A 111,645-nucleotide genomic window follows, 5' to 3' on the forward strand; every position below is an offset into this window, starting at 1 on the left:
CTCGCCCATAAGGCCGGTTGCTCCGCGCATCGGGAAATGCGTGGGCTGGCTGACGACGCCGCCCTTGGCAAAGGGCATCACCCGCCCCTGGACGAAGGCGCCGCCATTGGCAAAGGGCAAGGCCCCCGACAGCATCCCGCCGATCCCCTGGGCCAGCGATCCTGCCAAGGCGTTCTCGACCGGCTTCATGGCCATGGAAAACACCGTGTCAGCAATCGACCGACCGATACCCTTCAGCGATTCCGACAGCTTGTCGCCGTCAAAGACCAGCCCGTCGAATGCGCGCCGCAATCCGCCCTCGATCCCTGAACTCAGCGATCCCACCTCGCGCGCGGTGACGGTCATCGATTGCCGCAGCCGGTCCAGCTCCGCCTCGAAGGCGGCGGTCATGCGGCTGGTTTGGCCGAACCCCTGATCCAGGTCGTCCAGCGTCGTGCTGAAACCATCCTTGTTGGCCATAAGCCTTGCCCCTTATCCAGATGTGTCGCGCGGCCTGTCGGGAAAGCGCGCGGCCAGTTCGGCCAGCCTGTCCCGCGTCATGGCGGGTGGCCCCGCCTCGACCCCCAGCATCAGCGCCAGTTCGGCGGGCGTCAGCGCCCAGAACTGATCCGGGTGCAGGCCCAGGCCGCGCATCCCGGCCCGCATCAGGCCCGGCCAGTCCAGGCCCCCGTTCATGCGGCGATCCGAAACGCCCGCGCCAGAAGCTCGGCGGCGGCCCGGCCTGCTGCAATTGGCCCGCCTCCGATTTCGACGCTCAGCAGATCGGCGGCCGTGCCGCGCCAGCCGCCGCCACGCAGGCCCGCGACCAGCACCGCCAGCACGTCGCGGCTGCTGAAACGGCCCGCTTCGAAACGCTCGGCAATCGCCATCAGACTGTCGGCGCCCAGATCGTGTTCCAGTTCAGCCAAGGCCCCCAGCGTCAGCCGTGCGACATGGGCGGTGCCGTCCAGCACCACCTCGACCTCTCCGCGCATCGGGTTCGCCATCACAGCGTCACGAAGGTCAGCGCACCGGCCGAGGCCATCGTCACCTCATAGGTCGCCTCGCCATTATAGCTGCCTGCATACTCCAGGGCGGTAATCTGGAACGGCCCCTCCACGGTGCCGAAATCCGGGATCACCACCTGGAACCGGGGCACCTCTGCGTCAAAGAAAATCTGCCGCGCCCGCCCGTCGGTATTGGCATCGCGAAACACCCCCGAGCCGGAGATGGACGCGCTGCGCACGCCTGCCCCGCCCAGCAATTCGCGCCAGCCGCCTTGGCTTTCAAGGCTGGTCACATCGATCGTCTCGGCATTGAACGACAGGCGGGATGCACGCAGCCCGGCTATCGTCTCGAAGGCCCCGTTCCCGGTCATGTCCATCTTGATCAGAAGATCGCGTCCATTCTGTGCCGCCATGGCCCCTACTCCTCAGCCCAGGTCAATGCGCGCGCGAAAGGTCAGATCGACCCGCCGCGCCGCGCCGTTTTCAATCCGCCGCGCCCTGGCACGTTGGAACCACAATGCGGTCAGCCGCCCCCGGCTCAGTGTCAGTTGCGCCTGGTCCAAGGCGTCTGCCACGGCCACTGCCGCCGCCTTGACCGACGCAAAGCCCGCGCCTTGATCTGCGCCAGACAGGACCGAAACGACAAAATCGTGCTGGGACGCCGCCGCCGTCATGTCGCCGGCGTCCCGGACATCCTCGGGTCCAAGGGACACGAAGACGCCCGCGGGCGCCTCGACGGGCATTGCATCGAAGATCGCATCGCCCACCAGATCATACAGCGCCGCATCCCCGCGAAGGCATTGATAAACCGCCCCCTGCAGGGCGACGCTTGCCGCAAAGCTCATGCCTGGTCCTCCTCGCGTGCAAAACAGGTCAGCCACTGCCCGGCGCTGTCACGCTCGGCCACGGCCTCGATGGCAAACAGACGCTGCGCCATCCGCAGCCGCTGGCCCGCCGCCGGGCGCCGGGGATCGCCAACCTTGGCCCCCCGCACGGTGATCCGCCAGGACACGACGCTTTCGGGACCGACCTCGGCTCCGCGTTCCCGCCCGGTGCCAGCCTTCATCTCGGCCCACAGCGACCCGATCCGCTGCCAGACGATGCGATAGCCGCCCATCCCGTCGCCCTGCCGGGCCGACCCTTCCAGCTCCAGCCGGACATTCAGTTTTGGCACGCTCATCGCCGCACCTCACGGCTGCCACGCCCGGCCAGCGTGCGGACCTGGCGCCAGCGTTCGATCAGGGCGCTGACGCCGAATGGCATGGCGCCCTTCGTGCCGTCATGACTGCGATCCTCATAGTAACGCGCCGCCAGCATGATCACCGCCTGCGCCAGGTCGGCGGGAACCAGGGACCAAGCATCTCCGAACCCCGCCATAAAGGTCACGCTGACCATCCCGCGGCGCGGCACATGGGGCAGGATCACCCCCGTGGGCAGGATCATCGGCCGCTGTCCATGCGGCAGCAGCCGCCAGTTCTCGGCCGGAACCTCGGTCACGGTGCCCATGCCGTCGTCGATCTCGATCTTCTCGACTGCGACCACCGGCGCCAGGGGCAAGGTCTGGCCCAGCCGGTCGCGCCAGTCGTCCAGTTGCATCCGAAAGCGCCGGGTCAGCAGCACCTTGCCCGTGCGCGCCTCGATCGTTGCGATCGCCGCGCGCAGGAACCCTGCCAGGGCCACGTCCTCTGCCGTATCGTCCGCAATCTCGAAGCCTGTTCCAAGCCGCAAATGCTCGCGCAGCGCCGCGACAGGCAGCGCCTCGGCTGCAGGCGCCGTTTCCTCGATCAGCATCATCTCGCGAACCTCCCGTCTTGCTGTCCGCTTGTATTTCCACCGGGCAAGGCCCACCCGGGGCCTCGCCGTTGCATCACGTCGGGAAAGACCGCGCCCGCGCGCCGGCCATCAGCGCGCGCGGACAGTTGCAAACCGGCATGGCCAGCGACCGGTGCGCGGTCTTTCCCTCACCTGGTCCCGCGATCGGGGATCAGGCGAACTGCAACAGCTTGACGGCGCGGAAATCCGTCACCCCGCCGCCCACACGCTTAGTCGCATAGAACAACACGTGGGGCTTGGCGCTGAACGGATCGCGCAACACGCGCAGATCGGGACGCTCGACGATGGTATAAGCGGCGCGGAAATCGCCGAATGCCACGGCCATTGCTTCAGTGCCGATGTCGGGCATATCCTCGCTGATCAGCACCGGATAGCCCAGCAACTGCGGGGTCTGGCCCGCGGCCAGGGCGTCTGTCCACAGGAACCGGCCATCGGCATCCTTCATCTTGCGGATGGCGGCAGCGGTTTTGGAGTTCATGACGAAGCTGGCATTGACCCGGTATTCGGCACCAAGGGCATAGATCAGGTTGATCAGCGCATCCGCCGGGGCGGCCGTATCGAACCCGCCCATGGTGCCTGTTTCGACAACGCCGATGGTGCCATCGCCCGCCGTGGCATTGGGCGCGGTCGGATAGCTCAGGATACCACGCGGCTTCGACATGCCGTCGCCCGCGACAAAGGCTGCGGCCTCGGACCGGGCGAACTTGTCGGCGATGCGCTCGGCCAGCCAGGCCTCAACGTCGAACGCACCGTCGTCCAGCAGGCGCTGGCTAGCCTTTGGCATGGCCGACAACTCGTGCAGCGGGATCGAGATACGCTCGATGCCGCCCGGTGCGGTCTCGGCCGCCATGTCCTCGTCTGCCCAGCCTGCGCCCATCTCGCCCTTTTCGACCAGCACTTCATAGCTGGCGGATTCGATGGTCACGACATTGGCCAGCTTGCGCAAGGACGCGCCGGACCGCAGCACGTTCTGCACAGTCTCGGCCACCTGGGGCGCTGCCAGGAAACCGCCGTCGCTGGCGACGGTCAGGCCCTTTTCCTCGATGACCAGGCCACGCAGGCCGTCGTCGTCGCCGCTGCGCAGATAAGCGTTGAACGCCTTCTGATGGGGCACCTCGACTTCGGCGGCAGCGGACAGCGGGGTGCGGCCACGAAGGGCGGTCTTGCGATCAAGCATGGTCATGCGTTCGTCCTGTGCAGTGAATTTCTTTTGAATGTCGTCACGAAAGCCCCTGAGTTCGCTGACGAACCCCATCATGGCCCCCTTCAGGTCGGCGGCCGTGCCGCCACTGTCCGCGGCTTTCACCTCGGTCATGGTCTGTCTCCTCATCACGATGATCGGGGATGCCGCAGCTCCTTGGCCGCCCCTGCCTTCGGGTCGCCAAGGCGACCCAAATCCGTAGGGTGCGCACTCGCACGCACCGCCAATCTCAAACCCGCAAGGCCTCTGCCGCAGCCACAAACAGTACCGCCACCTCGCGCAGGTCGTCCGCGTCCTTGCGGCCCACCTTGGCCTCGGGCAGCATCGGGAACGTGACCAGCGACACTTCCCACAACTCGACCTCGGCCAGCACGCGGCGGCCCTGCTTGTCCCGTTCCGCCCGGATCGTGCGATAGCCGATGGACAGGCCGTCGATGGCGCCCGCCTGGATCAGGGCCGCGGCTTCCCGAGCCTGGGTCACCTCGGGCAGCAACCGCCCCTTGACCCACAATCCCTTCTCGTCCTCGCGGATCTCGTCCCAGACGCCGATGGGCTTTGCCGGGTCGTGCTGCCACAGCATCCGCACCTTGTCGCCCTTGGCCGCCAGCCGCGCGAGGGATGCGCCAAAGGCCCCCGGCGCCACCGCGTCGCCCCCCTGGTCCGTCATCCCGAAAAGGCTGGCATAGCCCTCGATCACCTGCCCGTCGGTCAGGACGGGCGCACCGCCCGCGAATTTCACTTCAAGTCCCGGAACCATTCGTCAGCCTCCTTTGGGCGCAAATTCGATAATGCCCTGCACGGCCTGCGTCAGGATCACCGCGACGACGCCATAAACGGTCATCCACAACCGACGCTCCAGCCCCTCAATCAGCGCCTCGATCCGCTCCAGCCGCTTCTCCATGCCGCCGAATTGCAGCGCCATGATCCGTTCCTGAGCTTCGAACCGCTGGTCGTGCCAGCCAAAGCTGTCCTTCACAAAGCGCGACCCTTCCATCCGATCACGCTCCGGCCAGCGGCGGCAGGCCCAGCAGCGCCCGCTTTTCCGCATCCGTCAGAAAGGCCGCGGCCCCAATCCTGGCCCATTGCTGGTCCCGTTCCTCGGCCAGGGCCGGGATGCGGTCGGGATCCGGGCGTAACTCGAACTCGGCGCCCAGATGCTCGGACAGCCACCAGGCGACCGATGCCGCGACCCGCGTAGCCAACGGCAGCACCGTCAGCCGGTAAAAGGCCCGATGCGCCTCGGCATAGTTGGCATAGGTCGCGTCACCGGGGATCCCCAGGGCGTTGTTGCAGAACTCACCTTTTGAGGTGAGTTCCCCTTACCCCGCCATCGTCATGCCACGCGTTCGATCTCGGCGGTGCCGAGTGCGTTGAAGCGGTTCATGAGTGCGACGCGGATGTGGACTTCGGCCGTTTGTCTGTCCGGGTCTTTTGAGGCGATCCGCTCGCCGAAGGATTTGAGGCAGCGCATTCTCGCCTCGATCCTGCTTCGGACGTGATAGCCGGACCAGTGCTTCCAGGTGGCACGACCGAAGCGCCTGCTCGCGCGAAGGATGTCGTTGCGGACGCGGGCGGCGGGGCAATCCTCCTTCCAGAGGCGCCCGTTCTTGCGGATCGGGATGACGGCCGTGCCACCGCGATCCACGATTGCGGTATGACAGCGCCGGGTGTCGAAGGCGCCGTCGCCCGTCACGGTGCCGATCTGCTCATCGGGCGGGATCTGATCCAGAAGGCCCGGCAGAACCGGGCTGTCTCCCTCACGGCTTGAGGTGAATTCCACCGCCCGGATGTCACCAGTAGCTGTGTCCATGGCCAGATGGACCTTGCGGTATTGGCGCCTGCGGTGCGTGCCGTGCTTGCGCGCCAGCCACTCTCCATCGCCCAGAAACTTGATCCCGGTGCTGTCCACCAGCAGGTTCAGCGGCCCTGACGCGCGGCGGCTGGATATCTGAACGGCAAGGGTCTTCTGTCTGCGGCTCAGAGTGGAAAAGTCTGGCACCGCCCAGTCGAGCCCAGCCATCTCCAAGATGCTGGACACCATGCCCGTGCATTGCCGAAGCGGCAGACCAAACAGCACCTTCACCATCAGGCAGAACTGGATTGCCGCATCGGAGAACACGGGCGGGCGGCCGGGCCGCCCCGCCCTGTTCGCCAGCCACGCCATGTCCTTGTCCAACCAGATCAGCAGCGAGCCGCGCCGCCTCAGGGCATCATTGTAGGATTTCCAGTTCGTCGTACGGTAGCGGGCAGGTTCAGGCTTCGTCATGCGAGGACGCTTAACCTACAGCAGTCCCCGCGTGAATCCTCGCTCGGGCGAGTTCTGCAACAACGCCGATCCCCAGCAACATGGGCGGCACGCCGAATGCCAGCGCGATCTCTCGCGCCGCCGACAGCTTCGTCTCGTGGAACTCCATGTCGCTGGGGCTGAACCCCATCGGCTTCCAGTCAAGTCCCCCTTCCAGCAGCATCGGACGCCCCGCATTGCGCGCGCCCTGGTGGTTCATCTCGATCTCGCCCACCAGCCGGTCGTATTGTTCGGGCGACAGAACCCCCTGGCCGTCGATGCCCTTATAGACAATGGCCCCCGAGGGCCGCGCCGCGTTGTCCAGCAGTGCCTTGGACCAGGCCGATGCGCTGTTGTGGACATCCAACGCAACCGCCGCCGCCTGCATGGGGGACAGGCCGTAATGGTCGTCCTGCGGATGGAAGGACTTGACGTGGCAGATCGGGTCGGGACTGCCGGTCATGTCGAACCGATGCTTGCGCCCGCCCAGCGCATATTCATAGGCCACAGGCCATCCGTCCGCCCCTGGAACGATGCTCATCCGGTCCGACCGCAGCACGTGCAGTTCCTCGGGCAGCCCCTGCGCACCCAGGCCAGCCGCCTCGACATAGCCGTTGCCCGACAACAGCATCTGCCCGAACAACGCCTCGAACAGTTCTGCCCGGCCCTGGCCCGGATTGGGGCGACGCAACAGATCCAGCACGGGATGCACGTCATAGCGCCGGTCGCGATCCTCGCAGACCAGCGGCACGGCAGCCCCTGCCTCGGCGATCAGCTTCACGCAGCGAAAGCCCACGGGATTGCCCACGAACCCGCCGCGCGTCAGGCTGGCCGTGTCACGCGACGACCAGACCGCGCGGCCCGCGCCGCTGGCCAGCGCCACCACTCGGCCCGTCGCACTGGCCTTTCTTTCCGGCGCGGGGGCCTGCTTTTCCTCCCGCGAAAACATTCGAAACGCCATCTCTGCCTCCATGCCACGAAAAAGGGCCGTCAAACGGCAGCCCTTTCATCCTGGTCCAAATATCCTCTGGGGGTCCGGGGGGCGAAGCGCCCCCGGCTTTTGCTACAACCTCCGCATCTGCGGCCGCCGCCAGCTTGCTCCCGGCTCGATCACCAGTTCGTGGATCGCCCAGACCAGCGCATCCAGCCTGTCCGGCGACCCGCGCCCCTCGAAGCCGCGCACCGTCATCTGGCACATCTGGTCCTCCAGCGCGCCAAGCCCGCGCAGGTGCTTGACCCGCCCCTGCTCGTACAGCGCGGCCACAGGCTCGGCCCGCAGCCCCTTGCCGCGACCGGCCCGCAAGGCCCGGAAAGGCACCAGCGGATCCACCTGCCGGATCACGCTTTCCACCAGGTCGCCGCCCTGGTTCACCTCGGCCACTAGGCGTTCCGCCCCATGCCGGTCCATCGCGGCAATCGCGGCACGGGCCCAGTCCAACGGCCCGCCCCTGATCGTGGCGTCCTCCAGCACCTAGGTCCGCCAGTCGCCCGGCTCGCCCTCGGCCACGACGCCCGCGACCACGATCCCGCATTCGTCGCTGGCCTTGCCTGCAGTGACCGCCGGATCGACCGCCACGACGACGCGCGACAGCCTGGGCGCCCGGTCCACCCGGCAACCTTCCAGCATGGCCGTCGTCCACAACGCGCCCTCGACATCGTCCAGCAGCACGCCATCCAGTTCCTGCCGCCCCAGCCGGGTGCCGCCATAACGCTGCGCCACCTCGGCCAGGAAGCTTTCCGCCAGATAAGCGCGGTTCGTATCCGTGGGCGCATGGGTCGTGACCGTGGACGCGTTGCCCAGGATCCGCTTCAGCACGCCCACGTTGCGCGGCGTGGTCGTGACCACCTGCTGCGGATTGTCCCCCAGGCGCAGCGCGAATTGCAGCATATCCCAGACATCCTCGGACTTCTTCCACTTGGCCAGCTCGTCCGCCCAGGCCGCGTCGAACTGCGGCCCGCGCAAGGCCTCGGGCTCGTGCGCGGAATAAACCGTGGCCGTCGCGCCGTTGGCCCAGACCAGCCGCTTGCGCCCGGCCTCCCAGACGGGACGCCGGTCGGGAGGAGAGCAGGCGAGGACCCCCTTTCCCCGAACACCATCACCTCGCGCACCTGGTCAAAGGTTTCCCCGACCAGGGCCACGCGATGACAGCGCCCGGGTGCGGCGGCGCTCGGTCCCTCGACCATCCGCCGCACCCATTCGGACCCGGCGCGGGTCTTGCCCGCACCGCGCCCGCCCATGATGACCCAGGTCTTCCAGTCGCCCTCGGGGGGCAACTGGTGGGGCAAGGCCCAGAACTCGAACAGCCAGGGCAATGCCATCAGCGCGTTTTCCGAAAGCCCGCCCAGGAAAGCGTCAACGTCCTCCGGCGCGGCGGAGGCAAGCCAGGCGGCGCCCGATTTCATCTCGTGCCGCGTCAAGGTCAAGGCTTCCGCCCCCGACCCCGCCGGCGATATCCTTGCGTAACTTGTCAACCCTGTTCCTTTCCACCATCAAAAGGCCGACCGCTTCGCGGACGACCTTTGCGGTCTGCATGGCGTCCTTCAACTCGGCGGGATCGACGGCCCCACTTTGCCGGGCCTCCAACGCGGCCTCGTGTCGTTTCAAATCCTTGACATAGGACCAGAACAAACCCTCGGCGACGGCAATGGCCTCGCTGGGGTCCATCGCAGCCTCCGCACTCGCAACCGGCTTCACGTCCGCCCGGACCGGGTTGACCCCGGACACGAACGGTCCTTCGAGGTCAGAAACCCCGCGCCATTCCATATCGTTCATGCAAACTGTCCCGCCTCGTGTCCTGTCCGCACGAGCCGAAAAACGAAAAAGCGGCCCAAGGGGTGCCCCCCGGCCGCTTGCCCATTTCTCCCAGCATGGAAATGTTCTACCTTAGGGCGTTCGGTAAGTCAATCGCTAAACCCACGGGCGTTCGGTTCACCCAAGTTTAACCAACCCGAACAAAGCCTTGATCCGCGCAACACCCCATGCAACACCCGCCCAGGCAGACTGTCGCAGCGCATCGGGATTCGCCTAGACGTCCTTCTTTTTCTGGCCCTTGGCCTCGGTCGCGGCGGCGATTGCATTGGCAGCCTCGTCCTGCATCTTCTGCGCGAACCCGACCATCTGCGCGGCATAGGCCTCGGTCCATTCCGGCAAGTGTCCCGACTTCATGGCGGCGGCGCGCATTTCCTCGCCCTTGTCGCGCATCTTCTGGAACTGTTCTTCCCAGGCGGTCTGCATGACCTGCCACTGATTGCGGACATTTTCCCCGGCTTCCTCGAAATAGTTCTGGAACTGACGGTTCATCTCGTCCTGGCGCTGCATGGCTGTTTCCTGCCATTTGCGCGCACTTGCCATCATCTCGTCGTTGCGGCTGCTCATATTGTCCTGCCACTCGGTCACGCGCTTTTCATAGGTGCGCGCATTCTCGGCCAGGGTGGAAAACATATCGGACAGTCTCATGGCTCAACCTCCTTGCAAAGACTCAGGCCCGGCGCGGTCCACGCCATCGGAAAAGCCCGCCCCTTGCCTGCGATGCTGCGGCGGGGGGCGGGCCTTGTCAAACCCTTTGCACGGCTTGGGCCGGCTCAGCCGTCGCCCTGGACGGGACTGGTCGGATCGCCGCCCTGCTGGCGTTCGATCTCGCGCCAGCGCGCGACGGCGGCGTTGTGTTCCTCCAGCGTGCGCGAAAAGGTATGCCCCCCGGTCCCGTCCGCCACGAAAAAGATGTAATCCGTGCTGTCGGGGTTCAGGGCCGCCCGGATCGCCGCCCGGCCCGGATTGGCGATCGGCGTCGGCGGCAGCCCATCCACGCGATAGGTGTTATAGGGCGTGGGCGCCGCCAGTTCGGACCGCCTCAAGCCCCGGTCCAGAACCCCCTGCCCGTTCGTGATGCCATAGATCACCGTCGGGTCCGTTTCCAGCCGCATCCCGCGTTCCAGCCGGTTCACGAAGACACTGGCGACCTGGGGCCGCTCCTCGGCAAGGCCGGTCTCCTTTTCCACGATCGACGCCATTACAAGCGCCTCCTCGGGCGAAGCATAGGGCAGGCCGAACGGCCGTGCTTCCCATTCCTCGGCCAGGATCGCCGCCTGCCGCTGCGCCATCTGGGCCAGCAAGGCCGAACGGCTGCCGCCCTTCTCGACCTCATAGGTGTCCGGCGCCAGGCTGCCCTCGGCGGGAACCTCCTCGATCTCGCCGCTCAGGAAGGGCGCGGCCTTCAAGGCCTCGACCACCTGCCAGCTGGTCACGCCCTCGGCCATGGCGACCCGCAGCCGCGCGCCCGGCCGGTCAACCGCCGTGCTGATCGCCTGCGGCGGTTGCTCGGTCGCCGGATCGAACCGGGCCATCTCCTCGAAGGCGCCGGTATCCGGGTTCATGTCGCGCAACATCACCGTATTCTCGCGCACGCCGACCCGCACCACCACCTCGGTCCCGCAGGTCGAAGGCCCGCCTGCCGTGATCACATCGACGATCTGCCCCATGCTGGCACGGGGCGGAACCAGATAGCTGCCGAACTTCAGATCCCGCGCCTTTTCCAGGTAATCCGTTCCTGCCCGGAAGACATAGGAATTGCTGATCGCCCCCTGCTCCACCAGTTGCTGGCTGACCGCGTTCAGGCTGGCCCCCGGCGCCACCTGCACGCATTGTGCCACAGCGCTTGGGCCCGGCCCGGTGAACTGATGCTTGCCCCATGCCACCGCGGCCGCCGCGGCGATCAGCAGCACGATCATCAGCGTCAGGAAGTTCGAGGCGATGTTGCGCCAGATCATCCCCGGACCTTTCCAAGGACCAGGCAGGCATTCGTGCCCCCAAATCCAAAGCTGTTCGACAAGGCCACGTCGACGCGGCGCCGGACAGCCGCGTTAGCTGCCAGGTCAAGCTGCGGTTCGACTGCCGGATTGTCCAGGTTGATCGTCGGCGGGCAAATCCCGTCCCGAATCGCCAGCGTGCAAAAGATCGTCTCGACCGCGCCCGCAGCCCCCAGCAGGTGGCCGATGCTTGACTTGGTGGACGACATCACCACGTTCGGCGCGTGGTCGCCCAACAGGCGTTCCACCGCACGCAGCTCGATCGTATCGGCCATGGTGCTGGTGCCATGCGCATTGATATAGTCGATGTCGGACGGCTCCAGCCTCGCATGGCGCAGCGCGTTCTGCATCGCCCGGAAGCCGCCGTCGCCATCCTCGCTGGGCGCGGTGATGTGATAGGCATCCCCCGACAACCCGTATCCCAGCACCTCGGCATAGATCTTGGCACCCCGCGCCCGCGCGTGCTCATATTCCTCCAGGATCACGCAGCCCGCACCCTCGCCCATGACAAACCCGTCCCGGTCCATGTCATAGGGACGCGAGGCCGCCTGCGGATCGTTGTCGCGCTTGGTCGACAGCGCCTTGCAGGCGTTGAAGCCCGCGATGCCAATCTCGCTGATGGGACTTTCGGCCCCGCCCGCGACCATCACATCGGCATCGCCCAGCATGATCAGCCGCGCGGCGTCGCCGATGGCGTGGGCGCCCGTGGAACAGGCGGTCACGACCGCGTGGTTCGGCCCCTTGAAGCCAAAGCGGATCGACACCTGGCCCGACACCAGGTTGATCAGCGCACCGGGAATAAAGAAGGGCGACACCCGCTTCGGCCCGCGTTCCTTGATCAGCACCGCCGTTTCCGCGATCGAGGTCAGCCCGCCGATCCCCGACCCGATCATCACCCCGGTCCGCTCGCGGTCCTCATCGGTCTGGGGCTCCCAGCCGGAATCCTGGACGGCCTGAACCGCTGCGGCCATCCCGTACAGGATGAAATCATCGACCTTGCGCCGGTCCTTCGGCTCCATCCAGTCGTCGGGGTTGAAGCTGCCGTCGCGGCCATCACCCATGGGGATCTCGCAGGCGTATTTCGTCACCACGTCCTTGGGATCAAACCGGGTAATCGGCCCCGCGCCGGACTGCCCGGCCAACAGCCGTTCCCACGTCGCCTCGACGCCGCAGGCCAGCGGCGTGACCATTCCCAACCCGGTGACAACAACCCTGCGCATCCGATGTCCTTCACGCTGCAAATTCGTTGCGGCCCTGATACACGCGCCACGAGATCCACGCAACGTCGCGCCTGCCCTCTATCCGGCGGGCCTTTGCCTTGGTCCAAATATCCTCGGGGGGTCTGGGGGGCGAAGCGCCCCCAGCCTTCGCGGGACGCAATCAGACCAACCCTTCGGCCCTGAAATCCGCCCGCAGGTCGCGTTCGGGGCGTGGCCCGACGTGCCCGATCACCTCGGCTGCGGCCACGCAACCCATCCGGCCCGCCACCACCAGCGGCGCCCCCTGCGCCAGCCCATAGATCAGTCCCGCCGCGAACTGGTCCCCGGCCCCCGTCGCATCCACCGGCACGACCCGATGGACCGGCGCGGTTACCCGCTCGCCTTCCCGGATCAGGATCGCGTCGTCCCCCGACCGGGTGCAGATCACCGTGCCGCAATCGGCCGATGCCAGGCGCAGCGCCTCCTCCAGATCCGTGACCTGATACAGCGAGGTCCATTCGTGGATGTTGCCGATCACATAATCCATCGGCCCTGCCACCAGTCGCCGGAAATCCGCGCGGTGACGGTCCACGCAGAACGGATCGGACAGCGCGATGCCTGCCTGCCCGCCTGCTTCGTGACAAGACCGCGCGGCCTTCAGGAAAGCCTCCTTCCCCTTGGGCTTGTCGAACAGATAGCCTTCCAGGAACAGCCACCCGGCCCCTTGAAAGACCGAGGGATTCACGTCGTCCGGCCCCAGTTCGGCGGAAATCCCCAGATAGGTGTTCATCGACCGCTCGCCATCCGGCGTCACAAGGATGATGCTGCGCGACGTGGGCAACTGGTCCCCCGCGACCGGAGGGTTCACGAAGACCGTCCCCGCCGCCTCGGTCTGCTCGGCATAGGACAGGCCCAGCGCATCATTGGCGACCCGCCCGATAAAGGCCGTGCGCAACCCCAGCATCCCGATCCCGGCCAGCGTGTTCGCCACCGATCCCCCCGGCACCAGCCGCGATCGGGCGCGCTCCGGCCCATGGTCGTCGGCCTGCGCGGCCATCAGGTATTCCGACCGTTCCCGCTCGATCAGCTGCATGATCCCCTTCTGCACCCCCAATGCCGCAAGCCGCGCGTCATCGGTAGGCGAGATCACGTCCATCACCGCATTGCCGATGCCGATCACGTAAGGGGTGGTCATGCGGTCTTCTCCTCATATGGGCACAGGTCATGGATGATGCAGACCGCACAGCGCGGGCGGCGGGCCTGGCAGATGTATCGGCCGTGCAGGATCAGCCAGTGATGGGCGTTGTCCTGGAACCGGGCTGGCACGTTGTCCTCGATCGCGCGTTCCACTTCGTCCACGTCGCGGCCCGGCGCGATCCGGGTGCGGTTGCCCACGCGGAAGATATGCGTATCGACCGCCTGCGCCGGATGGCCAAAAGCCGTGTTCAGCACCACATTGGCCGTCTTGCGCCCCACGCCGGGCAGGGTCATCAGCGCCGCGCGGCTGTCGGGAACCTCGCCGCCATATTCGTCCACCAGGATGCGCGACAGGGCCATCACGTTCCTGGCTTTCTGGCGGAACAGCCCGATGGTCTTGATATGGTCGGTCACGCCGTCCAGCCCCAGGGCCAGCATCTTCTGCGGCGTGTCCGCCACCGCGAACAGGCCCCTGGTCGCCTTGTTCACCCCCACGTCGGTCGCCTGCGCCGACAGCGCAACGGCCACGACCAGCGTGAAGGGGTTGGTGAATTCCAGCTCGGTTTCCGGCTTCGCGTTCGCGCCCGCCAGCCGCGAGAAAATCGCGACCTGATGGGCAAAGGGCAAGGGCTGCGGCAGACGGCGGGGCTGGACCATGGCCCGTTGCTTTTGACTGCCCCCGCCGGGCATTGCAAGCCCGGCCCGTTGTTCAAGGATTTTTCCGCCAATCCAGCAGGTTCCACGCAGCCGTGACTTTCCTTTCCCCCGGAACTGCGCCAGCCTCCGCACGTTGAGCGGCAGCCGCAAGGCTGCGAGTCCCGGAAAGGAAAGCCCATGAACCTTCGCCTCACAACCCTCCTGGCCGCATCGGGCCTTGTCGCCCTTGGCGCCTGCGCGCCCACCGACGGCACCGGCACCACCGGCATGAGCCGCACCCAGCAAGGCGCCCTGGCCGGGGCCGCGGTCGGCGCCGTCTTGGGCGCGACCCGCGATGACGACAGCAACAACGAAGGCCGGGACGCCGCGCGCGGCGCGATCCTGGGCGCGGCGGCGGGCGCCGTCGCCGGCAATGTCCTGGATCGCCAGGCACAGGCCCTGCAACAGTCGCTGTCAAACCCGAACATCCAGGTGATCAACCGGGGATCCTATCTGCAGGTCGTCATGCCCGAAGGCATCCTGTTCGCCACGGGTTCCGCCGCCGTGTCGGGCGCCGCCCAGAACGACCTGTATGCCGTCGCGCGCAACCTGAACCAATACCCCAACAGCCGGGTCGAGGTCGTGGGCCATACCGACAATACAGGCAGCATGGCGCTGAACATGGACCTGTCGCAACGCCGCGCGCAATCCGTCGCAGGCATCCTGGCCGCAGCGGGCGTGTCGTCCGGCCGTCTGATGGCCTCTGGCGCAGGGTATAACCAACCCATCGCGTCGAACAACACAGCCGAAGGCCGCGCCCAGAACCGCCGGGTCGAGATCCTGATCCGCCCGACCAACTGATTCCTATAAGCGAAACCCCCGCCGCTTGCGCGACGGGGGTTTTTCACTGTCCGCTGATCCGGCTTGCGCCCGTCAGTTCAAACGACGCGCCACGTCTTCGATGGCTTCGTCGATCCCGGCGGACCGTTGCCCGCCGCGCACCTGCTGGGCCAGCAGGGCGGATGCCGCGGCAATCGCCGCCTGCACAGCACGGTCGCGCACGGCGCGCACCGCATCGGCCTCGGCACTGGCGATCTGATCCTCGGCCCCCTTCAGGCGGCGTTCGATGGATGCTTTCAGATCGGCCTGGGCCTTGGCGGCCTGGCCTTCGGCCTCGCGCTTTGCATTGGCGACGATCTGATCCGCCTGCCCTGCCACGTCGCGCTGGCGACGTTCATAGCTGGCATAGATTTCCTGCGCTTCCTCGCGCAGGCGCTTGGCCTCGTCCAGGTCGCGCCGGATGCCTGCCGCGCGGCTGTCCAGCAGTGCGCCGATCCGGGCGGGAACCTTGAAATACAGCAGCACGCCCACGAAGACCAAGAACGAGATCAGGACGATGAAGTTCGTATTTCCCAGCGAAAAGAACGAACCCGTCGCGGCAAAGGCCGGTCCGGCGGTCAGCGCGGCAGCAGCAATGACGGCAAGTTTCTTCATTGCAACGTCCCCTTCATGCGGCTGTCCACGGCCTGATCGACCGCAGCCTGATCCACCGTCCCGCCAAAGCTGCGCACCAGTTCGGCGGCAACATCGCGGGCGACCTCGCGCGCGTCGGTGTCGGCGGAATCGCGGATCTCGCGGATGCGCTTTTCCGATTCCGCCGCGCGGGCCGAAATCTCGGCATCGGCATGGGCAATGGCGGCGTCCAGTTCCTTCTGGATTTCCGCACGATTGGCCGCAACGATCTTGCCAGCCTCGGCCCGTGCATCGGCAAGGGCCTTGTCATAGGCAGCCTCGGCCTCCTTGGCCTTCAGCTTGAATTCCTCGGCGGCCATCAGATCGCCGGTCACGGCGCCCTGGCGGTCCGACAGGACGGCGCCGATGCGCGGCAGCGCGATCTTGGCCACGACCCAATACAGCACCAGCATGGTGACGATGAGCCAGAAAATCTGGTTCGCAAACGTCGCGGTGTCCAGCTGGGGCAGGCCCGTGGCCGTCTCGGTCTCGCCATGCGCGATCGAGCTGGCGACGCTTTCGGTATGTTCGGCCGCGGTTGTGGCGGCCTGTTGCAACAGGCTGATCATGTCCAGATCCCTTGGCCTTGTCAGGTCACGAAGGGGCGGAGGCGAACCCCCACCCCGCCGCAAGGATGAACAGGAATCAGACCGCGAACATCAGCAGAAGCGCGACGAGGAACGAGAAGATCCCCAGGGCTTCGGCAAAGGCCATGCCGATGAACAGCGTGGCGGTCTGGCCGGCGGCGGCCGACGGGTTGCGCAGGGCGCCCGACAGGAAGTTGCCGGCAACGTTGCCCACACCGATGGCGGCCCCGCCCATGCCGATGGCGGTCAGGCCGACGCCGATGTACTGGCCCAGTTCTCCGATATTGCCTTCCATGATGATGCTCCTTGCGGTTGGAAGTTGTGGATGGGGGTGATGACCTGTGCGTCCGGCGTCAGTGCGACGGATGCAGCGCGTCCTTCAGGTAAACGCAGGTCAGGATGGTAAAGACGTATGCCTGGATGAAGGCCACCAGGATTTCAAAGGCATACATGCCGACAACCGCCAGGATCGAGATCGGGGCAACGGCGGCGATGGCCGCAAAGCCCGCGAACACCTTGATCACGGCGTGACCGGCGATCATGTTGCCTGCAAGTCGGATGGAGTGGCTGACGGGGCGCACGAAATAGCTGATGACCTCGATCACCGCCAGAACCGGGCGGATCGCCAGGGGCGCCGAGCGGACCCAGAACAGATCCAGGAAATGCGCGCCGTTCTTGACGAACCCGATGGTGGTCACGGTCAGGAAGACCGCCACGGCCAGCAGCCCGGTGATCGCGATGTGCGAGGTGACCGTGAAGGCCATGGGCAGCAGGCCCAGGAAGTTCGCGAACAGCACGAACATGAACAGCGTCATGATATAGGGGAAATACTTCAGCCCGTCCTTGCCCGCGATGTCGGCGACCATCTTGTGGACCAGGCCATAGGCCAGTTCGGCCATCGACTGGCTGCGGTTCGGCACGATGGCACGCCCGCGCGTCCCCATGACCAGCAGCGCCAGCGTGGCCACGACGATCAGGAACAGCCACAGCGTGACATTGGTCGGCGTGTACCAGTGGACCGCCCCGTCGCCAAACAGCGGGCGCACGATGAACTGGTCCATCGGGTGGAAAGACAGGCCGGTTGCCTCGCCATGCGCTTCTGTCGCCACGATCAGTCCCTCTCGTCGGTGCCCGGCGTCTTGCCGGAGGTGCTGCCAAGTTCGGCTGCCGTGCGCATCATCACCTTGATGCCGGCCACGAAGCCCAAAAGTACAAACAGGATCAGCATCATCGGCAAGGTGCCGAACAGCCAGTCCAACCCGTATCCGATCCCGGCGCCCAGCATGATGCCCGCGACGATTTCGGTGACCATGCGCCAGGCGACGTGCGCCTTGTCATAGCCCGCCATCGGCCCGGCGGCCTCCGGCTGTTTGGTCAGCTTGGACAGCCGTCCTTCCAGGTCGCGCAGGCGGGCCGCATCCGCTTCCCTGTCCGCGTCGTTCCCGGGCCGATCGGCCATCTGTCACGTCCCCGTTATTCGGTTGCCGGGTGTCTAGGGTGGATCGCCGGGCAAGTCAAGCAACTGGCCATGATGATCAACCTTTTGAATAATCATCGTTTTCCAGATCGCATCACCGCCGCGTGCGACTTGCAATCCCTGCCCCGCCCGGACATTATTCAACCGCATGGTTGACCATTCCGGTCATCGACCTGCTCTGGACCTTGATGAACGCCCCCTTGCCCGACCGCCTGGACCTGATCTTCGCCGCCCTGGCCGATCCCACGCGCCGGCGCGTGCTGTCGATGCTGCTGGAGGACGACATGGCCGTCAGCGACGTGGCCCAGCCTTTCGAGATGAGCCTTGCGGCGATTTCCAAGCACCTGTCGGTTCTTGCGGCGGCGGGCCTGATCCGGCAGGAACGGCGGGGCCGGATCACCTGGTGCAAGCTGGATCCCGACGGGATGCGCGCGGCCTCGGTCTGGATGGGGGGATTTGGGCAGTTCGACCCGGTTGACCTCGACGATTTCGAGCGCTTTCTGGAAGCCGAGATGCAGGACTGGACCAAGGAATGACCCCTCGCCCCGACATCCTGTGCATCGGTGCGATGCTGTGGGACGTGATCGGCCGCGCGCCGCGCCGCATGGCGCCGGGCGCCGATGTGCCGGGCCGCATTCGCCACATTCCCGGCGGGGTGGCGCTGAACGTCGCCGTGGCCCTTGCCCGCTGGGGCCTGCGCCCCGCTGTGCTGTCCGCCGTGGGCCGCGACCCGGAAGGCCACGCGCTTGTGGCCGAGGCCGAACGGCTGGGCGTTATCACCGCGCATCTGGCCCGCGACACCGGGTTGCCCACCGACACCTATATGGGCATCGAGGACAGCGAAGGGCTGATCGCCGCCATTGCCGATGTCCACAGCCTGGAAGACGCGGGCGCCGCCATTCTTGCGCCGCTGGACGGCGCGTTGTCCGGCTGGACCGCGCCGGTGGTCCTGGACGGCAACCTGACCGCCGCCCTGCTGGACGCCATTGCCCGCGACGCCCGCCTGATGGGCGCCGACCTGCGCGTGGTCCCCGCCAGCCCCGGCAAGGCCGAGCGGCTGGAACCGCTGATCGCCGCCCGCCGCGGCTGCTTCTACCTCAACCGGCTCGAGGCCGAGATCCTTGCCGGCCACGCCTGCCCTGATGCCGCCAGCGCCGCGCAAGCCGTGGTGGCGCGCGGCGCCGCCCGCGTGCTGGTGACCGACGGTCCCCAACTTGTGGCCGAGGCGATGGCGGGCGCGCCCACCCTGACCTTTGCCCCGCCCGCCGTGACCGTGGCCCGCGTGACCGGCGCGGGCGATTGCTTTCTGGCGGCACATCTTGCCGCCGAACTGGCAGGCCAGCCGCGCGACACATCCCTGCGCCGCGCGGTGGAAGCCGCAGCAGCCCATGTTTCCGGAAAGGACGTTCCATGACCGCCCCCCTGACCCATTCGCCCGAGGTGTCCGACGCGCTTGCCGCCGGCCGCCCGGTTGTCGCGCTTGAATCGACGATCATCACCCACGGGATGCCCTGGCCGCAGAACCTGGAGATGGCGCGGCAGGTGGAACAGGTGATCCGCGACAATGGCGCGGTGCCCGCGACGATCGCGGTCATGGACGGGCAGATCCATGTGGGGCTGACGGACGACGCCTTGCAGGCCCTGGCCCGGACCCCGTCCGATCAGGCGATGAAGCTGTCGCGCGCCGATCTGGCGGTCTGCCTTGCCAATGGCCGCACGGGTGCGACCACGGTGGCGGCGACCATGATCTGCGCGCATCTGGCGGGCATCCGGGTCTTTGCCACCGGCGGCATCGGGGGCGTGCATCGGGGGGCGGAAAGCAGCTTCGACATTTCCGCCGATCTGCAGGAACTGTCGCAAACCCCGGTAACGGTGGTCGCGGCGGGCGCAAAGGCGATCCTGGACCTGCCAAAGACATGGGAGGTGCTGGAAACCCTGGGCGTCCCGGTGATCGCCTATGGCCAGGACGACCTGCCCGCCTTCTGGTCGCGCAACAGCGGGATCCGCGCGCCGCTGCGCATGGACGATGCCGGCCAGATCGCCGCCGCCGCCGCCATGCGCGGGCGCCTGGGCCTGAAAGGCGGCCAACTGGTCGCCAACCCGATCCCCCCCGAAGCCGAGATCGCCCGCGACCAGATCATGCCGGTCATCGAACAAGCCCTGTCCGAAGCCGAAACCCAAGGCGTCGCCGCCAAGGAGGTCACGCCCTTCCTGCTGCAACGCATCTTCGAACTGACGGGTGGCCGGTCGCTGCAATCCAACATCGCCCTGGTCCTGAACAACGCCCGCCTGGCGTCGCAGATCGCCATCGCCATGACCCGTTGACCAGACAACCCCTTCTGCCGTAAGGCTGGCGGCGTGCGCGGCTGGCGGAATTGGTAGACGCAGTTGGTTTAGGTCCAACCGCTTCGGCGTGGGGGTTCGAGTCCCTCGCCGCGCACCACATCCACCCTGCTGCTTGACGTGAACACCCTGCCCGTGGGAACTTGGAAGGATCGTGTCCGACCCGATACGGTATGACTGTTCACCTGTGCCGACATGGGAGACCATGATGAGTGACGAGGGGCAGTGTCGGCTGGTCAGGCCGGGCGGAACCTATGATGGCAAGCAAGGCTTCCGCTATCTCGAAGGGATCTCGGCTGAAAGCGTCGGCACGACCGGCATCTGCCTGCATCTTCTGACGATCCCGGCCGGCGGGCGCGCCAAGGCACATCTGCACAGCGACCACGAAACGGCGATCTATGTCCTGAGCGGGGTTTCGGAGATGTGGTATGGCGACCGGCTGCAGCATCACATGCGCGCGAGCGCGGGCGACATGGTCTATATTCCGGCGGGGGAACCGCATCTGCTGTTCAATCCCGGACCCGATCCCGTGGTGGCCGTGATCGCCCGCACAGATCCGAACGAACAGGAAAGCGTCGTCTTATTGCCTGAACTTGAAGGACTTGTTCCACGCTAGCCGTCCGGACAGATCTTTGCTGTCGGCAGCTTGATATGCTTTTGGCTGCCTTGAAGGGGCCGCTGAGAACGAACGCCGCTTGGAACGGCTGGTTGCCCGCCCCCTGCGTTCGCTTGACTTTCAACCGTCCGGTCAGCAATCTCGTTTTGTACCTATCTATCGACAGGCAGCAGGAGGGTCTTATGAACATCGACCTTTCGCGGCGCGGCTTTTTCAAGCTGGCGGGCGCGGGGGTTGCGGCGACATCGCTTGGGGCCATGGGCTTCGGCGAGGCCGAGGCGGCGGAACAGGCGCATGTGCGCGCCTTCAAGCTGGCCACGACCACGGAAACGCGCAACACCTGCCCTTATTGCTCGGTCGCTTGCGGCATCATCCTTTATTCCAAGGGTGACGTGAAAGCCGGCGAGACCGCCGAGCTTCTGCACATCGAGGGCGACGCGGACCACCCGACGAACCGCGGCACGCTGTGCCCCAAGGGCGCCGCGCTCAAGGATTTCGTCCACGCGCCGACGCGCCTGACCAAGCCGCGCTATCGCGCAGCAGGCGGCGCCGAATTCCAGGACATCACCTGGGAAGAAGCCCTGGACAAGATCGCCCGCGCGATGAAGGACGACCGGGACGCCAACTTCATCCAGACGAACGAGGCGGGCGTGCCCGTCAATCGCTGGACGACGACGGGCTTCCTGGCGGCGTCGGCAACCACGAATGAGACCGCATGGCTGACCTACAAGACGGTCCGGTCCATGGGGATCGTCGGATTCGATAACCAGGCGCGCGTCTGACACGGCCCCACGGTGTCCAGTTTGGGCCCGACATTTGGCCGTGGAGCGATGACCAACTCCTGGACCGACATCAAGAATACCGACCTTGTCATTGTCATGGGCGGCAATGCCGCCGAAGCGCATCCCTGCGGCTTCAAATGGGTGACCGAGGCGAAACACCATCGCGGCGCCAGGCTGATCGTGGTCGATCCCCGATTCACCCGCACGGCATCGGTGGCCGATTACTATGCCCCGATCCGTCCGGGCAGCGACATCGTGTTCCTGATGGGCATGATCCGCTGGATGATCGAGAACGACAAGGTTCAGTGGGATTACGTCCGCAACTATACCAACGCCTCCTTCCTGGTGAAGGACGAGTTCGGCTGGTCCGACGGGCTTTTCACCGGCTATGACGAGGAAAAGCGCGACTATGACAAGTCGTCCTGGGACTACAAGATGGGCGAGGACGGCTTCGTCCAGACCGATCCCACGCTTCAGGACCCGCGTTGCGTCTGGAACCTGCTGAAGGCCCATGTCGACGCCTATACGCCCGAGATGGTGGAACGCGTCTGCGGCACGCCTGCGGACAAGTTCCTCCACATCGCCGAAATGATCGGCGAATGCTCGACGCCGACCAAGACCATGACCTCGATGTATGCGCTTGGCTGGACGCAGCATTCCAAGGGCGCGCAGAACATCCGCAGCATGGCGATGCTGCAGCTGATCCTGGGCAATATCGGCGTCCGGGGTGGTGGGATGAACGCGCTTCGCGGCCATTCCAACATCCAGGGCCTGACCGATATCGGCCTGATGTCGAACCTGATCCCGGGATATCTGAACATTCCCACGGAAAAGGAAGCGGACTGGGCGACCTATATGTCCACCCGCGGGTTCAAGCCGATCGTGCCGGGCCAGACCAGCTATTGGCAGAACTATTCCAAGTTCATGGTCAGCTTCATGAAGTCCATGTGGGGCGACGCGGCGACGCCGGAAAACGACTGGGCCTATGACTATCTGCCGAAACTCGACGTGCCTGCCTATGACGCGATGCGCATGTTCGAGATGATGAACAACGGCAAGGTGAACCTGTATTTCTGCCAAGGCTTCAACGCGCTTTTGTCCTTCCCCAACCGCGACAGGATGACCGAGGCGTTTTCCAAGCTGAAGATGCTGGTGGTGATGGATCCGCTGACCACGGAAACTTCGCATTTCTGGCAGAACCACGGCATCCATAACGACGTGGCTACGGCATCCATCCAGACCGAGGTTCTGGAACTGCCCACCACCTGCTTTGCCGAGGATGAAGGCGCCCTGGTCAACTCGGGACGCTGGCTGCAATGGCACTGGGCGGGGGCGACCCCCCCGGGCGAGGCCAAGCACGACACCTGGATCATGGCGCAGATCTTCCAGCGGGTGAAAAAGCTCTATCAGGACGAGGGCGGGGTTTTCCCCGAACCGATCCTGAACCTGACCTGGGACTATGCCGACCCGCTGGAACCCATGCCGGACGAGTTGGCAAAGGAAATGAACGGCCGTGCGCTGTCCACCGTCTATGACCTCAATGACCCGACCAAGGTCGTGGCCGAGGCCGGGCAGCAGTTGTCGAACTTTGGCCAGTATCGCGACGACGGATCGACCATGGGCGGTTGCTGGATCTATGCCGGCAGCTGGACCGAGGACGGCAACATGATGGCGCGTCGGGACAATAACGATCCCGACAACACCGGCACCTTTTCCAACTGGTCCTTCTCGTGGCCTGCGAACAGGCGGATCTTGTATAACGCTGCCTCCTGCGACCCGCAGGGCAAGCCTTGGGATCCGTCGCGCAAGATCATCGAATGGACGGGCGAGAAATGGGAAGGCTATGACGTGCCGGACATTCCGGTCACGGCAAAGCCGGGCGAGGTCCATCCCTTCATCATGAACCCGGAAGGCGTGTCGCGCCTGTTCAGCCGGGGCATGATGCGGGACGGTCCCTTCCCCACGCATATGGAGCCGTTCGAATCGCCGGTTGCCAACGTGTTCAACCCCAGGATGCGGGGCAATCCGGTGGCGCGGGTCTTCGAAAGCGTGGCCGACCAGTTCGCGGATATCGGCGATCCCGGTTTCCCCTTCGTCGCGACCTCCTATCGCCTGACCGAGCATTTCCATTACTGGACCAAGCACAACCCGGTGAACGCCGCGTTGCAGCCCGAGTTCTTCGTGGAAATCAGCGAGGAACTGGCAGCCGAACGGGGCATCGCCCGTGGCGGCCGCGTCCGGGTCTGGAGCAAGCGGGGCGAGGTCTGGGCCAAGGCCCTTGTGACCAAGCGGCTGCGGCCGATGCAGGTGGATGGCAAGACCGTCCATGTCATCGGCATTCCGCTGCACTGGGGCTTTGTGGGCGCGGCGCGCAAGGGCTTTGGCCCGAACAGCCTGACCTCTCGGGTTGGTGACGCGAACGTGGAAACGCCGGAATTCAAGGCCTTCATGGTCAATATTGAACCCGCAGCAGAGGAGCCGGTGGCATGAGCGAGACCGCGCCCCAACCCACGACCGCGGCGGCGAACCCGCCGGTGCAACCCATGGCGTCCAACCTGCTGCCGTCCGACGTGGTCCGAATCTCGGCCACGCTGGACGTGCCGCAGCCGGATCGGCAACTGACCAAGGTCGCCAAGCTGATCGACGTGTCCAAATGCATCGGCTGCAAGGCGTGTCAGTCGGCTTGCATCGAATGGAACGACACCAAGCCCGAGGTCGAAACCAACGTGGGGGTTTACGAAAACCCCCACGACCTGACGCCCAACATGTTCACCCTGATGCGCTTTGCCGAATGGGTGAACCCGGAAACCGACAACCTGGAATGGCTGATCCGCAAGGACGGCTGCATGCATTGCGAGGATCCGGGCTGCCTCAAGGCTTGCCCGGCGCCCGGCGCCATCGTGCAATATTCCAACGGCATCGTCGATTTCATCCACGAGAACTGCATCGGTTGCGGGTACTGCGTGACCGGCTGCCCCTTCGACATCCCGCGCATCAGCAAGGTCGATCACAAAAGCTATAAATGCACGCTGTGTTCGGACCGTGTTGCGGTGGGCCAGGGACCGGCCTGCGCCAAGGCCTGCCCGACCGAGGCCATCGTCTTTGGCACCAAGGACGACATGATCGCCCATGCCAATGAACGGGTCGCGGACCTGAAATCGCGCGGCTATGACAATGCGGGCATCTATGACCCGGCAGGGGTCGGCGGCACCCATGTCTTTTACGTGCTGCACCATGCCGACAAGCCCGCGATCTATAACGGCTTGCCGGAAAACCCGCGCATCTCGCCCGTGGTCGAAGGTTGGAAGGGCGTGACCAAGACCGCCGGGCTTGCGGTCCTGGGGGTTGCGGCCGTGGGCGCGGCGATCCACGGGATCTTCGCCCGCGCCAACCGCGTCGACGAACACGAGGAAAAGGCCGCCGAAAGGCTGGTCGGTTCCGGCCCGGATGACAGGGGGGCCGTCTGATGGCGCGCCCCTATTATTCCGAACCGGGCGACCGGATCGAATCCACGAAACCGGTGACGGTCAGCCGTTACCGGGGTTTCATCCGGGCGAACCACTGGGTCACCGCGATCTCGCTGATCCTGCTGCTGTTGTCGGGCCTGGCGTTCTTCCACCCGTCGCTGTATTTCCTGACAGGCCTTTTCGGCGGCGGGCAGACGGCACGATGGCTGCACCCGATCATCGGCGTGGTGCTGTTCGTCAGCTTTTTGGTCATGTTCATCCAATTGTGGCGCCTCAATATGCCCAAGCCCGAGGACAGGACCTGGGTCGCCCAGATCGGCGACGTGGTGAAGGGCAACGAGGAAAACCTGCCCGAGCTTGGCAAGTACAATGCCGGGCAAAAGATGATCTTCTGGTCCATGACGATCCTGATCGTGGTGCTGATCGTGTCCGGCATCATGATCTGGGAACAGTTCTTCGGCGAGCTGGTCAGCATCCCCACCCGCCGCTGGGCTGTCCTGATCCATGCGCTTGCGGCAGTGGCGATCATCCTGGTGTTCATCCTGCACGTTTATGCGGCCTTCTGGACCCGCGGCACGCTGCGGGCCATGACCCGGGGCACCGTCACCGGCGGCTGGGCTTATCGCCATCACCGCAAATGGCTGCGCGAACTGGCTGGACGCCGCCAGAACGGCCCCGCAGAATAAGGCACAAGTGGCCGGTCCGGCCCGGAGATTAGATGAGCACGACCATCCAGCCCGACCCCTCGGCCATCGGCGGCGTCCCAACGGCGCCGCTGGCTTTTTTGCCAAACCCGGCGGCGGTCTTTGACAAGCGCGCCGGGCGGTTCGCCTTTCTGGCCGATCACGGCGGCAACCTGGCCCCCTATCTGCGGTTCCTGGGCGACCTGACGGCGTTGCAGGCGCGGCTGGCCCGCGAACTGCCGCCCGTGGCGCCCATCCCGGCGGATCGGGTGGACCTTGCCCGGTCCAGCCGGATGCCCCCCATAGACCGCGCCGCCATGGGCCGGGACGAAGGGATGCACGCCACGCTGGACCGCTTTCTGGCGGATGCCGCCAGCCTGACCATGCCCGAAGCCGCCCGGCTGGCGCTGTCCGCCGTGACGGCTGCGGGCATCGCGGACCGGCACTGGCTGCTGGACAACATCCTGTCCGACAAGATCCCCGATGACAGCGCCGCGCCGCACCTGTTCGTGGCCGCCGCCGTGCAACTGCACCTGGCGCGGCTGGCCGCCACGCTGGACGCGGCAAAGCTGGTCAAGATCAGGACCGGCACCTGCCCCACCTGCGGCGGGCGCCCCGCGACGTCGGCGGTCGTGGGGGGTGCTGCGGGGATCGAAAGCACCCGCTATGCCACGTGCGGATGCTGCGCGACCCAGTGGAACGAGGTTCGCGTGACCTGCCTGTGCTGCGGCACCACCAAGGGCATCAGCTATCGCAGCGTCGAAACCGACGAGGCGACGGTCAAGGCCGAGCTGTGCAGCGAATGCAATTCCTGGGTCAAAATCTTGTATCAGAACAAGAATGCCAGCCTGGACCCGATTGCCGACGACGTGTCCAGCCTGGGCCTGGATATGCTGATGAAGGGCACGGATTTCCGGCGCGGCGGCTTCAACCCGTTCATCGCGGGGTACTGATGGCGGGGTTTCGCGCCCTGCCCTCGGTCGATCAGGTTCTGCTGTCCCCGATGGGCCAGGCGCTGATCGACGGCCATGGCCGCGCGGCGGTCACGACTGCGCTCCGCAACCGGCTGGATGCCGCGCGGACGGCAATCCGCAACGGCGCCGACGGCGAGACCGAGGCCGCGCGCCTGCCCCACCTGCTGGCCGCCGACCTGGCGTCCGCCGCGCGGTCCAAGCTGCGCCCGATGCTGAACCTGACGGGCACCGTCCTGCACACCAACCTGGGCCGCGCCATCCTGGCCGAGGAGGCCATCGCCGCCGCATCCGCCGCCATGGCCGCCCCCCTGGCCCTGGAATTCGACCTGGACAGCGGCGGGCGCGGGCAGCGCGACGACCATCTGCGCGGGCTGTTGTGCGAATTGACGGGGGCCGAGGACGCGACGATCGTCAACAACAACGCCGCCGCCGTTCTGATCGCGCTGAACACATTTGGCCAGGGGCGGGGGGCCATCGTGTCGCGCGGCGAGTTGATCGAGATCGGCGGCGCCTTTCGAATGCCCGACATCATGGCCCGCGCCGGCGCCCGTCTGGTCGAGGTGGGCACCACCAACCGCACCCATCCCCGCGATTATCAGGACGCGATCACGGCGGATACAGGCCTGATCCTCAAGGTCCATACCTCGAACTACCGGATCGAGGGGTTTACCGCCGAAGTCCCTGCGCCCCGGCTGGCGCAGATTGCCAGGAAGGCGGGCGTTGTGCTGCTGAACGACCTGGGATCGGGGTCGCTGGTCGATCTGGGCACCTGGAGCCTGCGAAGCGAACCCACCGTGGCCCAGGCGGTGGCCGAGGGCGCGGACCTGATCACCTTTTCGGGTGACAAGCTCTTGGGCGGGCCGCAGGCGGGATTCATCGTCGGGCGCAAGGAGCTGATCGCGCAGATCAACAAGAACCCGCTGAAACGCGCGCTGCGGCTGGACAAGATCCGCATCGCCGCGCTGGAGGCCACGCTGCGCCTTTACCGTGACCCGGACCGGCTGGCCGAACGCCTGCCCACGCTGCGATACCTGTCGCGCCCGCAAGCGGAGATCGCCGCCCGGGCCGCGCGCCTGGCCCCGCAGGTGGCCGCGCTGCTGCCGGGCTTCGCGGTGACCGCCACGGATTGCGCCAGCCAGATCGGGTCGGGGTCGCTACCCACGGACACGATCCCTTCTGCCGGGCTGCGGATCACGGGACCGGGCGGCGATGCGCCCGACCGTCTGTCGGCCCGGCTGCGCGCCCTGCCCTGCCCGGTCGTCGGCCATATCCACGGCGGCGCGCTGATCCTGGATCTGCGCTGCCTGGATCGGGACGAGGATCTGCTGGGGGCCCTGTCGGCATGATCGTCGGCACGGCGGGGCATATCGACCACGGCAAGACGGCCCTGGTCAAGGCGCTGACCGGCACCGATGCCGACCGCTTGGCCGAGGAAAAGGCCCGCGGCATCACGATCGACCTGGGCTTTGCCTATGCCGACCTGGGGGCCGGGTCCGTAACGGGCTTTGTCGACGTTCCGGGCCATGAACGGCTGATCCACACCATGCTGGCGGGCGCGGGCGGCATCGACATGGCGCTGCTGGTGGTGGCCGCCGATGACGGCGTGATGCCGCAGACGCGGGAACATATCGCGATCCTGGACCTGCTGGGCATCGCGCGCGGCATTGTCGCGCTAACCAAGGCCGATCTGGCGGACCCGGCGCGGCGCGATGCAGTCGCCGCCGGGACCCGCGAGGCCTTGGCAGGCACCGCCCTGGCCGATGCGCCGGTCCTGCCGGTCTCTTCGCTGACCGGCGAAGGCATCGACGCCCTGCGCCAGGCGCTGATCGCCGCCGAAACGGACACCGCCGCCCGCCATGCCGACGGCCCGATGCGGCTGGCCGTGGACCGCAGCTTTACCCTGTCCGGCGCGGGCACGGTCGTCACCGGCACGGTGCTGACCGGGCGCGTGGCCGTGGGCGATTCCGTGGTGATCAGCCCGCGCGGCCTGCCTGCCCGCGTGCGCGCCATCCACGCCCAGAACCGCCCTGCGACCGAGGGCATGGCAGGCCAGCGTTGCGCCCTGAACCTGGCGGGCGAGGCGATCAGCAAACAGGCCATCCATCGCGGCGACGTTGTTCTGTCGCCCGCGCTGCACGCACCAACCGACCGCATCGACGCCTGGCTGACCGTGCTGGCGGGGGAACCCAGGCCCATCGGCACCTGGTTTCCCGCCCGCCTGCACAGCCACGCGGTTGAAACCGGCGCACGCATCGTCCTCCTGGGCGATCCCATCCAGCCGGGCAGCAGCGGCCCGGTCCAGATCGTTCTGGACCGGCCCATCGCGGCGGCGGTGCATGACCGCTTCATCCTGCGCGACGTGTCCGCCAGCCGGACCATCGGCGGCGGGCGCTTTCTGGACCTGCGCGCCCCGGCCTGCAAGCGCCGCACGCCGGACCGGCTGGCGCTGATCCATGCCGCGCGGGCCGCCGCCCCCGGTGCGGCGCTGTCCGCGATGCTGGCCGTGGCGCCGGTCGAACTGACCCCCTTCGCCCGCGACCGCAGCCTGACGCCCACGGCGCTGTCGAATGCCGTTCGCAGCGCGGCAGCCGTTCCCATCGGCGACCTGGCATTGGGCCGCGACAGCCTGGACAGCCTGCGACGGCAACTGGCTGAAACCTTGTCCCTGTTCCACGACGACAATCCCGACCTGCCCGGCCTGGGCCGCGAACGCCTGCGCCTGGCGTTGCAGCCGCGCCTGCCCAAGGATGCCTTCCTGACCTTTCTGCGCACTGAAGCCGCGCAAGGCGGCATCGTGCTGGACGGCGCCTTTGTCCGCCTGCCCGGCCACGAGGTCCGCCTTTCCCCCGAGGACGAGGCCCTGTGGGACCGCATCGCCCCCGCCCTGGGGGGCGACGCCCGTTTCCGCCCGCCCCGCGTGCGTGATTTCGCGGCCGACCTTGGCATCGACGAAAAGGACGTGCGCCGCGTGTTGCGCCTGACGCAAAAGCTGGGCCGCACCGACCAGATCGCGCATGACCATTTCTTCGCGCGCGAGGTCACGGCGGAAATGGTCGCAATCATCGAGGACGTGGCAGCCAGCTCGGCAGACGGCTGGTTCACCGCCCCCGCATTCCGCGACCGGGTCCAGAACGGCCGCAAGGTCGCCATCGAGATCCTCGACTTTTTCGACCGCCACGGCCTGACCTTGCGCCGGGGCGATTTGCGTCGCATCAACCCTCATCGTGCCGACCTGTTCGGCACGGATGGAAGGGAATCGTCCCCGGTGGGGCGGCCGGACTTCAAATCCGGTTGGGGCAGCGAGACTGTCCCGGGTGGGTTCGACTCCCATTCCCTTCCGCCAACATCCGAAGGCCTGCCATGAGCGATACCGATTTTGACGACTGGCTGCGGGCGACATTCGCCGAAACGCAGGGTTTCACGCTGCTGATCGTCCTGGTGGGCATTGGCGGAGGACGGATCGACTTATTGAAGTCCACGCATCTTCACGTGATCGGCGACGACATCGACTGGCCGCAGATGGTGGATCACCTAGACGGTTCGGGCGTGCCCTGGGACGGGGTCGCCCTGTTCCGGGCGGGCCGCGAGGGGCTGGTGGCCGACAACATCGCCAGCGACCGGCTGGACCAGCTTGTCCGCGCGCTGAACGGCGACCGGACGCTGATCCGCGACGGCGAGTTCTTCAACCGCGACGGGCTGCGCCTGCGGCTGGACGACGCGGAACCGCAGGTGCCGATCCTGAACTGATCAGCAGCTTTGGGCGACCGGTTCCGCCCGCCCTGCCAGATCCAGCCCGCGCACGGTGGGCGGATGCCAGGTGGGCGAGGTTGCAAGCGCGCCTTGGGTGTTGGTGCCCAGATGCGATCCGCCAAGGCCCCCGCTCCACCCGCTGCTGCCGGCATTGTTGGCATCGGTGGCATTGGCGCCGGGCTGCGGGGCGGTTGCGGGCTGGGCCACCGTGTCGCGGGCGGGACAGTCGCCTTCGCCCGACTGGCCCTGGACCTGGGTCTGTTCGGCCGGGGCTGCGGGCGCGGCGGCGGGCGCGGTCGGGGCGGTCTGCGCCCAGCCTGCGCTGACGGCCAGAAGGCTGGTGGCAAGAATGGCGCTGATGCGGGTCATGATGGACACCTGGGCGTTAGGGGGATGCCTTGCAAACGCCCCGCCCGCCGCGCGGGTTCCGGGACCGGCGCCCGCAATCCGCTTGCAGCGGCGCGCCCCCGCGACTAGAAGGGCGGGAATTTTTCAGGCCGCCCCCGCGGTGGCGGCCCTATGCCATGAGGACGATGATGCAGGTCAAGGAAACCCAGAACGAAGGTCTCAAGCGGGGCTACCAGTTCACCCTGCCGGCTGCGGATCTGGCCGCCACAGTCGATGCCAAGCTGAAGGAAGCCCAGCCCGAAGTCGAGATGAAGGGCTTTCGCAAGGGCAAGGTTCCGATGGCCATGCTGAAGAAGCAATTCGGCCCCCGCATCCTGGGCGACGCCATGCAGGACGCCATCGACGGCGCGCTCAAGTCGCACCTGGACACCTCGGGCGACCGTCCCGCGACCCAGCCCAAGGTCGAGATGCAGAACGGCGAAGGCTGGAAGGAAGGCGACGATGTCGTCGTCAACGTGTCCTACGAGGCCCTGCCCCCCATCCCCGAGGTGGACCTGTCCGGTCTGACGCTGGAAAAGCTGTCCGTCCCGGCCGAGGACGCGGCCATCACCGAGGCGCTTGAGAACCTGGCGAAATCCGCGCAATCGTTCGATGACCGCACGGCAGGCAGCCCGGCCGAGAATGGCGACCAGGTCGTGATCGACTTCAAGGGCTTCGTCGATGGCGAGGCTTTCGAGGGCGGCGCGGGCGAGGATTATCCGCTGGTGCTGGGTTCGAACAGCTTCATCCCCGGCTTCGAGGATCAGCTGGTCGGCGCCAAGGAAGGTGACGACGTGACCGTCACCGTGACCTTCCCCCAGGAATACGGCGCCCCGCATCTGGCGGGCAAGGAAGCCACCTTCGAGTGCAAGGTCAAGGCCGTGAAAGCCCCCCAGGCCGCCGAGATCGACGACGAACTGGCCAAAAAATTCGGCGCCGAGGATCTGGACGGTTTGAAAAAGCAGATCGCCGGTCGTCTAGAACAGGAATATGCCGGTGCAGCCCGCGCGATCCTGAAACGCTCGCTCCTGGACCAGCTGGACGAGAAGGTGAAGTTCGACCTGCCCGAATCGCTGGTCGAGGCGGAGGCCCAGCAGATCGCCCACCAGCTGTGGCACGAGGAAAACCCCGAGGTCCACGACCACAACCACGGCAGCATCGAGCCGACCGAGGAACACAAGACGCTGGCCGAGCGCCGCGTGCGCCTTGGCCTGTTGCTGGCCGAGATCGGACAGAAGGCCGAAGTGACCGTTACCGACCAGGAAATGACCCAGGCCGTGCTGCGCGCCGCCCGTCAGTATCCGGGCCAGGAACGCGCCTTCTTCGAATTCGTCCAGCAGAACCAGGCCGTGCAGCAGCAGTTGCGCGCCCCGATCTTCGAGGACAAGGTCGTCGATCACATCACCGAACAAGCGCAGGTCACCGAAAAATCCGTGACCAAGGAAGAACTGGAAAAGGCCGTCGAGGCCCTGGACGAACTCTGATCGTCCCTTTCCACTGAAACAGAAAGGCCGCGCCATCCTGCGCGGCCTTTTCGTTGGCGGCGATCTTGTGACGCCCGCCCCTGCCCCCTATCTTGCGGCCATGTCAGCACAACTCCACCTTATGAAGCTTTGCGTCGGGGCCGAAGGGCCGGACGATCTGGTCCACTGGCAGCGTCGTTTCGGCGATGGCCATGCCGTCCATGTGACCCGGATGTGGCCCAAGCGCGAAGGCGAATTGCTGGCCGGGGGGTCGATCTTCTGGGTGTTCAAGGGCGTCATGCTGGCCCGCCAGCGCATCGTGCGGCTGGACGAACACCGCCACGACGATGGCATCCGCCGCTGCGCCCTGATCCTGGACCGGGAACTGGTGCCTGTCACCGCCGTGCCCCGCCGCCCCTTCCAGGGCTGGCGCTATCTGCACGCCCAGGACGCCCCTGCCGACATGGTCCGGGGCCGCGAAGGGGACGTGGCATTGCCCCCGCAGATGGCGGCGGCGCTTGCGGAAATGGGGCTTGTCTGACGGCTTGACGCGGCCTTTTCCATCGTTTAGCCAAGGCGCCATGCGGGTGTAGCTCAATGGTAGAGCAGCAGCTTCCCAAGCTGAATACGAGGGTTCGATTCCCTTCACCCGCTCCAATCCCCTTGCAAGATCAGGCGGTCCCTTCAGGGCATCTCGACCGGCCGGACGCATGAAAAAGCCGCGGACGATCCGCGGCTTGTCGCTTTCCCGATCCTGTCCCGATCAGAACCCGAACGAGAATTTCCGCACGATGCCCAGCCGCAGCGCGGGCTGGTATTCGTCCTGCACGACGGGCGAATCCCCGGCATCGCCGATCAGCTTGCCGTATTCGACCTCGCCCACCAGGGCGACGTTTTCGGTCACGGCATAGCGGGCCGCGAAGCTGATTGCGGCCATGTTGAAGCCGCCGCCGATGTCGTACCCGGGGCGGCCGGGAATGGCCTCGGCAGGAGTCACGCCGAAGTAGGTTCCGTTGTAATCGCCGTCGCCATAGCCCAGCGACAGGCCTGACGACAGGATCAGGCGGTCCGACAGTTCGGTGCGATAGCTGGCGCCGATCTCGCCCGTCAGCCCCTCGTGCCCATCGAAGCCTTGGCGCACCGCACCAAAGACGACCAGAGGGCCGGTGCCATAGCTGACCCGCAGCCCCAGCTCATAGGCCGCGTCGATGTCGTCCATGCCTGCCAGATCATCGCTGTCCGACGCCTCGCGTTCGCCCACCGTGCCGAAGGACGGCGAGATGGCAAAGCCTTCGCGCAGGTCGCTGCCCGGCTGGTCGAACCCGGCATTGCGCCAGATCAGCCAAGGCCCGGCCTCGGCATCGTCGGAACCGGGATAATCGGGTCCGACATTCACACCGACCCCCAGATCGACCGAGAACTCGCGGCCGGCAAAGCCGAAATCCTGCGCGAATGCACCCGTGGCAGCGGATACGGCAAGAACGGCCAGGGCCAGCGTGTTTTTCATGGTCGGATCCTTCAGGGGGTCGGCGGAATGTAGATGTTACATGAGGCGAATCGCGGTTCCGCACAAGGCGGCGCGCGCCAATCGTTAATGATCGCCCGGCGGGCGGCGCATTTGGGCAACAGCCCCTAGGCGCGTTCCGCCCCTTCCAGGTTTTCAAGCACGCTCATCCAGATTTCCTCGGCGCGCGCCATCGCCTGCACGGCCTCGGCACGCTTGGCGGACCAGCGTTTCGCCTCGTAGGGGTCGTTGTAAAGCGCGGGATCCGCCAGCTTCACATCCAGCTTTGCCAGCATATCGGCCAGTTTTTGCACGCGCTCCTCGGCGCGGCGCGCTTCGGACCGCAGGGCCAGCACCGCGTCGCGCGACGGGCGCTTCGGGGCGGGTTTGGGCGCCTCGACCACTTTCGGCTCGTCCCCGCTCAGCAGGAACCGGCGATAATCGTCCAGGTCGCCCTCATAGGGGGCCACAGCGCCGTCCTTGACCAGCCACAGCCGGTCCGCCACCAGCCCCAACAGGTGCATGTCGTGGCTGACCAGCACCACCGCGCCGGTATAGTCGTTCAGCGCCTCGGTCAGCGCCTCGCGCGATTCGATGTCCAGGTGGTTGGTCGGCTCGTCCAAGATAAGCAGATGCGGCGCGTCGATGGTGGCGATCAGCAGCGACAGCCGCGCCTTTTGCCCGCCCGACAACTGGCCAACCTTGGTTTCGGCCTGCGCCTCCATCAGCCCGAAACCGGCCAGCCGGGCTCGCTGCTTGGCCTGGCCTTCGTGCGGGCGCAGGCTGCGGATGTGATCCAGCGGCGTTTCGTCCAGATGCAGTTCGTCCACCTGATGCTGCGCGAAATAGCCGATGCGCAGCTTGCCGGATCGGGTCAGTTTGCCCTCCATCGCGGGCAGGCGTTCCGCCAGCAGCTTGGACAGCGTGGATTTCCCCTGCCCGTTGCGGCCCAGCAGCGCGATCCGGTCGTCCTGGTCGATGCGCAGGGTCAGCTTGCGCAAGACCGCGCGCCCGTCATAGCCGACGCTGGTGCCCTCCATCGCCACAATCGGGGGCGACAGTTCCTCGGGCTGGGGAAAGCCGAAGCGGAACAGCTTGGCTTCCTCGGGGGCGGTGATCGGCTCCATCTTGGCCAGCATCTTGACGCGGGCCTGGGCTTGGCGGGCCTTGCTGGCCTTGGCGCCGAAGCGGTCCACGAAGCCTTGCAGATGGTCGCGCCGGGCCTGCTGCTTCTTCGCCTCGGCGGCCTGCAGGGCGCGGCGTTCCGCGCGCATCCGGGCGAAATCATCATAGCCGCCGGTATACAGCGTCAGCTTGCGCGCTTCCAGGTGCAGGATATGGCCCACGGCGCGGTTCAGAAGGTCGCGGTCGTGGCTGATGATGATCACGGTGTGCGGATAGCGCGCCAGATAGTTTTCCAGCCACAGCGCGCCTTCCAGATCCAGATAGTTGGTCGGTTCGTCCAGCAACAGCAGGTCCGGCTGCGCGAACAGCACGCCCGCCAAGGCGACACGCATCCGCCAGCCGCCGGAAAAGTCGCTGGTGGGCCGCGCCTGGTCGGCGGTGGAAAAGCCCAGGCCATCCAGGATGGAGGCCGCCCGCGCCTCGGCCGACCAGGCGTCGATGTCGGCCAGCCGGGTCTGGATGTCGGCGATCCGGTGCGCGTCCGTGGCGGCGTGGCTTTCGGCCAGCAGCGATGCACGTTCCTTGTCCTCGGCCAGAACGGTTTCCAGGACCGAGGTGGCGGTTCCCGCCGCCTCTTGCGCGACGCCGCCGATGCGCGCGCGGCTGGGCAGGCTGATGTCGCCGCCATCAAGACCCAGTTCGCCCCGGATCAGCCGGAACAGCGTGGTCTTGCCCGCGCCATTGGGGCCGACAAGGCCGACCTTGTGGCCTTCGGGAATCGTGGCCGAGGCGCCCTCGAACAAGGGGCGGCCCTGGATGGAATAAGAGATATCGTCGATGCGTAACATGGGCGCGGCATGGCCGATGCGGGGGGCGGCGTCAAGCTGGCATGGCCGCGCCTTGCCCGGGGCTTATCCGATACGGGGGTTAGGCGTCAGTTCGCCGGTTCCGCCGGGGCTGCCGTACCGGGCGCCGCTTCGACAGGCTGCGGAACGGTATCCGTGGCTTCGACGGCCGCCTCGGCTGCCGTCTCGGACGTGTCGCGCCCGGACAGCACCATGAAGGCAACCATGATCAGAAATCCGGCGGGGATCAGCGCGTAGAGCAGCGAGCGGGGCATACCGCGACTGGGCTTGGGTTCGGTGGCCATGAGAAGGTTCCTTTCGGGTGTCGGGGGGATAACAGCGGAAAGGACCAAGAAGTTTCAGAACGCCTGGGGATGTCCCCAAGGCGGTTGAAGAAGCCTGGTCGGTCGGCCCGGTCGGACATTGCCGCAACGACCTTCGGTTTATCAGTTCGCCGCAGCTTCCTGCTTCTGCTGTTTCAGCGGCGATGCGTCACAAAGGTAATTCCGCGCAGATGATCCTTCGAAAAGGCAACAAAAAAGCCCCGCCACCCGGCGAGGCCCCTTCTTCATTCCAACCGCAGATCAATACCGCGAAGCCATTGCCGACAGCGGCAACGGCACGATCTTGTCGGCGTTGCCGGCCGTGCCGAAAGCCTCGAAGCGGTCCTTGCAGACCTGCGACATCATCTGCATCGCGGGTTTCAGATACTTGCGCGGATCGAACTCGGACGGTTCTTCCGAAAAGACCTTGCGGATCGCGGCGGTCATGGCCAAGCGGTTGTCGGTGTCGATGTTGACCTTGCGCACGCCGTGCTTGATGCCGCGCTGGATTTCCTCGACCGGGACGCCCCAGGTCGGCTTGATGTCGCCGCCATAGCTGTTGATGATCTGCTGCAGATCCTCGGGGACGGACGACGAGCCATGCATCACCAGATGGGTGTTGGGCAGGCGGGTGTGGATTTCCTCGATCACGTGCATCGCCAGGATGTCGCCATCGGGCTTGCGCGAGAACTTGTAGGCGCCGTGCGAGGTGCCCATGGCGATGGCCAGCGCGTCCACCTTGGTGTCGTTGACAAAGCGCACGGCCTCGTCCGGGTCGGTCAGAAGCTGGTCGTGGCCCAGTTGTTCGGTCGCGCCGTGGCCGTCCTCCTGGTCGCCCATGCCGGTTTCCAGGCTGCCCAACACGCCCAGCTCGCCTTCGACGGACACGCCGCAGGCGTGCGCCATCTGCACCACCTGGGCGGTCACGTCCCGGTTATAGTCGTAATCGGCGGGCGTCTTGCCGTCGGCTTTCAGCGAGCCGTCCATCATCACGCTGGTAAAGCCGTTCTGGATCGCGGTGGCGCAGGTCGCCAGGCCGTTGCCGTGGTCCAGATGCATGCACAGCGGAATGTCCGGAAAGGCGCGGGCAAAGCCCTGGATCAGCCCCGCCAGCACTAGGTCGTTGGCATAGGCGCGCGCGCCTCGGCTGGCCTGCAGGATCACCGGCGATTTCGTCGCCTGCGCTGCGGTCATGATCGCCAGACCCTGCTCCATGTTGTTGATGTTGAAGGCGGGGACCGCGTAGCCATTCTCGGCCGCGTGGTCGAGAAGCTGGCGCAGGGTAATCATAGCCATGTCGTTATCCTTCGGTGGGTTCGGCCAGATAGCCGAGGATCGTCTCGACCTCGTCCTTAGCGCCGAATATCAGGGGCGTCATGTCGTGTACCGCTAACGGTTTGCGATAACGGATGGGCTGCGTGCCGTCGGATGCCAGCCCGCCCGCCTGTTCGACCAGAAAGGCGATGGGCATCGCCTCATAGACCAGCCGCAGCTTGCCGTTTCCGTACCCGGGGCGCCGGTCGGCGGGATAAAGGAACGCCCCCCCGTTCAGCAGGATGCGGTGCAATTCCCCCACGGCGGCGGCCAGCCAGCGCATATTGTAATTCTTGCCCAGCGGCCCGTCCCGGCCTGCGCGCAGATCGGCGACCCAAGCCTGCAGCCCCGGCACCCAGTGGCGTTCGTTCGAAGCGTTATAGGCTATGGTGGATGCCATAGGCTTTAGCGTGACATTTTCGCGCACCATGCGGAACTCGCCCGCCTCGTCGTCCCAGCCAGCGATATGGGTGCCGTCGCCCAGCGACCAGCCGAAATCCATCGAATGCCCGAAGCTGGCATAGCCCGCAGCCACCACCGCTTCACCCGTGCGCAGAAAGCCTTCGGGCGCGGCGGGAAGGATGGAAAACAGCATACCCAGGGGCGCGCCGATGCCAATGCTGCCCGATCCGTCGATGGGGTCCATCGCCACGTCCCAGGCGCCGTCGGGGTTGAGGGGAATGACCGCCTCGGCTTCCTCGGACAGGACCTGGCGGACACCGGCGCGACGCAGCACCTCGATCATGTGGTGATGGGCGCCCACGTCCAGCGCCTTCTGCTTGTCGCCGGTGTCGTTGACGCCCACGATCTCGGTCGGGTCGCCGTGCAGGCGTCCCGCGGCCAGGCGCCGCATCAGCGGCAGTTGCGCCTCGGCAATCGCACGGACAATGGCGGCGGGGCCTTCCCCTCTCAGCACATGCGACAGCAGGCGGCCCGTGGCCGGGCCGTCGTTCGGCAGTTTCAGCATCCCTCAGGCCTTGTTGTATTTCGAATCGACCGCGTCGATGGCATCCACGTTGCCTGCGGACTTGCCGGCCTTGTCGAAGTTCTGGGTCTCGGCCAGCCAGGCATCGGCGATGGCCTTGGCCAGTTCCGGGCCGATCACGCGCGCGCCCATGGTGATGATCTGGGCGTCGTTCGACAACGCGGCGCGGGTGGCGGAATAGGTGTCATGGGTCAGCGCGGCGCGGATGCCCGGCACCTTGTTGGCCGCGATGCAGACGCCGATACCAGTCCCACAGACCAGGATGGCGCGGTCAAAGGTGCCGTCCTTGACTTGGCTTGCCACCCGGTCCGACAGGTTGGCATAGAAGGCGTCGGGGCCTTCGTCGGTGCGGCTGATTTCTGACACCTGGTGCTTGTCCTTGAGGTGGTCGGCCAGAACCTTGGCCAGCCCCTCGCCCGCGCTGTCGCCTGCGATTGCCAGTTTCATTGCTTGTCTCCGATGGTTGCGGCGCAGCGCGCCAGGATGTCGAGATAGCCGTCCACGTTCCAGGCGGACCGGCCGATGAACAGCCCGTCGATATGCGGGCAGGAATTCAGTTCCTCGCAATTGCCCGGATTGACCGAGCCGCCGTAAAGGCAGGGCACGCGGCGCCCCAGCACGTTCTGCGCGACCGCGACGATCTCGGCCTGCCGCGCATCGGCATAGTCGGACGTGGCGGGGATCCCGTTAACGCCGATGGCCCAGACAGGTTCATAGGCCAGCAGGATCGTGGCGTTCTTCTGGTCGCCTGTCAGCTTGCCAAGTGCGCCGCGCACCTGCATTTCCAGCACGTCTTGCGCGCGGCCGGATTCGCGTTCGGCCAGCGTCTCGCCGATGCAGATCAGGGGGATCAGCCCGTGGCGGACCGCGGCCTCAGTCTTGAGGCCTACGGTCTCGTCCGTTTCGCCGAAATGCTCGCGCCGTTCGCTGTGGCCCAGTTCCACGATGTCGAGGTTGCAGTCGCGCAGCATCACCGGGCTGATCTCGCCCGTCCAGGCGCCCTCGTCGGCCCAGTGCATGTTCTGCGCGCCGACCTTCACGGATGTGCCTGACAGCCATTCCTTGACCTGCCGCACGGCGGTGAAGGGCGGGATCACGAAACGCTGGATGCGCGGGTCGCGGTCCCTGTCGGCGGCGGCCAGGCCTTCGGCAAAGACGCGCGCCTGATCCAGCGTCTTGTTCATCTTCCAGCTTGTGCCGATCCAGAAATCCGTCATGCGCTCAATCCCTTGCAATGGTCAGCCGCAGCCCGGCCCGCTCGATCGCGGCGCGATCATGGGGCGCAGGGGCGGCGTCGGTGATGATGGCGTCGAAGTTGGTCAGGTCCGCCAGCGCGTGCAGCGCGGACCGGCCGAAGCGAGTGTGGTTGACCAGCAGCACCGTCCGGTCGGCGGCAGAGATCATCGCGCGCTTGGCGCGCACCGCCGCGTCGTCCATGTGGAACGCCCGCAGCCCGGCCACGGCAGGCGTGGAAATAAAGGCCAAATCCGCGCGCAGCCGCGACAGCGCATCCTCGGTCACGACGCCGAAGAAGCCGTTGAACTTGGCGCTGTAGGTGCCGCCAAGCGCGATCAGCGTCACGCGCGGCGCGTCCTTCAGCCGGTCGATCACGGCGGCGTTGTTGGTGATGACGGTCAGGGGGGCCTTGTCCGTCAAGCTGGCGCCCAGCAGCGCGGCCATGGACCCGTCGTTGACCATCACGGTCATGCCGGGTTCCACCAAATCCAGCGCGGCGCGGGCCATGCGGGCCTTGGCATCAGAGTCCTGCAATGCACGGATGCGAAAGTCGCTTTCGAACTGGGTGCCCGCCTCGATGGTGGCGCCGCCGCGCACCTTGCGCAGCAGACCCGCCTGTTCAAGGTCGTCCAAGTCGCGGTGGATGGTCATGCGCGACACGGCGAAACGGTCGGCCAGATCGTCCAGATCCACGGCGCGGGCGCCGACCAAAAGGTCCATGATGGCCTGCCTGCGTTCGTCGCGCTTCAACCATGCCTCCTGCGTTGGGGCGGTTGTAACACCGCCCACCGAAATCGCAACATGATTTTTGTGACATTGTGATGGGCTTTTGTGATTATCGTTGTGATCCGTGCCGGTCCGCGTTATTCACCCCCAAACCGTCGGAGGACCATATGCCCCTAGATTCGCCCAAAGACCCCAAGATCGCGGCCAAGGCCGGACTGGATCCGCAGAACTTCGCGCTGGCCAACTGCATCCGCGCGCTGTCCATCGACGCGGTGAACGCGGCGAATTCGGGCCATCCGGGCGCCCCCATGGGCATGGCCGACGCGGCCACGGTGCTGTTCCGCAACCACCTGAAGTTCGACGCCAAGAACCCCGACTGGCCGGATCGCGACCGCTTCGTGCTGTCGAACGGCCACGCGTCCATGCTGCTCTATTCCCTGCTGCACCTGACGGGCTATGAGGACATGACGCTGGAGCAGGTCAGGAACTTCCGCCAGTGGGGATCCATCACGGCGGGCCACCCGGAATACGGCCATGCCAAGGGGATCGAGACGACGACGGGCCCGCTGGGCCAGGGTCTGGCCACGGCGGTGGGCATGGCATTGGCGGAACGGCGGCTGGCGGCAGAATTCGGTGACGATCTTGTCGATCATCACACCTATGTCTTCACCGGCGACGGCTGCTTGCAGGAGGGCATCGGGCAGGAAGCCATCAGCCTTGCGGGCCATCTGGGCCTGGGCAAGCTGATCGTGCTGTATGACGACAACGACATCACCATCGACGGCCCAACCTCGATCAGCTTCTCCGAGGATGTGCCCGCGCGCTTCCAAGCCTGCGGCTGGCACGTCGAGAGCTGCGATGGCCACGACGGCAAGGCGCTTGATGCGGCCATCGCGGCGGCCAAGGCGGAAACCGGCAAGCCCTCGCTGATCGCGATGAAGACGGTGATCGGCTTCGGCTCGCCCAACAAGGCGGGCAGCTATTCGGTCCATGGATCGCCCCTGGGCAAGGACGAGGCCGCGCTGACCCGCGAGGCGATCGGCTGGCCGCACGAGGCCTTCGTGATCCCCGAGGAACTGCTGTCGGAATGGCGCAAGATCGGCACCCGCGGCGCCACCGCCCGCGAAGCATGGGAAGCGCGTCTGGCGGGCAAGTCCGCCGAGGTCCAGGGCGAGTTCAACCGCCGCCAGTCGGGCACCTTTCCCGAAGGCTATGACGCCGCCGTCAAGGCCGCCCGCGACGCGCTGTTCGCGGAACCCAAGAAGGCCGCGACCCGCAAGGCCAGCCAGATGGCGCTGGAGCCGCTGACCGCCGCCCTGCCGGAAATGATCGGCGGTTCGGCCGACCTGACCGGGTCGAACCTGACCCGCGTCAAGGCCGTGGACAGCCAGTACACGCGCGAGGCGCCGGGCCGCTATATCGGCTATGGCGTGCGCGAATTCGGCATGTGCGCCGCGATGAACGGGATCAACCTGCATGGCGGCTTCATCGCCTATGGCGGGACGTTCCTGGTCTTTTCGGACTATGCCCGCAACGCGATCCGCCTGTCGGCGCTGATGGGGGTCGGCACGATCTTCGTGATGACCCATGACAGCATCGGCCTGGGCGAGGACGGCCCGACCCACCAGCCGATCGAGCATCTGGCGTCCTTGCGCGCCATCCCGAACCTGACGGTCCTGCGCCCCGCCGACACGGTGGAAACGCTGGAAGCCTGGGACATCGCGATCCGCAACCGCAACGTGCCCTCGCTGCTGGCCCTGTCGCGCCAGGACGTGCCGCAGCTGCGGACCCAGGCCGGGGACGAGAACCTGACCGCCAAGGGCGCCTATGTGATCCGCCAGTTCGGCGAAGGCCGCGACGTGACGGTGATCGCCACGGGGACCGAGGTGCAGCTTGCCGTTCAGGCCGCCGAAACGCTGCACGGCCAGGGCCTGGCCGTCGCCGTGGTGTCGATGCCGTCGTGGGAACTGTTCGACGCGCAGCCCGAGGATTACCGCAAGGCGACCCTGGGCGACGCGCCGCGCATCGCGGTGGAAGCGGCGGGCAAGTTCGGCTGGACGCGCTATGTCGCGTCCGAGGAGGACGTGATCGGCATGACCGGCTTTGGCGCATCCGCGCCCATCGACCGGCTGTACCAGGAGTTCGGGATCACGGCGGATGCCATCGTCGCCCGCGCGAAGGCATTGACCGGCAAGTAACCGGCCAGGGTGCGTGGGAAACCACGTACCCTACCCCCCCGAACCGTAGGGTGCGTGCTTCGCACGCACCTTGCCTATTGGTGGGCCAAGGCCCCCGCCGTCGCCTCATCCGTGATCAACCCGCGCAACCGGCCGCTTTTCAGGGCGGCGCGGATCGCCTGCACCTTGTCGGCCCCGCCCGCGATCACCACCACGCGGCTGTCGCCCGGATCGTCCAGCGATGCCGACAGCGTGCGCGCCGACAGCGTGGTGTCCAGCACATGGCCCTGGGCATCGAGGAAATGGCCCATCATCTCGCCCACCCCCCCTGCCGCGCGGATTTCGTCGATCTCTCGCGGCTCTATCATGCCGGATGCGACCAGTTGCGCGCCGGGATCGACCGTGCCCATGCCCACGAACTTCAGCCCCGCGCCATTGGCCAAGTCGAAAATCTCGCGCACGCCCGGTTGCGCCAGCAGCACCGCGCGGTCGGTTTCCGAATTGGCAAAGAACGGCACCGGCAGGACATAGGCCTGCGCGCCGGTCTTTTCGGCCAGCCGGTGCATCACGTCATGGCGGTTGGCCGAGTAGTTCCGCGTCAGCCCGCCCAGCAGCGACACGAAATGCGTGCCGTTCGCATCGAAGCGCGGCAGTTCCCCGACCGCTGCGGCCAGCGTGCGGCCATGGCCCAGGCCGATGACGCGATGTTCGCCCCGTTCGATTTCCCGGCGCAGAAAGCCGGCCCCTGCCAGGCCCAGGGCGCGCAAGGGGATCCCATCCTCGCCCAGATCCGGGGCAACCTCGCAAAAGGCCAGCCCGTAGCGCTTGCACAGCCGGTCCTCCAACGCCGCGCATTCGACAATGGCGCCGTCGATGGAAACCTTGACCGCGCCGTCGGCCACGGCGCGCGCGATCAGCCGATGCGCCTTGACGCCCGTGACGCCCAGCCGCTTGGCGACCGCAGCTTGGGTCAGCCCGCCCGCGTAATGCAGCCAGGCCGCGCGGGTGGCGAGGCTTTTTTCCGGGTCGATCCCGCCATGCCGCGCCATCAGCCCGCCTCCTCCATGATGCGGCGCAACTCGTTTTCAGTCAGCGCCACAGGGTTGGCCTTCATCGAGGACGAGGTTGCCGCCGCCTCGGCTGCGGCGGTCTGCGCTTCGGGACCGATGCCAAGCGCGCTCAACGCCGGAAGGCCCGCGCGATGGGACCAGTCGGCAAGCGCCCGCGTGGCCTCGGGCATCGAGGCGAAGGGCGTGTCGAAACCCGCACCGATCCAGCGGGCCACCTGATCCAGGCGATCGATGGCACCCGGATCGGTCGCGGCGCGGCGGTTTGCCATCAACACATGGGGCAGCAGCGCACCGCAGATTGCGCCATGGGGGGCGCCGGTCAGCCCGCCCAGCGGCCCGGCAAGGCCATGGACCGCGCCCAACCCGGCATTGGCAAGCGCCAACCCGCCGCAAAGGCTGACCCAGGCCATCTCGTCCCGGGCTGCGGGATCTTCATCCTCCATCAACCGCCGGATCGCGGCCAGCCCGCGCGGGATCGCATCGCGGCACAGCGCATCGGTCAGCGGATTGGCGCGGGTGCAGACGAAAGGCTCGATCACCTGGGTGATGGCATCGAGGCCCGAGGCCAGCGTCACCGCGCGCGGGCACCCGTCGGTCAGCGCCGGGTCCACGATCGCAAGGCGCGGCAGCATCCGCGCGTCGCGCAGGCTGACCTTGCGGCGCTGTTCCGGCACGCCGATCACGGCGTTGCGCGTGACCTCGGCCCCCGTGCCGGCGGTGGTGGGAATGGCGACAAAGGGCAAGGGCGGGTTGTCCAGCGGCAGACCCTGCCCCACGACCTCAAGGTGATCCAGCATCGGGCGCGTGGCGGGGACAAGGGCGGCAATGGCCTTGCCCGCGTCGATCACCGCGCCCCCGCCCAGGGCCACGACAACATCGGCCCCCTGTGCCGCGCGGATGCCTTCCTGGATCAAGGGAACGTCCGGTTCTCGCGGGACGGCAAAGCCCGTGATTTTGCAGCCCTGCGCTGTCAGCGCATCGGCCAACCACCCCGCCCGGCCCGCGTCGCGGCCATGGACCAGCAGCACCCGTTGGCCCATGCCCGCGATCCGCGCCGCCGCGACAGCCGCCTGGCCCCTGCCGAACAGGATCTCGGTCGCGGTGGCAAAGGCGAAGGGCGCGACCATCAGACCCTCAGATCCCCGGCGCCGCTGTCGATATGCGGCGCCCAGAAGGCTACGCTCTCGGCGATCTGGGCGATCACCTGCCGGTCGTTCGGTTCGCGTTCCTTGAAGGACAGTTCCAGGCAGATTTCGTTGTCCACGGCCCCGCCCTGGGCCAATGCCGCCAGAAGGGGTTCCGGCTGGATCGCACCCTTGGCATTGTATTCGGCGGTGAAGGGGCGATGGCCCGACTTGTCCATCATCGACTGCTTGATGTGGATGATCGGGCTGACCTTGGGCACCGCGCGCGCCCAGGCATAGGGGTCGGTGTCGTCGGGGTCGGGGCTGGTCACGTCGCCATGGTCGATATCGGCCATCATCCACATCGGCACGGCCATGTTTGCCGCCGTCAGCCGGTCCTGCAACTCCATGCAGGCGGCGATGGTTTCGCCGAATTCGCGCCCCACGCTCATCGGTTCCCAGAAGACATAGGACAGACCGGCGGCCTTGGCGTGGTCCGCGACCTCGGCCCAGCAGTCGATGGCGGTCTGGATCAGCGCCTCTCGCCGCGCGGGATCGTCGTAATCCTGATAGGTGAAGATCGCGAACTGCGTGCCGACCGAGGTGCCGCCAAGGTCGCCGATGATGTCGGCGAAGGTCTTGAACCAGTCCACATAGTACCTCCGCACGTCCCGGTCGGGGTGGCCGAAATGATTGAGCCGCCCGTAGGGTCCGGTCATGCCGCTGGTGACGCGCACGCCGGTGCGGTCCAGCGCGGCAGCGATCTGGCGGGTCAGGCGCCGGATCACCGGGGCGGGCCAGCCTGGGTTGATGAATTCATGCGTCAGTTGCAGGTCGCGGATGCGCAGGTCACGCGCCACCGTGTCGATCAGGTCGTCGGGATCGGCAAAGCGGTTGACCAGCGGGTTGGTGTTCAGCGAAAGCGTCAGGGCCATGGCGGTCACGCAGCCCTGGCCAGATCGGAACCGTCGAACCAGTCCGCGAAGGCGTCCCGTTCGGCGGGCGTCAGGTGCAGGTAATGCTTGGTGCGGCGCATCAGAATGTCCTCGGGCGTCTGCGCCCATTCGCGGGCGACCAGATAGCGGGCCTCGGCTTCATAGAGCGTGCCGCCGAAGTGGCGGCCAAGGTCCGCCATGGTCATCGCGCCCGCGACGACATCCCTGATCCGCGCGCCGTAAAGGCGGGCGTAATGAACGATCAGCGGGCGCGGCATCCAGGGATGCAGGTCGCGCTGCAGGTTCAGGAAGGATTCGAAGTCGGCATTGGCAATCTCTCCGCCCGGCAGGGGGGCGGCTTCGGTCCAGTCCGGCCCCATCTTGGGAAAGATGCCCTTCAGCCTGTGCATCCCGCGTTCGGCCAGTTCCCGGAAGGTAGTGATCTTGCCGCCGAACACGTTCAGCAGCGGCGCACCGCCGGTGGTATCCAGGTCAAAGACGTAATCGCGCGTCACGGCGGACGGATTGCCCGCACCGTCGTCAAACAGCGGGCGCACCCCGGAAAAGGCGTGCAGCACGTCCGACGTGCGCAGCTTTTCCTTGAAATAGCGGTTCACGGCGGCCAGCAGGTAAACGATCTCGTCCTGGCCCACGGCGACATCCTCGGCCCGTCCTTCATAGGCCACGTCGGTGGTGCCGATCAGAGCCTTGTCGCCTTCATAGGGGTTGATGAAGATGACCCGCTTGTCGTGGTTCTGGACCAGATAGGCCTGCTGGCCGGACCACCATTTCGGCACGATGATGTGGCTGCCCTTGACCAGCCGGACCTTGCGGCCGGAATTGGACCCGGCGACATTGTTGATGACATCGCTGACCCATGGCCCGGCGCAGTTGACGATGCAGCGCGCGCGGAAGCTGCGGATCTCTCCCGTGACCTCGTTGCGGGTCTGCACGGTCCAGGCGCCGTTCTCGCGCCGGGCGGAAATGCAGGGGCTGCGGGTCAGGACGGTGGCCCCCTTTTCCGCCGCGCCGACCGCGTTCAGGATCACAAGGCGGGCGTCGTCCACCCAGCAGTCGCTGTATTCGAACCCCTTGTGATACTGGTTCAGCAGCGGCGCGCCTTCGGGGTCGCGGCGCAGGTCCAGCGTGCGGGTGCCGGGCAGCTTCTTGCGCCCGCCCAGGTTGTCGTAAAGGAACAGCCCCAGCCGGACCAGCCAGGCGGGCCGGTCCTGCGGCGAATGGGGCAGCACGAAGCGCATCGGCCAGATGATGTGCGGGGCGGCGTTCAGCAGCACCTCGCGCTCGATCAGGGCTTCGCGGACCAGGCGGAACTCGTAATATTCCAGATAGCGCAGGCCCCCGTGGACCAGCTTGCCCGACCGGGACGACGTGCCCTGCGCCAGGTCGTCCTTTTCGCACAGCACGACCTTTAGACCCCGGCCCGCCGCGTCGCGCGCCACGCCCGCGCCGTTGATGCCGCCGCCGATGACGAAAAGGTCGATCATGTCGGTGTCAGAGGTCATTCTTCATGTCCTTTCAAGGATCGGGCTGCGGCAAGGGCGTCCCATGCGGGCGGCAAGGCCCGGCGCGAGGCGGCGAAGGCCGGAAACAGCGCGTCATAGGCCGCGACAAGCGCGGGATCGGGTTGTTCTGCCTGTCCCAGCAGGGGCGTGACCCACTCGGCGATGCAGCTTTCCATGTCGGGATAGGCGCCGATGGCGACGGCGGCCATCATCGCCGCGCCCGCCGCGCCCGCCTCGTCGCGGTCGGATACGCGGACGGGGGCGTTCAGGCTGGCCGACAGGATCCCGCGCAGGCCCCGCGACCGGGCAGCCCCGCCGGTCAGGCGCAGTTCGCCGGGCAGCGGACCCATCGCGGCATAGCAATCGCGCATGGCCATGCCCAGCCCCTCGGCCACGGCGCGGACCAGATCGGGGTAGCGGTGCCCTGCCGACAGGCCCACGAAGCCTGCCCGCGCGTCGGCATTGACGAAAGGCCCGCGTTCCCCGGCGTCCGAGATATAGGGGTGATAGACAATCTGGCCGGGTTTGGCCTGCGCCAGCCAGCCCTCGATATGCGCGACCAGATCGCGATGGGTCACGGACTGGCCCATGTCGGACATGATGTCCGCCGCGATCCCCAGAACCCAGTCCAGGTTCAGGGTCGCCGCCATGTTGGTCTGGACCTGGGTGACGATGCCGGGAATGGGCAGGCAGATGACATAGCCGGTGCCCTCATCGTTCAGATGCACGTGGCCCGCAGGGACCGCGCGCAGGTGGACGCCAGTGGACCCCACCGTGGAACAGGCCACGTCGCCTGCCGCGCCGCCATAAACGCCCGCGCCAAGCGCCGTCATCACCATGTCCACATAGCCCAAGGCGACCGGTGTGCCCGCCAGAAGCCCCGTCTGCCGCGCGGCATCCGCCGTCAGCGGATGCGTGACCTGGGTTCCGTCGATGATCGGCGGCAGCAGACCGCGGCGATGGGTCAGGCCAAGCGCGTCGATTACCGCGTCGTCGTATTCGCGGGTGCGGAAGTTGCCGAAGGTGAAGCTGGCTTCCGACGGATCGGTCGCCCGCACGCCCGTCAGGTTCAGGTACAGCCAGTCCTTGCAATGCAGCGCGACCTCGGCCCCACCCAGCAGGTCGGGCGCGTAGGCGTCCATATGGGCCATCTGGCTGCCTTGCTGGCAGGTGTTCAAGCCGGTGCCCGTCGCCTCGAACCGGGCGCGGTTGGCTGGGCCGGCGGCAAGGCGCGCCACGGTGGGCGCGGCACGGGCGTCCAGCCACAGCCAGGCATCGCCTACCGGCCCGTCGCGGCCGACCAGCCATGTTCCGTCGCCCTGCGCCGTCACCGACAGCGCCGCCGTACGCAAGGCCAGGCCGTCAACCTTGGCCCCCAATCCGCGCAACGCCGCCGCGCAATCGTCCCAGGTCTGGCCAAGCGATTGCGTGGCCGATCCGTCGGTGCCCGAATGATAGCGGTTGGGTACGGATGCCGCAGCGATCTGCCCGCCCGACAGGTCAAAGGCCACCGCCTTGATGACCGAGGTGCCCGCGTCGATGCCGATCAGGATGTCACGGCCAGGCATGGACCAATTCCTTGCGCGGCAGGCCGGGTTTCGCGGCGATCATTCCAAATCCTCCTGCGCGGGTCCGTTGCAGGACCGCGCCCATTCCCAAATCCATACACGAAAGGACAAGCACCGTGAATGCATTTTTTTGCAGACAGCGTAATTAATTTCAGTTAAGGTCAGGTTCAAGGGCAGGATCCGCCAGAGGAGGCGACTTGCCTGCCGGGCCGTGCAGCCAGTCAACGCAGGCCAGGTAAAAAGGTTACGAGGGGGGATCCGATATGCCCAGACCACAGGCATTGACGCCGCGCCGCCGGTGGGGGATTTCGCCTTGCGGCGCTTGCCCCGCATCCGCTGCCACCCGCCGACCCCCGAAAGACATTCAGGGCTTTTACCCATGACGCACAGCACCGCGCCGAACCCTTCCGCCCCCAAGGCACCTGCCCCGTCGCGGCGCGGAATGCTGCTGGGCGTGGTGGCCATCGTCGTCCTGGCGGGGGCGATCGCGCTGGACACCACGGTCGTCCCCATCGGGTCCGAGGCCGATGTCCGCGTCCAGGCCTTTTCGCCCGACAGCTATGGGCAGGAACAGTTCCCGCGCGTCCAGGCCTTCGTCAAGGAAAAGGCGGTGGATGCCGCCACCCTTGCGCCCGAGGTGCTGGCCGACAAGGACGCGGCGGCGCAGAAATACGGCACCGCGTCGTCCACCGGCGCGATCATGTTCGTGACCCTGACCGGCATCGCGGGCGAGGCGCGGTCGGGCGTCTATCCGCTGACGGTGGAAGGCGTGCCGGAAGACATCACCGTCCGCGTCCAGACCGGCCCCGCGATCAACGGCACCGACCTGCGCGACGCCCCGGGCGACATCGCATTCGGCGATTTCAAGAACCAGATCGAATACCAGGACGCCGGATCGGGCATCAACCGCGCCATGAAGGCCGCCGTGCTGGACGGCATCGACACCGCCAGCCTGACCGGCAAGTCCGTCACCGTCACCGGCGCCTTCCGCCTGATCAACCCCAAGAACTGGATGATCACCCCGGTCGAGGTCGCGGTCCAATGAGCGGGCCAGTGAGCGGGCAGACCGAAGGCAATCCCGATGCCCGCGACGTGGTCCTGGCCGCGCGCAACGTCGCCAAGTCATACGGCAACGTCCACGCGCTGAAGGGCGTGAACTTCGACATCCATCGCGGCCAGGTCACCACCCTGTTCGGCGAGAACGGCGCGGGCAAATCGACGCTGATGAAGATCCTGTCGGGCGTGATCCAGCCCACCACCGGGCAGATCATCCTGGACGGCCGGCCGGTCAGCTTTGCCAACGCCAACGAGGCCCGCGACCGGGGCATTTCCATCATCCACCAGGAACTGTCGCTGGCCCCGAACCTGTCGGTCCGCGACAACATCTTCATGGGGCGCGAATTGCGCGGCCCCATGGGCGTCGATTTCGCCGAGGAGGAACGTCAGGTCCGCATCCTGATGGAGGAGCTGGAGGAGGAAATCGATCCCCTCACCCCGGTCGAGGAACTGCGCCTGGGCCAGCAGCAGATCGTCGAAATCGCCCGCGCCCTGTCCGTGGACAGCCGCATCCTGATCATGGATGAACCCACCAGCGCGCTGTCGGCCAGCGAGGTCGAGGTGCTGTTCAAGGTCATCCGCGACCTGACCGCCAAGGGCGTCAGCATCGTCTACATCTCTCACCACCTCGAGGAGGCGCTGACGATCACCGACCATGCGGTGGTGCTGCGCGACGGCACGATGACGGCCTATGCGCCGCGCGCCGACATCGACCTCGACTGGATCGTGCGCAACATGGTGGGCGAGAATTACGACCTGGGCAGCCCGCCCGACAGCGCCAAGGGGCAGGTCGCCCTGTCGATCCGCAACCTGTCGGTGCCGGACGCGACCGGCAAGGATCTGGTGCGCGATCTGTCGCTGGACCTGCGCGCCGGGGAAATCCTGTGCATCTATGGCCTGATGGGCGCGGGACGCACGGAACTGCTGGAAACCTGCGCAGGACGGTTGCTGGCCACCGGCGGAGAGATCGTGCTGGAAGGGCAGGAAATATCCCACCTGTCCATCGGCGAACGCATCGCCCGCGGCCTGGCCCTGGTGCCCGAGGATCGCCAGCGCGACGGCCTGGTCCAGACCATGAGCGTGGGCCAGAACCTGTCGCTGGCATCCATCCGCACCTTCACGCGCGGGCTGTTCACCAGCGGCCGCGCGGAACGCAAGCTGGTCGAGGACAGCATCCGCAGCGTCACTGTCAAGACTTCGGGCGGGTCGGCACCCATCGGCTCGCTGTCGGGCGGCAACCAGCAGAAGGTCGTGATCGGCAAGATGCTGGCCACCAACCCCCGCGTCATCATGCTGGACGAGCCGTCGCGCGGCATCGACATCGGCGCCAAGGCCGAGGTCTTCCGCCTGCTGGCCGAAGGCGCCCGCCGGGGCCTTGCCGTCATCTATTCCACATCCGAGGTCAGCGAATGCCTGTCCATCGCGCACCGGATCATCGTCATGCACAAGGGCCGGATCTCGGCCGAATTCGATTCCACCGTTTCCAAGGAAAAGATCATGGCCGCCTCGGGCGAGTCCGTGGCCGCCTGATGGGCCGTTGAGCGAGGAAAACCTATGTCTGCCACCACCACCGCGCCCAAGCAGGACGGCTTCAGCATCGGACGGCTGCTGCTGGAAGGCCGCGCCTTCTTTGCCCTGATCGCGATTATCGCGGTCTTTTCCTTCCTGTCGCCGAACTACTTTACCCTGTCGAACTTCCTCATCATGTCATCGCAGGTGGCGATCTATGGCATCCTGTCGGTGGGGATGCTGCTGGTGATCCTGAACGGCGGGATCGACCTGTCGGTGGGATCCATCCTGGCGCTTTGCGGAGTCTGCGCGGGCGCGATGATGCAGGGCGTCACGCTGGAATGGGCGGGGGTGATCTTGTATCCGCCGGTCTGGGCCGTGGTCGTGCTGACCATCGCCGTGGGTGCCCTAGTGGGCGCGCTGAACGGCGTGCTGGTCGCCTTCTTCAAGGTGCCGCCCTTCGTGGCGACCCTTGGCGTGATGTATGTGGCGCGGGGTGTCGCGCTGCTGATGACGAACGGGCTGACCTACAACAACCTGCGCGGCACCGAGGCCCTGGGGAATACCGGCTTCAACTGGCTGGGCTTCAACCGTCTGTGGGGCGTCCCGATCAGCGTGATTGTGCTGGCCGTGGTGGCGATCCTGGCCGGGCTGATGCTGTCGCGTTCGGCCTTTGGGCGCTGGCTTTACGCATCCGGCGGGAATGAACGGGCGGCGGAACTGTCGGGCGTGCCGGTGCGGCTGGTCAAGATCACCGTCTATACCATCTCGGGCGCGCTGTCGGCGGTGGCGGGGCTGGTGCTGGCCTCGCAACTGACATCGGCGGGGCCGACGGCGGGCACGACCTATGAACTGACGGCCATCGCGGCGGTGGTGATCGGGGGCGCGGCGCTGACCGGCGGGCGCGGCGGAGTGCGCGGCACGATGCTGGGGGCCTTTGTCATCGGCTTCCTGTCAGCGGGCCTGGTGATCATCGGGGTGTCGTCATACTGGCAGACGGTGTTCACGGGCGCGGTGATCGTGCTGGCGGTGCTGATGAATTCCATCCAATACGGGCGCGGCGGGCGCAAGTCCTGACGGGCCGATCCATACCGCCGGGGCCACAGGGTCCGGGCGGATCGTCCTGCCACCAAAGGCAGTTTTTTAAAGGGAGAGAGAGTATGTTCACCATGACCCGCCGCGCGCTGCTTGCCGCCGCCGTCGCCATGCCGATGATGGCAGGCGCCGCCTCGGCCGAGGGGCTGATCACCATCATCGTCAACGACCCCGCGAACCCCTATTGGTTCACAGAAGGCGAGGTCGCCAAGGCCACCGCCGAGGAACTGGGCTATACCGCCAACGTGGCCGCGCACCGGGGCGACACCAATACCGAAAGCACGCTGGTCGATACCGCCATCACCAACAAGTCGGTGGCGCTGATCCTGGACCCGGCGAACGCCGATGGTTCCGTGGGCGCGGTGCAGAAGGCCGTCGATGCGGGCATCCCCGTTTTCCTGGTCAATGCCGAGATCAACCAAGAGGGCTTGGCCAAGGCGCAGCTGGTGTCGAACAACGCTCAAGGCGCGGCCCTTGGCGCGCAGGCTTGGGTCGAGGCCGTGGGCGATGCGGGCAACTATGTCGAACTGTTCGGCGCGCCGTCCGACAACAACGCCCAGACCCGGTCCAACGGGTTCGAGACCGTGCTGACGCAGTATCCCGACCTGGTGAAGGCCGGCCAGGAAGTCGCCAACTGGGACCGCACCCAGGGTTACCAGAAGATGCAGTCGCTGCTGCAGGCCAACCCCGACATCATCGGCGTGATTTCCGGCAACGATGAAATGGCCCTTGGCGCGATCGCCGCGCTGAAAGAGGCGGGCAAGCTGGAACAGGTCAAGGTCGGCGGCTTTGACGGATCCCCCGACGCGGTCGAGGCCGTGAAGGCCGGCGAATTGCAATACACCGTCCTGCAGCCCGTCGCCGTCTTTGCCGAGGAAGCGGTGCGCCAGGCCGACAACTTCATCAAGAACGGCACGACCGGCGTGGACACCGAAAAGCAGCTGTTCGACTGCCTGCTGATCACGGCGGACAACGTGGACAACTATACCGGCCCCTTCGTCCTGGAACAGTAAGGGCAGCCTGGAAAATCGAAAGGGGCGCGGATCACCGCGCCCCTTTTTCATTCAGCCCGCCATCTCGTCTTCCCGCCAGGCATGGTCGGGATCGGGCTGGCCCGCATCATCATGCTCGGCCAGCCAGTTTTCCGCATCAAGCGCCGCCATGCAGCCCATGCCCGCGCTTGTGACCGCCTGGCGATAGACGTGGTCGGTCAAATCGCCCGCCGCGAATACACCGGGGATCGAGGTGCGGGTGCTGCCCGGCTCGACCTTCACATAGCCGCCGTTGTGCAGTTCAAGCTGGTCCTTGACCAGTTCGCTGGCGGGGGCGTGGCCGATCGCCACGAAGACGCCGTCGGCCGGGACCGTGCGCGTGCTGCCGTCCACGGTCGAGGTCAGGACCGCGCCGGTCACGCCCGCCGGGCTGTCGGTTCCCTGAACCTCGGTCAGGGCGTGGTTCCAGATCACCTCGACCTTGGGGTTCTTGAACAGGCGCTGCTGCAGGATCTTTTCGGCCCGCAGGCTGTCGCGGCGGTGGACCAGCGTCACCTTGCTGGCGAACTTGGTCAGGAACAGCGCCTCCTCGACCGCGGTATTGCCGCCGCCGATCACCAGAACCTCGCGGTTGCGATAGAAGAAGCCGTCGCAGGTCGCGCAGGCGCTGACGCCGAAGCCCTTGAACTTCTCCTCGGACGGAAGGCCCAGCCAGCGGGCCTGCGCGCCGGTCGCCAGGATCACCGCATCCGCCGTCACCACGCGCCCGCTGTCGCAGGTCGCCGTAAAGGGGCGGCGCTGAAGGTCAAGCGAGGTCACCATGTCGATCACGATGTCGGTCCCCATGGCGCGGGCGTGTTCCTCCATCTTGACCATCAGATCCGGGCCCTGGATCTCGGTCTCGCCCGGCCAGTTCTCGACCTCGGTGGTGATGGTCAGCTGCCCGCCCGGCTGCATCCCCTGGATCAGTATCGGATTCAGCATGGCACGGGCGGCATAGACGGCGGCGGTATAGCCAGCGGGGCCGGACCCTATGATCAGAAGTTTGACATGCGTGCTTTCGGTCATCTTGCGTCCCATCCGGTGTTTGTGCATGAGGTAGTCCTTCCCACCGGAAATCGCAACGCGGGACGCGCCCAGAAAGAATGTTGCGCGCAATGTGCCCCCATTGTAGTTTCCGGCAACGCCAAAGACCCGATCAAGAAAGAGCAGCATGGCCGGCGCGAAACTGGACGACATCGACCGCAAGATCCTGGCCGAATTGCAGGCCGACGGCCGGATGACCAATGTCGAACTGGCCCGCCGCGTGGGCATATCCGCGCCCCCCTGCCTGCGCCGGGTTCGCGCGTTGGAGGAAACCGGCTTCATCCGCGGCTACCACGCCGACATCGACGCCCGGGAACTGGGCTTCGAGGTCAAGGTCTTTGCCATGGTCCGCCTGGCCAGCCAGTCCGAACGCGATCTTTCGGCCTTCGAGGCGCTTGTCCAGGGCTGGCCGCTTGTCCGCGAATGCCATATGCTGAACGGCGAGATCGACTTTATCCTGAAATGCGTCTCTCCCGACCTGTCCAGCTTCCAGCGCTTCCTAACGCAATCGCTGACGGCGGCGCCGAATGTCGCCAGCGTGAAAACGTCGCTGGTGATCCGCGCGGCGAAGGATCAGCCGGGGGTGCCGTTCGAGGTGGTCGAGGAGCGGGTGCGCGAGGCGGGGTAGAAGCCGGGGGCGCTTCGCCCCCCGGACCCCCCGAGGATATTTGAGTGAAGAAGATCAGGCGGCGGCCACCCTTTTCTCGATCGCCTCCCAGATCTTCTCGGCCGCGTTGATTCCGTCGAACCGTTCCAGTTCCTGGATCCCTGTGGGCGAGGTCACGTTGATCTCGGTCAGCCATCCGTCGATCACGTCGATGCCGGTGAAGATCAGGCCCTTTTCGCGTAAGGTCGGGCCGATCCGCTTGCAGATCTCGTATTCGCGCTCGGTCAGGCCGATCTTTTCGGCGCGGCCGCCGACATGCATGTTGGACCGGGCCTCGCCCATCTGCGGGACGCGGTTGATCGCGCCGACGGGTTCGCCATCGACCAGGATGATGCGCTTGTCGCCCTGGCTTACGGCGTGGATGTATTTCTGCGCAATCATCGGTTCGCGGTTGATGCCCGCGAACAGTTCCAGCAGCGCGGACAGGTTGCGGTCGTCGGGATCCAGGTGGAACACCCCTGCCCCGCCGTTGCCGTAAAGGGGCTTGACGATGATGTCGCCGTGCCGGTCGCGGAAGGCCCGGATCGCGGCGGGGTCGCGGGCGATCATGGTGGGCGGCGTCAGGTCGGGGAAATCCAGCACCATCAGCTTTTCCGGGCAGTTCCTGACCCAGAACGGATCGTTCACGACCAGCGTTCCCGGATGCACCCTGTCCAAGAGATGCGTGGAGGTGACATAGCCCATGTCGAAGGGCGGATCCTGGCGCAGCCAGACCACGTCGAAGTCCGACAGGTCCACCTCGGCCCAGTCGCCGAAGGTGACGTGGCTGCCTTCCTCGCGGCGCAGGGTGACGGGACGGCCGCGTGCGATCACCCGGCCTTCGTCATAGCGCAGCTGATCGACCGTGTACTGGAACAGGCGATGGCCCCGCGCCTGGGCCTCCAGCCCGATGCGGAACGTGCTGTCGGCGTGGATCGAGACATCCTCGATCGGGTCCATCTGCAGGGCGACATACAGGCTCATCCTGTCCTCCTTGGGCGGCTCGGGCCGCTTTTCGCCCGGCCCCCTGCCGGATGCAAGGCCGCCGATCGCCTTGGCGGTCGCATTGACTTGCACGCGCTTTGCCCCAAGTGATAGACGAAGCGTCAACTTGGACAAGCCCGGCCGGGGCGACAAAAAAGGCAAGACCGCATGGCGATGGACAAAACCAGCTTCGACCGCGACGACCTTCTGGCCTGCGCGCGGGGAGAGTTGTTCGGCCCCGGCAATGCGCAACTGCCCGAACCCCCGATGCTGATGATGGACCGCATCACCGACATTTCCGAGGACGGCGGCTGCCATGGCAAGGGCCATGTGACGGCCGAGTTCGACATCACCCCAGACCTGTGGTTCTTCGCCTGCCATTTCCCCGGCAACCCGATCATGCCGGGCTGCCTGGGACTGGACGGCTTGTGGCAGTTGACGGGCTTCAACCTGGGCTGGCGCGGCTGGCAGGGGCGCGGCTATGCCTTGGGCGTGGGCGAGGTCAAGCTGACCGGCATGGTCCGCCCCGACCGCAAGCTGTTGCGCTATCACGTCGATTTCACGAAGGCCGTGCAGACGCGGCGCCTGACCATGGGCGTGGCCGACGGCCGTGTCGAGGCGGATGGAGAGACCATCTATCAGGTTAAGGACATGAAGGTCGCGCTGTCGTCCAACTGATGGCGGCAAACTGAACAAGATTAAGGAGGAGGCCCATGCGGCGCGTCGTCATCACAGGCCTTGGCATCGTATCCCCCATCGGCAACAACGCCGATGAGGTCACGGAAAGCCTGAAGGCAGGCCGTTCGGGCATCGTATTCGCGCCCGAATACGCCGAACACGGATTCCGCAGCCAGATCCACGGAATGCCCCGGATCGTGCTGGAAGACCACATCGACAAGCGCAACCTGCGCTTCATGGGTCCGGGTGCGGCCTATAACTTCATCGCCATGGAACAGGCGATCAAGGATTCGGGGCTTGAGGAAGGCGACGTGTCCAATCCGCGCACCGGCCTGATCATGGGATCGGGGGGGCCTTCGACCAGCAACTTCTTCGAGGCGCACCAGACCGTCATCCAGAAGGGCGCGCCCAAGCGCATGGGTCCGTTCATGGTGACGCGCTGCATGTCGTCCACCAACTCGGCCTGCTTGGCGACGCCTTTCAAGATCAAGGGCGTGAACTATTCCATCACCTCGGCCTGTTCCACATCGGCCCATTGCATCGGCAACGGGGTCGAGCAGATCCAGTTGAACAAGCAGGACATCGTGTTCGCCGGCGGGGGCGAGGAACTGGACTGGACCCTGTCCTGCCTGTTCGATGCGATGGGCGCGATGTCGTCCAAGTACAACGACACGCCCGAAGCCGCGTCCCGCCCCTATGACGCGACGCGCGACGGGTTCGTCATCGCGGGCGGCGGCGGTGTTGTCGTGCTGGAGGAACTGGAACACGCCCTGGCGCGGGGGGCAAAGATTTATGCCGAAGTGACCGGCTATGGCGCGACCAGCGACGGATACGACATGGTGGCCCCCTCCGGCGAGGGCGGCGAACGGTCGATGCGGCTGGCCCTGGGCACCCTGCCCGAAGGCCGGAGCGTCAGCTATATCAACGCGCACGGCACCTCGACCCCTGTGGGGGACGTGGGCGAGGTCAAGGCCATTCGCCGCATCTGGGGCGAGGGGAACACCCCGCCCATCAGTTCCACAAAGTCGCTGACCGGACACAGCCTTGGCGCAACGGGCGTGCACGAGGCGATCTATAGCCTGCTGATGTTGCAAAATGACTTCATTGCAGCATCTGCAAACGTGACGGCGCTGGACCCCGAGATCGCGCCAAGCGAGATTGCCACCAGCCGGGTGGACAATGCCGGCCTTGATTCGGTTCTGTCCAACAGCTTCGGCTTTGGGGGAACGAACGCCACCCTGCTGATGTCGAAGTACCAGGATTAAGCGGGGTCATTGATGGGCGATCTTCTGAAGGGCAAGCGCGGGCTTGTGATGGGGGTCGCCAACGACCGTTCCATCGCCTGGGGCATCGCCAAGGCGGTGGCCGACCAGGGGGCCGAACTGGCGTTTTCCTTTCAGGGAGAAGCGTTCGGCAAGCGGGTGCAGCCGCTTGCGGCCACGGTCGGATCGGATTTCCTGCTGGACGTGGACGTAACCGACGACGCGTCGCTGGATGCGGCTTTCGGGACGATTGGCGAACGCTGGGGGCGGCTGGATTTCATCATCCACGCCATCGCCTTTTCCAACAAGGACGAACTGACCGGAAGGTTCGTCAACACCAGCCGTGCGAACTTCAAGCACAGTCTGGAGATTTCCTGCTATTCCCTGATCGAGGTGGCGCGCCGCGCGCATCCGCTGATGGCGGATGGCGGGTCCATCGTCACGCTGACCTATGGCGGATCGAACCGGGTGACGCCGTTCTATAATGTCATGGGTGTCGCCAAGGCGGCGTTGGAATCGACCGTGCGCTATCTGGCAAACGACCTTGGTCCCGACGGAATCCGCGTGAACGCCATCAGCCCGGGCCCGATGAAGACGCTGGCGGGCGCGGCCATCGGCGGGGCGCGCAAGACATTCCGCCATACCGAGGCGAATGCGCCGCTGCGCAAGAACGCCACCCTGGAGGCGATCGGCGGCACCGCCGTCTGGATGCTCTCGGACTGGGGCGCCTGCACCACCGGCGAGATCGTTCTGGTCGATGGCGGCTATCACGTCCTGGGGATGCCGCAGAGCGAGAATTTGTAAGGCCAGGCCGGGGGCCAGCCCGTCGCCGATCGGTTCTCGAACCGATGGCGCACCGACCGGCGACCCCTTGGGATATTTCAGCCAAGGCAAAGAGGTGGGCGATGTTCTTCACGGCGGATGACGGGGCGCGGCTGGCCTATTCCGACGAGGGTCAGGGGCTGCCGGTCCTGTGCCTGGCCGGGCTGACGCGGAACATGGGCGATTTCGATTATGTCGCGCCGCATCTGGCGGATGTGCGGTTGATCCGCATGGATTATCGCGGGCGCGGGCAGTCGGATCGGACCGGGGCCGAGACCTATACCGTGCCGCAGGAAGGCAAGGATGCCCTGGCGCTGCTGGATCATCTGGGAATTGAGCGTGCGGCGATCCTGGGAACGTCTCGCGGTGGGTTGATTGGGATGCTGCTGGCGGCGGTCGCCCGTGACCGGCTGCTGGGGTTGTGCCTGAACGATGTCGGGCCGGTGATCGAGCGCGGGGGGCTGGATCGGATCTTCGACTATGTCGGGCGCAATCCGGCGGCGCGGACGCACGAGGCCCTGGCCGAGCGGTTGGCCGGGGCAATGCCGGGCTTTGCCGATGTGCCGGAAGGCCGGTGGCTGGCTGATGCGCGAAAGCACTACGAGGAAACGCCGGACGGGTTGCGGATCAAGTATGACCCTGCCCTGCGCGAGGCTTTCCTGGCAGCGTTCCAGGGCGGGACCCCTGACCTGTGGCCGCTGTGGGATGCCACCGCCGGACTGCCTGTGGCGCTGGTCCGGGGGGCAAATTCCGACCTGCTGTCGGCGGATGTTGCGGCGGAAATAGCAAGACGCCGTCCCGGCACGATCTTTGCCACCGTCCCGGGCCGGGCCCATGTTCCCTGGCTGGACGAACCGGAATCGCTGGCCGCGATCAACACCTGGCTGGACCGCTGCGGGCGTTAGAAGCGCATCCCGACGCTGAAGCTTGCGCCCTCGGTCCCGATGCCGAAATCGGCGGCGCCGAAGCTGAATCCGATCAGCGCGCCGGCCATTGCCTGCTGCGCAGTGTGTTCGCCCGCATGGACGCGGCTGGCTGCCGCCAGACCGGCCGCCCCGTAGAGGCCGATCCCCGCTGCGCGGTCGTCGGGAAAGCACTTTCCCGCCAGATCAGCCGCACCAAAGGCTGCGGCGGCGGAGTGGCCCGACGGGAAACCCTTCCCCTCGCCCGAAGGTCGGACCGATACGGGCGAGCCGTCCAGCCAGGACTTCAATCCCAGCACGACAGCCGCCTGCAAGGCGCCGCGGATTGCGAAATCCTCCAGCCGGTCGTCGCGGGCGGCGCAAACGGCGGCGGCCAGCGGCAGGCCGTATTTCATCGCCGTTCCAAAATCCTCGAACGGATCGGCGGCGGCGGGATGGGCCAGGGCCGCTGCGAGGGCTGCGGCAGCCAGAATCTTCATGATTACCGCTGCATCGCCTCGACATATTCCATCAGCGCCACAAGGCGCGCGGGTGTGGGTGTCGGGTTGCCGTCGCCTGCATCATAGGGAACGGTCGGGCCGTCCAGCAGATCTCCGAACTCTGGCATGGGCGATTCGCTGCGGCCCGGCGTAAAGCCATAGATGTGGCCCATGACCTGCAAGCGCGGGAAGACGCCGCCGTTGCTGGCGGCCACGCGGGTCAGATCGACCGGCGCGGGCTGCATCCCCGCTGCGGCTGGCCCGCCGCCCCGCCCGTCGGCGCCGTGGCAATCGACGCACAGGGCGGCAAAATCGTTGCGCGCCTGCACCTGGTCCGACATCTGCGGTGCGCAGGCTGCAATCATGCCCGCCATTGCCAGCCCGGACAGGGCCGCCCCATATGTTGCCTTCATCGCTGCTGTCCCTTTTGGTTCTTTGGCCAGACTTTGCCCCGGCGGGATGCGTCAGGCAACCGCGCTGTTCAGTCGGATCACCCGGTCCATGCGCCCGGCCAGATCGTGGTTGTGCGTGGCGATCAGCGCCGACAGGCCGGTGTCCCGAACAAGACCCATCAGCATGTCGAAGACCCGGTTGGATGTCTCGGGGTCGAGGTTGCCGGTGGGTTCGTCCGCCAGCAGCAGCGCGGGGCGGTTGGCAAGCGCCCGGCAGAATGCCACCCGCTGCTGTTCGCCCCCCGACAGCGCCGCCGGGCGGTGATGCGCCCGTTCCGACAGGCCGACGCGCGACAGAAGGTCGGCGGCGCGGGTGGCGGCATCGCGTTGGGGAACGCCGTTGGCAAGCTGCGGCAGGACGATGTTTTCCGCCGCGCTGAATTCGGGCAGCAGGTGGTGGAACTGATAGACGAAGCCCAGTTCGGCCCGCCGCGCCTCGGTCCGGGGCTTGTCGGGCAGGCCGGTCATGTCGCGGCCGTTCAGGATCACGCGGCCCGCATCGGGCGTGTCCAGCAGGCCCGCAATATGCAGCAGCGTGGATTTGCCCGCACCGGAGGGGGCGACCAGGGCCACGACCTCTCCCCTTGCCACCGACAGATCCAGCCCGCGCAGGACCGGCACCGGGGCGGGACCGTCCTTGCCATAGGTCTTGCCGACCCCTTCCAGGCGCAACACGTCATTCATAGCGCAGGGCCTCGACCGGGTTCATGCGCGCGGCGCGGCGCGCGGGGAAGATGGTGACGATAAAGGACAGCGCCAGCGACAGTGCAACGGCGCGAAAGATGTCCCAGGCGCGCAGCTCGGCAGGCAGGCGATAGATGCCGCGCACCTCGGGCTGCCAGGCGCCGCCGCCGGTCAGCGCGTTCAGCGCGGCCATGATATTGTCCACGTTCAGCGCCAGAGCCACCCCCAGCACCACCCCCGCGATGGTGCCGATGACGCCCGTGAAGGCCCCGCAGAGGAAGAACACCCGCAGCACCGCGCCTTCGGTCAGGCCCATGGTGCGCAGGATGCCGATGTCGCGGCCCTTGTTCTTGACCAGCATGATCAGCCCGCTGGTGATGTTCATGGACGCGATCAGGACCAGCACCGACAGGATCACGAACATCACGTCATCCTCCATGTCCAGAGCCGCGAGGAAACTGCCGGAACTGTCGCGCCAGTTCCACGCCTGCGCCCCCTCGCCCGCCGCCTGCAGCAGGGGCAGGGTCCAGTCGTCCACCTGTTCGGGATCGGTCACGAAAACCTCGATCTCGTCCGCCACGCCTTCGCGGTTGAAGTATGACTGCGCCTCGGCCATGGGCATGTAGATGCGGGTGCGGTCGATGTCATAGCGCCCGGCGCTGAAGATATAGGTGACCTCGTATGCCTTGACGCGGGGCGTGGTGCCGATGGCGGTCCGCGCGCCTTCGGGGGCGATCAGGCGGATCCGGTCGCCCAGGCCGACCGCCAGTTCGCGGGCGATGCCGGACCCGATGGCGATCCCACGGTCGAAATCCGCCAGACTGCCGACCGACGTCGCGGGATCGACGATCCGGGGCATTGCCCTGAGATTTTCAAGGCTTACGCCGAAAACCTCGGCCACGTTCGAGCTGTCATTGGCCGAGGCCATGACCTGCCCGCGAATGACGGGCGCCGTGCGGGTGACACCAGGAACCTGCGCCAGTTTTGCGGCCACTGCGTCGTAATCGGCGATCCGGCCGGGGACGACATAAACATCCTCGGTGAACTCGTTGGTGATGCGCTGCGGGGCCATGTAGACGGTCGTATGGGCATTCGCGCCCAGGATCGTGTCCACGAATTCCGCGCGAAAGCCTGCGCGCACGGCCAGCGTCGCGATCAGCGCCATCACACCCAGGGCAATGCCGATCAGGCTTATCCAGGTCATCACGCTGACCCCGCCCTCGGCCCGGCGGGCGCGCAGGTATCGCCAGGCGATGGTGAATTCATAGCGGGAGAACGGTCGCGGACTGGCCATCGGGACGCCTTGATTTTACGCGGGGAACCTGACCGGGACGCCCCCAAAGATCAAGCCGACAATGGCGTGAGTTTGCCAACTTGCGGCGGCTGCCCCCAGATGCCACATGAAGGGCATGGCAAAATCCACCAACGCTTTCACCTGCACCGCCTGCGGTGCGTCCCACAAGAAATGGGCCGGGCGCTGCGACGCCTGTGGCGCCTGGAACACCATCGTCGAGGAAGCACCGCTGTCCCAGGGTCCGGGCCGGGGTCTGGGCGCCCACAAGGGCCGCGCCGTGCCCTTGTCCAGCCTGATGACGACCGAGGCCCCGCCCCCCCGCCACTTGGCGGGGATGGACGAACTGGACCGTGTGCTGGGCGGCGGCCTGGTGCCGGGCAGCGCCGTCCTGGTGGGCGGCGATCCCGGCATCGGCAAATCGACGCTGCTGTTGCAGGGTGCCGCGGCCTTTGCCCGGCGCGGAATGAACGCCGTCTATATCAGCGGCGAGGAAGCGAGCGCCCAGATCAGGATGCGCGCGCAGCGGCTGGGCCTGGGCGACGCGCCGGTGCGGCTGGGGGCCGAAACCAACCTGCGAGACATCCTGACCACGCTGGACAACGAACGCCCCGACCTTGCCATCATCGATTCCATCCAGACGCTGTGGTCCGACCAGGTCGAGGCCGCGCCCGGCAGCGTGGCCCAGGTCCGCGCCGCAGCCCATGAACTGGTGACATTCGCCAAGCGCAAGGGCGTGGCGATCTTTCTGGTGGGCCATGTCACGAAGGACGGCCAGATCGCAGGCCCGCGCGTTGTCGAACATATGGTCGACACCGTGTTGTATTTCGAAGGCGAACGCGGCCACCAGTTCCGCATCCTGCGCTCGGTCAAGAACCGCTTCGGTCCCGCCGACGAGATCGGCGTCTTCGAGATGACAGGCAGCGGCCTGGCCGAGGTCGCCAACCCCTCGGCACTGTTTTTGTCCGAACGCGGTCAGCCGGTGCCGGGCAGCGCGGTCTTTGCCGGGATCGAGGGCACCCGGCCCGTGTTGACCGAGGTTCAGGCGCTTGTCGCGCCCTCGACCCTTGCATCCCCGCGCCGCACGGTGGTGGGCCTGGACAGCGGGCGCGTCAGCACGATCCTGGCGGTGCTGGAGGCACGCTGCGGGATCCCCTTCGCGGGTCTGGACGTGTTCCTGAACGTCGCGGGCGGAATGCGGGTCAGCGAACCCGCCGCGGACCTGGCCATTGCCGGGGCGCTTTTGTCGGCCCGAGAAGACAATGCCCTGCCCCCCGAGGCGGTGCTGTTTGGCGAAATCAGCCTGTCGGGCGCCCTGCGTCCCGTGGCCCAGGCGGAAAACAGGTTGAAAGAAGCGCAGAAACTTGGTTTTTCACAGGCGATTTTGCCCGACAGCCAAAAGGTCGAGGGCGCGGGCGGCATGGGCGTAAGCCGCATCGCCGACCTGACGGGATTTGTGGGCGAGGTCTTCGGCGCCGGCTGAAGTGCTTGATTTGATAACATAACCGGCGCAGGGGCAGGTACCATGGACGGATTCACGATTATCGACGCGGTGGTGGCTGCGGTCATCATCCTTTCGGCCATTCTGGCCTGGTCGCGCGGTTTCGTGCGCGAATCGCTGGCCATCCTGGGCTGGATCGGCGCGGCCATCCTGGCCTTCATCTTCGCCGCCGCCATGCGACCCTTGATCGCACAACTGCCGGTCCTGGACCGTTTCCTGGGCGACAGTTGCGAACTGGCCACCATTGCGGGATTTGCCGTCGTCTTTGCCCTGGCGCTTGTGGTCTTTTCCATCATCACGCCGCTGTTTTCGTCGGTTGTGCAGCGGTCCGCGCTTGGCGGGGTCGATCAGGGCATGGGATTCCTGTTCGGCGTGGCGCGCGGCATCCTTTTGGTCGCGATCGCCTTTATCGTCTATGACCGCGTGATGACCAGCCAGCAGGTCGCGGTTGTGGAAAACAGCCGGTCCGCACAGGTGTTCGAACGGATGCGCGGGCAGTTGGACAGCCAGGTTCCCGACGACGCGCCGGGCTGGATCGTCAGCCGGTACGAGCAGATGGTGTCGGGCTGCACGGCCACGGCCACGCCTTCGGCCCAGGAAACGCCTCCTGCCGCGAACTGAGGGCCGCGAACCGATGCACAGGCTGCATGGCTGACCTGCCATGACGCTTTGGTGACGAAAAACCGCCCTTGCTGCCTTGCGAGGGCGTGACTTTGGGTCGCACCCACCTTACATAGCGCGGGACAGCCCAAAGCCATTCAGGACGCCGCGATGAAACCCTTCTTGGCCCATCCGTTCGATTCGGACCGCCTGCACGAAGAATGCGGCATCTTCGGGGCCATCGGCGTGGTCGATGCGTCGAACTTCGTGGCCCTGGGATTGCACGCGCTTCAGCATCGCGGGCAGGAAGCGGGCGGCATCGTCGCCCATGACCCCGAAAGCGGCTTCAACAGCGCGCACCGCTTTGGCTATGTGCGCGACAACTTCACCAAGCCCGATGTGATGGGCACCCTGCCCGGCCCCCTGGCCATCGGCCATGTCCGCTATTCCACCGCCGGGACCAAGGCCGCGACCGCGATCCGCGACGTGCAGCCGTTCTTTGGCGAATTCCACATGGGCGGCTGCGCCATCGCCCATAACGGCAACATCACCAACGCCGCCGCGCTGCGCCGCGAACTGATCGAGCGCGGGTCGATCTTCCAGTCGTCGTCGGACAGCGAATGCATCATCCACCTGATGGCCCGGTCGATCCAGCGCAACATCCCCGAGCGGATGAAGGACGCGCTGCGCCGGATCGAGGGCGCGTTTTCCGTCATCGCCATGACGCGGACCAAGCTGATCGGTGTGCGCGACCCCCTGGGCGTGCGCCCGCTGGTGCTGGGCAAGGTCGGCGACGACGGTTTCGTGCTGGCGTCGGAAACCTGCGCGCTGGACATCATCGGCGCCGATTTCCTGCGCGAGATCGAACCGGGCGAGATGGTGGTGATTTCGCGCGGCGAGATCGAATCCTCGCGTCCCTTCGGGCCGTCCAAGGGACGGTTCTGCATCTTTGAACACGTCTATTTCTCGCGTCCCGATTCGATCATCGGCGGGCGCTCGGTTTATGAAACCCGCCGCCAGATCGGGGTGGAACTGGCCCGCGAGGCGCCCATCGAGGCCGACCTGGTCTGCCCCGTGCCCGACAGCGGCACGCCCGCAGCCATCGGCTTTGCCCAGGAATCGGGCATCCCCTATGGCATGGGGATCATCCGCAACCAGTACATGGGCCGAACCTTCATCGAGCCGACCGAGCAGATCCGCAACATGGGCGTGCGGTTGAAGCTGAACGTGAACCGGTCCCTGATCGCGGGCAAGCGCGTGGTTCTGGTCGACGACAGCGTGGTGCGCGGCACCACGTCGCGCAAGATCAAGGACATGATCTTGGACGCGGGCGCGGCCGAGGTGCATTTCCGCATCGCCTCGCCCCCGACCGCCTGGCCCTGCTTTTATGGCGTGGACACGCCCGACCGCGACAAGCTGCTGGCTGCGAACATGACGCCCGAGGAGATGCGCAACTGGATCGGCGTCGATTCACTGGCCTTCGTGTCGCTGGACGGCCTGTATCGCGCCGTGGGCGAGGCCGAGGGCCGCAACAAGGCCAGCCCGCAATATTGCGACGCCTGCTTTTCCGGCGATTACCCGGTGGCGCCGTTCGACCAGTTGGAGCGCGGCTTTCGCATGAAGGCGGGGTCCGAAACGGCAATGAACGAGGCGGCCGAGTAGGCCTGCGTCCCGCAATGGCCGGGGGCCAGCCCCCGGGCCCCCGGGATATTTCAGTGAAGAAGATTTACCGGACGATCCGTTCCAGCGGGTCGTACCAGGCGGCGTGCTGGCCCCACACGGCGCGGGCCAGGGTGTCGGGCTTGTGGCGCAAGCCGCGAAGATCGGCGCGCGTGGCCCATGTGAAGCGGTTCACCACCTTTTCCGGGTCTTCGAGAATGATCCCGGCCTTGCTGACGAGCGAGGTGCGGAAGATGATTTCGACCTGATGGAAGCCGCGTCCGGGATCGTGGAACTCGTTCACCAGGATCGGGGCGCTGACGGTGATCCTCAGGCCGGTTTCCTCGGAAACCTCGCGGATCAGGTTTTCGGGCAAGGACTGGCCCGGTTCGACCCCGCCGCCCGGCAGGCACCACAGGTCGGATCCATGGCCCGGATAGGCATTGACCAGCAGCAGCCGGTCGCCATGCAGGATCGCCGCGCGGACCGCAAGCCGGGGCCGCGCCAGGCTCATCCGGTGATCCGGTTCACATGGCCCATCTTGCGCCCCGGTCGCGCCGCGCCCTTGCCGTAAAGATGGACCTGGGTGTTCGGCGCCCCCAGCAGGTCAGGCACCCGGTCCAGGTCGTCGCCGATCAGGTTTTCCATTCTGACATCGGCATACCGCCTGCCATCGCCCAAGGGCAGGCTCGCCACGGCGCGGATATGCTGTTCGAACTGGTCAACCGCGCAGCCAGCCTGGGTCCAGTGACCCGAATTATGGACGCGGGGCGCGATCTCGTTCACGATCAGCCCTTGGGCAGTCACGAACAGTTCGACGCCCATGACGCCGACATAATCAAGCGCATTGGCGATGCGGGCGGCGATCAGCACGGCGTCGGTCGTGACGGCGCCGGGCAGGCCGCAGGGCACGGTTGTGGTGCGCAGGATGCCCCCTTCGTGGACGTTCAGGCCGGGATCGAAGGCCGCGACCTGCCCATCGGCGCCGCGGGCGATGATGACGCTGATCTCGGCGCTGAAATCGACAAAGCCTTCCAGCACGGACGGCGCGCCGGTCCATTCGGCGGGGCCGTTCCCGATCCGCACCTGCCCCTTGCCGTCATAGCCCATGCGCCGGGTCTTGAGGATCGACGGGCGGCCGATGGCCTGGACGGCGGCATCCAGGTCAGCCGGACCGGGAACATCGGCAAAGGGGGCGGTTGTCAGGCCGATGTCGTTCAGGAAGGTCTTTTCGGTCAGCCGATCCTGAGAGACTGCAAGCGCGCGGCGGTTCGGGCGGATCGGGCGGATGCTTTCCAGCAGGTCGAGCGCCGAGGTCGGCACGTTCTCGAATTCATAGGTGATGACATCCACGCTGTCGGCAAAGGCACGCAGCGCGGCCTCGTCCTCGTAAGGCGCGTTCGTCACCCGCCAAGCCACGTCGCCCGCGGGAGCGGCACCGGGTTCATAGACATGGCAGCGCAGACCCAGGCGGCTGGCCGCGACGGACAGCATCCGGCCCAGTTGCCCGCCGCCCAGGATGCCGATGGTCTGGATGTCACTCATCTTGCGGAGCCTCGGGGATGGAATCGGACAGGGCCTGGCGCCAGGCATCCAGACGCTGGGCAAGGGCGGGGTCGCTTATGGCCAGAATGCCCGCCGCCATCAGTCCGGCATTGGCAGCCCCCGCCGACCCGATGGCCATGGTCGCCACCGGATAGCCCTTGGGCATCTGCAGGATGGAATAGAGCGAATCGACGCCCGACAGGGCCTTGGTCTGAACCGGCACGCCGATCACCGGCAGCCGGGTCTTGGATGCCATCATGCCCGGCAGATGGGCCGCGCCCCCGGCGCCCGCGATGATGACCCGCAGCCCGCGCGACACGGCGGTCCTGCCATAATCCCACAACCGGTCGGGGGTGCGGTGCGCGCTGACGATGCGGGCGTCATAGCCCACGCCCAGTTCGTCCAGAACCGCCGCAGCCTCGCGCATCGTGGGCCAGTCGGACTGGCTACCCATGATGATGCCCACCGGTTTGTCCATCCTTGTCCCCCGCATTTGCCCGCCTGCCATAACGCGGGGGGCGCAGCGCCGCAATCAGGCGATGATGTCGGGGGTGATCTCATCCTCCAGCCGGGCGATCTGGTCCTTCAGGGCCAGCTTCTGCTTTTTCAGCCGTTGCAGGGCCAGCGATGAGGTCAGTTGCTGCGCCGACAGGGCCGCGATCGCCTCGTCCAGGTCGCGGTGTTCGCAGCGCAGCGCCACCAGCTTGGCACGGGCGATTTCGTCATGGGACATTTCATGGTGCATGTTCATCTGGCTCGGCCCGGCTGGAGGCGATTGGTCTTGGCATCGACTATAACCATTAGCAGCGCCCATGTTAACAAGATGCTGCACGGCACGCAGATTCTTCCCCCGAATTCACCCCCGGATCCTGGGGCCTTGCACCTGCTGGCTTGCGTTCACATATTGAGCCCAAGGCGGATTGCCGCAAACGGGGTCCGCGCCACAGTCGCTTGATGGGCAGAGGGCTGACATGACAAAGATTTCACTGGGGGCGCATCCCTATCTTCTGGGCTTCGACCAGATCGAGCGCCTGGCCGAACGGGCCGCCAAGGGCGCCGAGGGCTATCCCCCCTATAACATCGAACATATCGCGCCCGACGGGTTCCGAATTACGCTGGCCGTGGCGGGCTTTGGCGAAGACGACCTGGCCGTCACGACCGAGGATCGGCAGCTTGTCATCCGGGGCCGGATGGCGGAACCGGAAGGGGATCGCGTGTTCCTGCACCGGGGCATCGCCGCACGGGCATTCCAACGCAGCTTCGTTCTGGCCGACGGGGTCGAGGTCGAGGGTGCAGCCATCGAAAACGGCTTGTTGCACGTGGATCTGAAGCGCATCCATCCGCAGCAGGTCGTCCAGACCATTCCGATCAGCCGTAAGTAAAGGGGATCATCATGGATACCAAATTCGATTTCGGCGGCATCGACGCCGAGAAAACCGTTTACATCCGGCAGGTCGAGACCAGCACCCTGCCGCAGGAAATCCGCCAGCAACTGAGCGGCATCGACAGCATGTATGCGGTCCATGACGTTGACGGGGAACGCCTGGCCCTGGTCAAGGACCGCCATCTGGCCTTTGTTCTGGCCCGGCAGAACGAACTGACCCCGGTCAGCGTCCACTGACCCCCTCGCGGCGGGGCGGATCGACCGCCTTGCCGCGCAGGCTTGTCCGCAGGGCCAGCACCACCAGGATCGCGCTGAAGGCGCAAAGCTGATAGGTCAGCGCATGCGCCATCGCCCCCGCATAGTCGTCGCCGCCCTGCCCGTGCAGCCGGACGAAGAACAGGCTGGACACGATGGCGATCCCGATGGCCGCGCCGACCTGCTGGAAAGCCTGCATCGCCCCCGATCCCGCGCCCGCGTCCTTGCCCGGTACCGATTGCAGCACCGACTGGAACAGCGGAGAGATCGTCAGCCCCATCCCGAACCCGCAGATGGCAAGCGGCGCGATCAGCGTGGCCGGGGTAAATGTCTGCGGCGGATGGCCCGTGACATGGCGCAGCAGGATCATTCCCGCCAGCATGACCGTCACGCCCGCAGCCATGCGGCCCGACAGCCACTTCGTGCCGAAACGCCCGGTGACATAGCTGCCCAACATGATGCCCAGCGGAAAGGGCGCGGTCGCAATGCCCGATTGCATCGGGTCCAGGCCAAAGCCCGTCTGCAGATAGATCGCCAGCACCAAAAACATTCCCGGTATGGCCGAGAAATGCAGCATCACCATCGCCACCCCTGACAGGAACCCGCCATTGCGCATCAGCGTCACCGGCAGCAGTTGCGCGCGGTCCTGCCGCGACAGCCTCACCTGCCGCCATATGAACAGCGCGCCCAGCGGCAGGGATGCCAGGATCATGGCGATGCACCACCAGGGCCAGCCCAGCAGCGCGCCTTCGATCACCGGCAGGACCACCAGCACCACCGCCACCGAGAACAGGCCGATGCCGATCCAGTCAATCCGCATCCGCCGGTCCGAGGACAGCGCCGGGATCCAGCGAAGCCCTGCCGCGATCACGAACAGCCCGACCGGCAGGTTGACAAGGAAGATCGGGCGCCAGCCCATCCCCGAAATGTCGCCGGTGATCAGTGCCCCGCCCAGCAGCGGGCCGCTTACCGCGCCCAGGCTGGCGACCACCCCCGCCAGGGCGAAGGCCCGCGCCTTCTGTTCGGGCGGAAACATGACGTGCATGATCGCCATGACCTGCGGCACCATCATCGCCCCGCCGATGCCTTGCAGCGCGCGCGACCAGATCAGCATCGGCATGGTCTGCGCCAATCCGCACAGCGCCGATGCCAGCGTGAACAGCCCCACGCCCCACAGGAACAGCCGCTTGCGCCCGAACTTGTCGCCGAACCGCCCAAAGGGCAGCAGCCCCGCCGCGAAGGCCAGCACATAGGCCGCCGACACCCATTCGATCTGCGCCGCCGTCGCGTTCAGGTTTTCCCGGATCGAGGGCAGCGCCACGTTGACGATGCTCACGTCGATCAGGTTCATGAAGTTGCCCAGCAGCAACAGGACCGTCGCCAGCCAGGGATTGTAACCGGAATCGCCTGTGCGCATCGGGGGGATGGTCCTGTCTGTTTGCAGATCGTGAAGCCCCGCCGGTCTAAAAGGTTCCGCCGGGGACCACCACCCGCACCCCGATCCGATCCTGGTGCGGGCGATAGATGTCCTGTGCCGCGGCATCGGACAGCATCAGATGCGTGGCCCCGAAATTGCGCGCCACCATTCCTTGCCACAGCGCCGCCTGGGGACCGGGGGGCGGGGCCACCGGCAGGGACGCCAGGATGGCGCCGGCAGGCGTATCGACCGCAAAGCCTGCCATGGGCTGGACCAGCAAGGCGGCGTCCATGTCTTGGGCCATACGCGCAGCCGCCCTGACCTGATCGGCATGATCGGGCTGGACGGCCAGAACGCGGTCGATGCGGCCATCCCGCCACAGCGCGCGCACCTTATTCGGGGCGGTGCTGTCCGGGCGGCGCAGGCCCTTGACCTTGCCGCCCAGCAGGACCGGATCGCCCCAGGCATCGGTCACGGACATGACCGCCACCACGCCGCCCCCATCGCGCAGGGCGATATCGTCGCCGGGCTGCACCCGTCCTGAAAAATCCGCGCTTACCTGCAAGGCCAGGGGCACCGGCCAGGCCCCGTCCGGCACGGCGCTGTACTCTGCCTCGCTCATATAGCCACGCAGGGGGGCAAGGGCGCCGTTCATCAGCAAGGCCAGTTCACCTTTCTGCCGCGCGTCCAGCATCCAGGCTGGCAGCTTTTCCGCCTCGGCCTGCAAGGCTGTGGCGGCATCGGGGGAAACATAAAGCTCTCGGACGGGGGTCTGGTGGGGATGGGTCATGCCCCCGACTAGCGCAGGCGGTGCCGTTTGTCATCCGCGCGCGATGGGTGTAGGGATCGGGCCGTTAACGCCAACAGGGGGTCCGCATGACCGATATCCGCGCCGTGATCTTCGACATGGACGGCTGCCTGGTGGACAGCGAACCGATGTCGCTGGCAACCCTTGCCGACCTGATGGCGGCCGAGGGTCTGGAAACCACCATGGACGAGCTGCGGCGGAAATTCCTGGGCGTGTCGATCCAGTCCATCGTCAGCCATATCGCCAAGGCGCTGGACCGTGACGACCTGCCCGATTTCGCCCGCGATTTCGAAGACCGGCTGCTGGCGCGCTATCCCACGGAACTGCGCGTGATCCCCGGCATTCCCGACCTGCTGGACGACCTGGCGGCGCGCGGCATCGCGGTGGCGATTGCCACGGGCAGTTCGGTCCACCGGCTTGGCATGACCTTGCAGGTGGCGGGGCTGGCGGATCGGTTCGGCGCCAACACGTTCAGCGCCGATCAGGTCGCGCGGGGCAAGCCTGCCCCCGACCTGTTCCTGCTGGCCGCGGAACGGCTGGGCATCCCTGCCGATGCCTGCGCGGTGATGGAGGATTCGCCCCATGGGATCGTCGGCGCGCGCGCCGCGGGGATGCGGGCGGTGGGATTCACCGGGGGCAGCCATCTGTCCGGGATCCAGGCCGACCATGCGCGCCGCCTGTCCGAGGCCGGCGCCGTCGCGGTGCTGCCGGGTCTTGACGGATTGCTGGACGCGCTTCTGGATCATCAGCCGACAGGCGTTTGAACAACGACATCAGGGGGACACATGAGTTTTCTGGGAATCGACCTTGGCACCTCGGGCCTGCGGGCGCTTCTGGTGGACGGCGGCGGCAAGCCGATCGGTTCGACCGAACGGCATTATCCGGTCAGCCATCCCCATTCCGGCTGGTCCGAACAGGATCCCGCCGACTGGATCGCCGCGCTTGAGGGCGCCGTGGCCGAGTTGCGCGACCGCCATCCCGAATTTTCGGCCCTGCGCGGCATCGGCGTGGCGGGCCATATGCACGGCGCGACGCTGCTGGACGCCGAGGACCGGGTGATCCGCCCCTGCATCCTGTGGAACGACACCCGCAGCCACGCGCAGGCCGCCCGGCTGGACGCCACCCCCGGTATGCGCGATCTGTCGGGCAACATCGTCTTTCCCGGTTTCACCGCGCCCAAGCTGGAATGGGTGCGCGACAATGAACCCGAAAACCACGCCCGCGTCGCCCGCGTGCTGCTGCCCGCGGCCTTCCTGAACCTGTATCTGACGGGCGATGCCGTATCGGATATGTCGGACGCGGCGGGCACGTCCTGGCTGGATACCGGCGCGCGCGACTGGTCGGACGCGCTGCTGGCGGCGGGCCATATGCGGCGCGACCAGATGCCCCGGCTGGTCGAGGGGTCGGCCCCCGCAGGCCAGTTGCGCGGGGACCTGGCGCGGGCCTGGGGGCTGTCCCATCCGGTCGTGGTGGCGGGGGGCGCGGGCGACAATGCCGCCGCCGCCTGCGGCATCGGCGCGATGCGCGAAGGCCAGGGCTTTGTGTCGCTGGGAACCTCGGGCGTGCTGCTGGCGGCGCGGGACGGCTATCACCCGGCACCCGAAACGGCGCTGCACACCTTTTGCCACGCGGTGCCAGGCACCTGGTATCAGATGGGGGTGATGCTGTCGGCGACGGACAGCCTCAACTGGCTGTCCCAGATCACCGGCGCGCGCCCGGCCAAGCTGACGGCAGGCCTAGGCGACACATTGCAGGCACCCGGAACCGTGCGCTTCCTGCCCTATCTGTCGGGCGAAAGGACGCCCCATAACGACGCCGTCATTCGCGGCGCCTTCACGGGGCTGGGATCCGGCACCACGCGCGACGACCTGACCCGCGCGGTCCTGGAAGGCGTGGCCTTTGGCCTGCGCGACAGCCACCAGGCGCTGAAGGAAACCGGCGCGCGGCTGGACCGGATGATGGCCATCGGCGGCGGCGCGCGGTCGCGGTACTGGCTGCGGGTGATCGCGACGGCGCTGGACGTGACCCTGGCCCTGCCCGCCGACGGAGAGTTCGGCGCGGCCCTGGGTGCTGCGCGGCTGGGCATGGCGGCGGCCGGTGGGGGCCGCGTGAACGACATCATGACCGCGCCGGATGTGGTCGAGGAGATCGCGCCCGATGCCGCGCTGCGGGACCATTTCGATGCGGGGTATCAGGCGTTCCGCGCCGCCTATCCCGCGATCCGTGGGGTGCAGTAGAACCCGAAGGATCGGCCGACCAGAAATCCGCAACGGCACGTTCCCCGCAATCTCGTGACGGGCCGTCGCATTGGATTCGGCGGGCCCGGCGCTATCTAGGAACCAGGAAACGGCTGCAGGAAAGCGGAGACAGGCAGATGCGATTTCGCCACGGGGTATTGGCATTGGCGATCTGCGCCGCACTTGCCGCAGGCGCGGCGGCGGTGGGCATCGGCCAATCCGGGGACAGCACCGGCGCAAGCGTGCTGACCACCCCCGTCGCGCGCGGCGATATCGAGGTGACGGTCCTGGCCCAAGGCACCATCAAGCCGCGCAACCTGGTGGCGGTCGGGGCGCAGGCATCCGGGCGGATCACCAGCATTGCCGTGGAACTGGGCCAGACGGTCCGAACGGGCGACCTGATCGCGGAAATCGATTCGGTCAACCAGCGAAATGCCCTGCGCACCGCGCAATCCGACCTGGCCGTGGCCCGCGCGCAGCGGCTGGAACGGGAATCGACGCTGGATCTGGCCGAACGAACCCTGGAGCGGCTGGAAAAATTGCAGCGCAGCAACCTGTCCCTGCAGGCCGAATACGACGGGGCGGTGTCCGACGTGGCCGTGTCCAAGGCCCAGATCCAGGCGCTCGACGCCCAGATCGCCCAAGCCCAGGTTGCCATCGAGACCGCGCAGGCGAACCTGGACTACACCCGCATCACCGCGCCCAGCGACGGCACCGTCCTGGCGATCACCGCCCAGCAGGGACAGACGGTCAACGCCGCGCAATCCGCGCCCACCATCGTCGTGCTGGGCGACCTGACCCGGATGGAGGTGTTTGCCGAAATCTCGGAAGCCGATATCGGCCAGGTCGAACCCGGCCAGCAGGTCTGGTTCACCACCCTGGGCGCGCCCGGCCGCCGGTACGAGGCTGTGCTGGAAGCCGTGGCCCCGGCCCCCGAATCCATCGTGAACGACCCCAGCATCGGAGGCACCGCAGCCAGCAGCGCCGCGGCCGAGGCGATCTATTACAACGGCCGCTTCACCGTCCCGAACCCGGACGGCACCTTGCGCACCTACATGACGGCCGAGGTGCATATCGTCATGGGCACGGCGCGGGACGTGCTGACGGTTCCGTCCATGGCGCTTGGATCGCCCGATGGCGACGGGCGCTATCGCCTGCAGGTCCAGGGCAGCGACGGCACCTTGTCGGATCGCGTGGTCAGCGTCGGCCTGAACGACAAGGTCATGGCCGAGATCACCGATGGCCTGGCCGAGGGCGAGAAGATCGTGACCGGCACCGGCGGCGACAGCCCCTCGCGCGGCCCGCTTGCCGGGATGCCGCGCGGGATGCGGGGCTGATCGCGTGGCCCAGCCGATCATCCAGTTGTCCGGCATCGGGCGCAGCTATCCCCAGGGCGACGGCGCGCTGACCGTTCTGCGCGACGTGGACCTGTCCATCGCGCCCGGCGAATTCGTGGCGATCATGGGGGCGTCCGGGTCGGGCAAGACCACGCTGATGAACATCCTGGGCTGCCTGGACCGGCCCAGCACCGGCACCTACCGTTTCGCGGGCCAGGACATCGGCACGCTGGACAATGCCCAATTGGCGGCGCTGCGGCGCGAACGCTTTGGCTTCATCTTCCAGCGGTATCACCTGCTGCCGGAACTGACCGCGCTTGGCAACGTCGAAATCCCCGCCGTCTACCGGGGCGAGGCCGCATCCGCCCGCCGCGCGCGGGCAGCATCGCTTCTGGACAGGCTGGGCATGGGCGCGCGGCTGGACCACCGCCCGGCGGCCCTGTCGGGCGGCCAGCAGCAGCGCGTGTCCATCGCCCGCGCGCTGATGAACGACGCCAGCGTCATCCTGGCGGACGAGCCGACCGGCGCCCTAGACAGCCGCAGCGGCGAGGAAGTGCTGTCCATCCTGTCGGAACTGAACGCGGACGGGCGCACGATCATCATCGTCACCCACGACCCCAAGGTCGCCGCCCGCGCCCGCCGCGTCATCGAAATCAGCGACGGCCGCATCATCGCCGACCGCCGCAACCAGCCCGACACCGCCGCCGCCGTCCGCCGCCAAGCGGCGGCCAGGGGTGCATCCGCCCTGCCCGGCTCGGCCTTTTTCGAGGCCTTGCGCATGGCGGTCGTATCCATGCGCGCGCACAAGCTGCGCAGTTTCCTGACCATGCTGGGCATCATCATCGGCATCGCATCCGTCGTGTCGGTGGTGGCCCTGGGCGAGGGGTCGCGCCAGCGGGTGCTGGCCAACATCTCCTCTCTGGGGACCAATACGCTGGAAGTGTTTCCGGGCCGGGACTTTGGCGACATGAGGTCGGGGCGGATCCAGACGCTTGTGGCATCCGATGCCGAGGCGCTGGCCCGCCTGCCCTTTGTCGCGGCAGCCACACCCGGCACCGCGGCCACGGCCACCATCCGCTTTGGCGGAACGCAGGCCAATGCCCAGATCAGCGGCGTGGGGGCGGATTACTTCACCGTCACAGGATCGGCGATCATCGCGGGCCGCGGCTTCGACACGACCGCCATCGCCCGCATGGCGCAGGAGGTCGTGATCGACACCAACACCCGCGACAGCCTGTTCGCGGACCGCATGGACGATGGCGTGGGCCAGGTGATCTATGCGGGCAACGCCATGCTGCGGGTGATCGGCGTGGCCGAGATCGCGTCGCGCGGTCCGGGGGGCAGCCAGACCCTGCGGCTCTATGCGCCCTATACCACCGTCCAGGCGCGCTATCTGGGAACCAGCACCCTGTCCAGCCTGACCCTGCGCATTGCCGACGAAGCCGACATGGCGGCGGCGCAGGCGGCGGTGACCGACTTCCTGGCCCAGCGGCACGGCACGCAGGATTTCTTCATCTTCAACACCGACCAGATCCGGGAAACCATCACCAGCACCACCGGCGCGCTGACCTTGCTGATTTCGGCCATTGCGGTGATCTCGCTTGTGGTGGGGGGCATCGGGGTGATGAACATCATGCTGGTCTCGGTCACCGAACGCGTGTCCGAAATCGGGCTGCGCATGGCGGTGGGGGCGCGGCGCAGCGACATCCTGCAACAGTTCCTGATCGAGGCCGTGCTGGTCTGCATGATCGGCGGCGTGCTGGGGATCGGGGCGGCGCTTGGCTTCGGCGTCGTCTTTGACCGCTTCAGCACCGGCTTTACCATGATCCAGTCCCCCAACGCGATGATCGCGGCCCTGGTCAGTTCGACCCTGATCGGCATCACCTTCGGTTTCCTGCCCGCCCGCAGCGCCGCGCGCATGGACCCCGTCGCCGCCTTGTCAAAGGGTTAGGTCCTGCAATTTGCCTCACTCGGGCGGAAATTTGTCTGCCCGGATAAGACCTTCCGAAAAAACCATTTGTGTCGGGCCGGAATGCTGACGCAATCTGATCCCAGGATGACGGCATCGCGCAATGCCGCATAACCGGTCTGGGAGGACTTATGACTGCTTCTAAACTGATCGGCGCCTTGTGCGCCGCAACGATCCTGAGTGCGCCGGCATGGGCGCAAACCTATCCCGAACGCCAGATCACCATGGTCGTGCCGTTTTCGGCCGGGGGGCCGACCGACACCGTGGCGCGTCTTGTGGCCGAGCGGATGTCGGCCGACCTGGGCCAGCAGATCGTTGTGCAGAACGTGGGCGGCGCCGGGGGCACGCTGGGCGCGGGCCAGGTCGCCAATGCCGAGGCCGACGGATACACCGTGCTGCTGCATCATATCGGCATGGCGACATCCGATACGCTGTATCGCAACTTGGCCTATGAAACGCTGGACGCGTTCGAATATGTGGGCCTTGTGACCGAGGTGCCGATGGTCGTCACCGCGCGCCAGGATTTCGAACCCGCCGATTTCCCGGCCTTCATCGAATACGTCAAGGCCAACGGCGATTCGCTGACGCTGGCCAATGCGGGCATCGGGGCCGCCAGTCACCTGTGTGGGATGCTGCTGATGCAGGCGCTTGAAGTGCCGCTGGTCACGGTGCCGTACAAGGGCACCGGCCCGGCCATGACCGACCTTCTGGGCGGCCAGGTGGACATCATGTGCGACCAGACCACCAACACCACCCAGCAGATCAAGGGCGGCACGATCAAGGCCTATGCCGTGACCACGCCCGAACGGCTTGACCTGTTCCCCGACCTGCCCACCGCCGCCGAATCCGGGTTGGAGGCGATGCAGTTCGGCATCTGGCACGGCATCTATACCCCGAAAGGCACCGCGCCCGAAATCAATGCGCGCCTGTCGGAATCGCTGCAAAAGGCGCTTGCCGACGAAGGCGTGGCCAAGGCCATGGCCGACCTGGGCACCGCGCCCTCGTCCGCCGAGGAGGCCACACCCGAGGCGCTGAAGGCCAAGCTTGAATCCGAAATCGCCCGCTGGAAGCCGGTGATCGAGGCTGCGGGCGTTTACGCCGACTGATCCACGCGCCCGCCGCCATCCCGGCGGCGGGTTCCATTGCGGCATGGGGGGATCATGTCCACGAAACCGAAAGACGGCACCGATATCGCGGCGGGCCTGCTGTTCATGGCCATCGCGGGCTTTTTTGGCTGGCAGGGGCTGGGGCTTGACCTGGGAACCTCGACCCGCATGGGACCGGGGTATTTCCCGATGGTCCTGTCGGGGCTGCTGTTCATCCTGGGGGCGGTGATCCTGTTCAAGGCCTTCGGGCGGCCCGATGACGAACCCATGGGCCGCATAGCCTGGCGGGGCATCCTGTTCATCCTGCCCGCGCCGATCTTCTTTGGCCTGACGGTGCGCGGCCTGGGCTTTGTGCCCGCGCTGTTCATCACCACGCTGATCGCCAGCCAGGCATCCGTGCGGATGCGGCCCTTGCCCGCGCTGATCCTGGCGGTGGCCGTCACGATCATGTCCACACTGATCTTCAGCTATGGCCTGGGGCTGCCGTTCCGGCGCTTCGGTCCCTGGCTGCCGCTGTAAGGGGCGCCCATGGACCTGCTGTCAAACCTCGCCCTGGGCTTCGGCGTCGCATCCTCGCTCGAAAACCTGGCCTTTTGCCTGATCGGGGTGCTGCTGGGCACGCTGATCGGGGTGCTGCCCGGCATCGGCGCCACCGCCACCATCGCCATGCTGCTGCCGATCACGTTCCAGCTGGAACCCGTGTCCTCGCTGATCATGCTGGCGGGCATCTATTATGGCGCGCAATACGGCGGATCGACCACGGCGATCCTGATCAACATGCCGGGCGAAAGTTCGTCCGCCGTGACCGCCATCGACGGATACCAGATGGCCCGCCAGGGCCGCGCGGGAACGGCGCTTGCCACGGCGGCCTTGGGGTCGTTCTTCGCGGGCAGCGTGGCGACTTTCCTGGTGGCGATCTTTGCGCCCCCCTTGACCACCATCGCCCTGAAATTTGGCGCGGCCGAATATTTCAGCCTGATGGTGATGGGCCTGGTCATGTCGGTGGCCCTGGCCCATGGGTCGGTCCTGAAAGCCCTGGCCATGGTGGTGCTGGGCCTGCTGCTGGGCATGGTCGGCACCGATGTCTATACCGGCGCGCCGCGCTTCACGATGGGCATCACCCAGTTCGCGGACGGGCTGAATTTCGTGGCGGTGGCCGTGGGCGTCTTCGGCATCGCGGAAATCCTGCGCAACCTGGAAGACGAACACGACCGGCAGGTGATGACCAAGAACATCAACCGCCTGTTCCCCACCCGCGACGAGTTCCGCCAGATGGTCGGTCCGGTTCTGCGCGGCACGGCGGTGGGGTCCGTCCTGGGCATCCTGCCGGGCGGTGGCGCGATCCTGGCGGCATTCGCCAGCTATACAGTCGAAAAGAAGCTGTCGAAGAACCCCGGCGAGTTCGGCAAGGGGGCACTTGCCGGTGTCGCCGGCCCTGAGTCCGCCAACAACGCAGGTGCGCAGACGAGCTTCATTCCCCTGTTAACCCTCGGCATCCCCGCAAACCCGGTGATGGCGCTGATGATCGGGGCCATGATCATTCAGGGCATCGTGCCGGGACCGAACGTGGTCAGCGAACAGCCGCAGCTGTTTTGGGGCATCATCGCCTCGATGTGGATCGGCAACCTGATGCTGGTGGTTCTGAACCTGCCCCTGATCGGGCTGTGGGTGAAGCTGCTGACCGTGCCCTATTACGTGCTGTTCCCGATCATCATGGCGATGTGTTCCATCGGGGTCTATTCCGTCAACTCGAACCCCTATGACCTGTTCGCCGTCGCCGGTTTCGGCCTGCTGGGATACATCATGTCCAAGCTGCGCTGCGAGCCCGCGCCGCTGCTGCTGGGCTTCGTCCTGGGTCCGCTGCTGGAGGAAAACCTGCGCCGGGCGATGATCCTGTCGCGCGGCGATCCCACCACCTTTGTCACAAGGCCCATCAGCGCCGCCCTGCTGATCCTGTCGCTGGCGATCCTGGTGCTGGTGTTCCTGCCCCAGATCCGCAAGCGCCGCGACGAGGTCTTCACCGAAACCGACGCCTGACCACAACCAAGGAAGATTACCATGCCATCCATCACCCGCCGCGTCCTACTGGCATCGACCCTGGCCCTGGGCCTTGCCGGAACGGCAGCCGCCGAATTTCCCGAACGCCAGGTTACCCTAGTCATCCCCTTTGCCGCAGGCGGTTCCACCGACGTGGTGGGCCGCATCGTCGCCGAACGGATGAGCGCGGAACTGGGCCAGCAGATCGTCGTCCAGAACGTCGGCGGCGCGGGCGGCAGCCTGGGCGCGCAGCAGGTCGCCCAGGCCAAGCCTGATGGCTATACGATCCTGATGGGCACCGTCGCCACGCACGCCCTGAACCCGTTGATCCTGAAGCAGAAGCCCTATGACCCGGTGGCGGATTTCGCGCCCGTGTCGCTGCTGGTGCTGGTGCCGAACGTGCTGGCGGTCCATCCCGACGTGCCTGCCCAGACCGTGCAGGAACTGATCGACTTGGCCAAGGCGGAACCGCTGGCCTATGCCTCCTCGGGCAACGGCACGCCGCTGCACCTGTCGGGCGAGTTGTTCAAGGCCATGGCAGGGGTCGAGATCGACCACATCCCCTACAAGGGATCCGGCCCGGCGCTGACGGATGTGCTGGGCAACCAGGTGCCGATCATCTTCGACAACCTGCCCTCGGCTTCCGGGCATATCAGCAGCGGCAAGCTGCGCGCCCTGGGCGTGACCACGGCGGAACGCGCACCCAGCTTCCCCGACGTGCCCGCCATCGCCGAAACCCTGCCGGGTTATGAAACCTACAGCTGGAACGCCCTGTTCGCCCCCGCAGGCACCCCGCCCGAGGCTGTCGAGGCGCTTGCCGCCGCCGCCCAGGCCGCCATGGCCGACCCGGCGGTCGTCGAACGCATGGGCGAGTTTTCCGCGACCATTGTCGCCTCGACCCCTGCGGAACTGGCGGATCATGTCGGGGACGAGATGGCGAAATGGGAACCCGTGGTCCGCGACGCCAACGTCAGCATGGATTGAACCAACCGGCCCTGCGGGGGTTGCATTCGGTGCGTTCCACGCCAAGGATCGCGCCGGATGCAGCGTATGAGGGATGGATGAGCGGACTTCTGGCACTTCTGGACGATGTGGCGGCCATCTCAAAGGTCGCGGCGGCGTCCATCGACGACGTGGCGGGCCAGGCGGTCAAGGCTGGCGCCAAGGCTGCGGGCGCGGTCATCGACGATGCCGCGGTGACGCCGAAATACGTCCACGGCTTCGACGCCAGCCGAGAGCTTCCCATCGTCTGGAAGATCGCGCGCGGGTCGCTGTTCAACAAGCTGGTGATCCTGCTGCCCGTCGCGCTGCTGTTGTCGGCCTTTGCGCCCTGGGCGATATCGCCCCTGCTGATGCTGGGCGGGGCTTACCTGTGCTATGAAGGCGCCGAAAAGGTTGCCCATGCGCTTGGCTATGGCAACACCCATGACAGTGCGGAACACACCCATCCCAACACCGAGGGCGCCGCGTTGGAAGAACAGCGCGTGGCGGGCGCAATCAAGACCGACTTCATCCTGTCGGCCGAGATCATGGTCCTGGCCCTGTCCACCATTCCGGGCGACGACACGCTGTGGATGAAGGCACTGATCCTGGTTGTGGTCGCCGTGGGCATTACGGTCGCGGTTTACGGCTTTGTCGCGCTGATCGTGAAGGCCGACGACGTGGGCGTGCATATGGCGACGCGTCGGAACGGCCTGTCCTCGGCCATCGGGCGCGGCATCGTCAAGGTCATGCCCGGCTTCATGAAGGTGCTGACGGTCGTGGGCACCGCCGCGATGATCTGGGTGGGCGGCCAGATCGTGCTGCACGGTTTCGCCGAACTGGGCTGGGCCGGTCCCTATGACTGGATCCACCACCAGGCCGAGGCGGCGTCCCATGCCGTTCCCCAGGCGCCCGGCGTTGTCGCCTGGGCTGTCACGGCATTCTTTGACGGCATCTTCGGGTTGATCCTGGGCCTGATCCTGATCCCCATCGCCCACCACGTTATCAATCCGCTGTTGCAGGCAACGGTCGCGCCGCTGATGGCGCGGCTGCGCGGGGCGTGACCGCAACCGACGCAACGGCATGAATTATGGGGGCGCGGGTGGCGGTTTCGCGTTGTTGACCGGATGGTCAAAGGATGTCACCCTTCTGTCATACGGTTGTTGCGTTCGCGTCACCATGGCCCGTTAGGCCCGGTCCGCGAACCGCAACTCCATAAGGGGAGGAAATCATGAGCAGAATTTTCACAGCGTCCACCGTGGCGCTGATCGCGTCGCTGTCGGCGGCGAATGCGCAGACCGAAATCCAGTGGTGGCACGCCATGGGTGGCGAGTTGGGCGCCAAGCTGGAAGAAATCACCAAGGGCTTCAACGACGCGCAGGACGAATACACGGTCGTGCCGTCCTATAAGGGTACCTATCCCGAAACGATGACGGCGGCGATCGCCGCGTTCCGTGCGCAGCAGCAGCCTGCCATCGTCCAGGTGTTCGAAGTCGGCACCGGCACGATGATGGCCGCCGAGGGCGCCATTGTCCCGGTCCACCAGTTGATGGCGGATAACGACGTGGCCTTCGATCCCGCGGCCTATCTGCCTTCCGTGGTCGGCTATTACACCGACACCAACGGCAATATGCTGTCGCTGCCCTTCAACAGTTCGACCCCGATCGTGTATTACAACAAGACCGTGTTTGAAAAAGCGGGCCTTGATCCCGACACGCCGCCGAAAACCTGGGCCGAGCTGGAGGATTTCAGCAAGAAGATCATGGAATCGGACGCGGCCACCTGCGGCTTCACGACCCAGTGGATCAGCTGGATCCAGACCGAAAACCTGTCGGCCTGGCACAACCAGCCGATCGGAACCGAAGGGAACGGCTTCGGCGGCACGGCCGCGCGCCTGACATTGAACGGGCCGGTCCAGGTCAAGCATTGGGAAAACCTCAAGCGCCTGTCCGATGAAGGGATCTTCAAATACGGCGGCCCGGTGGGCGGCGACAATGCGGCGCCGATGTTCTATTCCCAGGACTGCGCGATGTACATGGCAAGCTCGGCCAGCCGGGCGGGCGTGATCGCCAATGCCAAGGACTTCGAGGTCGGCTATGGGATGCTGCCCTATTACGACGATGTTGAGGGCGCGCCGCAGAACTCCATCATCGGGGGTGCGTCCCTGTGGGTGCTGTCAGGCCGCCCGGATGCGGAATATGCCGGCGTGGCGAAGTTCTTCGAATACCTGTCCACCCCCGAGGTCCAGGCGGACTGGGCGTCCTTCTCGGGCTATCTGCCGATCACGCAGGCTGCGATGGACCAGATGTCCAGCTTCTATTCGGAAAACCCCGGCGCGGACACCGGCATCAAGCAGATCACGCTGAACGAGCCGACCGAGAATTCCAAAGGGCTGCGTTTCGGCAACTATGTCCAGATCCGCGGCATCATCGACGAGGAGTTCGAGCAGCTTCTGTCGGGGTCCAAGGACGCCCAGGGCGCGCTTGACGCCGTGGTCGAACGCGGCAACGCGCTGATCACGGAATTCGAAGCCCAGAACCAGTAACCATGGCCTTGGGGCCGCGCCACCCGCGCGGCCCCATTCCCATTCCACAAGGCAGGCTGGATGAAGCGCACCTTATTTCGAAACCAGTTGCTGCCCTGGCTGCTGCTGGCCCCGCAACTGGCGATCACCTTTGTGTTCTTCCTGTGGCCCGCAGCCCAAGCCGTCCGGCAAAGCTTTCTGCGCCAGGACGCATTCGGCATCAACACCACCTTCGTGGGCCTGACGAATTTCAAGGCGCTGTGGAACAGCCCGGAATACCTCAACTCGTTGCAGGTGACGGCGGTCTTTGCCGTGCTGGTCACGGTGCTGTCGATGGGTTTCGCACTGCTGCTGGCAGTGGCCGTGGACCGGATGATCCGGTCGACCAGCATCTATACCACGCTGCTGGTCTGGCCCTATGCGGTGGCCCCGGCGGTGGCGGGCATCCTGTGGTGGTTCATCTTCAACCCGACCATCGGCGTCATGCCCTATGTGCTGGAGGTCGTGGGTTACGACTGGAACCACATCAGTTCGAAAACCGACGCCATGACCCTGGTGGTGATCGCAAGCGCCTGGAAGCAGATCAGCTATAACTTCCTGTTCTTCGTGGCGGGCCTGCAATCCATTCCGGCCAGCCTGCGCGAGGCTGCCGCCATCGACGGCGCGGGGCCGGTGCGGCGATTCTTCGACATCACGGTGCCGCTGCTGTCGCCCACGACCTTTTTCCTTCTGGTCGTCAACATCGTCTATGCCATGTTCGACACCTTTGGCGTGATCGACGCCACGACCGAGGGCGGGCCTGCGCAGGCCACCAATATCCTGGTCTACAAGGTCTATTTCGACGGCTTCGTGGGACAGAACATGGGGTCGTCCGCCGCGCAATCGGTAATCCTGATGCTGATCGTGATCGCGCTGACGGTGGTCCAGTTCCGCTATGTCGAAAAGAAGGTGGCCTATTGATGATCGAGAACCGCCCTGGCCTGAACCTTCTGGCGCATTTGACCCTGATGGCGGGCGTGGCGATCGTCGCCCTGCCCGTCTGGGTGGCCTTTGTCGCATCCACCCATACCGCGACCGACTTCATGTCGGGCACGATCCCCGTCTGGCCCGGCCCCCATCTGATCGAGAACTACAGCCAGATGCTGGGCGCGGGCGTATCCACCAGCGGCACGCCCCCGGTGGGCACGATGATGTTCAACAGCCTGGTCATGGCCCTGATGATCGCCTGCGGCAAGATCGCGATTTCCATCACCTCGGCCTTTGCCATCGTGTATTTCCGCTTTCCCTTTCGAAACCTGGCCTTCTGGTGCATCTTCATCACCCTGATGCTGCCGGTCGAGGTTCGGATCGTGCCCACCTTCCAGGTCGTGGCCGATCTGGGAATGCTGAACAGCTATGCGGGCCTGTCGATCCCGCTGATCGCATCGGCCACCGCGACCTTTCTGTTCCGGCAGGTCTTCCTGACTATCCCCGACGAACTGACCGAGGCCGCGCGCATCGACGGCGCAGGCCCGATGAAATTCTTCCGCGACATCCTGCTGCCCTTGTCGCGGACCAATATCGCGGCGCTGTTCGTGATCCTGTTCATCTATGGCTGGAACCAATATCTGTGGCCGCTGCTGATCACCACCAGCAGCGATTATTACACCATCGTCGCGGGCATCAAGCGCATGGCCGACGCGGTGGACGGGCTGCCGCAATGGCATCTGGTGATGGCGACCGCCATGCTGGCGATGCTGCCCCCGGTCGCCGTGGTGATCGGGATGCAGCGCCTGTTCGTCAAAGGTCTTGTCGAGACGGAGAAATAAGACAATGGCATCCATAATCCTCGACACCGTCGGCAAGATCTATGCCGGCGGCACCCGCGCCGTGGGCGATGTCAGCATCGACATCGCGGATGGCGAATTCATTGTGCTGGTCGGACCGTCCGGTTGCGGCAAATCCACGTTGCTGCGGATGGTTGCGGGGCTGGAAAGCATCAGCGAGGGCACGGTCCGCATCGGCGACCGGGTGGTCAACGACATCGAGCCTGCCGACCGCGACATCGCCATGGTGTTCCAGAACTATGCGCTTTATCCGCATATGTCGGTGCGCCAGAACTTGGCCTATGGGCTGAAGAACCGCCGCACCCCCAAGGCGGAAATCGAACGCCGCGTGGCCCAGGCGGCCGAAATCCTGCAGATCGGTCCCTTCCTGGACCGCAAGCCCCGCGCCCTGTCGGGCGGCCAGCGTCAGCGCGTCGCCATGGGCCGCGCCATCGTCCGCGAACCGGCGGCCTTCCTGTTCGACGAACCGTTGTCGAACCTGGACGCCAAGCTGCGCGTGACCATGCGGCTGGAAATCAAGGAGTTGCAGCGCCGTCTGCGCACGACCTCGATCTATGTCACCCATGACCAGCTGGAAGCGATGACGCTGGCCGACCGGCTGGTGGTGCTGAACGCAGGCCGGATCGAACAGATCGGCACCCCGCTCGAGGTTTACCGCAAGCCCGCATCCACCTTTGTCGCGGGCTTCATCGGCAGTCCCGCGATGAACCTGATCAGCAGCCGCGCCGTGCCCCATCTGCCCGGCATCGCCCATGCCGGAACCATCGGCATCCGCCCCGAGGATCTGGTTGTTGCCCCCGACGGTCCCATCGACATGGAGGTTCTGGCGGTCGAGGAACTGGGCGCGCAACGCCTGGTCCACGGCCAGACCGGGGGCGAACGGCTGACGGTGACGATGCCGTCCAACGCGGATCTGTCCGACAGCCTGCGGCTGGCCTATCGCCCCGGATCGTTGCATTTGTTCCAAACCGATGGGCGGCGCATCGACTGATGTTCTTGTTTTGTTCCTGATGTTCCCGTGCTAGTATAAGGTGAGTTTCCAGAACGGGATTCGCCTCATGTGCTTTTCGCTGAACGGTTTGCATCATCCTTCGACCCCCTGCATCGTGCCGCCCTATATGCTGCGGGTGCTGGCGCTGCGCGGTGATGCCAAGACGGCTGAAATGGCGCGGACGCTGTTGAAGCAGACTGAAAAACTGCGCGACGAACGTGCCGAACTGACACGCGCGGGCCTGCCGCAAGCCCAGCCGGTCAGCGGCGCTTTCGCCACCACGGCGGTCAGCCCGGCCAGGGGGCTGTGCTGCCCCGACCGGCGCATCCATGACGGGCAGTTCCGCGCCGCCCTGCCGGGTCCGCTGGTCCGGTCCGAAGGCGACGACCCCACCGGCATCCCCGATGCCGACACTGCCTATGACGCCGCGGGCCAGGTCTTTTCCCTGTTTGCCGAGGAATACGGCCGCAACTCCCTGGATGGGCAGGGAATGCCCCTGATCGCCACGGTCCATCACCGCCGCGATTACAACAACGCCTTCTGGAGCGGAGAGCAGATGGCCTATGGCACCGGCGACGGCAAGGTATTCCGCACCTTTCTGGAACTGTCGGTGATAGGCCATGAAATGGCGCATGGCGTGATCCAGCATTCGGGCGGGCTGATCTATGAAAACCAGTCGGGCGCGCTGAACGAAAGCATCGCGGACGTGTTCGGCTCTCTTGCGCTGCAACGCGCCCTAGGACAAGAGGTGCATCAGGCCGACTGGCTGCTGGGGCGCGGCATCCTTGGCCCCGGCATCAACGGCACCGCGCTGCGCAGCATGAAGGCGCCGGGAACAGCCTATTCCGACGATCTCTTGGGCCAGGATCCCCAGCCCTGGCACATGGATCATTTCGTCACGACCACTGACGACAATGGCGGGGTGCATATCAATTCAGGGATCCCCAACCACGCCTTCTACCTGTTCTGCGCCTATCTGGGCGGACGGGCATGGGAGTTGCCGGGCCAGGTCTGGTATCGCGCGCTGCAGGCATTGAACAACCCCATGGCCAGCTTTTCGGACTGGGCCGACCAGACAATGGACGCGGCCATCGAACTGGCCGGGCGCGGCAGCATCGAGACGGTGATGCTGCGCCGTGCGTGGAAACTTGTCGGAATCGCAATCTAGGCTTAGATTCCCCCCATTAGCGGGGGATCCTTGCCATGATCATCGAAATTGCGGCGCAGGGCGGCTTTGGCGGCATCACCGCCGCGCAGTTGCGCAAGACCATCGACGTGGAAAACCAGTCCGAACAGATGCGCCAGGATCTGTGCGACGCATTCGAGCCTGACGAACTGGCCCGCCTGGCCCGCCAGCCCTGCGGCGACGGGGCGGACCGGATGACCTATCGCATCACGGTGACCGAGGATCGCCAGACCCGCAGCTTCACCCTGCAAGAACAGCAGATCCCCCCGGATATGCTGGATTTGATCGACCAGATGTAAAAAACGCGGACGGAACCGCGCCTTTCTTCTTCACTCAAATATCCCGCGGGGGTCCGGGGGCGCGAAGCCCCCGGCTTTACTTAATGATGCGCCTCGCGCTTGTGGCGACGGTTCCACATGATCGAGTTCACAAAGGCCGCGCCGATGAAGATCGCGCCCAAAAGGCCGGTCACGACCTCGGGCAGGTGCCACATGGTCTGGCCGAACATGATGATCGACAAGATCAGGATCGACCAGAAGGCGCCGTGTTCCAGATACACGACCTCGGGCAGGTGCCACATGGTCTGGCCGAACATGATGATCGACAAGATCAGGATCGACCAGAAGGCGCCGTGTTCCAGATACCGGAATTCCGCCAGCGTGCCCTTTTCGACCAGCATCACGGTCATGGACCGGACATACATGGCGCCGATGCCCAGGCCGATGGCGATCAGGAACAGGTTCTGGGTCAGGGCGAAGGCCCCGATCACGCCGTCAAAGCTGAAGGACGCGTCCAGCACTTCCAGATACAGGAACCCGCCCAGGCCCACTTGCGCCGCACCCTTCGCGGCGTCCTGCGCCTTGCCCCAGCGGTCCAGCACATGGCCAAGCGCATCCACCGCCAGAAAGGTGACGATGCCCCACATGGCGCTGAACATGAAGACCTGTTCGTCCCGCACCGGCAGCAGCCAGACGAACAGCAGGATGATCACCAGGACAAAGCCCACCTCCATCCCGCGCACCGATCCGGCACGCCGCAAGGCGCGCTCGACCTTGCCGATCCAGTCCACTTCCTTGGACTGGTCGAAGAAGAAGGTCAGCGCGACCAGCATCAGGAAGGAGCCGCCAAAGGCCGCGATGGGCAAATGCGCCTCGCCGATCAGGCTGGAATATTCCTCGGGATCGGTGGCGGCCAGTTGCAGCGCGGCCCAGGGTCCGATCTGTGCGGCGATCACCACGATCAGCAACGGGAACACGATCCGCATTCCGAAGACCGCGATAAGGATCCCCCAGGTCAGGAAACGGCGCTGCCATTGCGGCGTCATTTCCTTCAGCTTGTTGGCATTGACGATGGCATTGTCGAAGGACAGCGAGATTTCCAGGATCGCCAGCACGACCGCAATCATGAAAAAGGACACGGCGCCAGTCATGCTGCCGGTAAATCGATAGCCAAGCCATGCCGCCAGGGCGATGCCCACAACGGTGACGATCAGCGGCCAGCGCAAATAGGACATGGATGAGCGCATGGAGTCTTCTCCCTATGTGAACGGTCCGAGCATTAGGCGGCTGGCACCAGCCCGGCAAGGGTGTTTGCATGGTCCCGCCTTGCCCTGCGCGTCACCTGGACCCTATAGCCAGCGCTTCCACCGCAGCACCAGCCAGGTGGCTGCCGCCGTCCCGGCCATCAGCGCCAGCGCCATGGGATAGCCCCAGGGCTTGTGCAATTCGGGCATCACGTCGAAGTTCATGCCATAGATGCTGGCGATCAGCGTGGGGGGCAGGAACAGGGCCGCCACCACCGACAGGATGCGCACGGTGTTGTTCTGTTCCAGGTTGATCATGCCCAGCGTGGTGTCCACCGCCAGGCTGACGCGCGATCCCAGGAAATCCGCATGAACCTCCAAGGCCTGGACATCGCGCAACTGACCCTTGACCACCGGGCGCAGACGGCCGGATTCCGGCTGTTCACCGACCGTGGCGATATAGAATGCCAGCATCCGTTCGATGGTCAGCAGCGACAGGCGGACGCGGGCCATGGCCTCGGCCTCGCGGCCCACCTGGCGCAGCGCGGCTTGCAGCCGGTCGCCCTGTCCGCGCACGGTCCGGGTTTCAAAGATGGAGATCGTGGTGTCGTCCAGCAATCGGCCAGAGCCTTCCAGGATATCGGCCAGCCGGGCGACGATCTCCTCGATCAAGCCGATGAACAGGCGGTGCGCGGTGCCGCAGCCAAGGGTGGATCGTTCGCCGCGTTCGGGAAAGGTCAGGAAGGGCCGGGGCGAATGGTGGCGCACCGTCACCAGCCGCCCGGGCGACAAAATAAAGCTGACGGGCATCGTCACGCGGTTGCCGTCGCCCCGTTCGCCCGGCAGCACGGCGGTCATATAGTCCATCCCCGCTTCCCGATACAGCCGGTTCGAGATCTCGATTTCCTCCATGTCGGCCAGGGTCGGGACATCCACGCCCAACTCGCGCAGCAGGGCCATTTCATCCTTTCCCGGGGCGATCAGGTCGATCCAGATGGCGTCGGACAGCGCGGCGCCCTTGTCCTGCCGCAGGATGCGCCCCTGGCGGATGACATAGGAATACATCATGGCGGCGTTCCCGGTTCTGGAAAACAGGGCCTTGGTAGCCTGCCTGCCGGCAAAGAAAAAGGGTGCCGGCAAGGCACCCTTTCCCGTCCGGCGCGCGGTCGCGTCAGATCGTGCGATCGCGGAAATGATCGTCGATGTTGCGTTCGGCCTCGTCCTTGGTCCAGCCGTATTTTTCCTGCAACTTGCCGGTCAGCTGGTCCTTGCTGCCGTCGATCCGGTCCAGATCGTCATCGGTCAGGTCGCCCCATTTTTCCTTGACCGAGCCTTTGACCTGTTTCCATTTCCCCTGGATGATGTCCCAGTTCATGCCATGCCTCCTTGAAGCTGCTACCGGTCAATGAACATTTGGCAGCCGCAGGGGTTCCTGTCGGCCCGTTCAGTTCACCCGGTCGCAAGGCACGGCCCCTTCGGAAAAGGCGATCAGATTGTCCAGCGCGCGCAAGGCCATGGCGGTTCGGGTGTCGTCCGTGGCCGTGCCCAGATGCGGCAGCAGCGTGGCGTTCGGGGCGTCCAGCAGCGCCTGTGGCACCAGCGGTTCGCGTTCGTAAACGTCCAGGCCCGCGCCTGCAATGATAGCGCCATTCAGCGCCTCGATCAGGGCGGCCTCGTCCACCACATCCCCGCGCGCGATGTTGACCAGATAGCCTTGCGGGCCAAGCGCCGCCAGCTGGCGCGCGCCGATCAGGTGGCGCGTCCCCGCCCCGCCCGGCACCGCCAGGACGGCGACATCGGCCTGGTCCAGCATCGCGTCCAGGTCCGGGATTTGCCGCGCCGGAACGTCCAGGCCGGTCAGGGGGGATCTGTTGAAGAACAGCACCTGCATCCCGAACCCGTGGTGGCAACGCCGCGCAATGGCCTGGCCGATCCGTCCCATGCCGACGATGCCCACCGTCCGCCCGCTCAGATGCCCGCCCAGCAGTTGCGTGGGGTTCCAGCCGGTCCACTGGCCCGCGCGCAGGATCCGCTCTCCCTCGGTCGCGCGGCGCAGGGTCATCAGCATCAGCATCACCGCGATGTCGGCGGTGGCGTCCGTCACCACGTCGGGGGTGTTCGTCACGACGATCCCGGCATCCGTCGCGGCCTTCACGTCGATATGGTTGAAGCCCGCCCCGAAATTCGCAAGAATCCGGCAACGCGGCTGATTGGCAAAGGCGGCGGCCTTGAAGGCATCCCCCAGCGTCGGGATGATCGCGTCAAAGTCGCGCAACGCCTGCGCGGCCTCGGGTTCGGACAAGGGCGTGTTGTCGCGGAAGGTCGCGTCGAAGCGATTGCGGATTGCCTGGGTGGCACGGTCGGTCATGGGTCTTGTGACAAGCAGACGCATCAGTAAAGCCTTCCTCCATTCGGGACATCCAAGTCGGGACGGATCAGAACGACCTCTCCGTCCGGGTCGGGAACGCCCAGGACAAGAACCTCGGACCGGACGGGGCCGATCTGGCGGGGCGGAAAATTCACCACGCACAAGACCTGCTTGCCGACCAGCCGGTCCGGTTCGTAATGCCGCGTGATCTGGGCCGAGGATTTGCGTTCCCCCAGTTCCCCCAGATCCAGCCACAGCTTGATCGCGGGCTTTCGCGCCTCGGGGAAGGGTTCGGCGCGGGTGATGGTCGCCACGCGGATATCGACCTTGAGGAAATCGTCGAAGCTGATGGTCATTGCGCCCGCCCCAGTTCACGCCCGCGTTCAGTGGCGGCGGCAATGGTCCGCGCCATCAGCGGCGGCAGGCCGGTTTCGGGATCCATCAGGATCTTCAGCCCGGCGGCCGTGGTCCCGCCCGGAGAGGTGACGTTTTCACGCAAGATCGCCGGATCCTCGTCGGCGTCGATCGCCAGGGCACCGGCCCCGGCAACGGTCATGCGGGCCAGTTCCAGCGACAGGGCGGGGGGCAGCCCCTGCGCCTCGCCCGCCTTTGCCATCGCCTCGATCAGGTGAAAGACATAGGCCGGGCCGCTGCCCGACAGCCCGGTCACGGCGTCCATCTGATCTTCGCTGTCCAGCCGCACGACGCGCCCCACCGCGGCCATCAGGGTCTGCGTCAGGTCCAGATCGCGGGACGTTGCCCGGGCATTGCCGATCATGGCGGATATGCCCTGCCCGATGGCTGCGGGGGTGTTCGGCATGACGCGGACGATGGGCGCGCCGGGAAAGGCCGCCTCGAAGGTGGCGATGGTGGTGCCTGCCGCGACGGACAGCACCAGCGTATCGGACAGCACCGGCACGCGGCCCAACGCATCCGCCATCATCTGCGGCTTGACGGCCAGGACCAGCACGGCGGGGTCAGCGGGCAGCGCGGCGTTCACGCGCAATCCCTTGTCCTGCCATTCGGGCGCCAGGCGCGGGTCGATCACCGTCACGGCACCGGGTTGCAGCCCCCGCGCCAGCCAGCCGCGCAGCATCGCGCCGCCCATCCGGCCGCAGCCGACCAGAACCAGCCCGCGCTTGTTGATGTTGTCGAAATCGCCCATCCGGCCTCCCGTCCGAACAAAGGGGCCATGCGCCCCGTCAGGCCCGTCCGTAGGCCTCGCCCAAGGCGATGTCCAGTGCGGCGGCGGGGGTGCTGTTGCCCCAGGCAACCAGTTGGAAGGATGGATAGAACCGTTCGCAGCCCATCAGCGCATTGCCGATCATCTGGTCCACCTGTTCGGCGGATGTGACGGCATCGCCGCCCAGCACCAGGCCATAACGCCAGACCATCAGCCGCTGCTTGGACCAGAAGGTAAAGCCCCCATCCCAAACCTGGTCATTGGCCAGGTTCAGCGTTTCATAGATCAACGGCAGCTTGTCCGCCGGCGGGTCCAGGTCAAAGGTGCAGATCAGCCGCAACACTTCCTCGCGTGCCGACCATGCAAGGGTCAGGGAATAGCTGCGCCACTGGCCATCTACCGCCATGACGATCTGGTCGTCGGCCAGACGGTCGAAATCCCAGTGATGGTGGGCTGCGACCACCTCGACGATGTCGATCGGGTGAATCTCATCCGTCGGGATCATCGGATCCGTTTGTGCCATTCCTGCATCCTCAGTCGGGAAGCGATTCTGCCGCCGCTTAGCCCTTGGTCGTGCCACAACAAGCGGGATGGTGGCCCGAATGTCCTGCAAGATATCGTGGTCGCGATTTTGTCCGCTGTAAAGCGAAATATGCTGTAACGGTTGCGGCGGCCTGGCGGTTCCCTTAGCCGTTAAGCCTTGTTTTTCCAGATGATACGGTCGGACCATGCGCGGGGATCCTTCAGACGACATCGACAGGGCGGCGGGATCCGGCCCAGGGGACTGGATCGACCTGTCCGCCACGATCAACCGCCGTCCATGGGGCGCGGACAATCCTGCGCAGCGGACATCCGCAACGGATGCGGCGGAACGGCTGACCTTGGTCGCGGCGGACTGGTTCGGATGCGATCCCGCGCAGGTTCTGCCGGTCGAGGATGCCTTGGCTGCGATCCTGCGCCTGCCACCCGGGCGGGCGGCGGTTCTTGCGCCCGGCGATACCTGCCCTGCAACCTGCCTGCGGGCGGCGGGCTGGCAGGTCACACAGGCCGATGCGCTTGGCAAGATGGCGGGCTCCGCCCTGGCCCTGGTGGTCAATCCGAACAACCCCGATGGCCGGGAATCCCCTCCTGACGCGCTGAGGCGGCTGGCCCGGCAAGTGGGCCATCTGGTCGTGGACGAGCGTCTTGCCGATCCGCGCCCGGACCTGTCCCTGGCGCCCGACCTGCCCGCAAATGTCACCCTGCTGCGCAGCCTTCACCCGTTCTGGGGTCTTGCGGGGCTTGGCTTCGTGCTGGCGGACCCTGCCCTGCTGGGTCGGCTGTCGGGCGCGCCCCGGGCCGACCCCCAGGCCATGGCGCTTGGCGCACAGGCTATGGCCGACCGGGCCTGGGCCGATGCCACAGTGGTTTACCTGTCCGAGGCCGTCTTGCGCCTGGATCGCATCGCCGTTCGGGCGGGCTGGCGGATGGCCGGGGGCACGCATCTGTTCCGGCTGTATGACACGGGCGACGCGGCGGCGGCGCAGGACCGGCTGGCCCGCGCCCATATCCGGGCGTGCCGGTTCCCTAGGTCGGACCGCCTGCTGCGGCTGGCCATTCCAGTCCGGCACGCGGAATGGGACCGCCTGTCGGAAGCCTTGCGCGAAATTTAAGCACAAGCCCCAGGATCCCTCGCGCCGCCATTCACATTGTGTAAGCTGGGCGCCAGCAGCGGGAACAGCCATCATGTCGATCAAGGCCAGCATCTATCACCTGACGCATTACAAGTACGACCGCCCGGTCGTCCTTGGCCCCCAGGTGATCCGCCTGCGCCCCGCGCCCCATTCGCGCACCCGGGTGATCTCTCATTCGCTGAAGGTGACGCCCGAAGGGCATTTCGTGAACCACCAGCAGGATCCCTTTGGCAACTGGCTGGCCCGCTTTGTCTTTCCCGAACCCGTAAGCGAATTGAAGATCGAAGTCGATCTTGTCGCCGACATGACCGTCTATAACCCCTTCGACTTCTTCGTCGAGGACAGCGCCGAAACCTGGCCCTTCGCCTATGCCCCCGACTTAGCCGAGGAGCTGATCCCCTATCGGCAGGTCGAACCCGCCGGGCCGATGATGCAAGCCCTGCTGGACGGCATCCCGCGCGACAAGACCCGCACCGTCGATTTCGTGGTGAACCTGAACGCGCGCATCGCGGCTGACACGGCCTATACGATCCGCATGGAACCCGGCGTGCAGACGCCCGAGGAAACGCTCACCCTGCGCAGCGCATCCTGCCGCGATTCCACCTGGCTGCTGGTCAATGCGCTGCGGCACCTGGGCTTTGCCGCGCGCTTCGTGTCGGGTTATCTGATCCAGTTGAAGCCGGATCTGAAGGCGTTGGACGGTCCTTCGGGGACCGAGGTCGATTTCACCGACCTGCACGCCTGGGCCGAGGTCTACCTGCCCGGCGCGGGCTGGATCGGGCTTGACCCGACATCGGGCCTGCTGGCGGGCGAAAGCCATATCCCGCTGGCGGCGGCGCCGCATTACCGGTCCTGCGCGCCGATTTCAGGTGCCGCCAGCTTTGCCGAGGTCGATTTCAACTTCGATATGCAGATCCGCCGCGTGGCCGAACATCCGCGCATCACCAAGCCCTTCAGCGACGATGCCTGGACGGATCTCAACCGCCTGGGCCATCAGGTCGATGCCGCGCTGCGCGACGGCGACGTGCGCCTGACCATGGGGGGCGAGCCGACCTTTGTGTCCATCGACGATTTCGAGGCGTCCGAATGGAACACCGACGCGGTCGGACCGACCAAGCGTCACCGTGCCGACGTGCTGATCCGCAAGCTGCGCGATCGCTTTGCGCCCAACGGATTCCTGCATTATGGCCAGGGCAAGTGGTATCCCGGCGAAACGCTGCCCCGCTGGACCTTTTCGCTGTACTGGCGGCGCGACGGGCAGCCGGTCTGGCAGAACCCCGACGTGATCGCGCAGGAAACCGACAACAGCGCGGTGACGCCCTTGCAGGCCCAGGAACTGCTGCGGGAAATGGCCGCCGAACTGGGCGTGGGCGACGACACCATCCTGCCCGCCTTCGAGGATCCGGCGGAATGGCTGGTCAAGGAAGCCAACCTGCCCGCCAATGTCACCCCCGAGAACAGCGAACTGGCCGACCCCGAGGCGCGCCATCGCCTGGCCGCCGTCTTTGACCGCGGCCTGACCACACCCACGGGTTTCGTGCTGCCCATCCAGGCCTGGCAGGGCAAGGCCGGGCTGCGGTGGTATTCGGAACGCTGGCATCTGCGGCGAGGCCATGTCTTTCTTGTGCCCGGCGACAGTCCGGTCGGATACCGCCTGCCGCTGGCCTCGCTCCCGCATCTGCCGGAATCGGATTATCCCTATATCAACCCGACCGACCCCACGGTGGACCGCGCGCCCCTGCCCCGGCCGGGCGAGATCGCGCCCGACCGCAGGACTCAGCCGAGGGCGAGCTTCGTGGCCGGCACGCCGGGCCAGGATATCGTCCCTCAGGTGCCCGGCACCGGGGATGGGGAACTGCAGGGAACGGTCCGCACCGCGCTGTCCGTGGAACCCAAGAACGGGCGGCTGTGCGTGTTCATGCCGCCGGTCGCCACGCTGGAGGAATACCTGGACCTGCTGCACGCCGTCGAGGCCGCGGCCCTGCGCCTGAACCTGAAGGTCCATGTCGAGGGCTATGCGCCCCCGCACGACCCGCGCCTGAACGTGATCCGCGTGGCCCCGGACCCCGGCGTGATCGAGGTGAACATCCATCCCGCCGCGACCTGGGACGACTGCGTGTCGATCACCCAGGGCGTTTACGAGGACGCGCGCCAGTCCCGCCTGGGCGCGGAAAAGTTCATGATCGACGGCAAGCATACGGGCACCGGCGGGGGCAACCATGTCGTCGTGGGCGGGGCGACCACCAACGACAGCCCCTTCCTGCGCCGGCCGGATCTGCTGGCCAGCCTGATCCTGCACTGGAACCGGCATCCATCGCTCTCCTATCTGTTTTCGGGCCTGTTCATCGGCCCGACCAGCCAGGCCCCCCGCATCGACGAGGCGCGCCACGATGCGCTTTACGAACTGGAAATCGCGCTGGCCCAGATCCCCGCGCCGGACCGGGGCACCCCGCCCCTGCCCTGGCTGACCGACCGGCTGCTGCGCAACATCCTGACCGATGTCACCGGCAACACCCACCGGGCGGAAATCTGCATCGACAAGCTGTATTCCCCCGACGGTCCCACGGGCCGCCTGGGCCTGGTGGAATTCCGGGGCTTCGAGATGCCGCCCGACCCGCGCATGAGCCTGGCCCAGCAACTGCTGCTGCGGGCGCTGATCGCGCGGTTCTGGCGGGAACCGGCAACGGGCGACCTGACCCGCTGGGGCACGGCGCTGCACGACCGCTTCATGCTGCCGCATTTCGTCTGGGCCGATTTCCGCGACGTGCTGCGCGACCTGACGGACCACGGCTTTCCCATGCAGGAGGAGTGGTTCAAGGCCCAGGCCGAGTTCCGCTTTCCCTTCTGCGGCGAGGTCGAGGTCGAGGGCGTCCACCTGGAACTGCGCCAGGCCCTGGAACCCTGGCACGTCCTGGGCGAAACGGGGGCCATCGGCGGGACCGTGCGCTATACCGACAGTTCCACCGAACGCCTGCAGGTCAAGCTTGGATCGGCCGAACCCAGCCGCTATCAGGTGCTGTGCAATGGCCGCGTGGTGCCGCTGACCGGCATCGGCGCGGGCGAAGCCGTGGCGGGCGTGCGTTTCAAGGCGTGGCAGCCCGCATCCGCGATGCACCCGGTGGTGCCGGTCGATGCGCCGCTGACCTTTGACATCTTCGACACCTGGTCGAACCGCGCGATCGGCGGCTGCGTCTATCACGTGGCCCATCCAGGCGGGCGCAACTACGACACCTTCCCCGTCAACGGCAACGAGGCCGAGGCGCGTAGGCTGGCCCGCTTCAGCCCCAGGGGCCATACGCCCGGTCATGGCCTGTCCCCGCGTCCCGAACGCATCCACCGCGAATTTCCGCTGACGCTGGATCTGCGCCGTGCCCTGGGGGTGTGACGCGCCATGACCGGCGGGGGTGCCGTCGCCGTGGGTCAGCCGCGCAGCGCGTCCTATCGCCCGCTGCCCGGCGTTCCCGACGAGATGGTCGGGCCCGACGGCACCGTCCGCCCCCTGTGGCGGAAGTTGGTCGCCCATCTGGACGCCTTGTCCGACGAGGATCTGACGCGCGACCTGTCCCGCGCGGACCGTTACCTGCTGGATAGCGGCGTCTTCTACCGGCAATACGGTGCAGGCGAATCGACCGAGCGGCCCTGGCCGCTGAGCCATATCCCCGTGCTGCTGGCCGAGGATGACTGGACCCGCATCGGCCATGCCCTGAAGCAGCGCGCCGACCTGCTGGAAGCCGTGATGGCCGATCTTTACGGCCCCAACGCCCTTGTCGCCTCGGGGCAGTTGCCCGCCGCCCTTGTCGCGGGCAACCCGGAATGGCTGCGTCCGATGGTGGGCGTCAAGCCGCGCGGCGGGCATTTCCTGCATTTCCTAGCGTTCGAGCTGGGGCGCGGACCGGACGGGCAATGGTGGGTGCTGGCCGACCGGACGCAGGCGCCATCTGGCGCGGGCTATGCCCTGGAAAACCGCGTGGCCATCGCCCGCGCCTATTCCGAGCATTATCCCGACGGCAACGTGCATCGCCTGGCCGGGTTCTTTCGCGATTTCCGCGACGCGTTGCAACAACAGGCCCGCGACCACGACGGCCGCGTCGCGATCCTGACCCCCGGCCCCATGAACGAAACCTATTTCGAACACGCCTATATCGCCCGCTATCTGGGGTTCACGTTGCTGGAAGGGGACGACCTCTGCGTGGCGGATGACCGGCTGATGGTGCGCACCGTCCAGGGGATGCGCCAGGTCGATGTATTGTGGCGCCGGCTGGACGGGCAATATGCCGATCCGCTGGAACTGGACGCGGCGTCCAGGATCGGCACCCCCGGCATGGCCGCCGCGTTGCGGGCGGGCACGGTGACGATGGTCAATGCGCTGGGATCCGGCATTCTGGAAACGCGCGCCTTGATGGCATTCCTGCCGCAGCTTGCGCCCGAACTGGTCCGCGCGCCGCTGGCCATGCCCAATATCGCAACCTGGTGGTGCGGCACCCCGTCGGCGCGGGCGGCGGTGCGGGCCAGCCCCCGCCGGATGGTGCTGGCCGATGCCCTGACCACGCGTCCGCCCTTTGACCCGGCGGATGACCTGATCCGCGCCATCACCCTGTCGCCCCAGGCCCTTGACCGCCGATTGGCGCAAGACGGCGCCGACCTGGTCGCGCAAGAGGCCGTGACCCTGTCCACCACACCCGCCCTTGTGGCCGGCCGGCTGGTGCCGCGCCCGATGACGCTGCGGGTCTATCTGGCCCGGACCGCCGATGGCTGGGCGGTGATGCCGGGCGGATTCGCGCGGATCGGGGCGGGACCGGACGCATCGGCCATCGCCATGCAGGAAGGGGGGGCCGCGGCGGATGTCTGGGTGGTGGGCCGCTTCCCGGTGCCCGTGATCACCCTGGCCCGCCACGCCAGTTCCGCAGACAAGCGCATGATCCCCGGCGGCCTGCCTGCGCGGGCGGCCGACAACCTGTTCTGGCTGGGCCGCTATGCCGAACGGGCCGAAGGCATCGTGCGCCTGATGCGGGCCTATCATATGCGTTTGGCGGAATCGGGCACGGCGGGCGCGCAACTGCTGGAGGGCTTCGATCCGCTGTTCCGGCAGATGGGCATCGACGCCAAGGCCCCGATCCCGCAACGGCTGCTGGACAGCCTGGCCGCTGCCATCGGCAGCGCCAGCAGCGTGCGCGACCGCTTTTCCCCCGATGCCTGGTCGGCGCTGCACGACATCGACCGCAGCGCCCGCCGGATGGCCCCCCGGGTCGCGCCCGGCGACGACGCGGCCCGCGCGCTGTCCGCGCTGCTGCGCAAGCTGGCGGGGATTTCGGGCTTGGTGCATGAGAATATGTACCGCTTCGTCGGCTGGCGGTTCCTGACCATCGGGCGGCTGCACGAACGCGCCATGGGCACGGCGGCGGCCCTGGCGGTGTTGTGCGATCCCGATGCCCCCGAAGGCGCCCTGGATCTGGCGATCGAGATTGGCGACAGCGTGCTGACCCATCGGCGGCGCTTTGCCCTGGACGCGTCCCGCACAACGGTCATCGACCTTCTGGCGCTGGATCCGCTGAACCCGCGCGCGCTGCGCCACCAGATCGACGGGCTGCGCGAACAGGTGGACACGCTGCCCGCCGCCAATGACCACGGTGCGCTGTCCCCGCTGGCCCGCGAAGTGCTGCGCCTGCACGCCGACTTGGCAACCGCCGATCCCGACAGCCTGACGACCCCCGCGCTGTGGTCCTTGCGCGGCCGCATCGCGGGGCTGTCGGACCTGCTGACCAAGGCCTATTTCCCCTGATGCTGTATCGCCTGCGCCTGTCCATCCGTTACGACTTTGCCCGGCCGACGGGGGCGGGGCGGCAGCTTCTGCGCATCACCCCCGCCGACCTGCCGGGCTGGCAAGAGGTCCAGCAGACCGCCATCACCATCACCCCGCAGCCTACCGAACGCAGCAGCTTTGTCGATTTCTTCGGGAACGAGGTGACCGAACTGGTCTTGCCCGCCGGCCTGACGCAGTTGAGGTTCGACATGACGGGCCGCGTGCTGCGCCACCGGGACGAGACGGAACTGGACCTGTCGGCCACGCCCGCGAACCTTTCCCTGGATCTGGACGAGATCACCGATCTTGGTCCCCATTCGCCCCACCACTTCCTGCGCCCCTCGCCCCGCATTCCGCAGGTGGCGTCCATCACCGATTTCGCCCGCGCCGCCTGCGCCGATGCCGCCACCGTGCGCGAGGCGGTCGAAGCCCTGGGCCGCGCCATCCACGCCCATATGCGCTTTGACGCCGATGCCACCGAGGTGGATACCCCCATCGCCCAGGCCTTTGCCGGACAGAAGGGCGTTTGCCAGGATTTCTCGCAGATCATGATATCGGGCCTGCGCGGCCTGGGGATTCCCGGGGCCTATGTTTCGGGCTTCCTGCGCACGATCCCGCCACCGGGCAAGCCCCGGCTGGAGGGGGCGGATGCCATGCACGCCTGGGTCCGCGCCTGGACCGGGGCCGAGGCGGGATGGTGCGAATACGATCCAACCAATGCCCGCTTCGTGGACGCCGATCATGTGACCATCGGCTATGGCCGCGATTACGGCGACGTGGCGCCGGTCACGGGGTCGATGCGGTTGGCCGGATCGCAGTCGGGCAGCCACAGCGTCGACATCCTGGCCGAGGATTAGGGCCGATTGTGCAGCATCGTCGAACACTGAAGCCAGCATTGCTGGCCTAATTCAAGATATTTCATCGGCTTATATCCATGTCATAGAAACGACAAACGAATGAGAGAACCGATGAAAACCTTTGCAACCGTTCTTGGCGCCCTGATCCTGGCAACCGGCACCGCACAAGCGGCCAGCTACAACTCGGGCAATTCCGATTCCGATATGCCGACCGCCCCCGTCGTCGCGACCAGTGCCGTGCAGGTCAAGGCCGCGGATGTCCTGTCCTCGAAGGAACTGGAACGGGCCGGGCTTGATGCCGATGCCGAACTGACCGTCAGCGACTTTACCGCCCCCGGCGAACGGTCCACCTATATCCGCTGACCGCAGCGTCACGATGTCGAAAGCCGCCCCCTTGGGGCGGTTTTCCTTTTCCGCGGCGCGATGCATGGTGACACATGGACATCAGCGTGTTTCGCACTTTTGTCAGCGTCGTTGACGAAGGCAGCTTTTCGACCGCCGCATTGCGGATGGGCATTTCCCGCAGCCTGTGCAGCAAGCACGTCGCGGATCTGGAGGCGCATCTGGGCGTCCGCCTGTTGACGCGCACCACCCGCAAGGTGACGCCGACCCCCATGGGCCTGTCCTATAGCCGCGACCTGCGCGAGGTTCTGGCCCGGCTGGATGCCGCCACCGAATCGGTCAAGGCCGCCTCGGGCAACCTGTCAGGCACGCTCAAGATCGGCAGCCCGATCTTTTATACGCTGAAGGTGCTGCAACCGCATCTGCTGGACTTCATGGAACGCCATCGCGACGTCCAGTTGCAGATCGTGCTGGACGACGGCGCCAGCGACATCATCGGCGACGGCTTCGATGCCGTGATCCGCATCGGCAACCTCAAGGATTCAACCCTGTACGCGCGCAAGCTGCACACGGTCCGCATCATGCTTGTGGCGGCGCCCGATTACCTTGACCGGAACGGCCCCCCGGAACGGCCCGCCGACCTGCTGCGCCATGATTGCCTGCATTATACGAACCTGCCGGGCAACCTGACCTGGCCCCTGCGCCGGGGCAGCCGCACGATCCGCCAGCCGGTGCGGCCCAGTTTTTCCAGCAACAACACCGAATTGCTGCATTCCATGGCCGTGAATGGCAGGGGACTGGCGCTCTTGCCGGAATTCATCATCCGCGACGATGTCGAGGCAGGCAGGCTGGTGATCCTGATGCCCGAATACGCCCTGCCCGATCTGCCGGTAAGCCTGGTCTATCCCTCGGGCAAGCTGCTGACGGGGGCTATGCGCAGCTTCCTGGATTTCGCATCCAAGCTGCAACTTTCATGAAAAAGGCGCCCCGAAGGGCGCCTTTCCGGTCACTGTCCCACGCTGTCAGCAGCTGTAATACATCGCGTATTCGATCGGGTGGGGCGTATGCTCATAGGCATAAACCTCTTCCCATTTCAGCTTGATATAGGATTCCAGCTGGTCGCGGGTGAAGACATCGCCCTGCAGCAGGAAGTCCATGTCCTTCTCCAGCTCCTCCAGCGCCTCGCGCAGGCTGCCGCAGACGGTCGGGATTTCGGCCAGTTCCTCGGGGGGCAGGTCGTACAGGTCCTTGTCCGACGCGGGGCCGGGGTCGATCCGGTTCTTGATCCCGTCCAGGCCCGCCATCAGCAGGGCCGCGAAGGCCAGATAGGGGTTGGCGGCCGGGTCGGGGAAACGGGCCTCGACGCGCTTGGCTTTCGGCGATTCCGTCCACGGAATACGGACGCAGCCCGACCGGTTGCGCGCGGAATAGGCCCGCAGCACCGGCGCCTCGAAGCCCGGGATCAGCCGCTTGTAGCTGTTGGTGGCCGGGTTGGTCAGCGCGTTCAGCGCCTTGGCGTGCTTGAGGATGCCCCCGATGAAATACAGCGCCTCCTGCGACAGGTCGGCGTATTTATCGCCGGAAAACAGCGGCTTGCCGTCCTTCCAGATCGACATATTGACGTGCATCCCCGACCCGTTGTCGCCCTTCATGGGCTTGGGCATGAACGTCACCGACTTGCCATAGGCATGGGCCACGTTGTGGATGACGTATTTGTATTTCTGGATGTTGTCGGCCTGTTCGACCAGACCGCCGAAGATCAGGCCCAGTTCGTGCTGCGCCGAGGCGACCTCGTGGTGGTGCTTGTCCACCTTCATGCCCATGCGCTTCATGGTGGACAGCATCTCGCCCCGGATGTCCTGGGCGGCATCGATGGGGTTGACCGGGAAATAGCCGCCCTTGTGGGCCGCGCGATGGCCGGTATTGCCCATCTCGTATTCGGTATCGGTGTTCCAGGCCGCATCGACGGAATCGATCTGGTAGGACACCTTTTGCGGCGAAACCTGGTAACGCACGTCGTCAAAGATGAAGAACTCGGCCTCGGGACCGAAATAGGCCGTGTCGCCGATGCCGGTCGATTTCAGATAGGCCTCGGCCTTGACGGCGGTGCCACGCGGATCGCGGCTGTAGGCCTCGCCCGTGTCGGGTTCTGCGACGTTGCAATGCACGCACAGCGTCTTTTCGGCATAGAACGGATCCAGATAAACCGAAGCCGGATCGGGGATCAGCTTCATGTCGGACTGGTCGATGGACTTCCAGCCGGCGATGGATGACCCGTCGAACATGAAGCCTTCCTCGAAGAAGTCTTCGTCGATAAGATCGACATCCAGCGTCACATGCTGAAGCTTGCCCTTGGGATCGGTGAAGCGGACGTCGACATAGGCGACCTCCTCGTCCTTCAGAAGCTTCAAAACGTCTTTGACCGTCATCTCTTCCCTTTCTGCGTAGATGCGGCCCGGTCGTCCTGCCGGGCGCGATAATCCTGTTGGGATATTGTTCTTCTTGTGTTCAGACAGCGTCGTCGCCGGTTTCACCCGTGCGAATGCGGATTGCCTGCTCGACAGGCGATACGAAAATCTTGCCGTCGCCGATCTTTTCGGTGCGCGCCGCGCCGACGATCGCGTCAATGGCGGCATCGACCTGGTCGTCGGGCAGCACCATCTCGATCTTCACCTTGGGCAGGAAATCGACCACATATTCGGCGCCGCGATAAAGCTCGGTATGGCCCTTCTGGCGGCCAAAGCCCTTGACCTCGGTTACGGAAAGACCCTGCACGCCCACTTCCTGAAGCGCTTCCTTTACATCATCCAGCTTGAACGGCTTGATGATCGCCTCGATCTTCTTCATCGCAATGATCCTTCCTCGCGGCTTGTCTGACGCCTGATTGGCGGGTTTCATGGCGTGGGTAAACGGGATGCGGCACGGATTGCCCGCGCAAACGATCAGACCAAGGGTTTGTGCCTTTTTTTTGTGCGTAACGATGAATAAAAGGGCAAATGTCATGCTGACAGGCACCGAAGTCCTGACCACCGCCCAAATGCGCGCCATCGAGTTTGCGGCAATGTCCAGCGGGCAGGTGACGGGGCTGGAGTTGATGGAGCGGGCAGGACGTGCCGTCGCGGGCCAGATTCGGCTCCGCTGGCCCACGGGGGGACGCGCGACGGTGCTGTGCGGTCCGGGCAACAATGGCGGCGACGGCTATGTCGTGGCGCGGCTGCTGCACCTGGCAGGCTGGCGGGTGCGGGTGCTGGGGATGGAGAACACGCCGGGACCGGATGCGGTCGAGATGAAGCGGCGGTGGCTGGAGATTGGTGGGATCGCGCCGCTGACCGAGCAGGAGTTGCGGAGCGGGGCGGAAAACGATGTCTATGTCGATGCGATCTTCGGGACCGGCCTGACTCGCGCCCCTGAGGGAGAGGTCGCCCAGGTTCTTGGGCATCTTGGCGGATCGGGCGGCGATACAGGCTATTATCGGCCCCGCCTGGTGGCGGTCGATTGTCCCAGCGGGATGTGCATGGACGCCGGCGTTCCCTTGCGCAATTCCGGTAACGGCGGCGCGTTTGTTCCCCGTGTCCGGCTGACCGTGGCCTTCGACAGCCCGAAACCCGGCCATCTGATCGGCCTTGGTCCTGCTCTGTGCGGCGAGCTGGTTGTCGCCGATATAGGTTTGACCAGCTGGAGAGCACGCCGTCTCGACAGCCAAGGCCAGCCACCCGCCCGGCTGGAGGCAATCTGGCCAAGGTTCGGCATTCCACACACAAGGCGGACCGGATCTTTGCCAGGGGGGCAACTGCCAAAACACTCTGCTGCAAGCCCGCACAAATACAGCCACGGACACGCCCTGATCCTTGCCGGAGGCCCGGCCCAGGGCGGTGCCGCCCGCCTGTCGGCCCGGGCCGCCCTGCGCATCGGCGCGGGCCTTGTCACCATTGCCCCGCCGCAAGACGCGCTGCCGGATCATGCAGGCCAGCCGGATGCCCTGATGCGGCGCGGCATTGACGGCTCCGATGCCCTGCGCGACCTGCTGGCCGACAAGCGCATCAACGCACTTTGCATCGGGCCAGGCTGCGGCATCGACCGCGCGGCTGGCCTGCTGGCCGAGGCCTTACTGGCCCGCCGCCCTGTCGTCCTGGATGCCGATGCACTGACTGCCGTATCGCGCGAACCAGTTCTTGTCGCTGCGCTTCACGGGCACTGCGTCCTGACCCCCCACATGGGGGAATTCGCGCGGCTGTTTCCCGACCTCGCAGGGCGGCTGTCGGAAACCCCGGCCCGCGGCCCCGCCTATTCCAAAATCGATGCCGCCCGAGATGCCGCCGCCCGTTGCGGCGCCGTGATCCTGCTGAAAGGCCCGGACACGGTGATCGCCGCCCCTGATGGCCGCGCCCGCATTCATTCCGCCTTCGACATCCCCTGGCTTGCCACCGCAGGCGCGGGTGACGTGCTGGCCGGGATCATCACCGGCCTGCTGTCGCGCGGATTGCCGCTCCTTGACGCCGCGAGCACGGCCACGCTGGTCCATGCCAAGGCCGCGCGCCTGTTCGGGCCCGGCCTGATCGCCGACGACCTGCCCGAGATGATCCCGCAGGTCCTGCGCGACATGGGCGCCTAGAAATCCCAGTCCTCGTCCTCGGTCGCGACCGCCTTGCCGATCACATAGGACGACCCGGAGCCGCTGAAGAAATCGTGGTTTTCGCTGTCGGGCGACAGCGCGGCCAGGATCGCGGGGTTCACCTCGCAGACCGATGGCGGGAACAGCGCCTCGAAGCCCAGGTTCTGCAAGGCCTTGTTGGCGTTGTAATGCAGGAAGGCCTTCACGTCCTCGGTCAGGCCGATCCCGTCATAGAGTTCCGCCGTATAGCGCTGCTCGATGTCGTAAAGCTCGAACATCAGCGAAAAGGCGAAGTCCTTCAACTCGGCCCGACGCGCCTCGGTCTCGCGCTCAAGCGCCCGCTGGAACTTGTAGCCGATGTAATAGCCATGCACCGCCTCGTCGCGGATGATCAGGCGGATCAGGTCGGCGGTGTTGGTCAGCTTGGCGCGGCTCGACCAGTACATCGGCAGATAGAAGCCCGAATAGAACAGGAAGCTTTCCAGGAAGACCGATGCGATCTTGCGCTTCAGCGGATCGCTGCCTGGCTTGTATTCTTCCAGGATCAGCCGCGCCTTGGCTTGCAGATGCGGGTTTTCCTCGGCCCAGCGGAAGGCCTCGTCCACTTCCTTAGTCAGGCACAGGGTCGAGAAGATCGAGGAATAGGACCGCGCATGGACCGCCTCCATGAAGGCGATGTTCGACAGCACCGCTTCTTCATGCGGGGTGATTGCGTCGGGCATCATGGACGGCGCGCCGATGGTGTTCTGCACCGTGTCCAGCAGCGTCAGCCCGGTAAAGACGCGGATCGTCAACTCGCGCTCGGCCGGGCGCAAGGTGGCCCAGCTTTGCACATCGTTGGACAGCGGCACCTTTTCGGGCAGCCAGAAGTTCACCGTAAGGCGGTTCCAGACCTCCAGATCCTTCTCGTCGTCCAACCGGTTCCAGTTGATCGCGCGCGCGACCGTCTGCATCACTTGATCCTTCATCGCGAAGAACCCCTCTCTTTGCTTTGGCTTAAATATCCTGGGGGTCCGGGGGCTGGCCCCCGGCCTTGGCTCAAAGAGTGCAGGACACGCAGCCCTGGACCTCGGTCCCCTCCAGCGCGGTCTGGCGCAGGCGGATGTAGTAGATGGTCTTGATGCCCTTCTTCCAGGCATGGATCTGGGCGCGGTTGATGTCCCGCGTCGTCGCCTCGGCCGGGAAGAACAGCGTGAGGCTCAGACCCTGGTCCACGTGCTCGGTCGCGGCGGCATAGGTGTCGATGATCGCGTCCGGGCCGATCTCGTAAGCGTCGCGGTAATATTCCAGGTTGTCGTTCGACATGAAGGCGGCGGGGTAATAGACGCGGCCAATCTTGCCTTCCTTGCGGATCTCGATCTTGGACACGATCGGGTGGATCGAACTGGTCGAGTTGTTGATATAGCTGATCGACCCGGTCGGCGGCACCGCCTGAAGGTTGCGGTTGTACAGCCCGTGCTGCATCACATCGGCCTTCAGCGCGGCCCAGTCGTCGCGCGTGGGCAGGGTCATGCCTTCGAACACGCGCGCGACATCGGGCAGCGTGGGCAGCCAGTCGCGGTCGGTGTATTTGTCGAAGAACGTCCCGTCGGCATATTTCGACTTGTCGAAATCCTTGAAGGTCCGGCCATGTTCCTGCGCCAGCAGGTTCGATGCGCGAATCGCGTGAAAGGCCACGGCCGCGAAATAGACCGACGTGAACTCCACCCCCTCGGGCGACCCGTAATGGATCCGCTCGCGCGCCAAAAAGCCGTGCAGGTTCATCTGGCCCAGGCCCACGGCATGGGCCTCGTCATTGCCGCGCCGGATCGAGGGCACTGCCTCGATGGCCGACATTTCTGAAACAGCGGTCAGGGCGCGGATCGCGGCCTCGATGGTGGCGCCGAAATCGGGGCCGTCCATGGTCGCCGCGATGTTCAGCGATCCCAGGTTGCAGGAAATATCGGTGCCCAGGTGCGAATAGGACAGATCCTCGTTGAACTCGGAGGCCTCGTTCACCTGCAGTATCTCGCTGCACAGGTTCGACATGGTGATGCGGCCATGCACGGGATTGGCGCGGTTCACCGTGTCCTCGAACATGATATAGGGATAGCCGCTTTCGAACTGGATCTCGGCGATGGTCTGGAAGAACTCGCGCGCGTTGATCTTGCGCTTCTTGATGCGCTTGTCGTCCACCATCTCGGCATATTTTTCCGTGACCGAAATCTCGGAAAATGGCACCCCATAGACCTTCTGCACGTCGTGGGGCGAGAACAGGTACATATCCGCGTTCTTCTTGGCCAGTTCGAAGGTGATGTCGGGGATCACCACGCCAAGGGACAGCGTCTTGATGCGGATCTTCTCGTCCGCGTTCTCGCGCTTGGTGTCCAGGAAGCGCATGATGTCGGGGTGGTGGGCGTTGAGATAAACCGCCCCCGCCCCCTGCCGCGCGCCAAGCTGGTTGGCATAGCTGAACGAATCCTCCAGCAGCTTCATCACGGGGATGACGCCCGATGACTGGTTCTCGATCCCCTTGATGGGGGCCCCGGCTTCCCGCAGGTTGGTCAGCATCAACGCCACGCCGCCGCCGCGCTTGGACAGTTGCAGCGCCGAGTTGATGGACCGGCCGATGGACTCCATGTTGTCCTCGATCCGCAAGAGGAAGCACGAGATCAGCTCTCCCCGCGACTTCTTGCCGGCGTTGAGGAAGGTCGGCGTCGCCGGCTGGAAGCGGCCCGACAGCATCTCCTCCATGAAGCGCATGGCCAGCGCCTCGTCCCCGCGGGCCAAGGCCAGGGCGACCATGACCACGCGGTCTTCATAGCGTTCCAGGTAACGCTGCCCGTCGCGGGTCTTCAGGGTATAGCTGGTGTAATACTTGAACGCGCCCAGGAAGGTCGGAAAGCGGAACTTGCGCTTGAAGGCGGCGTCCCAGATCGCGCGCTGGAAGTTCTTGGAATACTGGTCCAGGACCTCGGGCTCGTAATAGCCTTCCTCGACCAGGTAATCCAGTTTCTCGTCCAGCGAATGGAAGAAGACGGTGTTCTGGTTCACGTGCTGCAGGAAATACTGCCGCGCCGCCATGCGGTCGGCGTCGAACCGGATGCGCCCATCGGCGTCATACAGGTTCAGCATCGCGTTCAGCGCGTGGTAATCGAGTTCAGGCTTCAGGCCGTCAAGCATTCCAACCCCCGGAATTGATGAAGGCCCGTGCGGACCTTTTGAATGTCGGTGTCCGTCCCCGCCAGCTCGAATCGCCACAACACGGGAACAGTGCATTTCTCGGCAATCACGCGCGCGGCCAGGGCATAGGTCGCGCCGAAGTTGCGGTTGCCCCCGCCGATCACGCCGCGCAACAGCGCCCGGCGGCGGGGGTCGTTCAGGAAGTGGATCACCTGCTTTGGCACCGCGCCCCGCCCCTGCCCATCGGCATAGGTTGGGCAGATCAGCACAAAGGGCGCATCCACGACCGGCATCGGATCGGCGGGCCGGATCGGGATCCGCAGCGCCGGCAGATCCAGGCGCGCCACAAACCGCGCCGTGTTGCCCGATGCCGAGGAATAAAAGACCAGCCCCACCATGACCGGCTTAGGCCAGGCGGCCGATCATGTCGGGCCGGAACCCCGCCCAATGGGCATCGCCCGCGATCACCACAGGGGCCTGGCGATAGCCAAGCGCGGTCACACGCTCCATCGCTGCCGTGTCCTCGGTCAGGTCGATCACGTCATAGGACAGGCCGCGCGCATCCAGGGCACGGGTCGTCGCGGTGCACTGCACGCAGGCGGGTTTGGAATAAACGGTGATGGTCATGCCCACTGCTCCTTCGTTTTGGACAAAAGAAGGCGTCATGGCCGCAGGGGGCACCCCGCAGGCCACAGCGCCGGACCCTTGCCCGGTGTCATTTCTGTCTTGGCCTGCTCTGGCCCCTTGCCGATAGCTTGCCGGGCCCGCCAGTCGGTCGCAATCAGGGACTTTCCAGACCAGAAGGACGGTAACCCGCCCTGCCGCAATGGAAATCACAAAACCGCGTCTCGACCACAGGATATAGACACGAACATCCTCAAATCGTCAACATATGGTTATCGCTTGACAGGCGATTCGGTTCCGTCTTTTCGCGATATGTCGCCAAATTGCCGCACCGGATTTTTCCGGAAGCCAGGATTGCCGCAGGACTGCCCGGCGATGTCTCAATCACGCGACACAAGGTCGCAATCCGGCCACGGCCAAGTCGCAATTGCGCTAATTTGCACCCCATAACAGCCAGCACCTCTATGGGTCCAGACATGAATACGACCTCGACCGCCAGCCTGATCGCAGAACGCATCCCTGGCTTTTCCCTGCCGCGCGAGTTGTATTGCGGCCAGCAGGCCTTCCAGGACGACCTGGAACAGATCTGGTATCGCGAATGGCTTTTCGCCGGGCCGTCCTCCGAGATTCCCAAGACCGGCAACTACGTCACCATGAACGTGGGCGCCTATCCGGTGGTCGTGATCCGCGGCGCCGATGGGCGTGTGCGCGCCTTTCACAACGTCTGCCGCCATCGCGGCCAGCGGCTGTGCGCCAAGACCAGCGGGTCCAACCCGAAACTGGTCTGCCCTTATCACCAGTGGACCTATGACCTGGATGGCAAGCTTCTGTACGCCCGCGACATGGGCGAGGATTTCGACGCCAGCAAATACGGGCTGAAGCCGGTCCATTGCGTCGATCTGGGCGGCATGATCTTCATCTGCCTGGCCCAGATCCCGCCCGCGATCAACGACCTGGCCGCGAACCTGACGCGCTATGTCGCGCCGTCTGCCATCGCCGACAGCAAGGTCGCCTTCTCCTCGACCATCGTGGAAAAGGGCAACTGGAAGCTGGTGATGGAAAACAACCGCGAATGCTATCACTGCGGCGGCTCGCACCCCTCGCTGTGCCGGACCTATTCCGACGATCCGCTGATGACGGTGATGGAAGGCCCGAATTCCGCCAGCCCCGAGATCCTGGACCATTGGGCGCGCTGCGACGCAGCCAACCTGCCGTCGCGGTTCACCAATGCGCCGGACATGCAATGGCGCATGGCGCGCGTGCCGCTGATGGACAATCAGGAAAGCTTTACCATGTTGGGCAAGGCGGCGGTCACGCAGCGGATGGGGTCGATCCCCTGGAACGACGCGGGCAGCCTGATGTTCTATCACTTCCCGTCAAGCTGGAACCACTTCCTGCCCGATCACGCCATCGTCTTCCGCATCCTGCCGCTCAGCCCCACGGAAACCGAGGTGACGTCCAAATGGCTGGTCCACAAGGACGCGGTGGAAGGCAAGGACTATGACCTCAAGGCCCTGACCGAGGTCTGGCTGAACACCAATG

113 protein-coding genes, 3 tRNA genes and 4 pseudogenes (2 of these 120 only partly in view) are annotated in these 111,645 nt (G+C 66.0%); 56 read left to right on the forward strand and 64 right to left on the reverse strand.

All coding sequences use genetic code 11. From position 1 onward, the window contains the following. The 20 genes and pseudogenes from Q5701_RS03045 to nth form a co-directional block, all read right to left on the reverse strand. Positions 1–459, reverse strand: the 5' portion of a protein-coding gene (locus Q5701_RS03045; RefSeq protein WP_234853463.1) for an RcGTA-type gene transfer agent tail tape measure protein. It extends 198 nt beyond the left edge of the window; 459 of the gene's 657 nt are visible here — the first part of the coding sequence; the start codon lies at positions 457–459; its stop codon lies beyond the left edge, outside the window. A gap of 12 nt (positions 460–471) precedes the next feature. Then, positions 472–675, reverse strand: coding sequence for a rcc01693 family protein (locus Q5701_RS03050; protein ID WP_306753694.1), 204 nt, complete (start codon positions 673–675; stop codon positions 472–474). Continuing rightward, entirely contained in the window at positions 672–986 is a 315-nt protein-coding gene (locus tag Q5701_RS03055; RefSeq protein ID WP_306753695.1) for a gene transfer agent family protein, read from the reverse strand. The genes Q5701_RS03050 and Q5701_RS03055 overlap by 4 nt, the downstream gene beginning before the upstream one ends. Next, the gene (locus Q5701_RS03060; RefSeq protein ID WP_306753696.1) at positions 986–1,399 is read right to left on the reverse strand and encodes a phage major tail protein, TP901-1 family; all 414 of its coding nucleotides are present in this window, start codon (positions 1,397–1,399) and stop codon (positions 986–988) included. The genes Q5701_RS03055 and Q5701_RS03060 overlap by 1 nt, the downstream gene beginning before the upstream one ends. 12 nt (positions 1,400–1,411) lie before the next feature. Then, entirely contained in the window at positions 1,412–1,831 is a 420-nt protein-coding gene (locus tag Q5701_RS03065) for a DUF3168 domain-containing protein (RefSeq protein ID WP_306753698.1), read from the reverse strand. Beyond that, the gene (locus Q5701_RS03070) at positions 1,828–2,166 is read right to left on the reverse strand and encodes a head-tail adaptor protein (RefSeq protein ID WP_306753699.1); all 339 of its coding nucleotides are present in this window, start codon (positions 2,164–2,166) and stop codon (positions 1,828–1,830) included. The genes Q5701_RS03065 and Q5701_RS03070 overlap by 4 nt, the downstream gene beginning before the upstream one ends. Next, positions 2,163–2,780, reverse strand: a complete 618-nt coding sequence (locus tag Q5701_RS03075; RefSeq protein WP_306753700.1) for a head-tail connector protein — start codon at positions 2,778–2,780, stop codon at positions 2,163–2,165. Before Q5701_RS03075 ends, Q5701_RS03070 begins: the two co-directional genes overlap by 4 nt. A 190-nt stretch (positions 2,781–2,970) precedes the next feature. Continuing rightward, positions 2,971–4,134: a phage major capsid protein gene (locus Q5701_RS03080; RefSeq protein ID WP_306753701.1), complete on the reverse strand. Its 1,164-nt coding sequence runs from the start codon at positions 4,132–4,134 to the stop codon at positions 2,971–2,973. Between the two features lie 115 nt (positions 4,135–4,249). Continuing rightward, a complete protein-coding gene (locus Q5701_RS03085; protein WP_306753702.1) occupies positions 4,250–4,777 on the reverse strand; it encodes an HK97 family phage prohead protease in 528 nt (175 codons plus the stop codon). A 3-nt stretch (positions 4,778–4,780) separates the two neighbouring features. Next, positions 4,781–5,014 (reverse strand): GTA head formation protein, RCAP_rcc01685 family, encoded by a 234-nt coding sequence (locus Q5701_RS03090; protein ID WP_234853471.1) that lies wholly within the window; start codon positions 5,012–5,014, stop codon positions 4,781–4,783. A gap of 4 nt (positions 5,015–5,018) precedes the next feature. Further along, positions 5,019–5,300, reverse strand: a pseudogene (locus Q5701_RS03095) (phage portal protein); the annotation flags it as partial. 53 nt (positions 5,301–5,353) lie between these two features. Then, a complete protein-coding gene (locus Q5701_RS03100) occupies positions 5,354–6,286 on the reverse strand; it encodes an IS5 family transposase (protein WP_306753704.1) in 933 nt (310 codons plus the stop codon). A gap of 67 nt (positions 6,287–6,353) precedes the next feature. After that, positions 6,354–7,265 (reverse strand): annotated as a pseudogene (locus Q5701_RS03105) (phage portal protein); the annotation flags it as partial. A 102-nt stretch (positions 7,266–7,367) separates the two neighbouring features. Beyond that, positions 7,368–8,707: pseudogene (locus tag Q5701_RS03110) on the reverse strand (DNA-packaging protein). After that, positions 8,658–9,068, reverse strand: a complete 411-nt coding sequence (locus Q5701_RS03115) for a permease (protein ID WP_234853474.1) — start codon at positions 9,066–9,068, stop codon at positions 8,658–8,660. Before Q5701_RS03115 ends, Q5701_RS03110 begins: the two are co-directional and overlap by 50 nt. A gap of 261 nt (positions 9,069–9,329) precedes the next feature. Then, the gene (locus Q5701_RS03120; protein WP_234853475.1) at positions 9,330–9,761 is read right to left on the reverse strand and encodes a hypothetical protein; all 432 of its coding nucleotides are present in this window, start codon (positions 9,759–9,761) and stop codon (positions 9,330–9,332) included. A 125-nt stretch (positions 9,762–9,886) separates the two neighbouring features. Continuing rightward, on the reverse strand, positions 9,887–11,071 hold the full coding sequence (gene mltG, locus Q5701_RS03125) for an endolytic transglycosylase MltG (RefSeq protein WP_306753705.1): 1,185 nt from the start codon (positions 11,069–11,071) through the stop codon (positions 9,887–9,889). Beyond that, positions 11,068–12,330: a beta-ketoacyl-ACP synthase II gene (gene fabF / locus Q5701_RS03130; RefSeq protein WP_306753707.1), complete on the reverse strand. Its 1,263-nt coding sequence runs from the start codon at positions 12,328–12,330 to the stop codon at positions 11,068–11,070. Before fabF ends, mltG begins: the two co-directional genes overlap by 4 nt. Positions 12,331–12,490: 160 nt before the next feature. Beyond that, a complete protein-coding gene (locus tag Q5701_RS03135; RefSeq protein ID WP_306753708.1) occupies positions 12,491–13,504 on the reverse strand; it encodes an adenosine kinase in 1,014 nt (337 codons plus the stop codon). After that, positions 13,501–14,163 carry an endonuclease III gene (gene nth / locus Q5701_RS03140; RefSeq protein WP_234853479.1) on the reverse strand — a complete coding sequence of 221 codons (663 nt, stop codon included), beginning with the start codon at positions 14,161–14,163 and terminating at the stop codon, positions 13,501–13,503. The genes Q5701_RS03135 and nth overlap by 4 nt, the downstream gene beginning before the upstream one ends. A 177-nt stretch (positions 14,164–14,340) precedes the next feature. On the opposite strand from nth, the gene Q5701_RS03145 reads away from it, so the two are divergent. Further along, positions 14,341–15,003, forward strand: a complete 663-nt coding sequence (locus tag Q5701_RS03145) for a YiaD family glycine zipper/OmpA-like lipoprotein (RefSeq protein ID WP_306753710.1) — start codon at positions 14,341–14,343, stop codon at positions 15,001–15,003. 72 nt (positions 15,004–15,075) lie between these two features. Here the strand turns inward: Q5701_RS03145 and Q5701_RS03150 are convergent, their stop codons facing one another. The 5 genes from Q5701_RS03150 to Q5701_RS03170 all read right to left on the reverse strand — a co-directional run bounded on the left by Q5701_RS03150 (position 15,076) and on the right by Q5701_RS03170 (position 17,700). Next, complete coding sequence (locus Q5701_RS03150) at positions 15,076–15,636, reverse strand: F0F1 ATP synthase subunit B (protein WP_234853481.1); 561 nt, start codon at positions 15,634–15,636, stop codon at positions 15,076–15,078. Further along, positions 15,633–16,223 (reverse strand): F0F1 ATP synthase subunit B', encoded by a 591-nt coding sequence (locus Q5701_RS03155; RefSeq protein WP_306753711.1) that lies wholly within the window; start codon positions 16,221–16,223, stop codon positions 15,633–15,635. The genes Q5701_RS03150 and Q5701_RS03155 overlap by 4 nt, the downstream gene beginning before the upstream one ends. A gap of 76 nt (positions 16,224–16,299) precedes the next feature. Beyond that, entirely contained in the window at positions 16,300–16,536 is a 237-nt protein-coding gene (locus tag Q5701_RS03160; RefSeq protein ID WP_089343169.1) for a F0F1 ATP synthase subunit C, read from the reverse strand. A 58-nt stretch (positions 16,537–16,594) separates the two neighbouring features. Beyond that, positions 16,595–17,350: a F0F1 ATP synthase subunit A gene (locus Q5701_RS03165; protein WP_234853483.1), complete on the reverse strand. Its 756-nt coding sequence runs from the start codon at positions 17,348–17,350 to the stop codon at positions 16,595–16,597. A gap of 2 nt (positions 17,351–17,352) precedes the next feature. After that, positions 17,353–17,700 (reverse strand): AtpZ/AtpI family protein, encoded by a 348-nt coding sequence (locus Q5701_RS03170; RefSeq protein WP_306753712.1) that lies wholly within the window; start codon positions 17,698–17,700, stop codon positions 17,353–17,355. Between the two features lie 206 nt (positions 17,701–17,906). Between Q5701_RS03170 and Q5701_RS03175 the strand changes: the two genes are divergently transcribed. The 14 genes and pseudogenes from Q5701_RS03175 (at position 17,907) to Q5701_RS03235 (ending at position 30,330) form a co-directional block, all read left to right on the forward strand. Then, positions 17,907–18,254 (forward strand): ArsR/SmtB family transcription factor, encoded by a 348-nt coding sequence (locus Q5701_RS03175; protein ID WP_306753713.1) that lies wholly within the window; start codon positions 17,907–17,909, stop codon positions 18,252–18,254. Beyond that, positions 18,251–19,132, forward strand: coding sequence for a PfkB family carbohydrate kinase (locus tag Q5701_RS03180; RefSeq protein WP_306753714.1), 882 nt, complete (start codon positions 18,251–18,253; stop codon positions 19,130–19,132). The genes Q5701_RS03175 and Q5701_RS03180 overlap by 4 nt, the downstream gene beginning before the upstream one ends. Then, on the forward strand, positions 19,129–20,043 hold the full coding sequence (locus tag Q5701_RS03185) for a pseudouridine-5'-phosphate glycosidase (protein WP_306753715.1): 915 nt from the start codon (positions 19,129–19,131) through the stop codon (positions 20,041–20,043). The genes Q5701_RS03180 and Q5701_RS03185 overlap by 4 nt, the downstream gene beginning before the upstream one ends. Before the next feature lie 35 nt (positions 20,044–20,078). Beyond that, positions 20,079–20,161, forward strand: a tRNA-Leu gene (locus Q5701_RS03190). Positions 20,162–20,266: 105 nt separating this feature from the next. Then, on the forward strand, positions 20,267–20,677 hold the full coding sequence (locus Q5701_RS03195) for a cupin domain-containing protein (RefSeq protein WP_306753716.1): 411 nt from the start codon (positions 20,267–20,269) through the stop codon (positions 20,675–20,677). A gap of 182 nt (positions 20,678–20,859) precedes the next feature. Beyond that, positions 20,860–21,459 carry a molybdopterin-binding domain-containing protein gene (locus Q5701_RS23140; protein ID WP_234853488.1) on the forward strand — a complete coding sequence of 200 codons (600 nt, stop codon included), beginning with the start codon at positions 20,860–20,862 and terminating at the stop codon, positions 21,457–21,459. Between the two features lie 12 nt (positions 21,460–21,471). Beyond that, on the forward strand, positions 21,472–23,949 hold the full coding sequence (gene fdnG, locus Q5701_RS03200) for a formate dehydrogenase-N subunit alpha (protein ID WP_507185106.1): 2,478 nt from the start codon (positions 21,472–21,474) through the stop codon (positions 23,947–23,949). Then, positions 23,946–24,926, forward strand: a complete 981-nt coding sequence (gene fdxH / locus Q5701_RS03205; protein ID WP_306753718.1) for a formate dehydrogenase subunit beta — start codon at positions 23,946–23,948, stop codon at positions 24,924–24,926. Before fdnG ends, fdxH begins: the two co-directional genes overlap by 4 nt. Next, positions 24,926–25,612, forward strand: coding sequence for a formate dehydrogenase subunit gamma (locus Q5701_RS03210; protein ID WP_306753719.1), 687 nt, complete (start codon positions 24,926–24,928; stop codon positions 25,610–25,612). Before fdxH ends, Q5701_RS03210 begins: the two co-directional genes overlap by 1 nt. Positions 25,613–25,644: 32 nt before the next feature. Next, the gene (gene fdhE, locus Q5701_RS03215; protein ID WP_306753720.1) at positions 25,645–26,562 is read left to right on the forward strand and encodes a formate dehydrogenase accessory protein FdhE; all 918 of its coding nucleotides are present in this window, start codon (positions 25,645–25,647) and stop codon (positions 26,560–26,562) included. Continuing rightward, positions 26,562–27,929 carry an L-seryl-tRNA(Sec) selenium transferase gene (selA, locus tag Q5701_RS03220; RefSeq protein WP_306753721.1) on the forward strand — a complete coding sequence of 456 codons (1,368 nt, stop codon included), beginning with the start codon at positions 26,562–26,564 and terminating at the stop codon, positions 27,927–27,929. The genes fdhE and selA overlap by 1 nt, the downstream gene beginning before the upstream one ends. Continuing rightward, positions 27,926–29,734, forward strand: a pseudogene (gene selB / locus Q5701_RS03225) (selenocysteine-specific translation elongation factor); the annotation flags it as partial. The gene selA and the pseudogene selB, both read left to right, overlap by 4 nt. Positions 29,735–29,830: 96 nt before the next feature. Continuing rightward, positions 29,831–29,926 (forward strand) — tRNA-Sec (locus Q5701_RS03230). Between the two features lie 17 nt (positions 29,927–29,943). Further along, a complete protein-coding gene (locus tag Q5701_RS03235; protein ID WP_306753722.1) occupies positions 29,944–30,330 on the forward strand; it encodes a hypothetical protein in 387 nt (128 codons plus the stop codon). On the opposite strand, the gene Q5701_RS03240 is transcribed toward Q5701_RS03235, so the two are convergent. Further along, the gene (locus Q5701_RS03240) at positions 30,331–30,702 is read right to left on the reverse strand and encodes a hypothetical protein (protein WP_234853495.1); all 372 of its coding nucleotides are present in this window, start codon (positions 30,700–30,702) and stop codon (positions 30,331–30,333) included. Positions 30,703–30,869: 167 nt separating this feature from the next. On the opposite strand from Q5701_RS03240, the gene tig reads away from it, so the two are divergent. The 3 genes from tig to Q5701_RS03255 all read left to right on the forward strand — a co-directional run bounded on the left by tig (position 30,870) and on the right by Q5701_RS03255 (position 32,840). Beyond that, a complete protein-coding gene (tig, locus tag Q5701_RS03245) occupies positions 30,870–32,204 on the forward strand; it encodes a trigger factor (RefSeq protein WP_306755330.1) in 1,335 nt (444 codons plus the stop codon). A gap of 100 nt (positions 32,205–32,304) precedes the next feature. Then, on the forward strand, positions 32,305–32,724 hold the full coding sequence (locus Q5701_RS03250; RefSeq protein WP_306755331.1) for a DUF1489 family protein: 420 nt from the start codon (positions 32,305–32,307) through the stop codon (positions 32,722–32,724). Between the two features lie 42 nt (positions 32,725–32,766). Next, positions 32,767–32,840: transfer RNA gene (locus Q5701_RS03255), tRNA-Gly, on the forward strand. A gap of 106 nt (positions 32,841–32,946) precedes the next feature. Here the strand turns inward: Q5701_RS03255 and Q5701_RS03260 are convergent. From Q5701_RS03260 to Q5701_RS03295, 8 genes are all read right to left on the reverse strand, one after another. Continuing rightward, positions 32,947–33,690 (reverse strand): MipA/OmpV family protein, encoded by a 744-nt coding sequence (locus Q5701_RS03260; RefSeq protein ID WP_306753724.1) that lies wholly within the window; start codon positions 33,688–33,690, stop codon positions 32,947–32,949. Between the two features lie 125 nt (positions 33,691–33,815). Then, the gene (locus Q5701_RS03265; RefSeq protein ID WP_306753725.1) at positions 33,816–35,660 is read right to left on the reverse strand and encodes an ABC-F family ATP-binding cassette domain-containing protein; all 1,845 of its coding nucleotides are present in this window, start codon (positions 35,658–35,660) and stop codon (positions 33,816–33,818) included. 86 nt (positions 35,661–35,746) lie between these two features. Then, on the reverse strand, positions 35,747–35,962 hold the full coding sequence (locus Q5701_RS03270) for a hypothetical protein (protein WP_234853499.1): 216 nt from the start codon (positions 35,960–35,962) through the stop codon (positions 35,747–35,749). Positions 35,963–36,241: 279 nt separating this feature from the next. Then, the gene (fba, locus tag Q5701_RS03275) at positions 36,242–37,276 is read right to left on the reverse strand and encodes a class II fructose-bisphosphate aldolase (protein WP_234853500.1); all 1,035 of its coding nucleotides are present in this window, start codon (positions 37,274–37,276) and stop codon (positions 36,242–36,244) included. 4 nt (positions 37,277–37,280) lie between these two features. Next, the gene (locus Q5701_RS03280; RefSeq protein WP_306753726.1) at positions 37,281–38,261 is read right to left on the reverse strand and encodes a class 1 fructose-bisphosphatase; all 981 of its coding nucleotides are present in this window, start codon (positions 38,259–38,261) and stop codon (positions 37,281–37,283) included. A 3-nt stretch (positions 38,262–38,264) separates the two neighbouring features. Then, positions 38,265–38,726, reverse strand: coding sequence for a D-erythrulose-4-phosphate isomerase (gene derI / locus Q5701_RS03285; protein ID WP_306753727.1), 462 nt, complete (start codon positions 38,724–38,726; stop codon positions 38,265–38,267). Further along, a complete protein-coding gene (locus Q5701_RS03290) occupies positions 38,723–39,496 on the reverse strand; it encodes a triose-phosphate isomerase (RefSeq protein ID WP_306753728.1) in 774 nt (257 codons plus the stop codon). Before Q5701_RS03290 ends, derI begins: the two co-directional genes overlap by 4 nt. A 4-nt stretch (positions 39,497–39,500) precedes the next feature. Continuing rightward, positions 39,501–40,265 carry a DeoR/GlpR family DNA-binding transcription regulator gene (locus Q5701_RS03295; RefSeq protein WP_306753729.1) on the reverse strand — a complete coding sequence of 255 codons (765 nt, stop codon included), beginning with the start codon at positions 40,263–40,265 and terminating at the stop codon, positions 39,501–39,503. A 143-nt stretch (positions 40,266–40,408) separates the two neighbouring features. Between Q5701_RS03295 and tkt the strand changes: the two genes are divergently transcribed. Beyond that, entirely contained in the window at positions 40,409–42,439 is a 2,031-nt protein-coding gene (tkt, locus tag Q5701_RS03300) for a transketolase (protein ID WP_306753730.1), read from the forward strand. Between the two features lie 74 nt (positions 42,440–42,513). On the opposite strand, the gene Q5701_RS03305 is transcribed toward tkt, so the two are convergent. The 5 genes from Q5701_RS03305 to Q5701_RS03325 are packed head-to-tail and all read right to left on the reverse strand — an operon-like array spanning position 42,514 to position 48,638. Next, positions 42,514–43,467 carry a sugar-binding transcriptional regulator gene (locus Q5701_RS03305; RefSeq protein WP_306753731.1) on the reverse strand — a complete coding sequence of 318 codons (954 nt, stop codon included), beginning with the start codon at positions 43,465–43,467 and terminating at the stop codon, positions 42,514–42,516. After that, entirely contained in the window at positions 43,467–44,615 is a 1,149-nt protein-coding gene (locus Q5701_RS03310; RefSeq protein WP_306753732.1) for an iron-containing alcohol dehydrogenase, read from the reverse strand. The genes Q5701_RS03305 and Q5701_RS03310 overlap by 1 nt, the downstream gene beginning before the upstream one ends. Next, positions 44,615–45,547, reverse strand: coding sequence for a sugar phosphate isomerase/epimerase family protein (locus Q5701_RS03315; RefSeq protein WP_306753733.1), 933 nt, complete (start codon positions 45,545–45,547; stop codon positions 44,615–44,617). Before Q5701_RS03315 ends, Q5701_RS03310 begins: the two co-directional genes overlap by 1 nt. 5 nt (positions 45,548–45,552) lie before the next feature. Beyond that, positions 45,553–47,070, reverse strand: a complete 1,518-nt coding sequence (locus Q5701_RS03320; RefSeq protein ID WP_306753734.1) for a glycerol-3-phosphate dehydrogenase — start codon at positions 47,068–47,070, stop codon at positions 45,553–45,555. Then, positions 47,067–48,638, reverse strand: a complete 1,572-nt coding sequence (locus tag Q5701_RS03325) for an FGGY-family carbohydrate kinase (RefSeq protein WP_306753736.1) — start codon at positions 48,636–48,638, stop codon at positions 47,067–47,069. Before Q5701_RS03325 ends, Q5701_RS03320 begins: the two co-directional genes overlap by 4 nt. Before the next feature lie 379 nt (positions 48,639–49,017). Between Q5701_RS03325 and Q5701_RS03330 the strand changes: the two genes are divergently transcribed. From Q5701_RS03330 to Q5701_RS03345, 4 genes are all read left to right on the forward strand, one after another. Next, a complete protein-coding gene (locus Q5701_RS03330) occupies positions 49,018–49,683 on the forward strand; it encodes a DUF2291 family protein (protein ID WP_306753737.1) in 666 nt (221 codons plus the stop codon). Positions 49,684–49,691: 8 nt separating this feature from the next. Beyond that, positions 49,692–51,224 (forward strand): sugar ABC transporter ATP-binding protein, encoded by a 1,533-nt coding sequence (locus tag Q5701_RS03335; protein WP_306753738.1) that lies wholly within the window; start codon positions 49,692–49,694, stop codon positions 51,222–51,224. Between the two features lie 24 nt (positions 51,225–51,248). Then, entirely contained in the window at positions 51,249–52,280 is a 1,032-nt protein-coding gene (locus Q5701_RS03340; RefSeq protein ID WP_306753739.1) for an ABC transporter permease, read from the forward strand. Positions 52,281–52,363: 83 nt separating this feature from the next. Beyond that, positions 52,364–53,311 carry a D-ribose ABC transporter substrate-binding protein gene (locus Q5701_RS03345; protein ID WP_234853514.1) on the forward strand — a complete coding sequence of 316 codons (948 nt, stop codon included), beginning with the start codon at positions 52,364–52,366 and terminating at the stop codon, positions 53,309–53,311. A 51-nt stretch (positions 53,312–53,362) separates the two neighbouring features. Here Q5701_RS03345 and trxB read toward each other — a convergent pair whose 3' ends face one another. After that, complete coding sequence (gene trxB / locus Q5701_RS03350; protein WP_306753740.1) at positions 53,363–54,385, reverse strand: thioredoxin-disulfide reductase; 1,023 nt, start codon at positions 54,383–54,385, stop codon at positions 53,363–53,365. A 118-nt stretch (positions 54,386–54,503) separates the two neighbouring features. Between trxB and Q5701_RS03355 the strand changes: the two genes are divergently transcribed. Beyond that, the gene (locus Q5701_RS03355) at positions 54,504–55,004 is read left to right on the forward strand and encodes an Lrp/AsnC family transcriptional regulator (protein WP_234853516.1); all 501 of its coding nucleotides are present in this window, start codon (positions 54,504–54,506) and stop codon (positions 55,002–55,004) included. 54 nt (positions 55,005–55,058) lie between these two features. Here the strand turns inward: Q5701_RS03355 and gshB are convergent, their stop codons facing one another. Beyond that, entirely contained in the window at positions 55,059–56,006 is a 948-nt protein-coding gene (gene gshB, locus Q5701_RS03360; RefSeq protein WP_306755332.1) for a glutathione synthase, read from the reverse strand. 168 nt (positions 56,007–56,174) lie between these two features. On the opposite strand from gshB, the gene fabA reads away from it, so the two are divergent. The 4 genes from fabA (at position 56,175) to Q5701_RS03380 (ending at position 59,673) form a co-directional block, all read left to right on the forward strand. Next, positions 56,175–56,684 (forward strand): bifunctional 3-hydroxydecanoyl-ACP dehydratase/trans-2-decenoyl-ACP isomerase, encoded by a 510-nt coding sequence (fabA, locus tag Q5701_RS03365; RefSeq protein WP_306753741.1) that lies wholly within the window; start codon positions 56,175–56,177, stop codon positions 56,682–56,684. 35 nt (positions 56,685–56,719) lie between these two features. Further along, entirely contained in the window at positions 56,720–57,949 is a 1,230-nt protein-coding gene (gene fabB, locus Q5701_RS03370; RefSeq protein ID WP_234853518.1) for a beta-ketoacyl-ACP synthase I, read from the forward strand. A gap of 12 nt (positions 57,950–57,961) precedes the next feature. After that, the gene (locus Q5701_RS03375) at positions 57,962–58,750 is read left to right on the forward strand and encodes an enoyl-ACP reductase FabI (protein ID WP_306753743.1); all 789 of its coding nucleotides are present in this window, start codon (positions 57,962–57,964) and stop codon (positions 58,748–58,750) included. Between the two features lie 101 nt (positions 58,751–58,851). Beyond that, positions 58,852–59,673, forward strand: a complete 822-nt coding sequence (locus Q5701_RS03380) for an alpha/beta fold hydrolase (RefSeq protein ID WP_306753744.1) — start codon at positions 58,852–58,854, stop codon at positions 59,671–59,673. Here the strand turns inward: Q5701_RS03380 and Q5701_RS03385 are convergent. The 4 genes from Q5701_RS03385 to Q5701_RS03400 are packed head-to-tail and all read right to left on the reverse strand — an operon-like array spanning position 59,670 to position 62,600. Further along, positions 59,670–60,170 (reverse strand): phosphatase PAP2 family protein, encoded by a 501-nt coding sequence (locus tag Q5701_RS03385; protein ID WP_306753745.1) that lies wholly within the window; start codon positions 60,168–60,170, stop codon positions 59,670–59,672. The two genes, Q5701_RS03380 and Q5701_RS03385, sit on opposite strands and share 4 nt — an antisense overlap. Before the next feature lie 2 nt (positions 60,171–60,172). Further along, positions 60,173–60,583, reverse strand: coding sequence for a cytochrome C (locus Q5701_RS03390; protein WP_234853522.1), 411 nt, complete (start codon positions 60,581–60,583; stop codon positions 60,173–60,175). A 51-nt stretch (positions 60,584–60,634) separates the two neighbouring features. Further along, a complete protein-coding gene (locus tag Q5701_RS03395) occupies positions 60,635–61,306 on the reverse strand; it encodes an ABC transporter ATP-binding protein (protein WP_306753746.1) in 672 nt (223 codons plus the stop codon). Next, positions 61,299–62,600, reverse strand: a complete 1,302-nt coding sequence (locus Q5701_RS03400; RefSeq protein ID WP_306753747.1) for a lipoprotein-releasing ABC transporter permease subunit — start codon at positions 62,598–62,600, stop codon at positions 61,299–61,301. The genes Q5701_RS03395 and Q5701_RS03400 overlap by 8 nt, the downstream gene beginning before the upstream one ends. 115 nt (positions 62,601–62,715) lie before the next feature. Here Q5701_RS03400 and radA point away from each other — a divergent pair, with 115 nt between their 5' ends. The 3 genes from radA to purF all read left to right on the forward strand — a co-directional run bounded on the left by radA (position 62,716) and on the right by purF (position 66,360). Further along, positions 62,716–64,080, forward strand: a complete 1,365-nt coding sequence (gene radA, locus Q5701_RS03405) for a DNA repair protein RadA (RefSeq protein WP_234853525.1) — start codon at positions 62,716–62,718, stop codon at positions 64,078–64,080. 42 nt (positions 64,081–64,122) lie between these two features. Further along, positions 64,123–64,719 carry a CvpA family protein gene (locus tag Q5701_RS03410; RefSeq protein WP_306753748.1) on the forward strand — a complete coding sequence of 199 codons (597 nt, stop codon included), beginning with the start codon at positions 64,123–64,125 and terminating at the stop codon, positions 64,717–64,719. A gap of 150 nt (positions 64,720–64,869) precedes the next feature. Next, on the forward strand, positions 64,870–66,360 hold the full coding sequence (gene purF, locus Q5701_RS03415) for an amidophosphoribosyltransferase (RefSeq protein ID WP_306753749.1): 1,491 nt from the start codon (positions 64,870–64,872) through the stop codon (positions 66,358–66,360). Positions 66,361–66,424: 64 nt separating this feature from the next. On the opposite strand, the gene Q5701_RS03420 is transcribed toward purF, so the two are convergent. From Q5701_RS03420 to Q5701_RS03435, 4 genes are read right to left on the reverse strand one after another with little or no spacing between them, the layout of a single operon-like run. After that, positions 66,425–66,871, reverse strand: a complete 447-nt coding sequence (locus Q5701_RS03420; RefSeq protein WP_306753750.1) for an NUDIX domain-containing protein — start codon at positions 66,869–66,871, stop codon at positions 66,425–66,427. Continuing rightward, positions 66,868–67,902 carry a 5-(carboxyamino)imidazole ribonucleotide synthase gene (locus Q5701_RS03425; RefSeq protein ID WP_306753751.1) on the reverse strand — a complete coding sequence of 345 codons (1,035 nt, stop codon included), beginning with the start codon at positions 67,900–67,902 and terminating at the stop codon, positions 66,868–66,870. Before Q5701_RS03425 ends, Q5701_RS03420 begins: the two co-directional genes overlap by 4 nt. Further along, complete coding sequence (purE, locus tag Q5701_RS03430; RefSeq protein WP_306753752.1) at positions 67,895–68,380, reverse strand: 5-(carboxyamino)imidazole ribonucleotide mutase; 486 nt, start codon at positions 68,378–68,380, stop codon at positions 67,895–67,897. The genes Q5701_RS03425 and purE overlap by 8 nt, the downstream gene beginning before the upstream one ends. 54 nt (positions 68,381–68,434) lie before the next feature. Continuing rightward, positions 68,435–68,653 (reverse strand): YdcH family protein, encoded by a 219-nt coding sequence (locus tag Q5701_RS03435; RefSeq protein ID WP_234853531.1) that lies wholly within the window; start codon positions 68,651–68,653, stop codon positions 68,435–68,437. A 220-nt stretch (positions 68,654–68,873) separates the two neighbouring features. On the opposite strand from Q5701_RS03435, the gene Q5701_RS03440 reads away from it, so the two are divergent. Together Q5701_RS03440 and Q5701_RS03445 are read left to right on the forward strand one after the other, a co-directional pair. Beyond that, positions 68,874–69,284, forward strand: coding sequence for an Hsp20 family protein (locus tag Q5701_RS03440; RefSeq protein ID WP_234853532.1), 411 nt, complete (start codon positions 68,874–68,876; stop codon positions 69,282–69,284). An 11-nt stretch (positions 69,285–69,295) separates the two neighbouring features. Further along, positions 69,296–69,523 (forward strand): DUF1150 family protein, encoded by a 228-nt coding sequence (locus Q5701_RS03445; protein WP_306753754.1) that lies wholly within the window; start codon positions 69,296–69,298, stop codon positions 69,521–69,523. Here the strand turns inward: Q5701_RS03445 and Q5701_RS03450 are convergent. Beyond that, positions 69,510–70,958, reverse strand: a complete 1,449-nt coding sequence (locus tag Q5701_RS03450) for an MFS transporter (protein WP_306753755.1) — start codon at positions 70,956–70,958, stop codon at positions 69,510–69,512. The genes Q5701_RS03445 and Q5701_RS03450 overlap by 14 nt on opposite strands. Positions 70,959–71,004: 46 nt before the next feature. Beyond that, positions 71,005–71,748, reverse strand: a complete 744-nt coding sequence (locus Q5701_RS03455) for a bifunctional sulfate adenylyltransferase/adenylylsulfate kinase (RefSeq protein ID WP_306753757.1) — start codon at positions 71,746–71,748, stop codon at positions 71,005–71,007. Between the two features lie 86 nt (positions 71,749–71,834). On the opposite strand from Q5701_RS03455, the gene Q5701_RS03460 reads away from it, so the two are divergent. The 15 genes from Q5701_RS03460 to Q5701_RS03530 all read left to right on the forward strand — a co-directional run bounded on the left by Q5701_RS03460 (position 71,835) and on the right by Q5701_RS03530 (position 88,259). Continuing rightward, positions 71,835–72,530, forward strand: coding sequence for an HAD family hydrolase (locus Q5701_RS03460; protein ID WP_306753759.1), 696 nt, complete (start codon positions 71,835–71,837; stop codon positions 72,528–72,530). 21 nt (positions 72,531–72,551) lie between these two features. Further along, on the forward strand, positions 72,552–74,003 hold the full coding sequence (gene xylB, locus Q5701_RS03465) for a xylulokinase (RefSeq protein WP_306753760.1): 1,452 nt from the start codon (positions 72,552–72,554) through the stop codon (positions 74,001–74,003). 137 nt (positions 74,004–74,140) lie between these two features. Next, on the forward strand, positions 74,141–75,340 hold the full coding sequence (locus Q5701_RS03470) for an efflux RND transporter periplasmic adaptor subunit (protein ID WP_234853538.1): 1,200 nt from the start codon (positions 74,141–74,143) through the stop codon (positions 75,338–75,340). A gap of 4 nt (positions 75,341–75,344) precedes the next feature. After that, positions 75,345–77,291: a MacB family efflux pump subunit gene (locus Q5701_RS03475; RefSeq protein ID WP_306753762.1), complete on the forward strand. Its 1,947-nt coding sequence runs from the start codon at positions 75,345–75,347 to the stop codon at positions 77,289–77,291. A 149-nt stretch (positions 77,292–77,440) separates the two neighbouring features. Beyond that, entirely contained in the window at positions 77,441–78,415 is a 975-nt protein-coding gene (locus Q5701_RS03480) for a tripartite tricarboxylate transporter substrate-binding protein (protein WP_306753763.1), read from the forward strand. Between the two features lie 54 nt (positions 78,416–78,469). Next, positions 78,470–78,934, forward strand: coding sequence for a tripartite tricarboxylate transporter TctB family protein (locus Q5701_RS03485; RefSeq protein ID WP_234853541.1), 465 nt, complete (start codon positions 78,470–78,472; stop codon positions 78,932–78,934). A 9-nt stretch (positions 78,935–78,943) separates the two neighbouring features. Continuing rightward, positions 78,944–80,452 (forward strand): tripartite tricarboxylate transporter permease, encoded by a 1,509-nt coding sequence (locus Q5701_RS03490; protein ID WP_306753766.1) that lies wholly within the window; start codon positions 78,944–78,946, stop codon positions 80,450–80,452. A 21-nt stretch (positions 80,453–80,473) separates the two neighbouring features. After that, positions 80,474–81,436, forward strand: coding sequence for a Bug family tripartite tricarboxylate transporter substrate binding protein (locus tag Q5701_RS03495; protein ID WP_306753768.1), 963 nt, complete (start codon positions 80,474–80,476; stop codon positions 81,434–81,436). 77 nt (positions 81,437–81,513) lie between these two features. Continuing rightward, entirely contained in the window at positions 81,514–82,497 is a 984-nt protein-coding gene (locus tag Q5701_RS03500; RefSeq protein WP_306753770.1) for a DUF808 domain-containing protein, read from the forward strand. A 167-nt stretch (positions 82,498–82,664) separates the two neighbouring features. Beyond that, entirely contained in the window at positions 82,665–83,978 is a 1,314-nt protein-coding gene (gene ugpB / locus Q5701_RS03505; RefSeq protein WP_306753772.1) for a sn-glycerol-3-phosphate ABC transporter substrate-binding protein UgpB, read from the forward strand. A 60-nt stretch (positions 83,979–84,038) separates the two neighbouring features. Then, a complete protein-coding gene (gene ugpA, locus Q5701_RS03510) occupies positions 84,039–84,917 on the forward strand; it encodes a sn-glycerol-3-phosphate ABC transporter permease UgpA (RefSeq protein WP_234853546.1) in 879 nt (292 codons plus the stop codon). Continuing rightward, on the forward strand, positions 84,917–85,765 hold the full coding sequence (ugpE, locus tag Q5701_RS03515) for a sn-glycerol-3-phosphate ABC transporter permease UgpE (protein WP_234853547.1): 849 nt from the start codon (positions 84,917–84,919) through the stop codon (positions 85,763–85,765). The genes ugpA and ugpE overlap by 1 nt, the downstream gene beginning before the upstream one ends. Before the next feature lie 4 nt (positions 85,766–85,769). Next, positions 85,770–86,774 carry a sn-glycerol-3-phosphate ABC transporter ATP-binding protein UgpC gene (ugpC, locus tag Q5701_RS03520; RefSeq protein ID WP_306753773.1) on the forward strand — a complete coding sequence of 335 codons (1,005 nt, stop codon included), beginning with the start codon at positions 85,770–85,772 and terminating at the stop codon, positions 86,772–86,774. Between the two features lie 67 nt (positions 86,775–86,841). Then, positions 86,842–87,942: a M4 family metallopeptidase gene (locus Q5701_RS03525; protein ID WP_306753774.1), complete on the forward strand. Its 1,101-nt coding sequence runs from the start codon at positions 86,842–86,844 to the stop codon at positions 87,940–87,942. A gap of 35 nt (positions 87,943–87,977) precedes the next feature. Then, the gene (locus Q5701_RS03530) at positions 87,978–88,259 is read left to right on the forward strand and encodes a protealysin inhibitor emfourin (RefSeq protein ID WP_234853550.1); all 282 of its coding nucleotides are present in this window, start codon (positions 87,978–87,980) and stop codon (positions 88,257–88,259) included. 80 nt (positions 88,260–88,339) lie between these two features. Here Q5701_RS03530 and Q5701_RS03535 read toward each other — a convergent pair whose 3' ends face one another. The 7 genes from Q5701_RS03535 to Q5701_RS03565 form a co-directional block, all read right to left on the reverse strand. Further along, positions 88,340–89,473 (reverse strand): DUF475 domain-containing protein, encoded by a 1,134-nt coding sequence (locus Q5701_RS03535; RefSeq protein ID WP_306753775.1) that lies wholly within the window; start codon positions 89,471–89,473, stop codon positions 88,340–88,342. 114 nt (positions 89,474–89,587) lie between these two features. Further along, positions 89,588–90,550, reverse strand: a complete 963-nt coding sequence (locus Q5701_RS03540; protein ID WP_306753778.1) for a magnesium transporter CorA family protein — start codon at positions 90,548–90,550, stop codon at positions 89,588–89,590. 103 nt (positions 90,551–90,653) lie between these two features. Continuing rightward, complete coding sequence (locus Q5701_RS03545) at positions 90,654–90,857, reverse strand: CsbD family protein (protein ID WP_306753779.1); 204 nt, start codon at positions 90,855–90,857, stop codon at positions 90,654–90,656. Between the two features lie 69 nt (positions 90,858–90,926). Next, positions 90,927–91,874: a 2-hydroxyacid dehydrogenase gene (locus Q5701_RS03550; protein ID WP_306753781.1), complete on the reverse strand. Its 948-nt coding sequence runs from the start codon at positions 91,872–91,874 to the stop codon at positions 90,927–90,929. Beyond that, positions 91,874–92,206 (reverse strand): tRNA-binding protein, encoded by a 333-nt coding sequence (locus tag Q5701_RS03555; RefSeq protein WP_306753782.1) that lies wholly within the window; start codon positions 92,204–92,206, stop codon positions 91,874–91,876. The genes Q5701_RS03550 and Q5701_RS03555 overlap by 1 nt, the downstream gene beginning before the upstream one ends. After that, the gene (gene proC / locus Q5701_RS03560; RefSeq protein WP_306753783.1) at positions 92,203–93,015 is read right to left on the reverse strand and encodes a pyrroline-5-carboxylate reductase; all 813 of its coding nucleotides are present in this window, start codon (positions 93,013–93,015) and stop codon (positions 92,203–92,205) included. Before proC ends, Q5701_RS03555 begins: the two co-directional genes overlap by 4 nt. Before the next feature lie 37 nt (positions 93,016–93,052). Beyond that, positions 93,053–93,556: a type III secretion system chaperone family protein gene (locus Q5701_RS03565; protein WP_306753784.1), complete on the reverse strand. Its 504-nt coding sequence runs from the start codon at positions 93,554–93,556 to the stop codon at positions 93,053–93,055. Between the two features lie 205 nt (positions 93,557–93,761). On the opposite strand from Q5701_RS03565, the gene Q5701_RS03570 reads away from it, so the two are divergent. From Q5701_RS03570 to Q5701_RS03595, 6 genes are all read left to right on the forward strand, one after another. Then, complete coding sequence (locus Q5701_RS03570) at positions 93,762–94,685, forward strand: aminotransferase class I/II-fold pyridoxal phosphate-dependent enzyme (RefSeq protein ID WP_306753785.1); 924 nt, start codon at positions 93,762–93,764, stop codon at positions 94,683–94,685. Between the two features lie 73 nt (positions 94,686–94,758). Next, positions 94,759–98,091, forward strand: a complete 3,333-nt coding sequence (locus Q5701_RS03575; protein ID WP_306753786.1) for a transglutaminase family protein — start codon at positions 94,759–94,761, stop codon at positions 98,089–98,091. A 6-nt stretch (positions 98,092–98,097) separates the two neighbouring features. Continuing rightward, entirely contained in the window at positions 98,098–100,485 is a 2,388-nt protein-coding gene (locus Q5701_RS03580) for a circularly permuted type 2 ATP-grasp protein (protein ID WP_306753787.1), read from the forward strand. Next, complete coding sequence (locus Q5701_RS03585) at positions 100,485–101,363, forward strand: transglutaminase family protein (protein ID WP_306753788.1); 879 nt, start codon at positions 100,485–100,487, stop codon at positions 101,361–101,363. Before Q5701_RS03580 ends, Q5701_RS03585 begins: the two co-directional genes overlap by 1 nt. 111 nt (positions 101,364–101,474) lie before the next feature. Next, positions 101,475–101,726, forward strand: a complete 252-nt coding sequence (locus Q5701_RS03590) for a hypothetical protein (RefSeq protein ID WP_306753789.1) — start codon at positions 101,475–101,477, stop codon at positions 101,724–101,726. 74 nt (positions 101,727–101,800) lie between these two features. Further along, on the forward strand, positions 101,801–102,682 hold the full coding sequence (locus Q5701_RS03595) for a LysR family transcriptional regulator (protein ID WP_306753791.1): 882 nt from the start codon (positions 101,801–101,803) through the stop codon (positions 102,680–102,682). A gap of 45 nt (positions 102,683–102,727) precedes the next feature. On the opposite strand, the gene glnA is transcribed toward Q5701_RS03595, so the two are convergent. Both glnA and Q5701_RS03605 read right to left on the reverse strand, forming a co-directional pair. Then, positions 102,728–104,134, reverse strand: a complete 1,407-nt coding sequence (gene glnA, locus Q5701_RS03600; protein ID WP_306753793.1) for a type I glutamate--ammonia ligase — start codon at positions 104,132–104,134, stop codon at positions 102,728–102,730. A gap of 79 nt (positions 104,135–104,213) precedes the next feature. After that, complete coding sequence (locus Q5701_RS03605; protein ID WP_126153840.1) at positions 104,214–104,552, reverse strand: P-II family nitrogen regulator; 339 nt, start codon at positions 104,550–104,552, stop codon at positions 104,214–104,216. Positions 104,553–104,706: 154 nt separating this feature from the next. Here Q5701_RS03605 and Q5701_RS03610 point away from each other — a divergent pair, with 154 nt between their 5' ends. Continuing rightward, positions 104,707–106,317, forward strand: coding sequence for an NAD(P)H-hydrate dehydratase (locus tag Q5701_RS03610; RefSeq protein WP_306753795.1), 1,611 nt, complete (start codon positions 104,707–104,709; stop codon positions 106,315–106,317). On the opposite strand, the gene nrdF is transcribed toward Q5701_RS03610, so the two are convergent. The 4 genes from nrdF to nrdH form a co-directional block, all read right to left on the reverse strand. Beyond that, entirely contained in the window at positions 106,314–107,270 is a 957-nt protein-coding gene (gene nrdF, locus Q5701_RS03615) for a class 1b ribonucleoside-diphosphate reductase subunit beta (RefSeq protein ID WP_373568612.1), read from the reverse strand. The two genes, Q5701_RS03610 and nrdF, sit on opposite strands and share 4 nt — an antisense overlap. 85 nt (positions 107,271–107,355) lie before the next feature. Beyond that, positions 107,356–109,479, reverse strand: a complete 2,124-nt coding sequence (nrdE, locus tag Q5701_RS03620) for a class 1b ribonucleoside-diphosphate reductase subunit alpha (protein WP_306753797.1) — start codon at positions 109,477–109,479, stop codon at positions 107,356–107,358. Continuing rightward, positions 109,464–109,877: a class Ib ribonucleoside-diphosphate reductase assembly flavoprotein NrdI gene (nrdI, locus tag Q5701_RS03625; protein WP_306753800.1), complete on the reverse strand. Its 414-nt coding sequence runs from the start codon at positions 109,875–109,877 to the stop codon at positions 109,464–109,466. The genes nrdE and nrdI overlap by 16 nt, the downstream gene beginning before the upstream one ends. A 7-nt stretch (positions 109,878–109,884) precedes the next feature. Next, entirely contained in the window at positions 109,885–110,106 is a 222-nt protein-coding gene (gene nrdH / locus Q5701_RS03630) for a glutaredoxin-like protein NrdH (RefSeq protein WP_306753802.1), read from the reverse strand. A 473-nt stretch (positions 110,107–110,579) separates the two neighbouring features. On the opposite strand from nrdH, the gene Q5701_RS03635 reads away from it, so the two are divergent. Beyond that, positions 110,580–111,645 carry the 5' portion of an aromatic ring-hydroxylating oxygenase subunit alpha gene (locus Q5701_RS03635; RefSeq protein WP_306753804.1) on the forward strand. Its footprint extends 167 nt past the window's final position, so 1,066 of the gene's 1,233 nt are visible here — the first part of the coding sequence; the start codon lies at positions 110,580–110,582; the stop codon falls past the right edge of the window.

Source organism: Paracoccus actinidiae, assembly GCF_030863885.1.
GTDB lineage: Bacteria > Pseudomonadota > Alphaproteobacteria > Rhodobacterales > Rhodobacteraceae > Paracoccus > Paracoccus everestensis.

Coding starts and splice junctions, on each gene's coding strand:
- Q5701_RS03305 (WP_306753731.1), bottom strand. CDS start 43,467: ATGGCGCGGCATGGCGGGATCGACCCGGAAAAAAGCCTCGCCACCCGC.
- Q5701_RS03235 (WP_306753722.1), top strand. CDS start 29,944: ATGAGCGATACCGATTTTGACGACTGGCTGCGGGCGACATTCGCCGAA.
- Q5701_RS03250 (WP_306755331.1), top strand. CDS start 32,305: ATGTCAGCACAACTCCACCTTATGAAGCTTTGCGTCGGGGCCGAAGGG.
- Q5701_RS03310 (WP_306753732.1), bottom strand. CDS start 44,615: ATGGTCGCGCCCTTCGCCTTTGCCACCGCGACCGAGATCCTGTTCGGC.
- Q5701_RS03120 (WP_234853475.1), bottom strand. CDS start 9,761: ATGAGACTGTCCGATATGTTTTCCACCCTGGCCGAGAATGCGCGCACC.
- Q5701_RS03525 (WP_306753774.1), top strand. CDS start 86,842: ATGTGCTTTTCGCTGAACGGTTTGCATCATCCTTCGACCCCCTGCATC.
- Q5701_RS03355 (WP_234853516.1), top strand. CDS start 54,504: ATGGCCGGCGCGAAACTGGACGACATCGACCGCAAGATCCTGGCCGAA.
- Q5701_RS03380 (WP_306753744.1), top strand. CDS start 58,852: ATGTTCTTCACGGCGGATGACGGGGCGCGGCTGGCCTATTCCGACGAG.
- purF (WP_306753749.1), top strand. CDS start 64,870: ATGAAACCCTTCTTGGCCCATCCGTTCGATTCGGACCGCCTGCACGAA.
- selA (WP_306753721.1), top strand. CDS start 26,562: ATGGCGGGGTTTCGCGCCCTGCCCTCGGTCGATCAGGTTCTGCTGTCC.
- Q5701_RS03390 (WP_234853522.1), bottom strand. CDS start 60,583: ATGAAGGCAACATATGGGGCGGCCCTGTCCGGGCTGGCAATGGCGGGC.
- Q5701_RS03195 (WP_306753716.1), top strand. CDS start 20,267: ATGATGAGTGACGAGGGGCAGTGTCGGCTGGTCAGGCCGGGCGGAACC.
- fabB (WP_234853518.1), top strand. CDS start 56,720: ATGCGGCGCGTCGTCATCACAGGCCTTGGCATCGTATCCCCCATCGGC.
- Q5701_RS03570 (WP_306753785.1), top strand. CDS start 93,762: ATGCGCGGGGATCCTTCAGACGACATCGACAGGGCGGCGGGATCCGGC.
- Q5701_RS03185 (WP_306753715.1), top strand. CDS start 19,129: ATGACCGCCCCCCTGACCCATTCGCCCGAGGTGTCCGACGCGCTTGCC.
- Q5701_RS03175 (WP_306753713.1), top strand. CDS start 17,907: ATGAACGCCCCCTTGCCCGACCGCCTGGACCTGATCTTCGCCGCCCTG.
- tig (WP_306755330.1), top strand. CDS start 30,870: ATGCAGGTCAAGGAAACCCAGAACGAAGGTCTCAAGCGGGGCTACCAG.
- Q5701_RS03180 (WP_306753714.1), top strand. CDS start 18,251: ATGACCCCTCGCCCCGACATCCTGTGCATCGGTGCGATGCTGTGGGAC.
- Q5701_RS03395 (WP_306753746.1), bottom strand. CDS start 61,306: ATGAATGACGTGTTGCGCCTGGAAGGGGTCGGCAAGACCTATGGCAAG.
- mltG (WP_306753705.1), bottom strand. CDS start 11,071: ATGATCTGGCGCAACATCGCCTCGAACTTCCTGACGCTGATGATCGTG.
- Q5701_RS03340 (WP_306753739.1), top strand. CDS start 51,249: ATGTCTGCCACCACCACCGCGCCCAAGCAGGACGGCTTCAGCATCGGA.
- nth (WP_234853479.1), bottom strand. CDS start 14,163: ATGGTCCAGCCCCGCCGTCTGCCGCAGCCCTTGCCCTTTGCCCATCAG.
- Q5701_RS03070 (WP_306753699.1), bottom strand. CDS start 2,166: ATGAGCGTGCCAAAACTGAATGTCCGGCTGGAGCTGGAAGGGTCGGCC.
- ugpE (WP_234853547.1), top strand. CDS start 84,917: ATGATCGAGAACCGCCCTGGCCTGAACCTTCTGGCGCATTTGACCCTG.
- fdxH (WP_306753718.1), top strand. CDS start 23,946: ATGAGCGAGACCGCGCCCCAACCCACGACCGCGGCGGCGAACCCGCCG.
- Q5701_RS03160 (WP_089343169.1), bottom strand. CDS start 16,536: ATGGAAGGCAATATCGGAGAACTGGGCCAGTACATCGGCGTCGGCCTG.
- Q5701_RS03210 (WP_306753719.1), top strand. CDS start 24,926: ATGGCGCGCCCCTATTATTCCGAACCGGGCGACCGGATCGAATCCACG.
- Q5701_RS03170 (WP_306753712.1), bottom strand. CDS start 17,700: ATGGCCGATCGGCCCGGGAACGACGCGGACAGGGAAGCGGATGCGGCC.
- nrdE (WP_306753797.1), bottom strand. CDS start 109,479: ATGCTTGACGGCCTGAAGCCTGAACTCGATTACCACGCGCTGAACGCG.
- Q5701_RS03585 (WP_306753788.1), top strand. CDS start 100,485: ATGCTGTATCGCCTGCGCCTGTCCATCCGTTACGACTTTGCCCGGCCG.
- trxB (WP_306753740.1), bottom strand. CDS start 54,385: ATGCACAAACACCGGATGGGACGCAAGATGACCGAAAGCACGCATGTC.
- fabF (WP_306753707.1), bottom strand. CDS start 12,330: ATGCGCAGGGTTGTTGTCACCGGGTTGGGAATGGTCACGCCGCTGGCC.
- Q5701_RS03290 (WP_306753728.1), bottom strand. CDS start 39,496: ATGACGGATTTCTGGATCGGCACAAGCTGGAAGATGAACAAGACGCTG.
- nrdF (WP_373568612.1), bottom strand. CDS start 107,270: ATGCAGACGGTCGCGCGCGCGATCAACTGGAACCGGTTGGACGACGAG.
- Q5701_RS03455 (WP_306753757.1), bottom strand. CDS start 71,748: ATGACCCATCCCCACCAGACCCCCGTCCGAGAGCTTTATGTTTCCCCC.
- Q5701_RS03470 (WP_234853538.1), top strand. CDS start 74,141: ATGCGATTTCGCCACGGGGTATTGGCATTGGCGATCTGCGCCGCACTT.
- purE (WP_306753752.1), bottom strand. CDS start 68,380: ATGGACAAACCGGTGGGCATCATCATGGGTAGCCAGTCCGACTGGCCC.
- Q5701_RS03330 (WP_306753737.1), top strand. CDS start 49,018: ATGACGCACAGCACCGCGCCGAACCCTTCCGCCCCCAAGGCACCTGCC.
- Q5701_RS03240 (WP_234853495.1), bottom strand. CDS start 30,702: ATGACCCGCATCAGCGCCATTCTTGCCACCAGCCTTCTGGCCGTCAGC.
- ugpA (WP_234853546.1), top strand. CDS start 84,039: ATGAAGCGCACCTTATTTCGAAACCAGTTGCTGCCCTGGCTGCTGCTG.
- Q5701_RS03345 (WP_234853514.1), top strand. CDS start 52,364: ATGTTCACCATGACCCGCCGCGCGCTGCTTGCCGCCGCCGTCGCCATG.
- Q5701_RS03495 (WP_306753768.1), top strand. CDS start 80,474: ATGCCATCCATCACCCGCCGCGTCCTACTGGCATCGACCCTGGCCCTG.
- Q5701_RS03150 (WP_234853481.1), bottom strand. CDS start 15,636: ATGAAGAAACTTGCCGTCATTGCTGCTGCCGCGCTGACCGCCGGACCG.
- Q5701_RS03545 (WP_306753779.1), bottom strand. CDS start 90,857: ATGAACTGGGACATCATCCAGGGGAAATGGAAACAGGTCAAAGGCTCG.
- Q5701_RS03135 (WP_306753708.1), bottom strand. CDS start 13,504: ATGACCACCCCTTACGTGATCGGCATCGGCAATGCGGTGATGGACGTG.
- Q5701_RS03325 (WP_306753736.1), bottom strand. CDS start 48,638: ATGCCTGGCCGTGACATCCTGATCGGCATCGACGCGGGCACCTCGGTC.
- Q5701_RS03050 (WP_306753694.1), bottom strand. CDS start 675: ATGAACGGGGGCCTGGACTGGCCGGGCCTGATGCGGGCCGGGATGCGC.
- xylB (WP_306753760.1), top strand. CDS start 72,552: ATGAGTTTTCTGGGAATCGACCTTGGCACCTCGGGCCTGCGGGCGCTT.
- Q5701_RS03265 (WP_306753725.1), bottom strand. CDS start 35,660: ATGTTACGCATCGACGATATCTCTTATTCCATCCAGGGCCGCCCCTTG.
- Q5701_RS03315 (WP_306753733.1), bottom strand. CDS start 45,547: ATGGCCCTGACGCTTTCGCTGAACACCAACCCGCTGGTCAACCGCTTT.
- Q5701_RS03490 (WP_306753766.1), top strand. CDS start 78,944: ATGGACCTGCTGTCAAACCTCGCCCTGGGCTTCGGCGTCGCATCCTCG.
- Q5701_RS03575 (WP_306753786.1), top strand. CDS start 94,759: ATGTCGATCAAGGCCAGCATCTATCACCTGACGCATTACAAGTACGAC.
- Q5701_RS03375 (WP_306753743.1), top strand. CDS start 57,962: ATGGGCGATCTTCTGAAGGGCAAGCGCGGGCTTGTGATGGGGGTCGCC.
- Q5701_RS03385 (WP_306753745.1), bottom strand. CDS start 60,170: ATGAAGATTCTGGCTGCCGCAGCCCTCGCAGCGGCCCTGGCCCATCCC.
- Q5701_RS03480 (WP_306753763.1), top strand. CDS start 77,441: ATGACTGCTTCTAAACTGATCGGCGCCTTGTGCGCCGCAACGATCCTG.
- Q5701_RS03485 (WP_234853541.1), top strand. CDS start 78,470: ATGTCCACGAAACCGAAAGACGGCACCGATATCGCGGCGGGCCTGCTG.
- nrdH (WP_306753802.1), bottom strand. CDS start 110,106: ATGACCATCACCGTTTATTCCAAACCCGCCTGCGTGCAGTGCACCGCG.
- Q5701_RS03445 (WP_306753754.1), top strand. CDS start 69,296: ATGGATACCAAATTCGATTTCGGCGGCATCGACGCCGAGAAAACCGTT.
- Q5701_RS03535 (WP_306753775.1), bottom strand. CDS start 89,473: ATGTCCTATTTGCGCTGGCCGCTGATCGTCACCGTTGTGGGCATCGCC.
- Q5701_RS03155 (WP_306753711.1), bottom strand. CDS start 16,223: ATGATCAGCCTGTTGCAACAGGCCGCCACAACCGCGGCCGAACATACC.
- radA (WP_234853525.1), top strand. CDS start 62,716: ATGGCAAAATCCACCAACGCTTTCACCTGCACCGCCTGCGGTGCGTCC.
- tkt (WP_306753730.1), top strand. CDS start 40,409: ATGCCCCTAGATTCGCCCAAAGACCCCAAGATCGCGGCCAAGGCCGGA.
- Q5701_RS23140 (WP_234853488.1), top strand. CDS start 20,860: ATGAACATCGACCTTTCGCGGCGCGGCTTTTTCAAGCTGGCGGGCGCG.
- Q5701_RS03090 (WP_234853471.1), bottom strand. CDS start 5,014: ATGGAAGGGTCGCGCTTTGTGAAGGACAGCTTTGGCTGGCACGACCAG.
- Q5701_RS03595 (WP_306753791.1), top strand. CDS start 101,801: ATGGACATCAGCGTGTTTCGCACTTTTGTCAGCGTCGTTGACGAAGGC.
- glnA (WP_306753793.1), bottom strand. CDS start 104,134: ATGACGGTCAAAGACGTTTTGAAGCTTCTGAAGGACGAGGAGGTCGCC.
- Q5701_RS03060 (WP_306753696.1), bottom strand. CDS start 1,399: ATGGCGGCACAGAATGGACGCGATCTTCTGATCAAGATGGACATGACC.
- fabA (WP_306753741.1), top strand. CDS start 56,175: ATGGCGATGGACAAAACCAGCTTCGACCGCGACGACCTTCTGGCCTGC.
- Q5701_RS03065 (WP_306753698.1), bottom strand. CDS start 1,831: ATGAGCTTTGCGGCAAGCGTCGCCCTGCAGGGGGCGGTTTATCAATGC.
- Q5701_RS03435 (WP_234853531.1), bottom strand. CDS start 68,653: ATGAACATGCACCATGAAATGTCCCATGACGAAATCGCCCGTGCCAAG.
- Q5701_RS03530 (WP_234853550.1), top strand. CDS start 87,978: ATGATCATCGAAATTGCGGCGCAGGGCGGCTTTGGCGGCATCACCGCC.
- ugpB (WP_306753772.1), top strand. CDS start 82,665: ATGAGCAGAATTTTCACAGCGTCCACCGTGGCGCTGATCGCGTCGCTG.
- gshB (WP_306755332.1), bottom strand. CDS start 56,006: ATGAGCCTGTATGTCGCCCTGCAGATGGACCCGATCGAGGATGTCTCG.
- Q5701_RS03580 (WP_306753787.1), top strand. CDS start 98,098: ATGACCGGCGGGGGTGCCGTCGCCGTGGGTCAGCCGCGCAGCGCGTCC.
- Q5701_RS03270 (WP_234853499.1), bottom strand. CDS start 35,962: ATGGCCACCGAACCCAAGCCCAGTCGCGGTATGCCCCGCTCGCTGCTC.
- Q5701_RS03440 (WP_234853532.1), top strand. CDS start 68,874: ATGACAAAGATTTCACTGGGGGCGCATCCCTATCTTCTGGGCTTCGAC.
- Q5701_RS03540 (WP_306753778.1), bottom strand. CDS start 90,550: ATGATGTATTCCTATGTCATCCGCCAGGGGCGCATCCTGCGGCAGGAC.
- proC (WP_306753783.1), bottom strand. CDS start 93,015: ATGGGCGATTTCGACAACATCAACAAGCGCGGGCTGGTTCTGGTCGGC.
- fdhE (WP_306753720.1), top strand. CDS start 25,645: ATGAGCACGACCATCCAGCCCGACCCCTCGGCCATCGGCGGCGTCCCA.
- Q5701_RS03400 (WP_306753747.1), bottom strand. CDS start 62,600: ATGGCCAGTCCGCGACCGTTCTCCCGCTATGAATTCACCATCGCCTGG.
- derI (WP_306753727.1), bottom strand. CDS start 38,726: ATGAAACTGGCAATCGCAGGCGACAGCGCGGGCGAGGGGCTGGCCAAG.
- Q5701_RS03100 (WP_306753704.1), bottom strand. CDS start 6,286: ATGACGAAGCCTGAACCTGCCCGCTACCGTACGACGAACTGGAAATCC.
- Q5701_RS03320 (WP_306753734.1), bottom strand. CDS start 47,070: ATGACCTCTGACACCGACATGATCGACCTTTTCGTCATCGGCGGCGGC.
- Q5701_RS03500 (WP_306753770.1), top strand. CDS start 81,514: ATGAGCGGACTTCTGGCACTTCTGGACGATGTGGCGGCCATCTCAAAG.
- Q5701_RS03550 (WP_306753781.1), bottom strand. CDS start 91,874: ATGCGTCTGCTTGTCACAAGACCCATGACCGACCGTGCCACCCAGGCA.
- Q5701_RS03460 (WP_306753759.1), top strand. CDS start 71,835: ATGACCGATATCCGCGCCGTGATCTTCGACATGGACGGCTGCCTGGTG.
- Q5701_RS03590 (WP_306753789.1), top strand. CDS start 101,475: ATGAAAACCTTTGCAACCGTTCTTGGCGCCCTGATCCTGGCAACCGGC.
- Q5701_RS03145 (WP_306753710.1), top strand. CDS start 14,341: ATGAACCTTCGCCTCACAACCCTCCTGGCCGCATCGGGCCTTGTCGCC.
- Q5701_RS03425 (WP_306753751.1), bottom strand. CDS start 67,902: ATGAGTGACATCCAGACCATCGGCATCCTGGGCGGCGGGCAACTGGGC.
- Q5701_RS03080 (WP_306753701.1), bottom strand. CDS start 4,134: ATGACCGAGGTGAAAGCCGCGGACAGTGGCGGCACGGCCGCCGACCTG.
- Q5701_RS03055 (WP_306753695.1), bottom strand. CDS start 986: ATGGCGAACCCGATGCGCGGAGAGGTCGAGGTGGTGCTGGACGGCACC.
- Q5701_RS03115 (WP_234853474.1), bottom strand. CDS start 9,068: ATGGAATGGCGCGGGGTTTCTGACCTCGAAGGACCGTTCGTGTCCGGG.
- Q5701_RS03450 (WP_306753755.1), bottom strand. CDS start 70,958: ATGCGCACAGGCGATTCCGGTTACAATCCCTGGCTGGCGACGGTCCTG.
- fba (WP_234853500.1), bottom strand. CDS start 37,276: ATGGCTATGATTACCCTGCGCCAGCTTCTCGACCACGCGGCCGAGAAT.
- Q5701_RS03420 (WP_306753750.1), bottom strand. CDS start 66,871: ATGAGCCTGGCGCGGCCCCGGCTTGCGGTCCGCGCGGCGATCCTGCAT.
- Q5701_RS03610 (WP_306753795.1), top strand. CDS start 104,707: ATGCTGACAGGCACCGAAGTCCTGACCACCGCCCAAATGCGCGCCATC.
- Q5701_RS03075 (WP_306753700.1), bottom strand. CDS start 2,780: ATGATGCTGATCGAGGAAACGGCGCCTGCAGCCGAGGCGCTGCCTGTC.
- Q5701_RS03410 (WP_306753748.1), top strand. CDS start 64,123: ATGGACGGATTCACGATTATCGACGCGGTGGTGGCTGCGGTCATCATC.
- Q5701_RS03260 (WP_306753724.1), bottom strand. CDS start 33,690: ATGAAAAACACGCTGGCCCTGGCCGTTCTTGCCGTATCCGCTGCCACG.
- Q5701_RS03565 (WP_306753784.1), bottom strand. CDS start 93,556: ATGGCACAAACGGATCCGATGATCCCGACGGATGAGATTCACCCGATC.
- nrdI (WP_306753800.1), bottom strand. CDS start 109,877: ATGGTGGGGCTGGTCTTTTATTCCTCGGCATCGGGCAACACGGCGCGG.
- ugpC (WP_306753773.1), top strand. CDS start 85,770: ATGGCATCCATAATCCTCGACACCGTCGGCAAGATCTATGCCGGCGGC.
- Q5701_RS03555 (WP_306753782.1), bottom strand. CDS start 92,206: ATGACCATCAGCTTCGACGATTTCCTCAAGGTCGATATCCGCGTGGCG.
- Q5701_RS03280 (WP_306753726.1), bottom strand. CDS start 38,261: ATGCTGAAACTGCCGAACGACGGCCCGGCCACGGGCCGCCTGCTGTCG.
- Q5701_RS03085 (WP_306753702.1), bottom strand. CDS start 4,777: ATGGTTCCGGGACTTGAAGTGAAATTCGCGGGCGGTGCGCCCGTCCTG.
- Q5701_RS03605 (WP_126153840.1), bottom strand. CDS start 104,552: ATGAAGAAGATCGAGGCGATCATCAAGCCGTTCAAGCTGGATGATGTA.